This window comes from Undibacterium sp. Tian12W (assembly GCF_049339405.1).
GTDB lineage: Bacteria > Pseudomonadota > Gammaproteobacteria > Burkholderiales > Burkholderiaceae_D > Undibacterium.
This window is the reverse complement of sequence record NZ_JBMPPK010000004.1, coordinates 57,672-169,912: the sequence shown is the minus strand read 5'-3', so window position 1 is coordinate 169,912 and position 112,241 is coordinate 57,672. Positions and strand designations below refer to the sequence as shown.

Genomic DNA, 112,241 nt, shown 5'->3' with positions numbered 1-112,241 from the left:
CCTCGACCATAATGACTTGCGCTGCACCACGGCTGGCGGCTTCAAAACCCAGCGCGCCACTGCCAGCGAACAGGTCCAGGCAATGTACGCCGGTCCAGTTATTGTGCAGCAAGTGATTGAGCCAGTTGAACAGGGTTTCCCTGACGCGGTCTGGCGTAGGGCGCAAACCCTCGGCATCGACCACGCTGAGCAGGCTGCGCTTCCACACGCCGCCTATGATGCGGACTTGATGGTGCTGACGTTTTACCGGTGCTGCTTTTGCAGCCGTGTTTTTTGTTTTTTTATTACTATTTGTTTTCATTGCATGCTTGCTACGGCTAAATCTGTTTATCTTGCGCTGTCTGTTAAAATGGCAGCATTCTAATATCAGGGCTGGCTATATGCCGCCCGCACTCCCAAATATCCCGATGTTTAGTTTTTTCAAAAAGAAGCCCAAAGAAGAGGCACCGGCTGTTGTGGCTGAGCCGGCACCCGTTATTACGGCGCCAGCCAGTCCTGCACCTGTTATTGCTACACCTGCCATTGCCACCACTGTTACCGCTCCTGTGCCCGTGGCTGAAGTCAAGCCAGCATTGGCAGAGCTTGCTCCCGCTGAAGATCCTGAACCTGAGCAAAAACGCTCATGGCTAAGCCGCCTGAAAGCCGGTCTGGCCAAAACTTCCTCGAATCTTACCACCCTCTTCATCGGTGCCCGCATTGATGATGATTTGTATGAAGAACTCGAAGCTGCCCTGCTGACCTCGGATGCCGGTGTCGAAGCTACCCAGTTCCTGCTGGATGGCTTGAAGAAAAAGGTCAAGGAAGAAAAGCTGACTGATGCCGAACAAGTCAAAGCCGCCCTCAAAGTCTTGTTGCTGGAAATGCTAACGCCTTTGCAAAAGCCTCTGGAACTGGGCCGTTATCAACCCCTGGTCATGATGATCACTGGCGTCAATGGTGCGGGCAAAACCACGACCATAGGCAAGCTGGCCAAGCATATGCAAACCCACCAGCAATCGGTTTTGCTGGCTGCGGGCGATACCTTCCGCGCAGCAGCACGTGAGCAGTTAACCATCTGGGGCGAGCGCAATAATGTCACGGTGATCTCGCAAGAATCCGGCGATCCGGCGGCAGTCGCGTTTGATGCAGTAGCATCTGCCCGTGCTCGTGGCACTGATGTAGTCATGGTAGATACGGCTGGCCGCCTGCCTACCCAGTTGCATCTGATGGAAGAATTGAAGAAGATCAAACGTGTTATCGCCAAAGGCATGGATGGCGCGCCGCAAGAAGTCTTGCTCATCATCGACGGCAATACTGGCCAGAATGCACTGGCCCAGGTCAAGGCCTTTGACGATGCCCTGCAACTGACTGGCCTGGTCATCACCAAGCTCGATGGTACTGCCAAAGGTGGCGTGCTGGCAGCAATCGCCAAGAACCGCCCTGTGCCTGTGTATTTCATCGGTATAGGCGAGCAGATTGAAGATTTGCAACCATTTAACGCCCAGGAATTTGTTGACGCCCTGCTCAGTTAATTGCACAAAAAAAGGCCAAACGCGATCATGATTGAATTTGAACACGTCAGCAAACAGTATTCGCAAGATGTTTATGCACTCAAGGATGTTTCATTATCAATTGCTGCCGGTGAACTGATTTTCCTGGCTGGCCCGTCTGGTGCCGGTAAATCTACCTTGTTGAAGATGATTGCAGGTATAGAAAAACCGACCGCAGGTCATGTCAAGGTTAATGGTCAGGACATAGGCAAACTCAAAACCAGCAGCCTGCCTTATCTGCGCCGCAAGCTGGGCCTGATTTTGCAAGACCAGAAATTACTGACTGACCGCCATGTACTGGCGAATGTCATGCTGCCCATCATCGTTACCGGCGCTTCCCATGCTGAAGCCGAGACCCGTGCCCGCATTGCGCTGGAAAAGGTTGGCCTGCCAGACAAGGCTTATTCCCTGCCGCTGGCACTATCTGGTGGTGAGCAGCAGCGGGTGGCGATTGCCCGTGCCATCGTCAACCGTCCACAGATTATTCTGGCGGATGAACCTACCGCCTTTCTGGATCGTGACAATGCCAACAAGGTGCTGGGTGCACTGAAGGCTTTCCAGAGCGCCGGTGTGACCTGCATTATCTCCAGCCATGATGAACAATTTCTCGATCAGGCCAGCCGCGTGATTTACCTGAGCCAGGGCCAGGTAGTCAGCACCTGGAAATCCTCGCTGGCCGCCTGATCCTGCAGTACAGAATAACAAGGAAGAATTCATGACCAACTGGTTTCGTCAACACTTGTTCGCCATCAAGAGCGCGCTCGGCCATTTGCGTGGCAGCCCAGGCAATTTTCTGTTCAATGTGCTGGTCGTGGCGATCGCGCTGGCCTTGCCCATCGCTGGCCTGACTTTGCTGGAAAATATACGTCCCATTTCTTCGCAATTATCAATAGAACCTGAAATCAGCATCTTCGTCAGCCCGGACACGCCAAGGGCAACTGCCACAGCCTTGTCGATACCGCTGAAAAAATTGCTGAAAGAGAAAAACATCACGGCCAACCTGAACTTCGTCCCCAAGGACAAGGCCCTGGCCAGCCTCGAGCAATCATCCAACCTGGCAGAAGTCTTATCTACCCTCGGCGGCAATCCACTGCCTGACGCCTATGTCTTGTCCATGTCGAATAGTGATGCGGGCAAGATAGAGGCACTGGTCGAAGAAATCAAGCAAATGCAGGATGTCGATGTCGTGCAACTCGATTCTGCCTGGGTCAAACGCCTGGCAGCACTGGTGCAAATCATGCAGCTTGGTTTGTTGTTCCTGGCTGCCACTCTGGGTGTGGTGGTGGTAGTCGTGGTATTTAATGCCACCCGCCTGCAAGTGATTTCGCACAGGGCAGAAATTGCCGTATCGCGCCTGCTGGGGGCGACCAATAGTTTCATCCACAAGCCTTATTACTATACCGGTGCCTTGCTGGGCTTGCTGGCAGGTGGCCTCGCACTGGGCCTGATCGCGGCGTCCCTGCAACCCTTGAACAAGGCAATTGCAGAATTTGCTAAATTATATGCATCGGAATTTCACCTTGCTCCGTTGGGTATCGTACAGAGCGCCATACTACTGGCTGTTAGCATGTTGCTTGGGCTGGTTGGTGTTTTTCTGTCGGTAAGAAGGCAATTGGCGCGCGCAAGCTGAGTTCTTCGCGCTATTTGCTCAATTTTGCTCAATAAGCGCACAATAAATCTGTTCTTGCTTCGTCTTCATAGTGCTGACTGCTTGCTGGTAATCGACGATCTCTGGTAATCGCTAGTGTTCTCTATTAGTCGCTAGTGATCGCGCACCATTGCAGCAGTCTGCGCATCGTGATTTTTGCAACAGGCTTTTACAATTTGCAGCGAATTGATTGCAACTTTCCACCCAGGCATCTATCTAAGCACTATACATGTTGTAAATGAATGCTTGTTTTTCAATAGATTTATTTGATGAACTTCATAGAATCTGAGTATTAGCACTCTTCTCAAGAGAGTGCTAATATAGGAGCTTGAAAGTGCCAAAAGGAGTAATTGATACTCTTAAGGCAGCAATAAGGAGGAAAAATGGCAACTACATCGACACAATTGATCCCTGCAACAGACAGCACAGCGCTGGCTCTAGGTTTTAGTGGCACGCTGGGTAATATTGATGCCTATATTTCTGCAGTCAATCGTCTGCCTATGCTCACGCATCAGGAAGAGATAGACTTTGCGAACAAATTACGTAATGACAATGATCTGGCTGCTGCGCAGCAACTGGTTATGTCACATTTGCGCCTGGTCGTCTCCATCGCCCGCGGTTACCTCGGCTATGGCTTGCCGCATGCTGACCTGATCCAGGAAGGCAATATCGGCCTGATGAAAGCCGTTAAACGCTTTGACCCTGACCAGGGCGTACGTCTGGTGTCCTATGCCATGCACTGGATCAAGGCTGAAATGCACGAGTACATTTTGAAAAACTGGCGCCTGGTCAAAGTAGCAACGACCAAAGCCCAGCGCAAACTGTTCTTTAACCTGCGCAGCCATAAAGAAGGTCTGGACGCGATGACACCAAAGCAAATTGATGCCCTGGCATCAACGCTGGATGTCAAACGCGAAGAAGTCATCGAAATGGAAATGCGTTTGTCCGGCCATGATATTGCTCTGGATGCACCGACGGATGATGACGATGAAAAATTCGCTCCTATCGCTTATCTGAAGACTGAATCCGACGAGCCTACCCGTGTTCTGGAAACGCGCCAGTATGACCGTCTGCAAAGCGAAGGCCTGGAATCTGCATTATCCAAGCTGGATGCACGCTCACGCCACATCATAGAATCACGCTGGTTGAAAAATGATGATGGTACAGGCTCTACCCTGCACGAGCTGGCTGATGAATACGGTGTATCTGCCGAACGCATACGCCAGATCGAAAGCGCAGCCCTGAAGAAAATGAAGGGCAGTCTCAGCAGTTTTGCATAATCAAAATAGGCTGTAGCTGTCCAGTCCTAAAATAGGTTGACAGTTAAAATTGTAAAAAAGACGCCCGATGCACCGCATTGGGCGTTTTGTATTGGAGGGCTAAATGAGGCCTCTCGTTGTTGTAAATATCAATAGATTGCCTGACCATCTGTCGTGCTTCCTCCAGGTTCTTTGGCGTCGAGAGCAAGAATTCATTCTTTAGAATCCCATTAATACGTTCAGCCAGGGCATTCTGGTAACAATCGTACCCATCTGTCATCGAGCAAGTGATGTTGTGCTTTTGATGAATTTGCTGGTAATAGCTGGAACAATATTGAATTCCACGATCAGAATGATGGATCAAAGCTGACTGGCTTTTTCTGCTCTTGAGCGCTGCTTTGAAGGCACAACTGACCTCTTCCGTTTGCAAGCTTGCATGGACATGGTATCCAACGATTTTTCTGGAATGCACATCCGTGACTAAACTCAGATAAACGAATTTCTCTTTGGTAGGGATATAGGTAATATCTGCCACCCAGACTTGCTCTGCCCTCGAAGCGATGACTTGTTGCGGCCCAGCCTTGAGTAAATTGGGATGCTTATGAAAGCGATGGTGGCTGTGTGTCGTCTTGTGATACGCCCGCCTGCATGGTACCAGTAATCGCCTTTCCCTAAGTAATGCGAATAAACGATCTCTTCCTAGCTTAATGCCACGCTCTCTCATCTTTGCTTGAAGCAGGTGCTGCAATTTGCGTGTGCCTATCCGTGGCTGTCGCAAGCGCTTTTCTTTCACCAGATCAATCACTTGCGCATGCTGGTCGCGCCGCTCTTGCTCGCTATGAAGCTGCTTATAGTACGCTTGACGGGTGATTTGGAAATAATGGCAAGCCCTGCTGATGCTTAATCCCGGGATTTGACCTTGTTCGAGGACTTGCCTGAAGGCTTTTTTGGGACAGCAAGCCCATAATCATTCTTGATCACATTCACGATCGCTTCAAACAATTGTGCCTTCTCATTGGCATGCTTGAGTTGAACTTCCAATTCTTTAATCCGCTGTTCTGGCGTTTGTGGCAATGGGGTCTTTGGCATCATGCTTCCTTCTCTTGGTCTGGAACCATGATTATGCCAATCTTGTTGCCCGTGCTTGCGTAACCACACTAAAACTGTTGATCTCCCCTGTATCCCGTACCGGCGCTGAGCTTCTACATAGGTCATCTCGCCTTTTTCTACTTGCTCTACTACTGATAATTTAAAAGTCAGCGTGTAATCTCGCTGACTCCTGCGTATCCCTGTGTCCATCTCACTTTCCTTTCAGGCTCTAGAAAAGTGTCAACTTTAATCAGGACGGGTCAAGCAAAAGAAAAAGGCACTCGCAAGAGTGCCTTTTGTTTTATCCAGCGGTTTTGTGACCGTTTTTGTGGCCGAGTGCGGGACTATTCGCGGTCGGGTTCGCGGCCAATTTCGCCGCTCATTTCGTGACCTGAGTGCCGCCTGCTTTGTATTCTCTGCGGCTTTACTTCAGAAGGATTTTCAAATCATGGGCAACAGGTTCTGCTCCCTGTCCATGGCGCAAGAATAAACGGATGCGCCCCTGAGGATCAAATACATAACTGCCTGCCGTATGGTCCATGGTATAGCTGCCGGGTGTTTTGCCTTCTACCTTTTGATAAAACACTTTGAATTCTTTGGCAACTTTGGCCGTTGCGGCAGCATCGCCATACAAACCCAGGAAGCGCTTATCAAAATTGGGCACATAGTTGGCCAGCAAAGCCTGGGTATCGCGTTCAGGGTCCAGGGTCACAAACAAGACTTGCACCTTGTCGGCATCCGGGCCCAGTAATTTCATGACACTCGCCATTTCTGCCATGGTGGTCGGGCAGACATCCGGGCATTGGGTATAGCCAAAGAAGATGACTACCGCCTTGCCCTTGAAATCTGCCAGGGTGCGCGGCTTGCCATTGTGATCTGTCAGGGCAAAGTCTTTGGCGTAATCAAGGCCGGTCAGATCGGTGTTATTGAATTTTTCCTGGGCCGGGGCGCAAGCAAGCAGGCTCAGAGCCATCAGCATGCTGGCCAGGTGCTTCAGAATTTTCATAGCTTGATATAGTGATCAATCAACAAGGCTGCAAACAGCAGGGACAGGTAGATAATGGAATAGGCAAAAGTCTTGCGTGCCAGTACATCATCATAGTGCTTGTAAATGCGCCATGCATACCACAGGAAGATCAGGCCCAGAATAATCGCGCTGACCAGATAAATCAGGCCGCTCATGTGCACCGCATAGGGCAGCATGGTGGTGGCAAACAGCGCTATCGTATACAGCCAGATGTGGAAGCGGGTAAATTCCAGGCCATGGGTAATCGGCAACATCGGCAGGCCGGAACGCGCGTAATCATCGCGCCTGTACATGGCCAACGCCCAAAAATGCGGTGGCGTCCAGACAAAGATGATCAATACCAGCAACCAGGCCTGCATGGGCACATCGTTTGCCACAGCTGCCCAGCCCAGCGCCGGTGGCATGGCACCTGACAAACCACCGATGACGATGTTCTGCGGTGTTGCCGGTTTCAGGATGATGGTGTAAATGACAGCATAGCCAACAAAGGTAGCAAAAGTCAGCCACATGGTCAGGGGATTGACCATAGTATACAAAACCCACATGCCCATGCCACCGATGACACCAGAGAACACCAGGGTTTGCGGCACAGTGATTTCACCCTGGGCTGTGGCGCGGCGTGCAGTTCTTGCCATGCGAGAATCAATTTCTTTTTCCACCAGGCAATTTACGGCAAAAGCCGCACCAGCCAGCAGCCAGATACCGACGGTGGCGGCAACAACCACGCGCCAGTCCGGCAAGTCTGGCGTAGCCAGGAACATGCCGATCACGGCGCAAAATACGGCGAGCTGGGTCACACGTGGCTTGGTCAAAGCCCAGTACTGAGCCAGTCGGTTGGAAGGCAAACTTAAAGTGGTCATGGTCTATCTTTGGCAGCGGCAAGGCTCACATGCCTTATGCGGTAGTTTAACATGGTCAGCAAAAGCACGAGCATGGCGGCCATCCCATTATGCAAAACTGCCAGCAACAAGGGCCAGGAAAAAAAGACGGTAGAAATGCCGATGATGAATTGGGCAACAATCGCGAGCAAGATGTGGCGGCTCAGTTTTTCCAGCCCGGCAATCTTGCGTGCTCTCAGTGCAGCCCACAGGCAGACTGCCACCACCAGCAAAGCAAAGTTCCTGTGCACCCAGTGTATGGCAACCAGGGCATTAAAAGGCAGGTAATCACCATTCCTCGTGAGACCGAGCTGACGCCAGAGGCTGAAACCATGTTCAAAATCCATCGCTGGTATCACCTGGCCATTGCACATGGGATAATCCTGGCAAGCCAGAGCAGCATAGTTAGTGCTCACCCAACCACCCAGGCTGATTTGCACAAACACCAGCAATAAAGCCAGAGTGGCTGGCCATAACATGCGCTTGCCATCAGCGGCGGCAATGCTGCGGCCCGCCAGCGAGCTGCTTTGCTGTTCGAGGCTGGCACTGAGAAGGGCGAGCAAGCCCATACCCAAAATGAGGTGAGTAGTCACTATGACGGGTTGCAGCTTCAGAGTAACGGTCCAGGCACCGAAAGCGCCTTGCAGACAAACAAAGAACAAGAGAAAAGTCGCCAGCCAGGGGCTGCTTGCAAGCTGCCGGCGGCGCACCCAGGCGATAATCATCTGCACGATAATCAGTATGCCCACACTCATGGCCAGATAGCGGTGCACCATTTCTATCCAGGCTTTTTGCAAAGTCACGGGGCCAGTGGGCATGGCAATTTCTGCCGCCTTGATCGCAGCATGGGATTGCAAGGGATTGGACTGTCCATAGCAACCCGGCCAGTCCGGGCAACCCAGGCCAGAATCTGTCAGGCGGGTGAATGCACCAAACATGATAAGTTCAAAAGTCAGGGTGACGGTCACCGCAATGAGCTTGCGATATTTATTCTTTTCCCTGGACATGAACACCATCGCCGCCGGTATTACCGCGACCATCAGTGCTGTCAATGCAATCTGCAACCACATGATTATTGTTTAACCTATTGTTTAACCTATCGCTGACGCACGCAATAATTTGCTGAGGTCTTTTTTAATCTTGTTGGCATCTGCATTTTTTTGATAGCGCATCATCAGATTGCCTAGCGGATCGATCAGGTAAATATGGTCGCTGATCTGGGTGTCACTTTCAGTCGGCAACCAGGCCTTCAGGGCGGCAGCATCGACCTTCAGCATGCGGGCACCGTCATGCTGGCGTATCAGCATGGTATCGATGGGAGCATCGTCGGTGATCAGCCAGACGCGTTCTATCCTGTCCATTTCCTTGCCCTGGGCGGTACGCAACTGGCGGATGTCATACATTCTCTTCTGGCAAGCCTCAGCGCAGGCACCGCTATCTACCTGCAGCATCAGCCACTTGCCTTTATAGGCTTCCAGCCCAATCACGGGATCAGTCGCCGCAGCGCCCAGCAGATGCCCGGCCAGTTTGGGCATGGGGTAGTTGCGTGGGTCAAGAATGGTGCCGTAATTGGTGCGGCCTTCAGGTTTGATGACATAGTAGGCCAGATAGGAGAAAACCATGGGGGCAGCACAGACTGCCAGCACCATCAATAATTTCCAGCGACCACGCGACTTTTGCTTTTCAGTTTTTTCCACGACGAAATCCAGTAACAACAAAAAATAAGAAAGCCATCAGAGCCAGCGCATACCATTGAAAGGCATAGCCCCTGTGCTTGCCAGCACCTGCCGAAGGCATCGGCCATTCACGCGAGAGGCCATCGTTTTCCAAGGAAGTTTGTTCCAGCACAAAGGGATAAAAATCCCAGCGCGTCTGTTTTGCCAATGCTTCCACATCGATATTTTGCAAGAGGCTGCCCGGTTTGACCACTTCGGCCTGGCCGAGTTGCATTACCCGCTCCAGCCTGTCCCTGAGCATGCCTTCCAGCACGACCTGGCCACCTGCGGCAGGAATATCCGGCATATGCATACGGTCACGTGCATCGCGCGGGTGCCAGCCACGGGCGATCAAGACATATTTGCTGCTATCGGCCAGCTTGAAAGGCATCAACACATACAAACCAGCTTTTCCCTGCAGTGGGCGGTTATCTAAATACAAGGGCCATTCGCGTATGAATTGTCCACTGACTTGCAGCTTGCGAAACGCCTGCAACTGTCCGGGCGGCGTTTGCGCATTCAGCATCAGTGCAGGCAAATGCTGGCGCTCGGCCATTTGCGCTGCCAGCGTTTCTTTTTCTTCTGCCCTGCGCGTCTGCCATTGCGCCAAAGCGATGCCCAGGCTGGCCAGCAGCAGGCAGGCAATAAACGGGATCAGGCGGAAACGGAAGGAAATAGGCATTCAGGTATTAAGGCATTACAATGCAAGAGTCGATCAATCAAAAGCACCAACAATAACCGAGTATGAAAATTCTTGTCGCCATCGCTTTTTTCCTTATCCTGTTCAGCCTGGGGTCTGCCCTGGTTTATCTGATGAAGGACAAGGGGAAAAGCAATCGCACGGTCAAGGCACTGGCATTTCGGGTAGGTTTTTCTATCACGCTGTTTTTGCTGATCCTGCTGGCCAATCATTTTGGCCTGATACAACCTACCGGTATCAGGTAAATCCAGCCAGAATTTTAGTGACGGACTGGTTTCAGTACCGTCAGCTATTCAGACAATTCCATATATGTAAAAAAGCCGCACTAACTGTGCGGCTTTTTTTACGCTATTTTTTGCTGCTAAAGCTTGCTTACAGCCAGTAAACAACAACGTACAGACCCAGCCAGACCACATCAACAAAGTGCCAGTACCAGGCAGCACCTTCAAAGGCGAAGTGGTGCTCAGGTGTGAAATGGCCTTTCATGACACGATACAAGACCACCGACAACATGATCGCACCCATGGTCACATGGAAACCGTGGAAACCGGTCAGCATGAAGAAAGTGGAACCATAGATACCGGAAGTCAGTTTCAGGTTCAGTTCGCTATACGCATGCATGTACTCGTAAGCCTGGAAGCCCATGAACACAGCACCCAGCAAGACTGTGGCAAACAACCAGATGGCTGTCTTGGCGCGATGCCCTTCACGCAAGGCATGGTGAGCAATCGTCAATGTCACGCCGGAAGTCAGCAACAAGGCTGTATTGATCGTAGGGATAGGGAAAGGACCCATGGTCTTGAAGGCTTCAACTGTGCCAGCCGGGCCTACATTACCCCAGTTCGCAGCAAAATCAGGCCACAGGACTTTGTGATCAAAATCAGCAAGCCATGGCATTGAGATAGTACGTGCATAGAACAATGCGCCAAAGAAGGCTGCAAAGAACATCACTTCAGAGAAGATGAACCAGCTCATGCTCCAGCGGAAGGAGACATCGATACGGGCGCTGTATTTACCACCCTCAGATTCAGCAATCGCATCACCAAACCATTTATACAAGACCACCAGTGTCAGGATAATACCGGCAAAGTTCAGGTAAGAACCCCAGGCCAGACCATTAACCCAGGCAGAAGCACCTATCATGGTCAGCAATAAGGTGGTGCCACCCAGTACTGGCCATTTGGATGGGCCAGGCACAAAATAGTATGGCGCATTAGCGTGTTGAGAACTCATTTCCATCTCCCGATGCAATTTAATGTACTACTTGAATTGTTATTTTGCGACTACATGTCTGACTATCATGATCAGCACTGAAATAAAGATCAGCGCACCTATGATGCCGGCAATAATCACGTGAACAGGATTCAACTGCGCTGCATCCTGCTCATAATCAGTTTTCTTGCGTATTCCCAAAAACGACCAGAATACGGCTTTCATCGTTGCCAAAAACGAAGCCTTGCGCTTGCTTGCGTCTTTTAAATCTGTCATGACTTGCCCTGTCCCTCGCCAGATGCAGCAGATGTAGCAGTTGCGGCCTGTGGCTTGACGCCTACTTCAAAGAAAGTATAAGACAAGGTAATCGTCTTCACATCTTTAGGCAAGGCCGGGTCCAGATAAAACACTACCGGCATTTGCCTTGCTTCATTTGGCCCCAGAGTCTGCTGCTTGAAACAAAAGCATTCCATCTTTTTGAAGTAATTGCCAGCCTGTTGTGGTGCGTAGCTTGGTATCGCCTGCGCATCCATTTTGTAAGACTGCTTGTTGACTACTTCATAAACGATTTGTGTCATTTCACCGGGGTGCACTTTCATGCTCGCCACGGTAGGACGAAAACGCCACGGGCCTTGCGTATTTGCATCAAACTCCACCGTCACTTCACGGCTTCTGTCGATCTGGGAATTGGATATTTCTTTGACCGAGATATCCTTGGGCGTCAGAATATTTACACCCGTCAATTCACAAATCTGTTTGTAGATGGGTACCAAAGCATAACCAAATCCAAACATCATCAAGGCAATTACCAGCAACTTGCTGAGCATTTTCGCATTCAGCTTGTTCTTGCCAGCAACACCGGATTCTTCTTGCGACATGAAGCTATCCTATCAGCGTAACCAGGTTTGCTTGATGAAGACACCGGCAAAGAACACCAGCGCCACAGAAAACAAAATGATGGCAGTTCGCAAGTTATTCGGTTTTTTTCGATTACTCATTTTTTGTCTTGCTCCGGCAGAACCGGAGCAAGCCTCAGCCGCATTACATTATTTGAATTCTGGTGGTTCTTCAAAAGTATGGAAAGGCGCAGGGCTAGGCACTGTCCATTCCAGGCCTTCAGCACCATCCCATGGTTTCGCTGCTGCTGGAATGCCGCCTTTGATGGACGGGATCACAACTGCCAGGATGAAATATACCTGCATCAAACCGAAACCAAACGCACCGATAGTGGCAACCTGATTGAAATCAGTAAATTGCGCAGGGTAGTCGGCATAACGACGTGGCATACCGGCCAGACCCAGGAAGTGCATAGGGAAGAAGGTCACGTTGAACAAAATCAGCGAACCCCAGAAGTGGATTTTGCCGCGTGTTTCGTTGTACATGAAACCTGTCCATTTTGGACCCCAGTAGTAGTAACCGGCGAACAAGGCAAACAGGGAACCAGCCACCAACACATAGTGGAAGTGGGCAACCACGTAGTAAGTATCTTGCAACTGGATATCAATCGGTGTCACCGCCAGGATCAGGCCAGTAAAGCCACCCATGGTGAACACGAAGATGAAGCCGACGGCAAACAACATAGGCGTCTCGAAAGTCATCGAGCCTTTCCACATCGTCGCAACCCAGTTAAACACTTTCACGCCGGTAGGTACCGAGATCAACATGGTGGCATACATGAAGAACAACTGTGCCGTCACTGGCATACCGGTTGTAAACATGTGATGCGCCCAGACGATGAAGGACAGGATCGCGATGGATGCTGTTGCATACACCATCGATGCATAACCAAACAAAGGCTTGCGGGCAAATGCAGGAACGATCTGGGAAACGATACCGAAGGCTGGCAAAATCATGATGTACACCTCTGGATGTCCGAAGAACCAGAAAATGTGTTGGTACATGACAGGGTCGCCGCCGCCAGCTGCATTAAAGAAGGATGTACCAAAATGACGGTCAGTCAGTGTCATCGTGATCGCACCGGCCAGAACTGGCATAACAGCGATCAGCAGGTAAGCAGTAATCAACCATGTCCAGCAAAACATCGGCATCTTCATCAATGTCATGCCAGGAGCGCGCATGTTCAGGATGGTGGTGATGATGTTGATGGAACCCATGATGGAAGACGCACCCATGATGTGGACAGCGAAAATCGCCATGTCCATGCCTGGGCCCATTTGTGTGGACAATGGTGCATACAGTGTCCAGCCAGCAGCAGTTGCGCCACCAGGTGCCAGGAAGGAACCCATCAGCAACAAGGCTGCAGGAGGCATGAGCCAGAACGAGAAGTTGTTCATACGGGCAAATGCCATATCGGACGCGCCGATTTGCAGAGGGATCATCCAGTTAGCGAAACCAACGAAAGCTGGCATGATCGCGCCGAAAACCATGACCAGACCATGCATGGTGGTCAACTGGTTAAAGAATTCCGGTTGCATGAGTTGCAGGCCAGGCTGGAATAATTCACTGCGGATACCGAGGGCCATGACGCCACCGGCCAGCAACATCGTGAAAGCGAACCACAGATACAGGCTACCGATATCTTTATGGTTGGTTGCAAACAACCAGCGCTGCCAACCATGAGGATGGTCATGCGCGTGGTCGTGAGAGTGATCGTGAGCGTGATCAGCTGTAGTAGTGCTCATCTTTTCTCCTGTTCTTCCTGTTATTACTTACGCGCAGCCAAAACTTCAGCTGGTTGGACGATGTTTTCAGCAGCCTTGTTAGACCAGTTATTGCGTGTGTAAGTGATTACCGCAGCAATTTCTGTATCAGACAAAGTAGCCTTCCAGGCTGGCATGCCACCCTTACCATTCAGCAAAATACCGATTTGAGCTGCTTTAGGACCAGTCACGACAGCGGAACCATCCAGTGCAGGGAAAGCACCTGGTACACCCTTGCCGGTAGCCTGATGGCAAGCCACACAGTTTGCTGCATAGACTTTTTCGCCACGTTGTTTCAGCTCATCCACAGTCCAGACCTTGCTTGGGTCGTCTGCCTTGGCAGCCATTTCTTTTTTCTTGGTATCTACCCATTTTTTGTAGTCATCGTCAGAAACGACATTGACAACGATAGGCATGAAAGCATGTTCTTTACCGCACAGCTCTACGCACTGACCACGGTAAGTACCGATTTTTTCAGCCTTGAACCAGGTATCACGGACAAAACCAGGAATCGCATCCTGTTTCACGCCAAAGGCAGGAATAGTCCAGGCATGGATAACGTCATTTGCAGTGGTAATAATGCGGACTTTTTTGTTGACCGGAACCACGACTTCATTATCGACTTCGATGAGGTAATTGTCGCCGCGTTTTTCTGTTGGTTCTACGCCAGGCGCACCAACCTGGGTACGGGGAGTAGCCAGTGTCGAGAGGAAGGAAATGCCTTCGCCTTCACCCTTCAGGTAGTCATAGCCCCATTTCCATTGCATTCCAGTAGCTTTAATGGTGATGTCGGCGTTCGAGGTGTCTTTCATTGCAACAACAGTTTTTGTTGCTGGCAAAGCCATGCCGATAACGATAATGAAAGGCACGATAGTCCACAGTATTTCTACTGTTGTACTTTCATGGAAAGTGGCAGGTTTATGGCCAACAGACTTGCGGTGCATTACGATGGAGTAAAACATCACCCCGAAAACCGCCACAAAAATGGCCAGGCAGATATACAGCATCAGGTTATGGATGTCGTAAATATCTTGGGCAATTCTTGTAACTGGTTGCTGCAGGTTTAACTGCTTGACTGCCGGACCGCCCTTCATATCCACTACTGGACCATTGACCACCGCCCACGTTGGCAGACTAGCAGCCAAGAGCGAGGCACCCAGCATGAACGACTTTAATCGCTTAGCATGTTTCATGAATTTCCCCAAAACCCGATTAGAATTCTTTTAACAGAGCGCCAGGGACACAAATTCAAAATATTTTCAAATGCGTACCGGCAACTTCCACAACTGCGAGAGTATAAGGCGTAAAGCAGGGTGATATCAAGCAGAATACATGAGCGCCATCTATGATTTCGCTCAAATGTAACAACGATTTATCAAGAAATTTTACAGTTTTTCTTGATTTATTGATCTGGATTAAGTTGGTTTTTTAGGCAAGTCAAAACGGACTATGGATTCACCGGCAGCAGTTTTGCGGTTCACCGGACGGAAAGCATGGCCGTATACCACTTCCAGCGTCAGGGCTATGCGTCCATCGGCATCTTTGCGCTTGTCCAGCGCCGCCAGCAAGCGCGCATGGGCTTTGCGGCCCAGCAAGGCTTGCCTGCGCGTCATCAACGGGTTGCCACCAAGCGCACGCACATCCTCCAATAATTTATTGGCACTGCCATAGGTCAGCGTGATTTTTTCCATATCCATGACTGGCGTGGAAAACCCCGCATTTACCAGCATATCGCCAAAATCATGCATGTCAACAAAGGGGAGTACGTGTGGCAAATCGTCCACTTCGGCAAAGGCCTGGCGCAATTCCATCAGGGTATCCGGGCCAAAGCAGGAAAACATCAGCAAGCCATCCGTGCGCAAGACCCTGCGCCATTCGGCGAACACCAAGTCAGGCTGGGGATGCCAGTGCAACGCCAGATTCGACCAGATCAGATCCACGCTGGTATTTGCCATAGGCAGGCGGGCAAAGTCTGCGCACAGCAAATACTGACTGGCCTCCTGGCGCAAAGCCGCAGGCGTCCATTTTGATAACAGACGTCCGACAGCGCTCTTGGCTGCCAGATGCTTGTCCCTGCCGGCCTCCAGCATGGACAAAGATGCATCAACACCATACGCCAGGGCCGCAGGATAGTTTTTTTGTAATTCAGCGATATCATCTGACTCGCCACAACCGGCATCCAGCAAGGCTGCGGGCTGGATTTTGACCAGCTCCAGTTTTTCACGCATGCGCGTGGCTATTTCGCGACGCAAAAAGTCGGAAGGGCGGATTTTTGTCGCATCGGCAAACAGGCGGCGCACCAGTTGCAGATTGATAGGAGCACTCAACATAGGCAAAATGATAATGAATTACGTTTTTCTTCAAGCTGGCAGTTTACACGCTTGTATACTGATGTGCCCATGATCACTGACAAACTCAAAAGAAGCTGGCAAATGAGCTGGAAACTGAGGTGGCAAACTACCTGGAAAAAAGGCATCGCTGCCCTGATACCAAATTCCTGCGCCTTGTGCCACCTGGACAGCAGCGATGTGGTTTGCCGCGCATGCCATGCGCGCTATTTCCAGACCGGGCAGACCAGGTGCCTGCAATGTGCCCTGCCCCTGCCGCCCGCCAGTGCCAGTCCACGCTGTGGAGATTGTCTCAGCAATCCACCGGCTTTTGACAGGACATTAAGTGTCTGCGATTATGCCGCCCCTCAGGATCAGCTGGTACTGTCTTTGAAGTTCGCCCATCAACTGGCGCTGGCGCCCTGGTTCGCCCGCATGCTCAGGGATAGCATCATGCAACAGCAAGGCCATGAATTGCCGGATCTGCTGTGTGCCGTGCCGCTGGGTAAAGACAGGCTGGCGGAGCGCGGCTTCAACCAGGCCTGGGAAATTACCCGGCCGCTGGCGAAGCATCTGGGCATAGCGGCCAAAATGCATCTCCTGCAACGCAGCAGGAACACTGCGATGCAAAGCAGCTTGCCAAATGCTGCCAGGGCACGCAATGTCAAAAATGCCTTCTGTGTCGATGAAAGCCAGCAAGAAAGTTTGCGCGGCGCGCATGTGGGTATCGTTGATGATGTCATGACTACTGGCATGACCCTGCATGAAATCGCTACAATGCTGAAACGTTACGGTGCCGCCAAAGTGACAGCTTATGTTTTTGCCCGCACCCTTCCCCATATTCACTAAGGAATCACCTTGTTTCACGTCGTCCTGGTCGAACCAGAAATACCGCCAAATACTGGCAACATCATCCGCCTGTGCGCTAACACAGGCGTACAACTGCATTTGATAGAGCCACTGGGCTTCCCCCTGGACGATAGCAAGATGAAACGCGCCGGTCTTGATTATCATGATTATGCGACCATGAAAGTGCATAAGAACTGGGCAGCGTTTTGTGCCAGCGAGCAGCCCGACAGCAGCCGTATGTTTGCCATGACCACCCACGGCTCTACAGCTTTCGCCAATCTGGCCTTCCAGCCCGGTGACTATTTTGTATTTGGTGCAGAAACCCGTGGCCTGGCACCTGAATTGCGCGAGTCCTTTCCGGCCAGCCAGCGCATACGTCTGCCTATGCGACCAGATAACCGCAGCCTGAATTTATCCAACACGGTAGCAGTGGTGGTATATGAGGCCTGGCGTCAAAATGGTTTTGCAGGCGGCAGTTGATACTAGACCAGCACTATTATTGCTGCTTTACTACTCCATTAATGCTGCGTTATTGCCACATTATTGCCGCAGGTCAATTATCCAAATTACCACACTCATTTTGAAATTTACTGCATTTTCCATGGAATCCTTTAGCATGCTTACAGGAAAGCAGATTCCAGACAATGATAATTGGGCGCCCCAACCAGGGCATGGACCCAAGGCCAGGACAAGATCGTGCAAAATTCGGGAATTGAGCAATTTGAAGACAATCTTCAGCAACTGCGGCATTTGATTGATGCCCTGCCCGTCTGCATTTCTTATGTCGATGCCAATTACCATTATCAATTCATCAACCAGGTGTATATAGACTGGTTTGGCATACCCCGCTCTGCGGTCATTAACAAGCACATGGCAGAGGTCATAGGGGAAGAAGCTTTTCAACATGTACTCCCTCAGGTAAAGCTTGCGCTGTCAGGAGAAAGCGTCGCCTACGAAACCACCGTGCCCTATCTGCACGGTGGTGCCCGCAATATCTCAGCCCAAGTCTTTCCTGTATTTGACCATGATGGTAGGGTCAAGGGCTGCTATGCCATGATTATTGATATCAGCCAGCGCAAGCAAAGCGAAGAGCAATTGCACCTGCACGAAGAGCGCTGGCAACTGGCGCTGGAAGGTTCGGGTGATGGTGTCTGGGACTGGTATCCGCAAACCGGTATAGAGATATTGTCGGACCGTCTGCGTGAAATCTATGGCTATGAAAAAGATGAAATAGAAGATTTGTCTGAAGAACTGGACAGACGCACTCATCCTGACGACCTGAAACAAATGTACCTGGACAGGCAGGCTCACTTTGATGGCAAGACAGCGATTTATATCAATGAGCATCGCGTGCAATGCAAGGATGGCCGCTGGAAATGGATACTGACGCGCGGCACCGTCATACAGCGTGACAGCCAGGGCAGACCGACACGTATGGTCGGTACTCATACCGACATTTCTGAAAGAAAGCAGGCCGAAGTCGCGTTACGGGAAAGCGAGGAACGCCTGCGTATGGCTTTATCGGCCACGCATCAGGGTTTATATGATTTAAATGTACAAACCGGGGACGCCATCGTCAGCCCGGAATATGCCTTGATGCTGGGCCATGCACATGAGGGTTTCCAGGAAAATAAAAAGAACTGGGCCGCCCGCGTGCATCCCGAAGACTTCCCCCTCGCAGCGCGTGCTTTCAGGGAACATCTGGAAGGCAAGAGCGATGAATATCGCGTCGAATTCCGACAAAAGAAAGCCAGCGGCGAATGGGCATGGATATTGTCCGTCGGTGCCGTCGTGGAATGGAACAGGGATGGCCGGGCACAGCGCATGCTGGGCACGGTGCTTGATATCACCGAAAAGAAAAAAACCGAGGCCCTGATCTGGCAGCAGGCAAATATCGATACGCTGACTGGCCTGCCGAACCGGCGCATGTTTTATGACAGGCTGGACCACGACATCAAGCTCAGCAAGCGCCATGAACTGCCGCTGGCCGTGCTGTTCATTGACCTGGATTTTTTCAAGGAGGTCAACGATACCTTGGGCCATGCGACAGGTGACGCCCTGCTGATAGAAGCGGCTCACCGCCTGCGCCATTGCGTCAGGGAGAGTGATACCGTGGCCCGCCTCGGTGGTGATGAATTCACCGTTTCACTACCGGAGATGCATGAGCAAAACCGCGCCGAGACAATAGCGCAAAACATCATACGCAGCATGTCCACCCCCTTCCAGCTGGCGGGTGAAGAAATCTATTTGTCTGCCAGCGTGGGCATCACCATTTACCCGCGCGATGCCGACAATCTGGATGACCTCATCAAGCATGCTGATCAGGCCATGTATGCTGCCAAGGCCCAGGGCCGCAATCGCTTCAGCTATTTCACACCCGGCCTGCAGACTGCGGCGCTGGCACGTTTGCGCATGACCAATGATTTGCGTGCCGCGATTGCCGATGGCAGCCTGCGTGTTTATTTCCAGCCCATCGTCGATATCCATAGCGGGAAAATACAAAAGGCTGAAGCCCTGGTGCGCTGGCCGCATGCACAGCAAGGCTTCATCAGCCCTATGGAATTCATTCCCATCGCAGAAACCAGCGGCCTGATCATTGCTATCGGTGACCTGGTATTCCGCGAGGCGCTGCGCTGGGTCAAGAAGTGGCGCGAGCTGTATCACCCCGACTTCCAGATCAGCATCAACCAATCGCCGATGGAATTCCAGGGTGACCAGGAACGCTATATCAACTGGATACATGAGCTGGCGCTACAAAACCTGCCTGGTCAGGCAATCAGCGTAGAAATTACCGAAGGCTTATTGCTCGATGCCAGTCAGAAAATCACCAGCAAACTCTTGCAGTTCCGCGATGCCGGGATACAGGTCGCGCTGGATGATTTTGGTACCGGCTACTCTTCACTGTCCTACTTGAAAAAATTCGATATCGACTACCTCAAGATAGACCAGTCCTTCATCCGTAACCTGGCAACAGATGCCAGTGATATTGCCTTGTCTGAAGCCATCATCATGATGGCGCACAAGCTGGACTTGAAGGTCATCGCCGAAGGGGTGGAGACGCAACAGCAGCATGACTTGCTGAAACAGGCAGGCTGCGATTTTGCGCAAGGCTATCTGTTCTCGAAACCCGTACCGCCAGAAGAATTTGAGCTTTTGCTCCAGCAACAAAAAACTTAAGCGCCCGAGCGCACTTTGGCCAGCAATTTACTGGTCGAACGGTCATGCTCAAAATCGATGGCTGCCACTGTACCACCATAGGCCAGCACAGCCTGACCTTCAGGTATGGCTGTCATATCATAATCGCCACCTTTGACATACACATCAGGATGCGCTGCCAGCACTGCCTGCAATGCGGTATCTTCATCAAATTCCACCACCAGGCTGACAGACTCCAGCGCTGCCAGCACCGCCATGCGGTCTGCACAGGTATTGACGGGCCGGTCATCGCCCTTACCCAGTCGCTTGACCGAGGCATCGGTATTCACCGCCACCACCAGCGAAGCACCAAATTCGCGTGCATCAGCGAGATAGCTGACGTGACCGCGGTGCAGGATATCGAATACGCCGTTGGTCATGACCACGGGTTTGGGTAGCTCGCGTACACGTTCCGCCAATTGCTCGCGGGTAGTGAGTTTTTTTTCGAATTCTGGCATGGAAATAGTTCAGTATTTTTTTGAAAAACCACTCACCACAGAGGCACGGGGAAAATCGTAATTTATTGTAGGTTGGGCTACGTTTCATCAGCCCAACACTCGGCGTATAAATAACGTATTCGTTTATCAAAGGCACAGTGTTGGGCTGGTAAATCGTAGCCCAACCTACGGAAAACCACGCGATTTTCCTCTATGCCCCTTTGCGTCCCTGTATTGAACGGTCTTGAATTTATAAACAAAAACGCCGCTAATGATTAGCGGCGATTGTACCTGCTCAAACCAGGTTTATGCAGCACTAGGCATGCTGCCAGGCAAAATAACCAGTCTTTGCGCAACTTCCTTGCGATAGCGGTTCAAGTCTTGCACAGTCTCAAAAGTACGCTCGAACAGCAGCGACATATTGTGCAAAATGCGGTCGACGACTTTCTTTTCCCACACGCCATCAAACTTGATCTGGCCGTCGAGCCAGCGTTCCAGCCAGTCAGGGTCAGGCAGGCGTGATTGTATGGTGTCGTTAGGGAACAATGCCTGGTTGACATGCAGGTTGGTCGGGTGCAAAGGTTTTTCTGTGCGCCTGGCTGACGCCATCAGGACACCAATTTTTGAAAACGCAGCGCGTGCCACATCGCCGACTTCAGCCAGGGATTTTTTCATGTAGCGCAGATAAGCACCGCCGTGGCGTGCTTCATCCTGGCTGATGATTTTGTAGATATGCTTGATGACAGGTTCGGTATGCCAGTCAGATGCACAGCGATACCAGTGGTTCAGGCGTATTTCACCGCAAAAGTGCAGCATCAGGGTTTCCAGCGGTGGTGCTGGGTCAAACTCGAAGCGTACATTGTCGAGTTCTTTTTCAGTCGGCACCAGTTCAGGATGGAAGCGGCGCAGGTATTCCATCAAGACCAGGGAATGTTTTTGTTCTTCAAAAAACCAGATGGACATAAAGGCGCAAAAATCACTGTCGCCACGGTTATCACGCAAGAACATTTCTGTCGCTGGCAGCGCAGACCATTCAGTGATGGCATTCATCTTGATGGTTTGCGCCTGCTCAGGCGTCAGTTTGCTGGCATCATATTTATCCCAGGGGATGTCTGACTCCATATTCCAGCGCACTTGCTCCAAAGACTTAAACAATTCAGGGTAAAGCATGGTCAACCTCTGATAAAAATTGCGGAAATTAGAATAATTTGCCTAATTTTACCAGAGAGATGTGACGCCTTCACGACAGCGCCTGAATTGCTTAAAATTTAGGCGGGGATGCAACATCTTGTATAGTTTGATTAACTTATTTCGTTTTCGCTGACTGCCTGCCTTACCTCATCCCTGTCCAGATTAGGTGCAAACTGTTGTATGAATTCATAGGTATAAGCACGCAGGTAAGCACCACGGCGTACCGCCAGACGTGTGACATTCGATGCAAACAAGTGGCTGGCCGAAATTGTCCTCAAACCATGTGCACGTTGCACTTCTATCGCCATCGATGCTACCAGACCCACACCCAGACCCAGTGCCACATATTGCTGGATAACGTCAGAATCCATGGCGGTCAGAACAATGTCAGTACGCAAACCTGCCAGACGGAAAGCATCGTCGATATGACCACGGCCAGTGAAACCGACGTCATAGGTGATCAGTGGATAATTCGCCAGATCTTCCAGCGTCAGTTCACCCTTCTCCAGCAAAGCATGGCCTTCCGGTACGACGACAACGTGATTCCATTCATAGCAGGCAAAAGAAGCCAGGTCCTTGAATTGAGACAGGCCTTCTGTCGCGATACCAATGTCAGCCTTGCCAGACAATACCCATTCAGCAATATGTTCTGGTGAACTTTGTTGCAAGGCGATGCGCACGTCCGGGAAAGCCTGGCGGAAGCCTTGTACTACCTTGGGCAACACATAACGTGCCTGGGTATGGGTAGTGGCTATCGTCAGCGTGCCCTTGGACTGGTCAGAATAGTCCTCGCCAGCCTGGCGCAGGTTTTCTGCTTCCAGCAGCAATCTTTCTATGATGGGCAATATGTCCTTGCCCGGCTCTGTCAGGCCAGTCAGGCGCTTGCCATTGCGTTCGAAAATATCGACGCCGAGTTCTTCTTCCAGTTCACGGATCTGGCGGCTGACGCCGGGCTGGGAAGTGAACAGCACATTTGCCACTTCAGTCAGGTTGTAACCGCGGCGTGAAGCTTCACGGATGGAGCGTAATTGTTGGAAATTCATAAGGCGCCTTATTTTTATTTATTATTTCGTATCTACTATTTATTGGGTATCGACAAAGACATGCAGGCGTTTAGGGCGCACTACCAGAGCTTCACCGACTTTGAGTTTCAGTTGTTCATAGCGTTCTGTAGAAATCATGGCTTCGACCAGTTCGCCGTTGTCATCTCTTTCCAGTTCCAGCTGGGCCAGCGGGCCTATACTGTGGACGCGGCGCAGTTGCACATTGAGACCTGCTGCACCGGGCGAATAACGGTCTATTTCAAGTTCATGCGGGCGCACATAACCGGTACCAAAAGCGTCACGGGTTTCGGCATGGCCAGGGGCTTCAAAAGGCACACCACCGGCATCAAGTATGCCTTCATGGATACGGCCACGGAACAAGTTCACATTACCGAGGAAGCCATATACAAAAGGCGTAGCCGGATGGTGATATACCTCAGCCGGTGCACCAACCTGCTCGACCTTGCCATGGTTCATCAGAACAATCTTGTCAGCCACTTCCAGCGCTTCTTCCTGGTCATGCGTGACGAAAATACTGGTGACATGCAATTCATCATGCAGGCGACGCAACCAGCGGCGCAATTCCTTGCGCACCTTGGCATCCAGCGCACCGAAAGGCTCGTCCAGCAAAAGCACGCGCGGTTCTACTGCCAATGCACGTGCCAGCGCAATGCGCTGACGCTGGCCACCTGACAATTGCGGTGGATAACGGTCGGCCAGCCAATCGAGTTGCACTAACTCAAGCAGCTTGGTAACTTTTTCCTTGATCTCGCTTTCTGAAGGACGCAGATGACGCGGTTTGACACGCAAGCCAAAAGCGATGTTTTCAAAAATCGTCATATGTTTGAACAAGGCATAGTGCTGGAATACAAAGCCAACCTGGCGTTCACGCACATGCTGCGCAGAGGCATCTTGCCCGTCGAGCAAAACCTGACCACTGTCAGCATATTCCAGACCGGCGATGATGCGCAGTAGTGTGGTCTTGCCGCAGCCTGATGGCCCCAGCAAGGCGGTCAGTTCACCATTCGGAAAATCCAGCGAGACATTGTCCAGTGCGGTAAAACTACCAAAGCGTTTTTGTAATTGATTAACAGCGATACTCACGGTGAACCCCTTCTCTCTTTATTCTTGTGGCAACTGGCGGTTTTCATTGGTACGCCATTCGACTAATGTTTTCAGCGCGAGTGTCAGCAAAGCCAGCAAGGTCAGCAGTGACGCGACAGCAAAGGCGGCGGTGAAGTTATACTCGTTATATAAAATCTCGACTTGCAGCGGCATGGTATTGGTCTCGCCACGGATATGGCCAGACACTACCGATACCGCACCAAATTCACCCATGGCACGCGCATTACACAGGATCACGCCATACAGCAAACCCCATTTGATATTCGGCAAGGTCACGTACCAGAAAGTCTTCCAGCCAGATGCGCCGAGTACCAGTGCAGCCTCTTCTTCTTCGCTACCCTGTGCCTGCATCAGTGGTATCAATTCACGGGCGACGAACGGAAAAGTCACGAAGATGGTTGCCAGCACAATGCCAGGTACGGCAAACAAAATCTTGATTTCATGATCACGCAGCCATTCACCAAACCAGCCCTGGGCACCAAACAGCAAGACATAGATCAGACCGGAGATCACGGGAGACACTGAAAACGGCAAATCAATCAACGTCAGCAAGACATTCTTGCCACGGAATTCAAACTTGGCGATAGTCCAGGCTGCTGCCACACCAAACACCAGGTTCAGCGGCACGGCTATGCCTGCAGCTATCAGGGTTAGTTTAATGGCCGACAAGGCATCTGCTTCTACTATCGCTGCCAGGTAAACTTCCCAACCTTTTTTCAGCGCTTCAGCAAAAACGGCTGCCAGTGGAATGAATAAAAACAGGGTCAGGAAAAGCAATGCGGTCACAGTCAAAACTATTCGTACCCACAACGGTTCCAGCGTTGCCGCAGGTGTGATCACCGGCTCATGTCTGCGGGTAGCAAGCGGAGCTTTAGTTGGTTGATTAGTTGGCGGAGTAGCAGGTGAATTAATGGCGGCTGTCGTCATGATCAATCCCTCCCTGCATTTTGGCGGCTGCGCGTCCATGCCTGCAACGCATTAATCGCCAGTAACAGAGTGAAAGACAGCAGCAGCATGACCACGGCAATCGCCGTCGCCCCAGCATAATCATATTGTTCGAGTTTGGTAATCATGAATAGCGGCGTAATTTCAGAAATCATGGGCATGTTGCCAGCGATAAAAATCACTGAGCCATATTCACCGGTGGCGCGGGCAAAGGCCAGTGCAAAGCCAGTCAGCAAGGCAGGCAAGATACTGGGCAAGATCACACGCAAAAAGGTTTGCAGGTGGCTGGCACCCAGGCTGACGGCTGCTTCTTCCAGTTCTTTTTCAGCTTCTTCCAGTACAGGCTGAACTGTGCGCACCACGAAAGGCAGGCCGATGAATGTCAGCGCAATCAAAATACCGAGAGGCGTGTAGGCAACCTTGATGCCCAACGGCGTCAGCAATTTGCCTATCCAGCCATTTGGTGCATACAGGGTTGCCAGGGTGATGCCTGCCACTGCTGTCGGCAGGGCAAATGGCAAATCCACCAATGCATCAATCAAGCGCTTGCCAGGAAATTTGTAGCGCACCAGCACCCAGGCAACGATGCCGCCAAAGAAGACATTGATCAGCGCACCTAGCAGGGACGCACCAAAAGTCAGGCGGTAAGATGCCATCACACGGTCAGAAGTGACGGTATTCCAAAAGGCTTCCCAGGTCATGGTGAAGGTTTTCAGAAACACGGCAGAAAGCGGTATCAGGACAATCAAGCCCAGATAAAACAGGGTAAAACCCAGAGAAAGCTGAAAGCCGGGCATCACCCGTCTTGCCTTTTTATTTGATCCTAAAAACTGCGCCATGCTTAGCCTTTATTACAGATATGACTATCGATGAGCAATCTTCCCAGTATTTTGTTATATAGAAAACGAATTTTTTCTTATGCTTACATACGTTTTTCGCATATAGATTAGACGCTAATGAGCAAAAATGCCAAAAAATTATTCAAAAGTCATTGGATTGACGATGAACAAGGCATTTTGCAGCTTTGCATATGCAGAACGTGCAAAAACGCAGAGACACCGCTGCAGCATCGCATCGGTGATCTCTGCATTAGTTGTAAGAAGAAAAATCTCAGGCGAGTTTGAATTCTTCTTCGTAATGGAAGCTCAGCTTGCTTTCTTCACGGCTTAATAATGCCGCTTTGGGCAAATCAAACAAAAAACCCTGTAACAGATAAGGGCTGGCAGTCTGGTTTGCCTCACGCAATGCCTGCAAGCGCTTCTGGTTTTCGATGCGGCGGAAAATAATGTGGCACTGGGCCCGGTCAGCCTGCTCCAGCAAACGCACTTGTGCCTCTGCATCATTGGCCAGACTGATATCAACCTTGATGGATGAAGGCCGTATGCGGTCCAGTAAATCAACGGCTTGCTCCAGGCTGGCCGCATGCAAGCCTATGCGGAAACCATTGCGCCGGTAATTCTCGGCAACGTGGGTCAAGACCCAGCGCTGGCTGGGTGTGATCAAAGGCAGTTGCAAGACGATATCTGGATGTGGCAATTCCAGCACATCAAGAATGCGGCGGAAAGCCATGCCATGATTACCCTCCACCGCTGCCAGCAAGCGGCTATGCACACTCAGGTATAAGTCCAGCTTGGCACTTTCTGGCTGCCGGTAAAAATTCAGGGTATGCAAGAGCCGGCACAGCCTGTCCAGCTCTACCGACTCATCATCATTGGCGGCGTTTTCCAGCAATTTCCAGATATTCAGCCCCTGGTCATCGCTGGCATAGCTGCGTGCATAGGCCTCATAAGCTACGATACGGCCATCATCACCAGCGCGTATGGCCTGGAAGGCGCTGGTCAGAGTGGAATTAAAATAACGTCCGCGCGCACGCCCTTGTTCATCCAGCCACAAATTGGTGGTGGCCAGCGTACTTTGCAGACGACTCAGGTAGTTTTGCAATGCGGGATAATGCATGCCTGCCTCAGCTTAAAATTCTATCTATAACTTGGCGATAGAAACTTCTGTCGCTTTTACCAGCGCCACGACTTCTGAACCAATGACCAGGTTCAAGTCTTTGATGGAGCGCGTAGTAATGACAGAAGTGACGATGCCTGCGGGTGTCTCGACATCGACTTCAGACACGACAGAACCTTCGATGATGGCCTTGATTTTGCCGCGAAATTGATTACGGACGTTGATAGCTTGTATGCTCATGATAACTCCTTAAATTAGTGAAACAATCAGATTGCCCATGCAACCTGACTGACAGTCCTCAACAGCGACACATCACCCAGTTCGGTGTCTGGTGCGGCTGAAGGTTTTTGTAAAACGCGCTGCAAGATACGGTCTTCCAGCTCGGCAAATTTTGGATTGCCACGCGCCCTCGGGCGGGGTAAGTCGATACGGGTATCCAGCGTGATTTGCCCATCCTCTATCAGGATCACACGGTCTGCCAGGGCGATGGCTTCCTGTACATCGTGGGTCACCAGCACAGCAGTGAAACCACGCTGCTGCCACAGGCTTTCAATCAGGTTTTGCATTTCAATGCGGGTCAGTGCATCGAGTGCGCCCAAAGGTTCATCAAGTAATAACAGGGCCGGTTCATGCACCAGTGCCCTTGCCAGCGCAACACGCTGACGCTGGCCACCGGACAATACCGATGGCCACTCGTCAGCACGCTCGGCCAGCGCGACCTTTTCCAAAGCCTGACGCGCCCTGGTCTTGTCACTACCCAGACCCAGTGCCACGTTGGCAATAACAGACTTCCACGGCAACAAGCGAGAATCCTGGAACATCACCCTGGTATCTGGTTTTTCATTTCCCTCAGCAAATTCCAGGCTGCCGCTATCGGCTTTTTCCAGGCCGGCAATCAGGCGCAGCAAGGTACTCTTGCCGCAACCGCTACGACCTATGATGGCGACAAACTCACCTGCAGCAATCTGCAGATTCAATGACTTCAATACCTGCCGTCCCTGATACGATTTTTGTATGAGGCGCAGACTGAGTGCGGTACCGCTGCTAGCTGACGTACTCCCTGCGTTCTGGGCAGTTTCAGTTTCAGTCCCTGGCGACCATTCACCTTTGGCAGTCTGCTCCCAGCCACCATCAAGTTCGTCGCGCAGGGCGATGATGTCTGGAACGGCACTGATGGAAAACTCTGAAAATTGACGCATCATGCTGCCCTCCCCTGATAGCCCGGATGCCAGCGCAGGCAATACTGTTCAAGCCCACGCGACAGCACATCGGCCAGTTTGCCCAGCAAGGCGTATAACAATATGCCGACCAGCACCACATCGGTTTGTAAAAATTCACGCGCATTCATGGTCATATAACCTATGCCCGCCTGGGCAGAAATGGTTTCTGCAACGATCAGCAAGACCCACACCAGGCCCAGTGAAAAACGCACGCCAACCAGTATTGAAGGCAGAGCACCCGGCAAGATCACATCGCGATATAAAGCCCAGCCAGACAAGCCATAGCTTTGCGCCATTTCTATCAAACCCTTATCGACGGTGCGTATGCCATGAAAAGTATTCAGATAAACCGGGAAGAACACGCCCACCGACACCAGGAACAGCTTGGCCATCTCATCGATACCAAACCATAAGATCACCAGTGGTATCAAAGCCAGCGCAGGAATATTCCTGACCATTTGCAGCGTTGTGTCTAGCAAGGTTTCTGCAAAACGAAAACTGCCTGTCAGCAAACCCAGCAACAGCCCCAGCCCACCGCCGACTGCAAAGCCGGATATCGCCCGCCACAGACTGGTCTTGGCATGTACCCAGATTTCGCCGGAAACAGCGAGAGTCCAGAATGCTTTTACTACTGCCAGCGGTTCAGGCAAGATACGGCTGGACAACCAGCCAGTCTGCGCTGCCAGTTGCCAGAACAGGATCAATGTTACTGGCACCAGCCAGGGCAAACCACGTTTCAGCAGACGAACGCTGACCTGGCGAAAGACATCTGGCTTTTTTGCGGTAAACTGTGCTGCATGGCTGGAGCCACCCTGCGCATAGGTAGCAGCAAATTCACTCACTTCAGTAATCATTGGTCCCATATTGCCTCCTAGCTTTGCGATACCTTGGGAACGATGCCATTGGCCATGACTTCACCAAACGGGCCAGTCAGGCTGGTGGAAACACCGGGCACGGTCTTGCCTATCAGCGGGAATACCAGTTCTGAAAAACGGTAAGATTCTTCCAGATGCGGGTAGCCCGAGAAAATAAAGGTGTCGATGCCAAGCGCCTGATATTCCTTGATACGTGCAGCCACGGTTTCAGGATCGCCGACCAAAGCGGTACCTGCACCACCGCGCACCAAGCCTACACCGGCCCACAGATTAGGCGACACTTCCAGCTTGTCGCGCTTACCGCCATGCAGGGCGATCATGCGTTGCTGGCCGACTGAATCCATTTTGGCAAAAGCTTTTTGTGCACGGGCGATGACTTCGTCATCGACGTAACGGATCAAGTCATCTGCAGCTTTCCAGGCTTCATCGTTAGTCTCACGCACGATCACATGCAGACGTATGCCAAAGCGCAAAGTCCTGCCATGTTTGGCTGCGCGTTCACGCATGTCGGCGATCTTGGCGGCTACTGCTGCCGGTGGCTCACCCCAGGTCAGGTAAACATCGACCTGCTCTGCTGCCAGCTCATGCGCCGGTTCAGAAGAGCCACCAAAATACAGCGGCGGATAAGGTTTTTGTATCGCCGGGTACAAGGTTTTTGCGCCCTTGACAGTAATGTGCTCGCCTTCGAAATCATAACCGGCGTCACCACCTTCTCCAGCCAGTGAAGCACGCCAGACGCGCAAGAATTCGTCAGTGATTTCGTAACGCTTTTCATGATCGGCAAATACGCCATCAGCCTCCAGCTCGCCCTGATCACCTCCGGTGACGATATTGATCAGCAAACGCCCTTTGGATAAACGGTCAAAGGTCGCGGCCATGCGTACTGCCAGACCGGGGCTGCTCAAACCAGGGCGTATCGCTACCAGAAATTTGAGTTTGCTGGTCGCACCTATAAGGCTGGAGGCCACCACCCAAGCATCTTCGCAAGAGCGGCCCGTAGGCAAGAGTACACCGTCAAAACCCTGGGTGTCGGCAGCAACCGCAATCTGTTTCAGGTAGTCATAATTGACTTCACGCGCGCCATGCGTCGTCCCCAGATAGCGACTATCACCATGGGTGGGAATAAACCAGAATATATTCAAACTCATTATTTGCTCCTGTATTTTTCTCGTGTCATAGTTAGAGGCTTTTGCAAAATTAAGCTGGCTAGGCGTCGCCGGCGCAGACAGTGCTTTAGCACGGCAAGACGGCGCAACAACGCCAGATTATTTTTGCGAGAGCCTCTCATAGTTTGGTGCCTGGTGGCAGCCAAACCGCATCACGCACATTGACTGCTTTGGGTATCAGTTTTTGTTGATAGAAATTGTCAGCCACTCTTTGCTGTTCATCGACGATGTTCTGGGTCAGATAGACGACGGGCGAACGTGGCCTGCGTTCCAGAAAACTGGCGATGGTTGGTTTATCCAGACCAGTGCTGGCAGCAATGATGGCGACAGCTTCATCGCGGTTCTTTTGCACAAAGGTATCGCTGCGCGTCAGCTCTTCAAACAGCACTTGTATGACTTTGGGATATTTGTCAGCAAAGCTGCGTGCTGACAAATAGTGAGACAGATTGTTCACCAGGCCCTTGCCAGTCACTAGGATTCTTGGCGCTGCGCTTTGCTCAATCGCGGCCCAGTACGGGTCCCAGATCGCCCAGACATCAACACTGCCACGCTCGAAAGCTGCTCTGGCATCAGCCGGTGCCAGATACACAGGCGTGATGTCTGACCATTGCAAACCAGCTTGCTGCACAGCGCGCAAGACGTGGTAATGCGCACTTGAACCTTTTTGAAAGGCGATTTTCTTGCCCTTCAGATCTGCCAGCGTGCGTATGCTTGACTCAGGTTTCACCAAAATCGCGCTGACACCTGGCTTGGCCGGTTCAGCACCGACATAGACCAGATTGCTGCCTGCTGACTGGGCAAAGATAGGTGGCGGTTCGCCCGTGGTGGCAAAGTCTATGCTGCCAACGGACAAGGCTTCCAGCATTTGCGGGCCAGCGGTAAATTCAAACCAGGTGACTTTGACACCTTTCAATTGCTGTTCCAGCGCCTGCCTGTGTTTCAGCAAGGTCAGGTTGACTGAGCTTTTTTGAAAACCTATGCGTAGTTCCTTAGGTAAGTCTTTGGGCAAGTCAGTTCCAGCTGCAAAGCTGCTCACAGGCAGTACGCTGCTCAAAGCAAATGCCAATAACAGGCGACGGATGGCAGACAATTTCATCATCAGCCTCAGGTCTTGACCGCAAATACCGCATCGCGGATATTGATGCGCTTGGGTATCAGCTTCAGGTCAGCAAAGGTATCCGCTATGCTTTGCTGTTCCTTGATGACTTGCTCAGTCAGTGGCTTGACACCAAAACCAAAGCGGGAAGTGGATAATTCCACGATGCTGGTTTCCAGCCCGGTTTGCGTGGCCAATATGCTGGCAACTTCCCTGTGGTTTTTTGCTGCCCATTCATCGACCTTGGCCAGCTCTTCAAGAACGATGCGCAAGACTTCAGGGCTTTTTTGTGCATAGGGCCGCGCAGCCAGATAAAACTGGTGATTGCTGACCGCACCTTTGCCATCGACCAGTATTCTTGCCCCCAGTTGTTTTTCAGCCGCCGCCAGGAAAGGGTCCCAGATCGCCCAGGCATCAACACTGCCACGCTCAAATGCTGCGCGTGCATCGGCGGGTTGCAGGAAGATAACTTCAACATCTTTGTAATTCAGGCCTGCTTTTTCAAGCACCTTGACCAGCAGGTAATGCACATTGGAACCCTTGTTCAAGACTATTTTTTTACCCTTGAGGTCTGCTGCTGATTTCAAAGGAGAATTTTTGGGCACAATGACAGCTTCACCACCCGGTGCTGGCGGCTCATTGCCGACATACAGCAAATCTGCGCCGGCTGCCTGGGCAAAAATCGGTGGTGCTTCACCTGTAGTACCAAAATCGATACTGCCTACATTCAAACCTTCCAGCAATTGCGGGCCAGCGGGAAACTCTGTCCATTTGACATCGACACCCTGCGCCGCCAGACGTTTATCCAGCGCCCCTGTCCCCTTGAGCACCGTCAGTGTTCCATACTTCTGATACCCTATGCGCAGACTGGTCTTTGCCTTGTCCTGGGCAAAGGCTTTGGGCAAAACCACGCTCAAAGCGGCCGCGGTCAAGGCCGACAGACGGCTCAGGGTAAGACGTTTTTCCTTGCTGGTAATTTGAATTTTGCGGCTCATGTTCTGCTTTCATATTTTGGACAAGACTTCCCCCTGCCGGGGTGCCAGCATGAAAGAAAGGTTTCTAGTAAATGATGTTAGAGCGGGTACTTGCTCAGTACTGTAGCAATGCGGCTATGTTTTGCCAGGGTCAACAAGGTAAAACCAGTTCTGCTTCTGTTCTTACTGATGGTCGCAAAATACTCAGGCTATCAAGCAGGAGCTGCACACCATCTTCTACCCTTTGCTGTATCGCCGTATCCAGCTGCAGGCCATGCAGCTCTGACCAGGTCACTTGTGCATCTGTCGCATAAATACTGGGCAGGACATGCCGGGCCGACAGCGACGCAAGTACCGGGCGCAAGCCATAATCAAGCGCCAGCATATGTGACTGGCTGCCGCCCGTCGCGAGAGGTAATACCAGCTTACCGGCGAGACCATCCTGCGGCAGGATATCCAGGAAACTTTTCAGCAAACCACTGTAAGCCGCTTTGTAGATAGGTGTAGCGATGACTATCGCATCTGCTTTTGCCAGCAGGCTTTTGGCTGCCGACAATTCAGGATCAGAAAAGTCGGCATGCATCAAAGCCTGGGCAGGCAAGTCCCTGACATGCAGACTGCTGGTACGCTGCCCCAGTTCATTGAGCTTGATACCCACGTGATTCAGCAGTCTGGCTGAACGTGAGGGGGAAGACGGACTTCCCGATAGCAGTAAGATGCGCATGTTCTTGCCTCCGGTTTTTACTAAAGCTTATTTTTTGCCTGGCTGATAGATCTGGTCAAAGATACCGCCGTCAGCAAAATGCTCTTTTTGCGCCTTGGTCCAGCCACCAAAAGTATCATCTATCGTAAACAGTTTCACTTTAGGGAATTGCGCTGCATATTTTTTCGAGGCTTTTTCTGTGGTCGGACGATAGTAGTGCTTGGCTATCGTGTCCTGGCCTTCATCGGTGTACAGATAGTTCAGATAGGCTTCTGCCACTTTACGGGTGCCACGGCGGTCAGCTACTTTATCAACGACGGCAACCGAAGGCTCGGCCAGGATACTGGTCGATGGGGCGACGATTTCCACCTTGTCAGGGCCCAGTTCCTTGATCGCCAGCAGGGCTTCGTTTTCCCACGCCAGCAAGACATCGCCTATGCCACGTTCAACAAAAGTCGTGGTGGCGCCGCGCGCACCAGAATCCAGCACCGGCACGTTTTTATACAGCTTGGACAAAAACTCTTTTGCCGTCGCCTCGCTGCCACCTGGCAGTTTCAGCGCATAACCCCAGGCTGCCAGATGGTTCCAGCGTGCACCGCCTGAAGTTTTTGGGTTAGGTGTGATCACTGAGACGCCAGGCTTGACGATGTCAGCCCAGTCCTTGATACCTTTTGGATTACCCTTGCGTACCAGGAAAACGATAGTAGAAGAATAAGGCGAAGCATTGTGCGGCAAACGCTTTTGCCAGGCTTTGTCGAGCAAGCCTTTTTCAGCCAGCGCATCAGTGTCATAAGCCAGTGCCAGCGTGACCACGTCAGCATCGAGGCCATCGATCACGGCACGTGCCTGCTTGCCAGAGCCGCCATGGGATTGTTTGATGGTGACATTGTCACCGGTTTTGGCTTTCCATTGCTTGGCAAAAGCCTGATTCACATCCTGATACAGTTCACGGGTAGGGTCATAGGAAACATTGAGCAGGTTGATGTCTGCCGCTACTGCGCCAAATGATGCAAAACTTGCTACGATGCTTGTTGCGAGGATTATCTTTTTGATCGTCATCTCTAAGTCCAGGTAAGTAATAATTTTTATGAGGAATACAGCATAAAACGGCTCTATATAAATTAAAACGAAGTGTTTCGATGTTTTATATACGTTTTTGGCATATGGCTGCAAGCGATGATAAAATTGAAATGCTTACCTCAGAGGCACAAAGACACAAAGAAGCACCGAGGTAAATCGGGAGTTCAGTGTGAACTTAAGCCAGATAAATTACCTGTTACGCCTGTCTTTAGTAAAACGCCAATATCTGGATTCCATAAAGCAGTTAGCCTTCAATCTACATATTTTCTCAGGACTGAGCTAAGATGACATTCTCTTCTTCAGGAGTTAGCCATGTTGCGACGCACACCAATTCAAGTTGCTGTTTTTCTGGGTTTGATCAGTTGTTCTTTGGGAGCGTGGGCGGATACTGCAGATGCCTGTCCGGCTGTGTTGAACCACAAATTCAAGCGTCTGCAAGATGAAGCGCCACAAGACCTTTGCCAATACAAAGGTAAGGTCGCGCTAATTGTGAATACTGCCAGTTACTGTGGTTTTACCAAGCAGTATGAAGGTCTGGAAGCGATGTCGGCCAAGTACAACGATAAGGGTTTGGTGGTACTTGGATTTCCCTCCAATGATTTTGGCAAGCAGGAACCAGGCAATGACAAACAAATTGCTGATTTTTGCTTCAATACCTATGGTGTGAAGTTCCCCATGTTCAGCAAGTCTTCTGTCATGGGCAAGGATGTCAACCCTATGTATGCACAGTTGATCAAGGCAACGGGCACGACACCAAAATGGAATTTTTATAAATATCTGATAGACCGCAAAGGCAATGTCGTTGCGGCGTACTCCAGCGTGACCACGCCGGATGACAAGAAGCTGGTTGCTGACGTAGAAAAAGCACTGGCCGCGCAGTAATTCCTGCGAACTGATCCTTATAAAAGCTTGGGCACATGGCCCAACTGACGTGATATTGCACTGGCACTGGCGCGCAAAGCCTGTGCCAGCTCTCCATTCCAGTCCGTATCAAAACTGCCCTTGGGGCCAGTGGCAGTAATCACCAGGCTCAGTGCCTGGGTGTGGTTAAAGACCGGTGCACTGAGGGCGTTGATGCCCGGTATGGGCAAACCCTGCGCCCTCGCCAGCCCCTGCTCTCTTACCTCTGCCAATACGCTGGCGATATCCTGAGGTTTCATCTGCACGCCAGCCTGCCCTATCACCAGTTCATCCCTGAGTTCCCTGGCAATCACCTTATCGACCAGTGCTTGCGGCAAGAAGGCAGAAAATACCAGCCCCGTTGCCGTACCCAGCATGGACATGACCGAACCCGCATGCATGTTCACATGGATGGGTCTGCTCGATTCCGCGATATACACCACGGTAGGGCCATGGCTGCCCCACACCGCCAGCGCCACAGTCTGATCCGTGGCAGCAGCAAGACGGGTGATCTCAGGTATCGCCAGTTTGACGGGGGACATTTGCTGCAGGCTGACCAGGCCCATCTGCAAGGCAAAGGGGCCTAGCTGGTAAGCACCAGTCGCCGCATCCTGCTCGATCAGGCCGAGTTTGCCAAAGCTGACCAGATAGGCATGGGCCTTGGACGATGGCATGCCACTCTCACGCGCCAGGTCACCCAGGGACATGGCGCGACCAGAGCTGACCAGGGCATTCAGGATCAGGCCACCGACTTCTATGGCGCCTATGCCGCGTCTTTCCTTGTTTTTTTCTGTCATGGCTGCCTCCTGATTAACATGAATTCATTTTACTATTAACAAATGCATTTACAAATAACGAATTAATGCTTATTCTTATCTGATAACATCTTCTCTGTCTTGAGTACAACACATCTCAAAGGTTATCCCCATGAGCACCAAGCAATTTGCCTCCCACGCTGATCTGGAAGAAAAGAAAGTCAGCTTCCAGCAATTATCCGAACATGCCTACGCTTACACCGCTGAAGGTGACCCGAATACCGGCATCATCATCGGTGACGATGCCGTCATGGTCATCGACACCCAGGCCACCCCCATCATGGCGCAGGATGTGGTGAGACGCATCCGTGAAGTCACTGACAAGCCGATTAAATATGTCGTGATGTCGCATTACCATGCAGTGCGTGTACTTGGTGCCAGCGGCTATGTGGCCGAGGGTCTGGAGCACATCATCGCCAGCCGCGATACTTACGACCTCATCGTCGAACGTGGTGATGCCGATATGAAGAGCGAGATAGGCCGCTTCCCGCGCCTGTTCCGCAATGTTGAAAGCGTACCTGGCCTGACCTGGCCAACGATTACTTTCAAGGGTGAAATGTCTATCTGGCTGGGCAAGCTGGAAGTCAAGCTCATGCAGGTAGGCCGTGGCCATACCAAGGGCGATACCATAGCCTGGCTGCCACAGGAAAAAGTCTTGTTCTCAGGTGACCTGGTGGAATTTGGTGCGACACCCTATGCGGGAGATGCCTATTATTCAGACTGGCCGCAAACCCTGAGTAATCTGGAAGCAATGAAGGCTGAAAAGCTGGTGCCTGGTCGCGGCGCTGCCCTGACTACCCCAGAACTGGTGGCAGCGGGTCTTAGTGAAACCCGTTCGTTCATCAGTGATTTATTCACCAGCGTGAAGGCAGGACAACAGCAACAGCATGACTTGAATACCATCTACAAAAATACTTATGCGGCCTTGAAACCCAAGTATGGCCACTGGGTGATTTTTGATCACTGCCTGCCATTTGATGTGACGCGGGCTTTTGATGAGGCATCGGGACATGTTGATCCGCGGGTGTGGACAGCGGAGCGGGATGTAGAGATGTGGAAGAGTTTGGAGGGCTAAGTTTAAGACTTGCCTGCACATAGAAACTTCCGAACTGACACATCCTTAATTTCGTAGGAGCGGCTTTAGCCGCGAAAATTTTACCGTCCAGGTTATTCGCGGCTGAAGCCGCTCCTACGTATATAGGTGACCAAAGTTTCCTTAGCTTTAATGTCGTCACTGGAGCCGCATTTTGCTTAGCACTTATCAATATCAAAAATTCCCTTTTGTGACTCCAGCGGAGTTGCAGACGAAGGAAGTCACACGCCGCAAAGTTGTCATCGTCGGTGCTGGTCCTGTGGGTCTGGCGGCAGCGATAGATTGCAAGCTGCAGGGGCTGGATGTGCTGGTGCTCGATGATGATGATACCGTGTCAGTAGGCTCACGCGGGCTGTGTTATGCCAAGCGTACACTGGAGATACTCGACAGGCTGGGTGTTGTAGCGGCAGTGCGTAACAAGGGTGTGGAGTGGAATGTAGGACGTACTTTTTTTCGCAAGGATGAAGTATTCAATTTCAATCTCTTGCCTGCGCCTGATCACAAGCACCCCGGCATGGTGAATCTGCAGCAATATTATCTGGAAGATTTTCTGGTACAACGGGCGACGGAACTTGGTGTCGAGTTGCGCTGGAAAAGCCGTGTCACTGCGATTGAACAAGGGGATGATTTTTCTACCTTGCAGATAAGCACACCGGAGGGTGATTACAGTCTGCAGGCCGACTGGCTGATCGCCTGCGATGGTGCGCGTAGCCCCTTGCGCCAGATGCAGGGGCTGGAAGTCGAAGGCAAGGTTTTCATGGACCGCTTCCTGATTGCTGATGTGGTCATGAAAGCAGATTTTCCGGCAGAGCGCTGGTTCTGGTTTGATCCCCCCTTTCACCCCAATCAATCAGTGCTGCTGCATCGCGAAGCCGACAACGTCTGGCGCATAGACTTTCAACTTGGCTGGGATGCAGACCCGGTGGAAGAACGAAAGCCCGAAAATGTGATACCACGTATCAAAGCCATGCTTGGGGACGACAGGGAATTTGAACTCGAATGGGTCAGCGTGTATACCTTCCAGTGCCGGCGCATGGAAAAATTTCGTCATGGCCGTGTACTGTTTGCTGGCGATGCCGCACATCAGGTTTCTCCCTTTGGCGCACGCGGTGCAAATTCCGGCATACAGGATGCAGATAATCTGGTGTGGAAACTGAAGCTGGTCGTTGATGGAAAAGCACCAGACAGCCTGCTCGATACGTATTCCGATGAACGCGTATTTGCAGCGGATGAGAACCTGCTGAATTCCACACGCTCTACTGATTTCATCACACCCAAGAGTGCTGTCAGCAAATGCTTCAGGAACGCAGTATTAAGCCTGGCACAGGAACATGTGTTTGCGCGCAAACTGGTCAATTCCGGGCGTTTGTCAGTACCGAGTATTTTGTCGGAATCGAATTTGAATACAGAAGACAGCGAAGAGTTTGATACAGCTCTGCAGCCTGGTGCGCCATTTGAAGATGGGCCAGTCATTGATCAACGCAAATCAGGTTTTCTGCTCGATTATTTGCGAGCAGTTTTTCATGGCCTGTATTTTTGCGATGCCGTATCTGACATTCCTGCTGCACATCTGGCAGCGATCAAGGCTTTGGAACAGGAGGTAATTCCAATAGCCACCATCATCATCAGCAAACAGGAAAGTTCACTTGATGGTCATCTGGTCTTGATCGATATCAAGGGTCTGCTACACCAACGTTATGGTGCTGGCAATGGCAGCTATCACTTGCTCAGGCCTGACCAGCACCTGACTGCACGCTGGCAGCAGTTTGAACTTAACCGGATACGTCAGGCAGTACAAACTGCCTGTGGCAATTCATCAGGAGTGGCATGATGCCTTTGAACCTGCAAGCCAATTTCCATTATCCTGATAAATCAGCGCAACGCGATTACAGTGCAGGTGATGACTTTTATCAGTTATTGATAGACAGCCATCGCGATCTCAGCGACGAAGCCAGTGCTGCACTGAATGCACGATTGATTTTGCTGCTGGCAAATCACATCGGTGACATCAGTGTCTTGCAGGAAGCCTTGCGCCTGGCTGCCACAAAACAAGAATCAACTTCAGCAACTTAAGCTTTCCTCGCTTCATTCGACAAAAAACCGCCTATGGTCGCATGCACCATGGCATCGACGATTTGCTCATGCGTCAGGCGCTTGTCGCGCAATAAAAATTCCATGGTCGGATCACAGGCGCGTGAATACAGGGTATAGACCAGCACATCATCCGGCACCAGCGGCGTCAAAGCGCCCTGCTTTCTGGCGTCTGCGACCAGCGCATAAAAGCGCTTGTTGACGCGCAAGGCCACCATCACGTAATCAAGGTTCAGCATCAGGCTGCGTTGCAGGGCCAGGCTGGTTGATGGCAGATGTGGCACTCCGCCTTGCAGCCGAAGACGCAAAGACCAGGCCAGGATATGCCTGATCTTGTCTATCGCTGGCATATCTGCCGCCAGGGTATCGAGCTCAGCCTGGGTTGCCTTCAAGAGCCGCGTCATGGCGGCGCCAGCCAGCTTTTCCTTGGAAGAAAAATGCTTATACAGGCTGCCCTTGGCGATGCCCACCGCATCGGCGACATCATCCATGGTCATCAAGTCATAGCCTTTTTCTGACAAAAGGCGATTGACGGCATCGATGATGGCTTCTTCCCGCGCATCAAACTGTTGTTTTTTAAAGGGAATCCGGATTTCCATTATTTTTTCTGCACAAATAAAAACTTTGTAGTATATTTTGTGACTGATCAGTCACAAATTGAAATTCATAGTCATATTCTAACTGACCTCAGTTTTTTTACCAGCGATTTTTCTTGCTCTGCCGCTGGGGGAATTGAGTAAAGAGCATGAAACGAACATAGAGCAAGGCTGAATCCAAACAAGCGGGTTTTGCGTATGTATAGATAAGTACTTCGGACAGGGCAATGCATACAGATTCCACGCATGCCACAAAAGTACCTTTTTTACAACAAATGTATTTTTTGACACTCTTATTTACTCTTATTTATTAATCATCAGCATAATCAGACTATGAAAATCGCTGTCATCGGTTCCGGCATCTCCGGCCTGTCTTGCGCATACGAGCTTTCTAAAGCAGGACATGAAATCAGCCTGTTTGAAGCCAATAATTATTTTGGCGGGCATACCCATACCGTCGACGTCAGCCTGGAAGGCAAGACTTACGGCGTTGATACCGGTTTCTTGGTGTTTAACCACAAGACCTATCCCAAGCTCGTCAACTTATTCAAGGAATTGGGCATCGCCACGGTTGCGACGGACATGTCTTTTTCGGTCAAGATGCCGGTTGGAAAAAATGGCTGCCGCCTGCTGGAATGGGCAGGTGCCAATCTGGATACCGTATTCACTCAACGCCGCAATCTGCTGAACCCGGCCTTCATACGCATGTTGCGCGATATCCTGCGCTTCAATAAGCAGACAACTGTACTGGCAACAACACAGGAGCATCCAGACTTCAAGCAACCGCTGGGCAGCTTCCTGGATCAGAATGGCTATAGCAAAGAATTTCGCACCTGGTATTTGCTGCCCATGGCAGCCTGTATCTGGTCTTGTCCTACCGAGACGATGATGGCTTTTCCACTGTCATCATTCGTCAATTTTTGCCATAACCACGGTTTGCTGCAAGTGAATGACAGGCCGCAATGGCAAACCGTCAAAGGCGGTGCGAGGCAGTATGTAGAAAAGATTTTGCCGGGCATCGCACACAAGCATCTGCAAACCCCAGTATTAAGCGTGCGCGAAAAAGCCCAGGGCGCCATTGCTGTACAGACTGAGCATGGCACCCAAGTGTTTGAGCATGTCGTGTTCGCCAGCCATAGTGACCAAAGCCTGAAGTTGCTGGCAGATGCTGATCTGGCAGAGCGCCAGATTCTGTCATCTGTCAAATACCAGCCCAACCGTGCAGTACTGCACACAGATGCCAGCGTACTGCCGCAAAATAAAAAAGCCTGGTCAGCCTGGAATTATCAAAGCGAAAGCGGTAACGAGCCACGCGTCTGCGTACATTACCTGATCAATCAATTGCAGCCCCTGCCTTTCAAAACACCGGTCATCGTCACCCTGAATCCTATTGTAGAGCCAGCCGCAGCCAGCATCATCGATAGCTTTGATTACTCTCATCCGGTATTTGATGCGATGGCTATCAATGCCCAAAACCAACTGGCGAATATCCAGGGCAGGAGAAACATCTGGTTTGCCGGTGCATGGACAGGTTATGGCTTCCATGAAGATGGCTTGAAATCTGGTTTGCGCGTGGCAGGAAGCATACTCTCCCGCGCCGAAGCTGCTTACGAACGCATGATACGCGCGGCCTGAGCATGAACGCACCCGCCTCCACATCAACTGTCATTTTATGCACTGGCGAAGTGATGCATAAGCGTTTGCGTCCGGCAAAAAATGCTTTTCGTTATGGCGTGTTTTTTATCCGGGTGCCTGTACGTAACATTAACCATATGAGTACGCCAGCGCTGTTTTCTGTCAACCGTTTTAATGCCCTGTCTTTTCATGAACGTGATCATGGTGACGCAAGCCAGCCACTGGTGCAATGGATAGATGCTTTGCTGCAAAGCGAAGGCATTGCAGATGCCGATGGTGATATCTGGTTGCAATGCTTCCCGCGCGTGTTTGGCTATGTGTTTAATCCTGTGTCTTTCTGGTTTTGTCATCGTCAGGATGGCAGTTTGCGAGCCATAGTGTGCGAGGTACGCAATACCTTTGGTGAAAAGCATTTATACCTGCTGGAAAAAGGCGGCAAACTGGCCAATGGCGAAGAATTACAAGCCAGGAAAATTTTCCATGTCTCGCCATTTTGCAAGGTCGAGGGCAACTATCGCTTTCGCTTCATGCAGGCACAACAGGATATTCTCGAACAAGATTCCCCACAAAAAAAACACCTGGCGCGCATTGACTATGCAGATGCAGAAGGCCCCTTACTGCTGACCAGCGTGTCTGGACGTGAGCAGAGCATGAGCAATGCAAGCATAGTCCGGGTCATGTTGCGGTATCCCTTCATGACTATGGGTGTGGTGCTGCGCATTCATTTGCAAGCACTGCGTCTGTGGATCAAGCGCGTACCGTTTATCTCCAAACCTATTCCCCCTACTGAAGAGTTAAGCCGATGAGCAGCCTACATCCCTCGTTAACTTCTGGCGCATCTGCAGCCAACAATAATACGGCACAAAATGCTCCACTGAACAGCAAGCATTTCCCGGCGCAAGCCAGGTTCGTGTTAAGCCTGCTTAACAAACTTGAGCACGGTTGTCTGACCATACAATTTCCTGATGGCCAGACGGCCAGCTTTGGCCGCACATCAGAAGGCTGGCAGCATGTGAGCCTGCATCTGAAAGACTGGGAGTTGTATCGCGCCGTGCTCAAGTCAGGCGATATCGGCTTTGCCGAGAGCTACATCAATGGCCACTGGACCACCAGCAGCCTGACCGGACTGATAGAACTGATTTCCCATAATCGCCAGCAACTGGAAAGCGTCATCTACGGCAGTTGGTGGGGCAATCTTATATATCGTCTCAAGCATCTGCTGAACCGCAATTCCCGCACAGGCAGCAAGAAAAACATTCATGCGCACTACGACATAGGCAACGAATTCTACAAGCTGTGGCTAGACCCCTCAATGACTTACTCCAGCGCGATTTATTCTGACGAGCAGGAACAGACACTGGAAGAAGCCCAGCAAGCAAAATACCGCCGCATACTGCATCAACTGGCTTTACCAGAAAATGCCAAAGTACTGGAAATAGGTTGCGGCTGGGGTGGATTTGCCGAGATGGCGATACGCGATGCCGGTGCCCATGTGACAGGCCTGACGTTGTCTGTTGAACAGCTGCAATATGCCCATGCACGCTTGCATCATGCCGGTCTGCATGCGCAAAGTGATTTGCGCATAGAAGACTATCGCGATGCAAACGGCAGCTATGATGCCATCGCTTCGATAGAAATGTTTGAAGCTGTTGGTGAGGCTTACTGGCCCGGCTATTTTGAATGCCTGCAACGCAATCTGAAACAAGGTGGCCGCGCCTGCGTGCAAAGCATCGTCATTGCGGATGAATTATTTGACCGCTATCGCAAAGGTACCGACTTTATACAGCAGTACATTTTCCCTGGTGGCATGTTGCCATCGATAGAAAAATTCCACGCCATGGCTGCCAGCTACGGCATGGAAGTACTGGATACCTATAATTTTGGCCTCGACTATGCACGCACGCTGCTGCACTGGCGCCATGCCTTCATGGAGAAGCTGGCGCAGGTGAAGACGCAGGGCTTTGATGATGAGTTCCTGCGTACCTGGGAATTTTACCTGGCATATTGTGAAGCTGGTTTTCGCGCTGGCAGTATCAATGTCACGCAATTTTCATTGAGAAAAAAATGAATACCCGATTGCTTGCGCGCGGCTTTTTTATGTCACTGCTGCTTTCATCTGCAGCATTGTTTGTGCATGCAGAGGATAAAGCCACCACTACAGCACCAGCGCATATCAGTGAAGAAATCCCACAAGCCAGTTTGCAGGGCAGTGGCAGTTTTCGCTGGTTCGGCCTGCATATTTATGACGCGAGCTTGTGGTCTTCACCCGAAGGCTATAAACCAGACAGCGACAAGCCACAAAGATTTGCGCTCGACCTGGCCTATGCCCGCAACTTGTATGGTGGAAAAATCGCCGATGCCAGCATAGATGAAATAGAAAAACTCAAACTGGGTACAGCAGAAAAGCGTGAACGCTGGCTAGCGCAGATGAAGAAGATTTTTCCTGACGTCAAACAGGGCACGCATATCACCGGCATCCATATACCAAACGAGGCTGCGCGGTTTTACCTGAATGGAAAATTGCTGGGCGAGATACGCGATGCCGAATTTGCTCACGCCTTCTTTGCGATCTGGCTGGATAAAAAAACTTCCGCCCAAAGTTTGCGCACCAAGCTGCTAGGGAAAGCCACTGCTGGCTAACACCTGCCAACCAATCACCACCACGGGAAGATATATGTTTACACATAAGTTTCATCGTCAATACCGGCTGTTCTTCTCCAGCCTGAATGTAGCGCTGCTCATGCTGCTGACATCCTGTGCCAGTCAATATGAGCCTGGCCGCTACCGTAACGAAACCCCAAAGCTGGACATGCAAAGCTATTTCAATGGCAAGCTGGATGCCTGGGGTATGTTCCAGGACAGGTCAGGTGCGATCGTCAAACGTTTTACGGTCGTTATGGATTGTCAGTGGTCGGGTGATATTGGCACGCTCAATGAAGATTTCAGTTACTCGGATGGCAGCAAACAAAAACGTATCTGGACCTTGAAGAAAACAGGTGATAATCAATTTACTGGCACTGCTGCCGACGTGATAGGCGAGGCCAAAGGCCAGGTATCAGGCAACACCCTGCACTGGAATTATGTATTGGCATTACCGGTTGATGGCAGTGTTTACAATGTCGATTTTGATGACACCATGGTCTTGATGGACGACAAAGTCATGCTCAACCGCGCCATCATGCGCAAGTTTGGTGTCGAGCTGGGTAGCGTGACACTCTCTTTCACAAAACGTAGTAACAGCACACCATGAACCCCGTTATCCGCGACTGGCGTGGCAAACGTGTCTGGATCATAGGCGCATCCAGCGGCATAGGTGAAGAAACTGCCAGGCTGTTGCTGACCCTGGGTGCCAGGGTCGCACTTTCTGCCCGCAAACTTGCACAACTACAAAAAATTGCCGCTGACTATCCCATGGCTGAAGCAGTGGCAGTGGATATCTGCGATCATGCCAGCATCGTGGCTTGCCATGCAGGCCTGATGCAAAAATGGGGCAGCATCGATCTGGTGCTCATCGTTGCCGGCAGCTACAATGAAATGCGCGCGGACAGTGTTGATATGGCTGCAGTTAACCAATTGATAGACATTAATTTGCGCGGCGTCTATCAATGCCTTGACGTGATCTTGCCTGACATACTTCAGCAGAGTTCAGGCGGCATAGGCATAGTCGGTTCAGTTGCGGGTCTGTCAGGTTTGCCCAAGGCGCTGGTGTATGGGCCGACCAAGGCGGCTATCATCAATTTGTGTGAATCCCTGTACCTGGATGTACGGCCAAAAAATATCGCTGTATATATGATCAACCCTGGCTTTGTAGAAACGCCGATGACAGCAGGAAATGACTTCAAGATGCCTGCCATGATCAGCGCACCGGAAGCAGCGGTAGCCATCGTCAAAGGTATGCAAAGGGGCGACTTTCACATCCACTTCCCGCATCGTTTCACAAACTGGTTAAGGCTGGCGCGCCTGTTGCCTTACCGTAGTTATTTTTATCTGGTTCATAAAGTCACAGGTTTATAAATGTCCAACACTCATGTACCAGTTCAGGCAGCGCATCAGGCCAGCCTGGATAAGCTCGTCAGCTTCTTTGAATCCATCACACTGGCGGCCTGCCAGGACTTGTCTGGTGTCTATACTGAAGATGCCTATTTCAAAGACCCCTTCAATGAGCTGCGCGGCCTGCCAGCCATCAACCAGGTTTTCCAGCACATGTTTGTGCAAGTTCATGAGCCGCGCTTTCGCATTACTTTTACGGTATTACAGGGTGACACCGCTTTTCTGGTCTGGGATTTTTTATTTTCGATGAAAAACTTCAATGCAGCGCCGCAATGCATACGGGGTAGCACGCATATACGTTTTGCGGAAGATGGCCGGGTGAGCTTTCACCGTGATTATTGGGATGCGGCAGAAGAATTGTATGAAAAGCTGCCCGTGCTGGGCAGCTTCATGCGCTTTTTGAAAAAGCAGGCGCGCAAGTAGTGTGCAAATAGTTTATTTGCCTGCCTTATACGCTGGCAGATATTGCGCCAGCCTCGCGCCCATTTCCTGACCCAGCGCTTGCAAGCCACTCATGGGCCTGACCATGACTTCAAAGTCAACGATCTTGCCGTCGGCATCAAAGCGTATCATGTCTATGCCCTTGAGCTGCTTGTCACCAACATTGGCACTGAATTCCAGTACGATATTCAAGCCATCATCAGAAGACAATTCACGGTGATAAGTGAAATTTTCAAATACCTTGACGACGGTACCCAGTATCAATACGACAGCCTGGGCGCTGGCATAAGGCTGATGCGCCATCGGAGAACGAAAGACCGCATCTGCATGCACGATGGATGGCAAGGCACTCAGGTCTTTGTTGGCAATCATTTCATGCCAGGTTTGCAGGGAGGCAGCAACGGCGTCAGGCAGCTTGTTCATTGTCATCCTTTTATGTTGATTTAGCCCGGCATGCTCCGGGCTTTATGTAAAAAGAATGATCTTAGACCAAATTTTGCCTGCAGGTATTTTTGCTGTTGTAAATTACACCTACAGCTTGGGCTGCACTGGTTTGGCAACTTCAGGTGTACGTGACAACAGGCGGCTGGATGGACTGTCGTCAGCACTCAATACATTCATGTCCGCACCGGGACGTATTGCTGCGACGGGTTTGATACTGCCGCTAAACTGTTCCAGCAATTTCTTATCGACAGGTTCAACTGGTTTGCCATCCGGGTCTTGCTTGGCGGTAGTCCCGCGTTCTTCTACCCTGCGGTAAAAGAATTTATGTTGAGTGGAATCATGGATGACGCTTTTCTCTGGCTCTACCGGTACTTCGCGCTTCGCAATCAATGATGAACCCAGGCTGGCATTCAGGAAACCGCTCATCAGATTAAAATTACGTGTAGAGAGACCATTGAGTTCATAACCGCCACCGATATCACTATGGCAGCCGGCGGTCGTCACACCGAGGAAGCGCTTGTCAGCCGACAGGCCCTGCGGAATGATGTTATCTGCCGGGAACAGGGAGCGATGCTCGTCACCCGCCTTGATTTGCAGACCGCTGATGACGGAGTCGGCTGGCCGCCTGTCCTTATGCTCCGGAGCACCCGTCGCAACCGGATCATACATGGCCAGGGCCTGGGCTTGCTTGCCGGGTTCCTGCAAGGGTGGCGCCGTGAATGTCACCTTGTCCTCTTTCAGGCCAAGTGCCAGCGGATAAGTTTCTACTTTTCTGGCATCCGGATTTTGAACACCTCTCTCATCCACCATACGGGTAAAACCTGCTGCCTGTTCAGCACCACGGCTGAAACCGACAGAAACTACGCTGATCCTGGCATGGGGATTTTCTTGCAACCAGGCGGCAGACTGTATATCAAATTTTTGATACATCTCTTCCAGGCGCTCCTGGTAAGTGCCGCCTGTCGCTCCATCTATCACTCCCTTAAGTCCGCCCTGAGTACCCGGCCCTTCCTTATAGTAAAAGGCGATGTTGGGGTTGTCCATCCTGGCGTTTTCGACCTGCTCTTTCAGCAACCCGACATTGGTGATGTGCTTGGGATCTTTGATGGCATCGTTTCCTGTACCGTCAAACAGGGCAACGAATACGCGAGCATCCGGGTCCTTGGCATCATAGAGTTGCGGAACCTCGAAGGCATTGATCTGTGCCTCTGCCTTGGTATAGGTGGCCAGTTGCTCAGGAGTAGCCTGCTTAACATCAACGCCGTCAGATTTATCGGTCATGGGAAATCAAGGTCAAAAAGTCTTGGAAAAGGCCAGTGTCAGATGATCACGGTGCTCACGCGTTTGCTCATCTTTTTCCAGGCGCATTGTCACGAACATATATACATTCACGGTGCGGTCGTTCACTTCAATGATGATGTTTGGCTTGCCACCATATACAGGCTCGGCTTTATACAGTTTGGACAGCTCTTCTGTATGCAGAATTTTTCTGTCTTTGAATATTGCATCCAGATCAAGCGAATATTTGAATGGCGTACCATCCTGAGAGCGCCATTCCATTTCTACCGGGCCTGAAAAAGCATGATAACTGCCCGAAGTACCCCACTTGAAACGGCTGACGTCTTCTGGCGTCTTTGCCCTGAATGTCTTGCCAAAGCTGAGTCTGTGCGGTGAGCCTGCATAGACGATATACACATCACTGGCACTGAACACTTTGATATCAATATCGTGTGTAGTAAATTTCAATTCTTCTTCATTTGCCATTGCGCTAGATCCCAATTGTGTTTGTAAGGCGATTGCCATCAAAAATCCTGTAAATCTTCGTTTCGAGAATTTCATGTCTTACCCGATTTGCATGGAACGCATGTCTTGAAGCGACCAGAACGCGTTACAGAATGACTTTGATTAATAGTGTTGCATACGGATTATTATCAGAATTTTAAAAATAATCCAGACTAGCGTGCGCATCGCCAACGCAAGAAGTAACTGTAGTTCTGACTTGCCTATAAATCCAGAAAGTCCGCACCATGCAGGTTCACTTGATTTTTGTTGCCAGCAACAGGGAAAGCAAAAGCACTCATGACAGACTTGATGATAATAATTATACGTCGATGCTTTTTATTTTACAAATAAATATACGAACAAAAGTAAAAAACGTTTTAAGAATTAAAACCATGAAAACCACACTTGAATGACAGGCTACGATTGCTCTTCATGGCGGCAATATTTTGCCGGGTTCTAGTGTTCCAGTGTGAAAGACGAAAAAAAACGGATGCCGCAGCATCCGTTTGTACAACCGGCGAGTGTCACCAGACCTGTTTCTCGCTCAATCGTCGTCTTCCTTGATGTCATCCACTGGCAAATTATTGACCTTGTTCTGCAGATAACGGCTGGGTTTAAACTTGGGAACTTTGCGGTCTTCTATCATGACAGGCTCACCAGTCCGTGGGTTTCTGGCTTGCTTGGCATTTCTTTCAGCTACCTTGAAGGTGCCAAAACGGCTGATCTTGGCTTCGCCGTCTTCTACCATCTCCCGGACTATCTCGTCAAAGACGAAGCTAACGATGTCTTTTACTACATTTCTGGTCAAATCACCCTGGTATTTGCTGTAAATACGCTCGACGATGTCGTGTTTTGTCATTTTCTGTGAAAGCTTTCTTATAACAGTGATCAACTGCCTGGTTTGCAGTCAAAAACTACCGATTTTCTAAAAAGCTATAATATGCCTTCATAAATTGAAAGTCAAAGCGGGCTGGATGGGCAGAAAAATGCTCTGCCTGCCTGGTAGACAGGCGGCAGTCTGCAAAATTACTGCTCAGATGTAAGCTGAAGAGTGACTTACGAGGAAAAGAGATGCACTCGCGCCGCCCAGGGCGGCGAAGTATCAAAGGCCGGGGATGGGTGAGGCTTTGCGCACCGGTGCTTCTGGCTGCGCTTTGTTTTTTTCTGCTGCATTGAGGCCAGGCACAGGCGTAGCCAAAACAGGAGCAACCGGCACAACTGCATTGCCATTGCGTGCCAGTTCTTGCAACTTGCTCTTGCCCTCTGCCTCGCTGATGATGCGCGCATTCGAGCCATAACGCTGGGTTACTGTCGTGCTCTTGTTTGACCTCAGTTGCAACGACAAATCATCCATCTGTGCTTTGGCCAAGATTACATTTTCCGCTGGCAAATTAGAATTTTTTGGCATCATTGCAGCCGGGTCTTGTGTCGCCATCTTGCGCACCAGCCAGTTCGACCTCAAGACATCCGGCAATGGCGCTGCTCTGGTCTGATCAGTCTTGAGTCCGGCTGACTCAAAATTTTTGGCGTAGTCTGCCTGCCTGTCGAGATTGGCTTTGAGGTAGGCAGCTGACTCGTCCCGCATGCGTCGATTTTTTTCGAGACGAACCGGATCAAAGTATTTTTGCCGTATCTGCGCTTCCTTGTGCTCGAAATATTTTTTTTGCTGCGCAGTCATCTGTTTGCCATCACCACGATCCAGTCCCAGCAAGTGCAATTGCAGTTTCTGCATCGTCGCATCCAGCGAGTTGTATTGAGGATTGGTGTCCCCAGCCTTCAGTTCAGACTGGTATTTTTTCTGATAATCCTCAACTTGCTTTCGTCTTTCAGCAGGCATTTTCGCCAGTTTTTCAGCATTGGCCGCCTGCATGGCTTTCAGTATCTCATCGCCATTCTTGCCCTTCATGCTGTCAACGGCAGCCTGATACTTTCTGCTGTCCTCGGCCCGTAATTTTGGCGTGCTACCTGGGCCGCTCTGCGGTTTTTTCTGTTCAGTACCAGCTCTGGCACCCGGACTATCCATTTGCGTCAGATCATTGACTTGCCGGGCTTGAACGCAAACAGGCAACACCATGCCTAGCAACAAAGACAGGACTGCCACCTGACGTGCACAGTATTTTATTTGCTCTGGCTGACGAGGGTGAGTGCTCAATTTCATTGATACCGGCTTCGCAAAAAGTATCTGGCGTTAAGGTGAAATACTGCGCAATGCAGGTTCACGCAATTTCTTGGTTTTCATCTGGATAGCGACTTCATTGAGCAATGCTGTCCTGGTGGCCGACAATTGCACAATATTTTCAGCCACTTCCTGTTTTTGGTATTGCATATAAATCTGGTAAGCGGTCATGACGGCAAGCTCATAATACAGGGGGAGCTCGCCTTTAAGCGAGAGTTCGGAATACCACTGCTCAGAGCCAAAGCGCTTTTTCGCTTCGCCGACTATCATTTCAGAAAATGACATTTCCTCGGCAAGGACAGGCGCAGGCATAGGTGGTTGTTGTGAAGCATTTTCGCCCGATTTGGCCAATTTGGCAGCATCAACAATGGCGACAGAATTGGCGACCGCAACAGATGAACTTGGTATCGTCCCTGTAGATGCATTCTGCGCCATATATTTGTCGTAAAACTCTCTGTCGAAATGATCTGTTTTGCCGTTATAAACATCGTTATCGACCACACCGGGCGGACGCACCAGACTCAATGGTGGTTTCCTCTCTGGTTTATCGACAGCAGGCTGATAACTAAATGAAACACCGCCGCAAAATGGGGGCGGTATGCGCATGGCCGTAGTTCTGCTGGGATCACCTTTGGTAATCACTTCCAGATGGATATGCTCAGGATTAGGCAAAATTCCTGTATTGGAGGGAACGCCTAATTTGTCGCCGATGCTGATGGTAGAACCATTCAGTCTTGCCTTGCCATTAGCATCAGGCTCAAAATTCCTTAGATGGCAAAATTTAGCGGAGAAACCGTCAGGCTGTTTAATGACTACCATATTACCGCAGCCACTAGTTGCAGGATAGGAATAATAAGTACCTGCTACCGGTGATACCACCATGGGATCAGGCAGTGCTTTTTTGGAGAAATCTGTACCATAGTGAAACTGCCATTTACCACGTCCATTAGGATTAGCATCAAAGCGCCAGCCGAAAGGGCTGCTGACAACCAGAGATCCGGATTTGATGACAGTTTGCAGGCAGGTACTTGCCGACGCCAGACTCTGCGTCATTAAGCTTGCACATACTGCCGTTGCCAGCAGATAGGGTCGGAGTTTTAATTTAGCCTGCATTTTTTTTCAACAATGGTTTTAGTATGGACTTGATCGTGTCTTTCTCATTACGCGTGGGATTTTCACGCTCCATCAGCGACACTCCAGCTTCATAAGCGATCTTGTCGTCAAATCCCAGTCCCAGGGTCGCCCAATTCAGGTATTGCCTGAGTTTTTCATTACGCAATTCACCCTGCGCACGTGTCGCAGCTGTCTGCACTTCCTTGCATACTGTCTTGTCGTATTCACTGTTATGCATGGTATCGACACAGATACTGTTGTAAATAAAATGATGCAAAGTCAGGTAAGGTAAATCGAGTGTTACACCTTTATTCTGATCAGCCATTTTCAGGCGGACTGCGGTATAGAATAAAATTTGCGCCGACACTACCTGGCCATTTGCTGCATACCACGCCATCTTTCTGTAAATCATCGCATAACGTTTATCTGGCTCAGTAGCGATAATGCCACCAGGACGCATCACCGCCAGCTTGGGATAAGCATAAGCCAGCGAAGTATCGATTTTCTTTACGGCATCTGGCTCCTTCAAGGAGAATGTCTTGCTCACTTCGGCTTGGTTCTTGGCCGATTTTTCTATCATGTAAAACGAAAACCAGGGATTGTCTTCTGCCGGTTCACTCCCAAGAGTTGTTTGCGCCTGCACCATGCCAGCGGCAAAACAAATCAGCAGAACAAACAAGCAATTATTTAAAAACACCCGCATCATCGTTTAGCAATGTACTGCCTGGTCTTGGCATCAAAAGTAAATGAAAAATTCCTGTCCAGTTTTTCCAGCGCCGTGCCAGCCTGGTTCAGTGCGGTCCCCGTCTGACGCAAGACCACATCTGGATAATCTGGCGTAACTGAGGCTGGGAAACTGGCAGTGAACTTGCTGTCGGCACAAAGCTTCTTGCCCTGGCATGCAGCACCTTCCAAATTATTCAACAACACTTCTGCAGTCTTGAGTGCACTTTGAGGTTTTTTGTCTGCACTAAATACATACACTTCTGCAGAGGAGTATACATAACCACCTTTGTTAGCCGGCAGTAAAACTACGGCGACCTGGTTTTTTGTCTGCGACAAGAATGCACCAGCCCCGCTGGCATCTTCAACCGATACATTGGCCACGCCGCCAGGGCCGCGCACAGTAATCGTATCATTGCTGCACTTGCCAGATTTCTCGGGGCAATTACCGTCACGGATAAAGGTCGAAATCCAGTAGGTGTCCTTGCCGCTATCCGCAAGAGCAATGATTTTTTCGACACCTGCAGCCGACTTCGATTCCTGCCCCAATCTGATGGCATCTGCGGCATGACTTACCATAGCCACTACGGCCAGGGCAATTGCGAGCATACTTTTTTTCATGGTTTCACCAAATATTCTCTATTTCTTTTTTTCATGGCCAACATCAGCAAGCGTTAATGCCAAATTTCTTGCGCCAGAATTCCCAATACATCTGGCCATTGATCTGTTCCAGCGGGACGCGTGGGCTCATATTGCCTTGTATAGCTTTTTTCCTGGCTGCAGATAAAGGTGCGCCTGTCGTAATATTGTCGTAGATCTGCTTAAAGCCGGCGGCGCCCATATTGTGCATACCGTACAGGACAAATACAGGCGGTACACCTTTCACACCCTGCGGGAAAGTACTGCTAAAAGCAGCTATGTTGGCGATCGCATATTTTTTCGCCGCGATACCGTTCTGGTAGGGATCAAACACCTGCTCAGGCAAGAGCCCACTCATGCCAACGTCAGCCAGTGCACCGGCCCCCATTTGATACAAGCCATAATAGTGAGCCGGGCTCACAGCACGCGGATTCTTGGTCGATTCTACATAGGCATAGTAATGCCAGGCAGACCGGGAAATACCAAAATTGAGCAAAGGCGTACCAGAATCACCATTGACAAAGGAATTATTGATGGCAGCGTTCACATCTGCCTTGCCCATCGCCTCATATTTGGCGAAATCGGCACTGGCGGCGCAGCGTGCCTGCGTCTCCGGTGAACCCGTTGTGGTTGAAGACGGGTCAAGATTAGGATTGGCATCGGCAATCTGGTTAGCCACGTCAGCCCGCGCAGAGTTATCCGCATTGAATGCCACCACTACTTTACTGCGGCGGGCGATTTGCGAATTAAGCGAGTGAGCCACGGTACTCATGCGCGCCTGTATGACGTCATTACTACCTGAAAATGCCTTCCTTGCGTCGGAATTATAGGTATCTTCATTGTAGTCAGTGGCTGGATAATTCCCCATGCCCATGACATTTTCTGACCATACCATGGCCGCCCGCTTTTCTTCTTCTGACAGTTGGGTAGTCTTTGCCTCACCAGTCCTGGTATAACCCGGCGGCATCACATCAAGATTCTGCAGATGATCAGCTGCTGCCGCTTCGCAAATGCCATTAAAGACATCGGACATACTGCAATAAGAAGTGGAATGGCGCAGATAGCTTGCCTCTGCATCCGCCATCCTTGAAGTACGCATGCTATTGATCATACGGGTATTCATGGCATCGGCAGCTATCGCCGTTCCAGAAGAAATCAGGGGGGTGACCTGCGTTTGCGAGACCAGCTCATTACAGACCTTGGTAGGCATGTTGGCGCCGACTCCCTTGATCAGGGTAGCAGCCGCTGCTTCTTCCGGGCCCCGTGGAGTACTACCGGGCAGGCCAAGCTGGGTTCCATACAAAAAAGACTTACCATGCAACATGGCGGCTTCGCCATCATTCTCTACTTTATTGCGTGCCCCACTGAGTTCAAAAGCAGCTGCTACTTTTGCGCCTGCCCCCCAGGTCTCGGGCAATACCTGGTAATTGACCAGCGCAGTAGCAGCCAGGGTCACAGCAGAAACGGCGGCAGAAATCGCCGCGACGACCCCTGTTGTTGCCTCTGCTATGGCAATCAACATGTCTGGCGACCATATCTCGCATATGATGTAGCCTTCATAAATACAGACACCAGCCCTGGCCGACAAGGAAATAAAGAACAAAGACAATAGCAAAAAACTCAGGCCAACGAATGCATACCGCCGCAAAACACTCTGCCTGACGGCAGAATGCTTTTGCGATTTTTGTTTATTGAAATAAGTCCGCATGAATGTCATTGCTCTTGGTATGCGATTAAGGAGTTGTGCCAATAGCACGCAGAGCCATTTCACGATTTTTTGCGTAATTCGGATTCATGCTCACGGCAATTTCGTTCAGGATCGCAACTTGTGTTGCCAGATTTTGTTCCACCCTTTCCTGTTGTACATAGGATTGATAATCCATCCAACTTTTGAAGGCCATCATCTTGTTCAATTCACGCAACAAGCCATTGGTATTGTACTGAGACAAAGTAAGGTACCAGGACTGATCGACAAAACGGTTTTCCACGAACAGCTTCATTGCCTGCAAAGGAGACAGAGCCGTAAGGCCAGGCGCAACCAGGCCCATGGAATCAGGTGTCAGGCTAGGATCAACCTTGCGCATCAGGGCACCATTCTCCATCGTCGCCAATGGCACGGATGCCCGCGCAGCATAAGTATTATTGGCCGACAACCATTGCTTGCCAGCGGCAGTCTTGGACATTTCATCGACATTTTTGGGGGTATTCGGTGGTTCACCCACCACATTGACAGCAAAACGTGATGCTGCAATCAGACCCGCGTCATCCAGAGGTTTATCAGCAGAGGCGAGCACTGTCTTGGAAACATTGACCGGTGCCTGGTAATAGCGTTTGCCTTCTGCGTTGCTGTCCATGTAAATCATATCGTCCTGATAGCGTTTGGCCATCTCTGAGCGGATATCCGGTGCACCATTGCGGAAGTAGTTGACCTTTTCCTGCACACTTTGGGAGTCAGGCGACACACCACCTACTGCGGAACCCAGGGTAGTCGAGGACGCCAGGTCATAACAGTTGCGCTGGCCGTTCAGCATGGGGTCTTTGATATTCAGTAAGGCAATTGCAGCAGCTTCATTGATCTTGATGTCACCATCGACAGCAATCTTGCCTTCTGCCAGCACCTTGGCTCTGGCACCATTCATTTCAACCGCAGCCTTGACCTTGGCACCAGCTCCCCAGATTTCAGGCAAGATTTGCAGTTCGACGATTTCCGTCATGGCTGCAATAATCGCGGCAGCAGCAGCCCCAACCGCAGCAGCCACTTCTGCACCAGCAGATATTGCGCCAGCTGCCGCCAATGCGCCATCGCCGCAGCAGGCGTCAGCGCGCAAGGGAATTAAAGTGAACGGCACGGCAAGGGTGCATGAAACAGCAATCGCCACAAATTTTTTTTTCAGATTTTTCATCACTTAACCTTCACTCATAAGCCAGGGATAGTCGATTGCGACTGGGCAGGCGCAGCAGGTGGCGGCGCCGGTGAGTATGCCGGGGGAGGATTTGCAGGCGCAGTGCCGACGTTAACAAAATTGCCGAAAGTATTCACACCAGACTGATTAATCCCTGAATTAACCGTATTAACCGCGTTGTTGACAGCACTATTCCACGCACCAGTGGCAGCGGCACATATCTTCATGATGATTTCATTGATGAGTTTGTCAATTAACTGATTCAGGATCGCTTCGAAAGCAGCGGTGAAGCTGAAGCTGGTTGGCAAATTGAAAGCAACAGAAATCAACTGAATATTTTCGAGACAAGAATTGATGGAATCATTGAAACGCTTGACCGGATCACCAGGCGCTGCTGCGGTTGCCACATTCTTTGCAGAATTATTGATCGCAGTATCAAACTGATTGCCACAATTTTTTTGAGACCTGGCATTTGTTTCGCTCGTGCCCAAGGCATTTGTTGCACGCATGTTTTTTTGCGTATTCGCATCTAGTATCGCGATACTAGAATCTACCGAACCCACGGCGCCAACAGTCGAGACACTGTCTGCCCTGACCATAGCTGGCATGATGGCGACAGAGACTATCAACAAACGGCACATCATATTTTTCACAATTTCCCGCATCACAAAGCTCCTTGCTTTCATATCATTGTCTGAGCTACTCAAGCACATACATTTTATTTATTCTGCCCATTTACTTCGCTTATTTACTCTACTTTTATTCTGTCACTTTTCTGTCATTTCTATCCCGGTCAGCAGCATTTTCACCCGGTTTAAAACCCTGGTATAGCGGAAGGAGGACTAGGTGGTGCAGGTGCTACAGACGCAGGGCCAGGCGGTGCAGGCCCGACAACGACGACATTTCCAAAAGTATTGATACCCGATTGATTGATGCCTGAATTAAGCGTATCTATCGCATTACCAACGGCAGAATTCCATGCTCCCGTTGCGGCAGCGCATATTTTCATAATGACTTCATTCACCAGTTTTTCCATCAGCTGCTTGAGTATTGTTTCAAACATTTGTGTGAAATTGAAACTGGTTGGCAAGTTAAACACCGCAGAAATTGTCTGTATATTGTCAAGGCAGGCATTCACACTGTCATTCAGTTTTTTGACTGGATCACTGTATGTCATGGCACGTGCCATATGCTGCTGTCCTGCTGTCAGGGCATCTTTTGCTTTCGTGGCACAGGGATCAATCGCTGCCAGATCAGTCTGGTTTGCCCCCACTGCTCCGCTCAGTTCCAAGGTTTTTTGTGCGCTTGTATCCAGCGTGGTAATGGTCAGATCACCGATGCCGGACATGCTGTCAGCGGCACTGATACCTGGCAAGAGCGCCAGCAATGACAACCAGACTAGCAGCAGTAATTTTTCAGAAATCAATTTCATCAAGCCACCCGCGCGCCCTGTTCAATGGCAGTCTTTACAGCAGCCAGCCGCTCCGGTGCAAATACCGTTTGCAGCAAGGCTGTCTTCCTGGCGAACCGCAATCTGTCCATCATGAGCTTGAAAGCAATCCGGTCGATAGCTGTCACGCCACCCTGTTCATACAGGCTCTGCGCCTCATGCAGGAAATTAAATTCAATTTCAGGAAATCCGGTTTCCAGCCAATACACCAGACGCAAGGCCACTGATGAATGCAGATACGCGAGCACAACCAACAAGTCGTTAATGAAGGCGGCCTTTTGCCCGGACCGCACCGCCTGAGCCAGCATGGCCGGCAGTGATGCCACCAGTGCAGCCACTTCATCATCCAAAGATGCTCCGCTGTCCAGCACCCAATCCTCGGTCGCATCCATCGCGCCAATAATATACGGCGCACCGGGCGACACCTCGCTCCAGTACGTTTGCAAGCCTTCACTTGTTAGATCAACCATATATTACCCATGCCAGAAAATACAACACTGACGCATTATAACTACAGAATTATTTAAAGAAAATACCCTTGTACTTTTTACTTTATTTCAAAAAACCTTTACAAGTAATAAGTTTTTTAAAAATATTATTTTACTTGTCGAGTTTTTACCATCAGGTTATCATTAATAATTGAAAAAGTGAAAGTAAAAAACTTAATGGCGGTGAATTTGGACAATAAGTCAACATTAAGAAATGCAAATTCAACAACATCCGAAAGCGAGGCAACGGATGAATTTGGCGATCATTTGCAAAAACATAAAATGATAGAGGCAGCCCATCATGTTGCCGACATCATGCTGGGTCCGGTAGGCGGTGTACTGGTGGCGCACGCCCTGCATGCCGCAGATATGGCTGCAGAGTTGTATAACCAGCCAAATACGAACAATGCAAATGCCATTCCGTTAAACCAGCCGCATCTGACACTCAATGGGGTGCCGACAGCAAAACCGGTATTAGTACTTGATGCGAATGATGATCCCAGGAATCCAGGCAGGAAGCTGCATAAGAAGCCAAGTGAAAAAGTAGTCAACGAAAACGAAAAACGCTATCACGAGAGAGCCTTCAGCCAGGGCATGGATCTGACACCCGCTATCACCCTGCCTACCGGGCGACCGGATATGGCCACTGGCACGACGCGCAAGAAGAAACGTATTACACCGATTTGATCAGTGTCAGCAAAACCGGATTGAATCACAGCACAGTTACAGCAAGCAGGCAGCGGACTTTACCAAACAGCATTCAGCCATTAAAGAGATACCCATGCGTACAAGCAAAAAACTCAATATCTACATCTTGCTGGCACTGGCCGCTGCCCTGGTGGCGACTGGAGCGCACGCGGGAAATTTTTGGGTGCCTGAGGGCAAGCAAAGTGACTATTCCGTACAGATACTGCGGGTCGTCTTTGGCAATGTCGTGCTAAATATCTATGACGGCACCATTGCCGATAATGACAATCATATTCTTTCAAATCTGTTAAGCAAGATGAATGCAGGTGTCCTGGTCATCGGCATGATAATCATGGCTTACACTTACATAGGCGGCGCGGTCCATACTGCCAAGGATGGCGAATGGCTGGGCAAGAAATGGGACACTATGATGGTCCCCTTGCGCACCGCAGCAGGTATGGCCATGTTGTTACCAACAGTTGCCGGCTACTCCTTTTTGCAAGTTGTACTGATCTGGTCTGGCATACAGGCAGTAGGTCTGGGCAGCAGCATCTGGACCGCGGCATACTCCACCATCGCGAATCAGGTTTTTATTACACAGCCTTTTCTTGCACCTAACAAGACCGCGAAACAAGCGTTCCTGATGGTGGCATGCAGGGAAGCTGGCAATATGTACGGCATGGAAATCACGCCATCTGCATCTGATGGAAAAATAATCTATGCCGCAAAAGGATCTCAAGATGCAGGTAGTGCCGGTTTTTGCGGCTCTATACAATGGAGCGCTTCCAGCACTTGGAGCAAGTTAAAAAATGCCTCGACCAACCTGGTAGGTTGTGACAACCTGTTTTCTACAGAAGAAGGCTGTACCAAGATACTCGCGGATACAACGGCCCAGCCATTTTCATCCTTCAATTTCTCTGGCGTTGATAAAGTGACACTCTTCGAATCGAGTAATAAGGAAGAATTTGAAGACATCATGCGCACGGAGCACGGGAAAATTATTACCGAGATGCTCAACAGCCAGGCCCTGAAAGATATGGCAATCGATTTATTGCAGGCAACCGATGCATCCAAGAAATTGATGCTGCCAGGGGGCACATATGAAAATACACTGGCAAAAATACAGCTCCAGTATGAAAAGGACCTGATAACAAAAGTACGGGAAAATATGAAGGCTACCCTTTTTCAGGGCCAGACACCTCAAGAATTATGGATGTTGAAAATGGGTGAGCAAATGAAAAATGGCGGCTGGTTGCATGCAGGGTCTTTCTACATGAAGATAGGCAACCTGAACAATGCAGCGCAAAATGTCATCAACGGCGCAATCTCTACTGCCTATACGATTCCCAATATTTCAGGCATGCAGAATGACGGTCAAAACTCTGCTTTTTCAGTTTTCCTGAACAATTTGCAGCAAACCATTATTGGCACGAATAGCCTTGCCACCAAGATAGAGAGCGATACACCAGCCAAATTTGATTACAAGGATATCAGGAAGACCTGGAACGCCTTGACCGATGGCATTTCGACCGGCGTACTGAAATTTGCCATGGTAGGTGAAATCGGAAAAAATGGCATGGACCCGCTCGTACAATTAAAGGCAATTGGAGACACCACGATTCTTGCAGGGGAGGCTATGCTGGTGGAAGGATCCGGTGCTTTCTTGAACAAGAAACTGGAAGAGACCAGCACCTTGTCCATCATCCTGGCCGCTCTGAGCGGACTCATGCTGAGCATGGGCATGTTCCTCGGTATTATCCTGCCCATGCTTCCTTATGTGTTCTGGGTTTCTGGTGTTGCCTGGTGGCTTATCTCTTTTGTCGAAGCAGTTATTGCTGCACCGATCTGGGCGATTGCCCACATGCACCCGGAAGGACATGATATTGCTGGCCGCGGCTCGCCAGGCTACATGTTTGTATTGTCCATACTGATACGTCCGGCTTTGATGGTGATCTTCCTGTTTGCCGCCATGCTGCTGATCAAACCCATCATGAATTTCGTCAATCAGGGTTTCTTTCAATCCATCTCGAATATGACTGAAGGTTCCATGGTAGGTATCATGACTTTGCTGGGCACCTTGATCTTGTATTCAGGCATAACCACCAAAATGATCATGACCGTGTTTGGTATCATCAATACTGGCCCTGACAATATCATGCGCTGGATAGGTGGCAGTGATTCCGTTGGATCTCAGGCCCATAATACTGCGAACAGCATCCATCAAGGTGCAGAAGCTGCAGGTTCAAAAACAAGCGAAATTGGAACGGGTATTGGCGCTAAACGCGGTGCGGTAGTTGCAGCGGCAAAGAAGAACAAATAGCCTGATCTTTAACCTTGAAAACGCCATCCATGCGGTCTCCACTTGCAAGTGGAAGCAGCATGGATGGCGTGTTCCAGTTTACTATTTTGTCAGATATTGAGACCTGATCATCTGCCATGCACCGAAATTGACGGCCAGACTCCAGAACCAACACTTGCAAAGTCTCAGTGAAAGACCAGCAGCTCACTTTTCCCGGGCATATTTCGCTGGTTGATTCATATCAACAGCATGATGTGCCAGCTCTTACACTTCGGTCAAAAAAATGGCCTGTCTGAAAAGACAGGCCATTTTTATCATTATATCAATTCACTACTATCTTTTAGTTCAAGCCTCACCCGGCATACCAGCCGTTGAAAACAGCTTCATACTATTCAATGGCAATTGGGACAGGAAAGGCAGTTTGGAACCGACTTCACGACCGCGCTTTGGGCGCTTTACCGTCTGACCATCCTCCCCTGGAAACTGCAAACCTGTGCCATCAAGCATATCCAGATTCAATTCCCATGATTTTTTAGACCGTTCTTTCCACACATGCAAGGCATGCTGGTAATACGTCTGCGCCTGCGGCTTGCTCCAGCCATTGATCCTGGCTAATTGCGCCATGGCGGCTTCAAACTCATCATCACTTTTTGCCCGGCTCAGCTCTATATTTTTAACTGAGTGGCAACGTGGACACAAGCTCATCAACGCCGTGATTTTTTGCGTGCCCTTGAGCTCATCATATTCAAACACTTCATGGCACTCAACAGGATGCTGATGACCTTGCTCAAAACCATTTTCCAGGCAAATCTCACAACGATAACCGGCACGTACAAAAACCGCTTTTTTAAGACGATTGAATTCAGCGTGACCAAGATAGCTACGGACACTGGAAAAGCGGCTGGAAAAGGGGACGGGCTCGATAGACAGCACTGGACGGCTCACGGGCACTTGCAACAGATTTTCTGCACTTGAAGCAGTAGTGACGATAGTTGGACGCAGAGCCGCCGTTTTTTTCAATTCCTGCTGCAGGGCAGGCAATTCACTGACGAGCACGCCTATTTCACTGGCCTGCCTGTTAACTACGCGGACATATGGAAATATAGCAGCCAGCTGCGTCAGGCCAAAGTTCAATTCATCCCTGAACAGCAGTCCTTGCTCTTCATAGAAATCTTCACGTGCCAGTACCCGGCGCTGCGCCAGTGACAAGGGGCCAAGCAGGCATAAGCGCTTGCTTTGCGTATCAGGGTCATAGGCCACTACCATACGCAAGGTGTGCATCGTCAGGTCCGCCCATCTGGTCAGTGGCTGGGCTGAGGGTTCTGAAGATTTCAAGTCCTCATTCATGATTTCGTTCACTGAATGCTCCAAACTAAAACGCACTTATCAATCTTTATGTTCCGGGTTTTGCTGAGTCTGTTTCTTGAACCTGGCACCAGAGCGCCAACCCGCTACATCCGTCTTGAATCCATGTACGATGTTCCGGCCCAACTGGCGTAAGGAACGCAAGCACCAGACAACTATGCGTACGAACAATTTGCGCGGCCTGGCCGTCTCAGGATCAAGTTCAGATTGCTGATCAAAGGCATATACAACAAGACAAAGCAATACGACCACCAAAATCCAAAAGTACACCATTTCTACCTCACACCGTCTTTTTTACTTGCCGTCTTCATTTCCATGGGCCCTTCATTGTTGCAGAGAAGAATGTCCACATGATGAAAAATGCTGACTTGCTTATTTAAATTTAGCTTAAAAAGACAGGAGTTGCCGTAGATTAATAGTAACTATTCATGAATCTTGGCAAGCGTTTAAGCTACATATCTTAACCTAGCGGCCATATTCAGCCTATAGCGTGAGGTCCAAACTGGTTTTGCTTTTGTTTCTATTTGCAAGCACACTTGACAAAAAATAAAATACATAAACAACAAGCTACCATACCACTTGCTGACGCCGCCGCCCTCTGTTGCGATACTTGAGATAGTGCTTGAGATGCCGCTATGAAGCAGCAGCAGTTTTAACCATCGTTTCAATAGAAATCAGGCCGCCGTTGCCGCTAGTTGCATGGCATCCCTGTCAGCCTGTTTTCCATCAATTTGAACACTGAATACCTACTCAAGTATGTAGATTAGCTCCTCAAATTTCTGTCAGCATCAGCCTCAGGAAACATTTGGTTTCAATTTTTTCTGATCATGCGTTCTATCTGATCGACTTCAGGTTGCTCAGGGACAATGAAAGCATTGCGTTCACCGCCACGCTGATAAATCAGCAGAGGAGTTCCTCTAAATTTGGTATCGCGCAAGAACAACAGATTCTGTGACAAAGACCGCGCCATCTTGTCATCTGGCGCGACGGACTTGATGGTTTTCCTGAACATTTTTTCGACGATATCGGTTTCACCGCGATTCAATAAAAAGTAGGCTGCCATTTGCGCCGATGGGCTTTGCATATTATTACCGCTCAATGAAATGACGGGTATCCAGCGTACGCGCAAGAGACCGCGCTGCACATAAGGCCGCAACATTTCCCAGGTTTTATGGCAATGCGGGCAGATAGGATCAAAGATCACATACACAATGTTATTGCCGCTTCCCTCTTCTACCCAGGCGGTAGATTTTTCTGCTGCGGCAAAGACCTTGTTCTTGAATTCGGTAGGAACAGTTTCCAACTCGCGAATGGTGGTGAGCATCTTGCTCTGCTCAGTGACGGTTTTATCGACTTCGTTCGCCAGCCCCGGGACTGCAGCAGGCGCGGCCTGGGCGATGCCTGCCTGTTCAGCCAGCTCGATTTTGGTGATGGAGCCACCAGAAGAGTTAAACACCTCGCCAGCCGCCAGGAATTTGCCATTGGCGGTGACATAAAATATTTTCTTGCTGCCATTGCGCTCTACCACCAGGCCTTTGAAGCCGGAAGAAGAACGGAATTCTTTGACAATATTATTGCCCTTGCCCTGCATGATGCGGTTCCAGTCCGGCACCGACTTTGGCGCTACGCTTTTTTGTGACAGCGGCTGGCCGTCTTCACCGAACAGCTCGCCTGAAAAAAGATAGTCGCCGTTTTCAGTCACATAGAATGTTTTTTCTGCACCGGCGGCTTCTACTACCAGACCACGGAACCCGGAAGGCGAAGAAAATTCCTTGACGACCTTGTTGCCACGCGCCGTCATGATTTTCTTCCAGTCTGTTGCTGCCATTGCAGACAGGGAAAGCGACACACCCAGCGCCATGAGTATACTTTTTACCAAGCGTTTCTTTTGCATTACATCATGCCTTCCATAAATTCGGCTTTCCCACTACATCAGTGTGAACAAACCCACGTTTTTTATATAAGCCAACACCGCCAGCCCTGAGACTGAGAGCGGCACCGGCGAGATCTTCCACGCTGACACCATCGAGCCAGCCATCAGCAGCGCCGGCATACACATGACCAGAATCTGCTGCTGCGCCTTCGGTCTGGTCATTCGTGACCCATGAGCGATAGCCAGAGGTCAGGTGGTAATAACCGTGTATGCCCTGGTTAAACCAGAAATGGCTCTGCACCGCCGTAATCAACGCTGCCAGGCGCATATCCACCTGGACTACCCTGCTGCTCCTGACATCCCGTAAAAACCAGCACAGGCGCTTGTAGCCCTCGGCATCGATACGGCCATCCTTACCCCACAGCAAAAAGTCAGCGCGCTCAGCCGCATGCCACTTCGAGGCTTCGCGCGTCAGATAAATCCTGCGTAATATGCGACCTTCACCAGATTTCTCTGGGTAGTAAAAATCTGGCCTGAACAACTGCCCAGTTGCACCATTGGCAGCACCCGCTGTGGCAGGCAAGATCAGCCCCGCCGCAACCGCAAAGGACTTGGCCAGGAAATCACGCCTGGGTGCTTGCGCTGTGCTGGTTTCCAGGTGAACTGGCAGTTTGTTCATGTGCATCATTACCTTGCAGCGTATTTCTTGCTGAATGCTTCTATCAGGCTAGTTTTGCCGCTGCGCTTTGCCGGTGTAGGCTGGCAGGCATAGGAAGCATTGGCGACAATGGCATTGATGACATGCGCGGCATCATTTTGCGCCTTCGAGGCATCCACACCCAGCAGCCTGTCCATCGCCACCAGAGCGGCATGGGTATGCTGCTGGTCTATCAATATCTGCGTCTGCCTGGCCTTGCCATATTTCTCTTCCATGGCATACAAGTCACTCAGGGTAGTTGCCGTTTGCCAGCTGGTTTCATACGCATTTGCAGGTGCCAGTTGTTCGTGCATGCTGGCCTGTATATCTGCGGCCCACGGGGCGACTACTGCCTTGCTGGCTTCATCGAGGCTATCATTGCTGCGGCCAAAGATGCTGATCACGGCGCCATCAAATTCCTGTTCCGCTGCTTTTTTCTGGCCGGATCGTTTGCCAAACAGGGTACGTGCGGTGCGCTCCCTGACACCTGTTTCCTGTGTTGCTGACGCGGCCTGACTCTCTGTTTTTACCGTAGCGACATGGCTTGCGGACTGGACGGCAGCAGGTGCGCTGTCAGCGGCGGGCGTAGCCTTGGCGATGACAGGAGCTGCTTCTGCAACTACCGCTTCTTTCGCAGCAGCTACGTCTTTCTCTGCCTGCGCCTTCGCTGCATCAGCTTTCTTTTTCAATGCTTCCGGCGACAAATCCCATTCTGCCATTTCACCATAGGCAGGTGGTTTGACTTTGATGAAGTGATTCAGCCTGTATTTGGTCAAGAGATTACGTTCATCGACCATGCCGCATGAGAACATGCGGGCACGGATAATCCTGGACTTGAACAGGATATGTGCTTCACCCGGCGTCTGCTCTTTCAAGTCTTGCAGTGAGCCACGTGAACGCTGTTCCATGGTGGCATTCATATTGTCCATGTAGTTGGTGGACATGCCATTGGTGCTGGCTTGCATGCCGCCCATGACCATGACATCAGCCATGCCTACGGACTTTTCAAAAATTTCATAAGTACGCTCGGCATCTTCCAGCTTCATGAAGATCTTGATATTGCAGTTGGCGGCGATGGAGGCCGCATCTTCTTTCGACGCCTTTTCAAAGCCCGGCATATCCTGGCTGGCGAATACCATGCTGAAACCAAGGCTACGCGCCTGTGCAGGCATGACGGCAACACCGGGCACGGCGTAGGCGCCATATTCATCAAGTATCGTTACGAACGGCGATGGTGCATTGGTAGGCCGGTTATCCAGCACTTCCATCTTGCTGCCTTCCATCTGCGCACCAAGAGTTGCAGCCATCATGTTTTTCAGACTCATGATGACGACCTTACCGAGATTGGCGAGCTCGTCCTGAGATTTTTCCAGTGCGGGCAGCAAAACCACCAGGATGCGGCGATTGACGACGACGTCGTACAGATCGACTTCACCGAGATTGGTTTTAAAGATATGACCCAGCGTATCGGACAAGGAACCCAGCACGCGGGTAAATTGCATTTGCAGATAGCCATGCTGTTCCAGCGTCGTGGCTGACTGGTCAGCGCCTTTCTTTTCTACAAAGCCAGGCAGGGAACTCAGGTAAGCCTTGATGGCAGCCTGGGCACGATCAGACAATTTGATCGGCGTGCCATCGATAGGGTTCTTGCCATTCGATAAGGCGACGATGTATTTCAATTGCATGAAGTCACGTATGACTTCCACGTCCAGCAAGATACGGCCTGCATCGCGCAGGGATACCAGCGCAATCATCAAACCGGTCAGCAAGGAAATTGCGCGGCCCTTCCACATATCGCCGCTGCCGCCAGAATCGCCCATCAGACCGACCAGCAATTGTGTCAGCGCATCCGATGCACCAAAAGCAAAGGGATTGATGGTATTCGATAACTTGGTCAGTTGCGGGCCTTCAATATCACGTGAGCCAGTACCAAAATTGATGATGAGGAAATCATCTTCCCTGCCCATCGCACGGCTCATGGAAAAGATCGTGGCAAACAGGCTCGCATCGCCTTTACCATCGACGAAGATAAAGCCTGAACCCTGCATCAGGGCGTTATAAGCCATGGACACGAGGGCTACAGTTTTACCACTACCGGTAGAACCGAAGATCAGGATGTGAGTGCGCAGGTCATCATTATTGAACCAGAGTTCAGCATCGTCTTTTTTACGGTTACCAAAATGCGAGATGCCTTTGGCCCAGGTGGGCTTGTCGGTTGCTGGATTGATTTCTTCAGGATCAATAATACCTGAGCGGCCCTTGCCATCGTTCGCAGCAGCGTCATAGTCAGTGGACATGGGCATGCGAAAAGGCAGGCTGTAATGCTTGAAGCTGGAGCGTATATACAGGAATAGCAGGATGCCGAACACAAGAATGTATTCATGCCAGGTAGGCGAGATCATGGCGGCCGCGCCAATCACAAACATCAATATGCTGGCAGCTTCCGGCTTGAAAAGAATATCTTCTTTTATTCTTTGTAACTGCGGACGCGTATCACGACGTCTGTGATGGGCCTTGACCTCATTCTCCGGCTCAAGACCTGCCTGTTGTGGTTGGGCCATACTTCCCTCAATACTCGATTATGTCGATAACATCTGCCAATACATCTGCCAATAATTACAAGGGCCGTGCACCTGTCACACACCTGCCCTTTTCACTCCTGCACCAGAGCTGCCATTAAAAGCCGAAATTACCCTGGCTCTGTTCAGGCCTGGCTGCTGCACTTGGCGCTGTTGGTGCGGTTTGTGCAGGCTCCATCGCTGCACCAGGGCCACCGAGCATCAAGGATGGATCAGGCTGCGCGGGCACGGTTTGTTGCGGCTGGGCCATGAGCTCACTGCCGACAGTGCGGCTACGGTTGATGTTTTCCATCTGCCTTGCGACTTCCGGATTGCGCATTTCCATGCTGGTGGCGATTTCATCCAGGGATTTTTGTGGTGGGCGCTTGATCATGGGAATGGTCAGCAGCAAATACAAGACAATAAGGACACCGAGGATTTTCCAGAACCGGGTTTTCCTGGCATTCAGTTTTGCCAGCTTGCGCAAGGCCAGACCGGCACTTTGCATATTCGTGAAAGAGGCCAGCACCATGCCATGTTCCAGGCCATTACCCTGCCTGACGATGAGGTGGTAGGCATCATTCTTCAAATCACTGACCAGGCCACTTGCCAGTCTGGGCAGGACGCGGTCAGCTTGTGCCGCAGGAGCCGGGGTTGGCGCCGCATCGGATTCAACGGCAGCTCCCAGTGCTGGCTGCGGTGACAGGGTAGAACCACTTTCGATAGAAAATATTGAAAAGCCCTGTTCTATGGAGGGAAAGCGTATGACATTCGCCACTTCAACTTCGCGTGCGCCTTCCAGTAAAATTTTCCCAAGCACAGTCAATTCATGGGAATTGAAGTTCTTGTTGACACGGATAGCCTGATAGCTTTCAAAGCGATTGATCAGATTCTGTAACATTGCGTTTTCCTAAATAAAATCATATTGAATTCAAAAGCCATCACAGCTGGCTGCCGTAGGTATCGAGGTATTCATCCAGATAAGACTCCAGGCCATCCAGTGCGGTCTTGACATAGGGCCGCATTACTTTGTTACCTGACTGCAATTCAGCCTGGTAATGGGCAAATATGCCAGCGGATTCCATCCAGCAGGTTCTGCGCCCCAGGGCATTGAACATATAGAACAGCGTACGGTTGACTGGCTTGAGCCATAAGAATTCAGCCGAGGCCACTACACCACTAGTACGCGCCTTATCCAGCAAAGCCAGCATGGCAGTCGCCATATAGGCATGGCGCGAGAGTATCTTTACAATGACATCAGTATTTTTATATTTTTCAAAACAGGACAGGCCCAGTTCGGTATCGAATTTTTCCAGCGCCAGTTTGGCTGACAGATCATTGCTGGCGACACCGGCTGCCGTGCTGGATGCGGATAATTGATTCAATATCTTCAGCGCGGTTTTTTTGTCACCACTGATCTTGGCCATGAAGGAACCCAGCAAGGCTTTAAGATAGGGCGGCAAGTCATTGAACGATACAAATTTTGGCCCGAGTTGCCTGATCAATGCGACCTCTGCAGTGGCGCGGTCAAGACGGCGTTTATCGACGGGCAAACCACTGACAGGTGAAGTCTCCTGATAAATTTCCCATAACTGATTTTTCTCTACCCACTCCTTGGGAGTCGTGCTCCAGGCCCAGCGGCCACTCTCCACCGGTACCTTCAGAAGATTAGCGTCCAGCACTGGTGTAATGCAGGGCCACAATGTCACTTCTTTTTTTGCCAGGCTGAACATATCCCAGCGGCGTTTGAATTTTTGCGATGGGTGCTTGAAGAAAATATAGACACCCATGGCGACACATAAAAGCATGGCCGGTATCTTGGTATATTTGCCGATCAATTCACCGTTGGCGGCAAATTCATTATATTCAACATTGCCATAAGACACGCTGCCCATCCAGTCGACTGCCGCACGCACATCGGCATCAAACAGGCCTATCAACGGCCCGGTCACGTATGAGCGGAACAGGAAAACTGCGCCGACAATGAAACCCTTGCCGACAAACCAGAGTATCAACACACCTGCGGCAAACAGCAGCATGGCCCACAGGCCTTCGTTGGAAGTGTCGTTACCGGAATTACCTGCTTGTGGTGGCGGCATGCCCTGCTCCTGCGATTAAATATTCCCATCTGCCTTTGCTGGCATCATACAAAGCCAGCGACCGGAACCAGTTCAAAAATTCTATGTCTCGTTGAATTGCCTGATATTTTTTATAAACATTACCTACATAAGCCGAGCGGTAAGGCTCATTCGCCGAATGATATAAACCTATTGCACACCACACATCCGATTTGCAGGCGAGATACCTGAGCTTGAAAATATTTGCTCCTACATAGGCGTTCAGGCAATTATCTTTCAGCACCCGGTTCAATGGTATGCGATGCTCAGACAGATACTGCTTCCAGCTCGCATCATTAATCTGAAAACGGCCATAATCCTGAGTACGGTTTGCATTACCTGAAGTGCGCACCGACGAACCACGCTCCTGTGCGTAAATTGCCAGCAATGCCATGGACGGCACTTTGTAATACTCAGAGGCGCCTTTAATACAGGAATAAAAGGCTGGTTCCGAGCTGGTATCCACGGGCGCAATATAGGCATCCACGAACCTGTCCTCAATGATTATTGTGGTTCTTGTTCAGATCGATGACCTTGGAAGACTCTTCTGCGCGCCTGCCTGCATCTGCTTCTGTTTTTTCACTCAAACCCGCACTGATATCCTTGACACTTTCAGACAGAAAGGGAAACAATATTCCCAGGTACTCAGCAAATGAAAACAGCGCCCGATGCCGTATCTGGGTCAGGCGAAAATGAGCCACCAGCCATCGCGTACCTATCATCAGCATGACAGCCAGAGAAGTCACCAGATGCGTCAGTGGATTTTGCGAATATGGAGAGCCACAGGCAAACAGGAAAGCCACTGCTGTCAGCAATGCATAAATAGTCGTTTCTTTTTTCCTGTAAGCCAGGAATTCGGCAATGTCACCCTCACTCCAACCCAGGCGCTCCTGGGCTTCATTAAAACTTTCTTCCCTCTCCGACCGTGCGCTGGTAAACAAACGCTTGAATGCACTACGGGTAATACCGACCGCTTTCTGCGCATCACCTGAAGGAACAAGTTTGCGCCTGAGTGGCGATGCTTCTTTTTTTTCCGTCATTGGAACTCCACGAGCAGCAGCGATTAAGTATTTTCAGATTCAGGCTCTGGCATGGGGGTAAGCACCATCTGGAACAAGTCCAGCAAGCCATTGGCATTGACGATCTTTTTTTCTTCCAGTTCTTCCAGCAAACGTCCGTCATCTATCTCAAAGCGCCAGTCTTTCACTTTCCGGTAGCTGTACTGATGCATGCGTTCAATGGCGTCATGTACAAACAATAAAATGACGGTAGGTGAAACCTGCAAACCTGCATCTGACACCTGGGCACGATAACCCGTGCGGCTCTGGAAGCTGGGATCAGGAATCCAGTCAATGCCAAAACCCGGCGCCAGCGTACCCTCTACAGGTGCCACAGCATAATCACCCTCAAAAAAAGTATCTTTATAGTGCCGCTCTGCCAGGTATAACATGGCGGGGAACAAACCCTCTTCACCATATACCCAGTCATTTTCATTATGACCATAGACGATGCCATCATGGACACGTCCATCGGCATTATTGGCAAAGAAAATATATTGCGGCGCGAGCAGAGACTCCATGGTCTGACGCAATACAGGCAGCGCATTGATGTTGTCTGCTGCGCTCATGGCTACGGCATTCATTTGGCACGTATCTCCAGAATTTTCAATTCGCAGACCTGGTTCATGGCATCCAGCGCCAGTTTTTTATCGACCTTGCCTATCAGGCCCAGTTGTACTGCCCGGTTTTGCGGAGAGATGTAATACTGGTCTTCGATCAAGGTACCAAACAAAGTGCTGATGTGCTGCATCGACTTGCTACCTGCCTCACGCACAAAGGGCAGGCGCATGACCTGCTCACTCAACTGCCGGGCTTTTTCTTCATACGGAGGGAAAGGCTCGCCACGTGACCCAGCCAGTAATGCGCCCATGGCGACGTCAGAAAACCCGGCACAAATCTGGCTGGCCTGTGCCATCGAAAACACAGAAGGAGCACCGCTACCCGCATCTTTTTGACCAAAAGAATTTTGCCCATTGGCCACTGGCGCCGCCGCAGTGTTAGCACCTGACTGACCCTGAGGGGCATCCAAAGGCCTGGACATGTCCATAGCCGGTGCAGCAGTAGTGGACTGAGAATTGCCGGACAAACCGAAGTCACCACTTACCGTTGCCGCAGTCTCATCAATTTTGACACCATTGCCATTACTCTTACCAGCCATGCCGGTATAAGCAGCCACGGCGCAAGAAAGCACGATCAGCAACAAAGCTGCAACACCCGTATAGTGCAAGACCCGGGGCTTGCCACCGCCCGCAGGCGCGTACATACGCGTTACCAGCATCAACAGACCCAGGATAAAGAAAGAAGTAGCTGCGTAAACCATGGACTTATTTACCTGAACGGAAATAGTCAGCGAAGGCGGTCTTGCCTGCCGCTTTTTCTGCTGCGATACGCTCTTGCTCATCACGTTGCGCTTCAGCAGCCTCGGCCATCGCATCTCTGAGCTCTATGCGGATATAACGCTCTTTTTCAAATACCGTAATCTGCACGCTTTTTGTACGCAAGCGCTTGGTGTCGCGATATTGGTGGAAATTATTTCTTCCCTCATCGGAAAAATAAGCCAGGTCTTCCATGGCGGCATACAGATTGCCAACAAAGCTGCCATCAGACTGTACGTAAGGGTCCCAACCCAGCGGGATGCGGGATTCAAAGCGGAAAGCATAACGATGCGCCCAGGCATCCACATGTTGCCCCAGGGTCTGGCCACGTTCATAAAACCAGGTGTAATTCATGGTCACGGGATCTGCTTTGGCATGGTCAGCAGCCTGCGCAGGTTCGAGCTTCATGTCCCGCATGAAAGGTGAAGACGACTTTGCCGGTAATTCGACTATGCCCTTGAAATTGTTTTCTGGAATAACTTCACGATACTGCGCCGTTGTTTGCCGTGTGGCACAGCCCGATACAGTGAGCGCTGCCATCACTACTACCATAGAAAAAACTTTCACCTGTCACTCCTCTATACAGCGAATCCGACTTGATAATCCAGCGATACCGGCACGCGTTCTATTAAATTCACCGCGTAGCCACCAGCCTGCTCCAGCTTGACCAGACCGCAGCCATCGCGAAACAGGAAAGACATCGCGAATGCCTGCTGTCCATCCGAGCCATACATGCAAACCGCCCTGGCTATCATTTCATTCATGACATAGCGGGTGTTCAGATGCAGGGATTTGATGTCATAGTCCAACACAACTGCGTCAGACACGGCGACATCTACCTGCAATTGCCCGGCTGGTCTTGATAAAAAAATCATGCAGTTGTGAAAGCAAAATGGCGCAACCACTTCTGCATCCAAAACCATCTGCACATCCAGCAAATATTGCACACACAGTTGCACTGCTTTTTGCAGGACAATCTTTTCTGCAGGCTTTATAGCCACAGCCACTTCACCAGTGTGCAGATTCGATTCCAGGTTCACAGCAAACACTCTACGCAAGTCAATAAAAAAGCAGCCATTGGCTGCTTTACTGTTCAATACAGATATATGTGATTGTATGCACCAGCTTTCTGCATGACCAGATCAGACTGGCAGCAGGCCGGAAGAATGCAGACTCAGGATGCTTTCATACAACCTGCCACACCGGGCAGGCTATCTGGCAAAACATCCCTGTCCAGTTGATTGCCAGCCATTGAATCGCGCTGGCATTCCGCGCAAAAGCAGCACAAAGCAATCATCAACTTTTAAATTCGCATTTTGTGGCGCAGGCAGCAGCACCACCCCCATATATGAGGCAAAGTTTAGGCGAATGAAAATCAAAAGTCAAACGATTTTCCGCAAGTACCTTTCGGACATCGAAAAACCTTCTGCAAGCAGGGCCGTGACGGCGTGATCATGCTCTTCCAGGCGATTGCATTTGATCGCCAGCTCAGCAAAATTTGCTGAGAAAGCCGGGATGGAACCGCCATATCTGGCATCAACTATCCAGTTAACAAACTTCTTTAAATTCCCACTGGCAATCTTTTTTTCTGACCACTCCTTAACGCGCTCAAAATTGTGCAATACCAAAAGTTCAGGGCGCGGTACTTTGACGACAAATTCACCGATAGGGTCGGAACATATTTTGTCTTCGTAAAATTCATAATCACCATTGGTCTTGAGCATTTCATAAGGCGGGTGCAGAGATTGCACCAGCATCAACTTAATGTCGCCCTCACCCAGTTCCAGACCATAAGAATACTCACCCGCAACAAACACCAGGGGCGGCCCGGACTCAGACTTGATTGCTTCGAGCGTGAATGCACTCGAATAACATAAGCCCGTGGCATTCTTGAAATGCAGGCTGGCCAGGCGTATCGCATGCCGCATCAGAATGGCCTTACCATCTGTCATCTTGTCAGTTGGTATATATACGCCGTGAGCTACACGTTGTATCAGTGCTTTTTGTGCCAGGTAGTAACTTTTATTTTTCGCGATATTGGTCCCGACTATCATCAGCTCAGGAAACACTTCATCCACCGCCACCTCTTTGGCAGGTGACTTGCGTCGCACTGTCACTTTCGCTACTTTCTCTGGCACAGTTTTACTTGATTTCAATTACAGGCTTCCTCAACAAAAACAATGTTTACAAACTGGAACTCATTTCCATGAGCTTTGGCAAAATGAGTTCTAGTATATTCTGAATTAAGCCCTGCCCCACGACTCACATACACACTTAACAACAACCTGACTTTTAAAATCTTCAACCAGATATCCAGTCACGCATTCAACCTCATCGCAGGCATTTGCATTTTTGACTTTGGCATGTAGATAAAAGTAGTCAAGCAGGCATTATCCAGTTCACTTTTGAGTCATGTTATGGCCTTTGCGGCAAATATCAGACGTCATTGTGTTACATTTTGTAAGACGGTCACAAGGTTTATGCCAAGTCCCCACATATGCCCGACAATGTGCTTAATAAAAAAGTCGCCTACGTGCATTATGCATTTCGCGGTGTCAACGAAACTGCTCAGCAAGCGTTTTGATGTGAAATTGCGCTTACTTTTGAATTCGATTTGGAAATAATAAACTTGCGCTTTTACCAGTTGAAAATCTGAAAATCGCCCTCATTTGCACTCGACATGTCAAACAAGCATGTTGCATTCATCCGGTTTGATATAAAAAGCATTTGCTCAAAGAAATCAAGGTGGTTCAAGGTGTTCACATCATCTGATACTGCGTACTGCAATGAGGCAGGAATTGAAATACTGTAGTGCCGCAGCCGGAAGGTCAGCGTTTGACTTTCCTACTTTAATTTCGTAATATCTCGCGTGCTAAAAATAAAAAATTGCTTGAAGAAAGCAAGAGGACAAAGATGAGTGGCTCAACTATCAATCTTACGGAGGAAGATATTCTTGATGTACTTCGCCGTAATGGAGTTGATCCTGAATTTGTCGCTCCAGAGCAACTAGACCGCATTTTTGAATATGTCGAATCGGAAGAAGACCGCGTTCTTTCCGGGGTACTTTACTTTGAAGACCCAAAACAAATTCAAATGTATGCGCGTGTCGAAATCGCCAATATCTTGCGCGAAAAAGGCATACTTGAAATCAAGCCCGAGCTTGCCGTCACAGTCACCGGTGCCTGCCTGATCAGCACTGATATTTTCGAACGCTATAATAAAATTCGTGCCGAAGTTGAAAAACTGGAAAAATTCGGCAATGTTGCCATCACCATTAATCCTGGTGTCGATGGTGATAAATCTGCCCATCAGATCAGTGTAGATATTCATGAAGTCGCATTGGAAAACGTCAATGCTGCGTCTTTGATCACCGATGCCCTGTCAGAAATTTCCAAGCGCGCCATGTTGGGCGGCAGCTTTCAAGTCAATTTCATTGAACAGCGCGAAGACACTGCAACACATCAACGCAATATCGACAGCGGCATCATGCCAGCCAAACTGGAAGTTATCGACTTTGGTTACGGCAGTGATGGCGATGAGAAATTTGCCGAGCGCACTTACAAAGACGTAGAGGGTGATTTTTTCACACTGCGCCGCGAAGCAGGTGGTTATTCACAATTCAGCGTGATTGGCCCCTATCAGAATGCCAGCGAGAAGGAAAATGCGGCTGTCAGCACTCTCAATGGTGATAACTGGACCAAGGTAGAGCCTGAACTGTTTGAGTTAATCAATCAAAAGCTTGAACAAACTGCCACCGCCAGAAGCACCCCAAAAATGTAATGCAAAAGTGCTGGCATTTATCTAGCTATTACCTATCTGGCCGCTAGCTACTTTTGCCTGTCCTCTTTCGCGCTCACTGCACTCTTCTTGCTATCGGCAATTGCCTGCGCTACTGACTTGGGTATTTCTGTGCTTGAACTGGTGGCATAAAATGGCCATGGTCGCGAAGCCGGGCATTTATATTCTATCGTTTTCTTATCTTCAGCCAGGCGCCAGGCAATTTTGGTCTTGGCTGACAAGCCCCTGCAATCTCCGACTGGATTCAGCACCTCTGCAGCCACGATCTCGCCTTCATACCTGAAGGGATAGGTAAATCGTTCAATGGCAGCGGCAAAGAACCACAGCGTTGCCATCAACAACCAGATTCTGACAAATAAAACGAGATCCGAAATTTTCATGGGGCAGCTTAAGCAGGCAAATTTGGCATGGAGCGCGAACCAGGATTGGTGCGCGCGCAACTAATCCAGAACTCATTTCATGAATAGGATGAGATGCTTTCTGGATAAAACAGATTATCTGTCTTCCCCATTTTCCTTACAAGCAGGCTACTACCCAGATACAACATCAGGCTACAGTAATATGGTGCCTGCCAGAGCCGGCTTACTTCATCGACAACGCGGCACCTTTTGCCAATGATTTGACTGGTGGTTCAGTAACTGAAGACATCAGCATTTTTGAAGGCGTAAATGGCATATCCATCTTGCCGCCCTTGTCGAGTTTGCCCAGCCCCTCTTTCAACACTCCGGAAGACATGACAGACTCTGCCAATTTCTCCACCCCTTTTTCCAACACTTTTTGACCTACATATTTTGCGGCCATGCTGGCCAGAATTGGCAATGCCATACATCCTCCTTATAAAAGCGCCTGAAGAACACTTGAAAATTAGCGCTAAAAATGAAACCCGACTCAACTGCGTACAAAAAAATAGCTTCAGGCGCGTATCGATTCGCGCCGGCCCAGTGCAGCCCCGTACAATAAACCTTCCAGCCTGAAATAAGTCTGGGTCTCGCGCACCATGGGTGCGTCTGCCGTTGACTTTGCAATCACATGCAAAAGGCGCGCTATAAATCCAGGCTCGGGCAAATGCCCAGGGTCTGACTGCTTGAAGAACGCAGCATCCACCATGGAAAATAATTGCATTTCATCCTGGTTCAGAAACGCATCACTGCTGGTGATCACTGCAAAAAAAGCTGCCAGAATCCTGCAAAGCGAGTAGCTGCAAGTATTTTCATTCGCCTCTGCGACTTTGGCAAACAGATGGACAAAGACTTTAAGGCCAGCACCATCCTTATTGCGCAGGAAAGCCAGCAAAGCAGCCTGGTAAGCTTCACGCGACAAACCATGGCTGACATTTTGCACACTCTTGCACAGGCCATCTTCAATGTCCCAAAACACAAACGGGGCAAAGAAATTGCCGCAAGCAGGTGGCAAACGCCCAGAGACATCCGACAGCAACAATGCCTCTTCATAAAAATACAGAGTAGGCCCGGCACCAAAGCGAATGGCGTCCTTCAGATATGAGTTCAGAATTGTCATCGCTCGCTTGAAAGCCCGCACTTCCCGCGTCCCTAATATGGCTTGTGAAAATGTGTGCTGGATTTCTTTGGCAAATACCGTAGGTGCCACAAATCCGGCGACCCGCAGCATATCTGTCGCATAAGATAAACCTGAATACACTAAAGGGTCTGGTGTACCGGCATTATTCGAAATGATCCGTCCCACATCACCGAGTGCAGCGACCGCACTTTCAGTGGCGAGGGAAGAAACCATATCAAGTTCATGCCGCCACATCAGTCTCAACCTTTTCAGTCATTTAAAAATACGGCAATAAAACCAGCCACTCCAGGCTCATGAATATCGCATCTGATATTGTCACTCAGAAAGAAACCCTGACACCAAGCCCTCTTCCAGCATCACATGTACTAAAAGTACTACATCAAGCCAATGATTATACAAACAAAAGTAACAAAATCAAGAATAATATATTTGCAAACAATTCTAATTATTACTCCCCCTTTGTCCCTGAATAATCAGCCAATAGGCGCAAAAAGAATCAATGGAAATTAAAAACTTGCTTGAAATATGCAGAGTATTACTAAATAATAGTCAATAAACTTAAGAAAAATGCTGATGATCGGCGTACGGTTGCGTACGGCTGCACTCAGCGTCAAGCAAGAAAACGCTGCGCAAATGCTGAACAGGCAGTCTGCGCCCCTTCAAACCAAGCAGGCCGCAGACATAATGAAAAATTCCAGCCAAGCAAGAACAAGTACAAACTTAGTCAGACCTGGTGACACTGAGCGAGCGCCTGACCTTAAAGACCCAAATATCACACCAGGCAGCATACTCGACATGGATGCTGATGGTCGCCGCGATACCAAGGAAATGAGTCTGCACGCCTTGTGGCATTTGCGGCATGGCGATGCCATGATCAATGGGCAAGTCGCCCACCCCACGCAAAATTGCGTGCTGGCGCTACCAGAATTGCTGCCAAGCACCAATATTCCCGCCATGCCCGCACCAGTGTCAACGCCATGTAAGGATATGTGCGCGCCAACTCCGTATGAAGATGAAGAATAAATGGCGTTTTTCTGCATTGATATCCGGCATGAATGGGCCTGAAGCAATAGAATAAGCTTTCGTCAGCTGCCTCCCCATAAACAAGGATATGAATGAACGAGCAATACAATGAAGAGAGCATGCCATGCCCGGTATGCCGCGAAACCATTAAAGTTGGCGCCTTAAAATGCCGCTTCTGCAATTCCAACCTGAAAACGGCTGCGGTCGATCAAGAGGCAGAGACAGAACATGTTCTGTATTCAGGACACCCGGCAGTTATCTATAGCGCCTGGCAATGGCTGGCCGTGATCTGCACCCTAGGTATTGCCTTTATTTATTACTGGATGGAGAGTATCTCAGTCACTTACCAGATCACTACTCAGCGTATCAAGATAGAGCATGGCGTATTGTCTAAATTAATGGAAAGCGTGGAGCTGTTCACGATAGAACATTTTGATGTCTATAAGCCTCTGGGCATGCGCCTGGCAGGTTATAGCAGCATCAGGCTCAGGTCATCCGATGCCAGCTCGCCGGTCATCGGCATCTATGGCATTGATGACCTGGAAAAACTGGCCGATCAGTTGCGTGAATGCTCGCTGCGCGAACGCAGCAGGCGCAAAATCACTTCGATTATCCAGACCTGATACCTGCTCAAAATGCCGATGGCTTGCCGGCATTTTTTGTATAAAACTCTTTCACCTGACTCAGCAAGGCGGCTTCAACCGCCTGGTTGTCGGCATACTCTTGCGGCAGGATCAGGGCGCGGTTGAACAAGATGAACACAGGCACGGAGTAAACCCCATATTGCCTGGTCAGCATCTCTGCACGGTCCACATCTGCCTTTATTTCAGCACTCTTGATGGTAGTGACGAATTCAGCCACCGGCACAGCCTCTTTTTGCAAAAAACTGCGGATAGAGTCAGGGTCACCCGCATTCAGGCTTTTGTCCTGGATGGCGATAAACAGCTTGGCACGCAATTGATGCTCCAGCCCCATTCTGCGCAGCGTATAAAAGATAGCCGCCTCTCTTTCACCTACCTTGCTGTCACTACGCCAGTTGGCAGAAAAAACTGCCGGTATCTGTTCGAACGAATAGATACCTTGCTGAAACAGCACAGATTGCTTGGACTGCCAACTATTGACGCTGGGCTCAACAGCACGGCAATGCGGGCAGGTGTACATAAAGAATTCGAGGATCTTTTTATCTTCAGGTTGAGCTACCATCGCCGCCTGCATCAATTCCTTGGATTTACCGGTATCTGTACAGGCATACATCAGGCCTGTCATCAGAAAAATTCCAGAAATTTTAAGAAAAATATTCCACATAGTCTTGTTTTGCATCTGTAAATCCAAATTTCACTGTAATTTCAATATTGCATTGCGTATCAATACAAATTTGATGAATAAATGAAATAGTAATGCATTTTCCGGTCTGTTATTCTTTTTCAATAGCGATTTATTTTGTATTTATATTGAGTTAAACTCTGATAATTAAATGAAAATAATCATTTGGGTATGTTGATGTGAGTATGTTGTGTGCGCACCTGCCAGCCAGGATTGCGCACTCACCGTACTCATCTTGGCACCGGCACACAATCCATCATGCCGGTGAGCCACCTGGCTGAACTATGTAAAAGAACAAACGAGGTCACGAATGGAGTATTGGAAACTGGCCCGATGGCCGCATTGGGCTTCAGGCTTTTTCGCCCTGTTGGGTATTTTCTATGCAAAAAAACTGTTTAATGCCAATTATCTGGCGATCTCTTTCTGGTTCTTTTTTCCCTTTCTGCTGGCTGGCATCGCTTCAGAATTATTGATCACTGCCATCAGCCTGAAAAAAAATGTCCGGCTGTTGTCCGATACCGAAAGACGACTGTCCCGGCATTTTGACTGGAAAGTCATTGCGAGTCTGGCTGTCGTACTGTTTGTCACAGCCACCGTCCTGTCCAGCTTATATACGAAGGGCATACATAGCAGCTGGTTCGTGATGGCCATGGCCGTCCTCGCTCTGTTGTACGGCCTGGTATTGCGCCAGGTCTGGCTGGTCGATGTACTGAGCTTCCCGCTGTTTTATCTGATCCCTGCCGTTGCCGGCACACTGGATACCATGCTGCCCCTGTTTGCAACGCAAATCGTGCTGGTCTATATGTTTGGCGTGATGGTGTATGCAGTGAGGCTAACTTCGATGCTGGAAGTCTCCACAATTACCAATGAAGACCATAGCTACACAATGGCAGGCGGCATCTATGACCGCCACCTGATGGCTTATCTGCTGGGCCTGAGCGGGGCCACCTTTGCACTAACTATGGCATATCACCTGATAGAGCAAGCCAGCAGAATGGGGCGCGCTTCGCTGGTCATCATCCCACTGATGATATACGTGATCACCCATGTGACACAGCATTACCGGGTGTATGTGAAGGGCCAGGGTCCCGAGAAAAACTTCCGCGAAGTAGTGTGGAATCTACGTGTCAAGCTGTGTAGCTGCAGTGCGCTGGTTTTACTCGCTATCGCGGTTAACTGGGGTATCTGATGGCTTCCAAAGCACGTGTCAGCCTGGTATTGCTGAGCTATCTTTTGCTAGGCGGGCTACTGTTGGCAATGCCGGTCTTATTGCTGATCGTAAAAAACATTGCGTATCGTTTTGAAATACTGGCTGGCTTTTACGTTTTGCTTTTTTTTGCATTCGTGATCAGAAACTTCATGCTGGGTGGCGGCCTGGATTTGCGTCTGACTACCCAAGTCAATGATGCCTATGGTGCCAGCCTGAAAAATAAGCCAGACTGGTTTATAGATTTGCAATGCATGAGTTTGCTGCGGGTCTTTGGTGTATGGCTGGTTTTTCCAGCAGCATGGTCATCAAAAATTATTCAACAGGCAGATTTATTCCTGGCCTATGAGCTGAGCCTGGATGCATGGATAGCGACAGTCCCGGCGACAGGCCAGACAAGCGAAGAAGGAGAAGTATCGTGAGTTACGCACTTTTGCTACACACGCTGGAACAAAAGCGTGATGAAGATGGTCACGCGGGCTGCTACCGGGACGACGCCATCAGGGCATTGGCACAGGATGATATCTCATCCATGTTGCACAAAGAACGGGGCATGGATATCAGGAAGGAAGGCACAATGGCGAAGAACCGGCTGGAAGAATTGAACCAACTTTTGCAATCAGGTGGCAAACCTGATTTCTCCGCTTCGGATGCTGCCTGCAGCCCTCAGTCATTTGACGTCAAGTATGCCGGGGCAGTGGAACGTTGCAATCTTTTCCTGATACAAAAACAATTGACCAGCCTTAATACCCAGGCTGCCCGCGTCGATATGGCAGCCAGATTGACAGGCCTCGATACCAAAAATATCAAGACTGAGTCGCTGCAACTGCCGGAAAACCAGATGTTCGTCAAGGAATTGGATACCTTCCGCAAACTGAGTATCAATATCGCTGGTTTGCTGGCTTTTGATATTTCACGTCAGGAACGCTCAGAGCATCTGCAAAAGAACATACAGCAAATCGGTGTCAAAGCCAGAGAAATACTGAATGCCCTCTCCCCTATCCATCATGACTTGAAACTGGAAACAGAGGAAGCAAAACAGTCCAATACAGGAATCAGAAATGGAAATTGAAAATGCGTGCTTTTACCTGATCAAGGACAAGGGTAGTGAAAAAATCGTGTTCACGCTGTCAGATGGGGTCAAGGACAGATTGTGCTTTATCGAGCATATGAGTGCCGGCCTGGAAGAGTCTTTTGACCCGGCCACATCCACTGTCATCAAACGCATAGGGAACGCTACAGAAATATGGGATGACGAATTCTCAGCAAAAGTATTAAGCATACTCGTCAACGATGGTCTGGAATTAGACACGCTAGAATCCCTGCAACTGGTACAACAAATACGTCAACAAGCACTGGCTTTGAGTGACTTGAATGGCATACGGGGCCTGGTCACCCAATTGCACGAAGAACGCCGGGAAATTGAAGCCTCGCGCAGTAATCTATGGCGCAGCTTTGCGCATCGCTCCGCTATCTGAAGTACATAAAAAGCACATAAAAAAAAGCACCGCATTATTTTATTTTGCGGTGCTTTTTTTTGTCTATGTCCTGCTTAGTCGGTAACGATAATCAGGCGCCCCAGCAACCTTGATTCCACCTGACGGATACGCTTGCCAGTAGCAATTTCAATTTCACGCAAGGCACCATCAAAAGTGCCAAAGAAGGTACCACCCATCTTGATGTCCTGATCCTTGGTCTGGTAAGACAGCGAGTAACCATTCTTTGATGCCAGGCGCAACAGCGCATTGCGCAAGGTCTTGTCATTCAATGAAATTTCCCATTTGGTGCGCGAAGCCTCCTGCACTTCCACATTCGCCTGCACCGGGAAAGAGATCACACTGCTGTTAGCCGATGTCGTCGCCACCTCTGTGATGACATTATTATCGACTGCTGATGAAGTAGCTTGTGCCTCTGCGGCAGCAAACCTGGTCTTGGTGATCGTTGGCCTGAGCTCGTCTCCACTGGCAACTGCAGCAGGCAGGTCCATTCTGCTCATTCTATAGCCGCCCGCAGCAGGCCGCGGGAAACGGTAATCAGCGCGTATCATTTTGCCTGCAGAGGCGGGCTTGGCATCACCTTCTTCAAAGCTGATAGGTTGCGCCACTGGCTTGGCGGTAGTCGCATCCTGAGGCGCAGATGAAGGTTCTGGTTTGACCTGCTTGCTGCGGGCATTCAACTGTTCGAGCTTTTCGCGATACTGTGTTTCCAGTGCTTCGAGCTGGGCCATTTTTGCTTTGGTCGCCTGCTCCACGCGCTGGCTGATCATGTTGTCTATCGTATCATCAGACACTTTGACACCAACATTGGTGTTGCCGCGATTGTCACCGACTTCGCCCAGTGCACGCACGGGCACATCCACGCTCGCAATCGGTACGGTGCGCGCTTCTGTAATCGCAGCGTGTGCAGGTTGCAGACGCAAGGCGATCAGAGGCTCAGGGGTCTCAAATTGCTGCCTGACTGTCACATGGCGCAATATGCTCTTGTCCTTACTCTGACTAAACAACTGAGATGCATAGCTACGGTTGGACATAGGCGCCAGAGTGATTTCACGGCTTTCCCAGTTGATATCGGCAATCAGCTTGTGCTTGAGTAGCACACCATCGAGTGCAATCACCCAGGTCTGGGCGCTGTTCCACTCTATTTTGTTCCTGAGATTCACGCCTTTCAGCGCGAACACGCGCCAACCCTGGCTTTCTGGTACGATGCCGCGCAAGCCTGTGAGCATATCCACGCCCTTGTTGGCAGCCACCGGTATCATCACCATCTCCATGTCGATGCGGCCATGGTGCAGAGTATTGGCGGTTGCGCCTACTACCTGCTCTTCACGGACATCAACGACTTTTCTCTGCGCACCAGATATCTGATAGACATAAGGTGTATTGGAATTGCTGACAACCTCAAAACCTGCCATGGCGGCAGGCGCATAGGCCGCAAATCCAGTGGCAAAAATACTGGAAACCAGAATACTCAATAAATTGCGTGGATATTTCATCAGTAAATACTCCAGTAGCGCAACGCTACAAAAATTAAATTCTCAGTTCGTGCTAAAACCTTGCCATCGCCAGGATGAGGATCGACACTGGCGATGAAGGTGAGCATCACTAGTGGACTGTAACAGTGAAATCGAGAGTGAAGGACATGTGCCCGGCGCATCAGGGCAAGATGCAAAACACAGCGATAGCGGGGCTACCGCGAGTATTTGCAACGCAGCCATGATCGTCGCGCACATGGCAGGCACTCCGATTTTCACTGTTACAGTTCACTAGCTACGGTAACGTTTCATCTCGTTCCAGTTCTTTGCATAACGGACCTTGCCACCAATAAAGCAGCGCACCAGACGAAACACCACCATCGGCGAATACTTGAAACGCTCCAGCACTGTCAGTGCCACAATCACGGCGATAGCCATCACAAAGGTGAACATATTGGCGTGCAATAACCAGAACACCAGTGGAAATACCGCCACATAGTTAATCCCCAGGAAGCGCAACTCCCTGGCCGAGTCACGCCAGATTACTTTCGAGGTACCGTCATCTATATTATTTGCCATCTCAACTCCTTATCACGGTCATTCACTGCCCAGCATGCGTTCTGCCTGGCTGGCACTGACTTCATATTTTTTGTATTCAATCTCGGAAATCATGCCTTCACGGTAGTAACGTCTGGCCTCATCCACCAGCAACTGCTTTCTTTCCTTGACGATGGAGTGCGTCAGGAAAGGCAGCATATTCACGTCAGCACCTACCTGTTCTATCAGACGGGTTTTCACGTCATCGTCAAACACCAGGTACTCACGCAAGGCGATACGCTTGAAATTGCCGTCATCATTTTTTTCTGTCGAAGCAACCAGGCGCTGGGTAAGAATCACCTTGGTGGTATCGATCAGATCGACCATCTTGGATACCCGCTCTTCATGCGGGAACACATTCACCATGCGCTTCCAGGTCTGTCCTACCGAGTTGGTATGCAGGGTGGAATACACAGCCTTGCCCACCTGCGCTGCCATGATCCCGGCATTGATGGTTTCATGATCACGCATTTCGCCGACCATGAGGATATTCGGATCACGCCGCACTGCATTACGGATAAATTCTGAAAATGACTTCAGGTGGCGGCCTATCTCGTGCTGGGCCACCATCGATGAATAGCGTTTGCATTTATCAAAGACAAATTCAATAGGATCTTCGCCCGTCAATATGCGTTTGTTTGATTCCGGCTGCTCCAGAATGTAGCGAATGACCGCCGCCAGCAAGGTAGTCTTGCCTGAACCGGTTTCACCCGTCACCAGCACCAGGCCAATTTCGGGGAACAGTTGCTCCATCAGCTCGGGAGGCAACTTCATGGTAGAAATTTCTGGCGGGTTTTCCTGCAAAGGGCGCATGACAATTTCTACACCTGGCCCTGAAGGTGAGAGGCAACCGGTAGCATTCATACGAAAGCGTACGGATACGCCACGCTGCCCTTCCAGCTTCAGTTCATATGCGTAGTCAATCGCTTCGCCACTACCAAGTTTGGACGGGCCATTGGTGCCATAGACCTCAGTGACGATGGTATTGAGTTCACTGGTTTCCAAACTGCGCTTGGTGAGCTTGAAGATGGGCTTGCCTACCCTGACCTTGACCGGGTCACCCGTCTTCAAATAAATATCAGATACGCCTATGTCCAGGCAATGCTGGAGTAATCTGCGAAAAGAGTTTTGCTCAAAGGTATTAGGTACATCCTTGAATGCATAACGTGCTTCGACCGCCTCGCGATCGAAATTGACATCCTGATTTTTTGCTGGCTTGGGAGCAAGTGCAATGGGCTGTACAAGCGCGGACATAATTAACTCGCTATCAAAAGCTGGGGAACAACATCCAGTCGTTAGAATTCAAATTGAATTCAGGGCGCTCGGTAATCGTCAGCGTAATATCATCAATCGATATGCCGGTCTTGCCATTGCCAGTGACGCCCAGGCGATTGCGCGAGACAAAGGGTTTCGTCACCAGGTTTTGCAACAACAGATACTGGTAGCGCTGCATGCCGGAAAAATCTTCATTCAGCATTGCCAGATTTTGCCGGTAAATCGCATTTGCCTGATCGACACCCTTGTCCCAGCCCTCTGCCAGTGCCTGGTTCCAGACCCGCTTTTCTTCGTCACTTTTAGGGAACAGGCTGGGGTGCACATCATTGCCTGGCGTACCAGCATCAAACACCAGATAATTTTCCCAGATAGGAATGGTGGTGATCAGGCGTGCCTGCTTTTTAATGCGGAAGCTGGCCTTGGAATAACGCAGCACATCACCCTGGCCATCTTTGTCGCTCAACAGATTTTTTGCACCCAGTATGACTGGCGGCTGCATGACACAGTTTTCATTCGGACGTTCAGCAATCAGTTTTTGCGAATAGCGGTTTTTTTCTTCCTTGCCGCAATCCAGCATCAGTGGTGCAAAATTGAATATCCTGTCCATCTCTGAACGGTGGCGGTACAAAAATTCCTTGATCAGGATAGACCTGGCAACCAGACCATTGCGTATGCCCAGGGCATAGGCAGCTTCGCGCACGGCTGCTACACGCAGGTCGCGGATATCACTACCCTTGAATGGATCATCTTCACTACGCTTGGCCTTGGCGATATTTTCTGCAGAAAAATCATCCAGTGTTGGCGCGGCAGATTCTCTGGCCGTGTTGCTGGCATTCAGATTCACGGTGACAGGCTCGCCTTTGCTATCGTAGGCAAATGCAGAAGCGCCACATAGCGCAAACAAGGATACAGCAGCAATTTGACTTAATTTGAACATACAAGACCCGTTATCAATATTAGTCAGAAAAGCGAACCAGCACTTTTCTTCTTGCTTCATCGACCACGATATCTGCACGTGAACCTGCCTGCAAACCGGCATCGCGCAAGATGGAAGCGATGGATTGTTCCCTGGCATTGATTTTCACCATGACAGGTATGGCAGGCACACTGCCTTCGGGCTGCATGTATTCATAGCCAGAGCGTATTGCCATCTGACGCGCGACTTCCTGGATCGGGCCAGCCTCCCAGACAAAGCTGATTTTCGCAGTCATGCCATAAGGTTCTTTGGTATTCGCCGCCTTATCCATTTTCACTTGCTGTGCGGGCGAGAGCTGGGCTTTTTCAACTGCAGCGCGGGTATTGCTCGCTTCTGCCAGCAATTGCGAATTGCGCTCTATAGCATCTGCGGTTGATAACAATTGCTGCTGCAAAGTTACTGTCTCTGACAAACGCGATTTCTGGTCCTCTGCCACCTTGGGATTTCTCGTCTGGCAGCCAGCCAGGGTTGCAGAAACAACTAACAAGCTAACAGCAAATTTGATCTGGTTCATGGATGAAGTCTCTGAGTTGCAAGCGCGCATTCAGCGCGCAACATGTAAAGCCCTGGTGGTACAGGATTTTCATCAGCATCAGTCTGGCATGCTATTGGAAAAACCTGTTTATTTCCATTTCTATGAATGAAAATCAAAATAATACGAAAACTTTAAGACAATGATAGCATAAAATATTTGCAGATTTTATCCAAATTACAGCGCTGAAACAGAGTATTTTTCAAGGCACGGCAGATTCTGATTTTCTTGCAACAGAGCGCGCATTTACCCTGCGCGGGCTGCGAGATTCAGGCAGACCCAGACATGTATTGCTTGCAGGAAAAATTAAGAGCAAAGCATGATTGGATTTACTGGCGACAAACAGTGCCATCGGAGGAGGCTGTGCAAGCAGAGAAAGAAAGCATTAGCAGACAATTCACAGCATCAGCCGTAACAAGCATGATGCGTGCGACACCAACACTCATCAGCATGTTCACACCAGAACGGACAGCAATTGCTGTCCGTTTCCAGTTCCGCTATTTATGCTTGAGCTAGTTCTACACCAAAGCTGCTGCCCGCTTTTTCTCTTCGTGGTCTTTTTTATGGGAATACTTCAGCAGTTCCTCAGCCATGGCTTCAATGATATTGGTGTCGTCATCCTCGCCTATCATGCCGGTAGCGGATTTTCTGGCGAGCTCCCGGCGTTCTATCTCATCCATCGCGGATCCGTCAGGGAAGTTTTCTGCCAATACCCTTCTGGCCTTGGAAGACCCGATAACACGGTAGAGCTTGTCCCTGAGGATGGTGTCTTTGCGCGTAGTTGAGAATGCCCATAATTCCATGGGGCCGACAGTGTTGGTCAGCAATTGCTCGTTCCTGTGTTTCTTGGTCGAGAAAATTGCCAGGAAAGTCGAACCACCAGAACGCGGCGGATGGACCCGACCAGACTCCAGTGCATGACGGGCGGTTTTTGACAAACCAAAACGGTCGCCAATTTCCTTGACCTGGGCGGCATCACCACCATCCAGTACAAAGATGGAAGTCGCAAACTCCACCATCTCTTTATCAAAGTCATTCATGGATTGCGACAGCAGGCAAACCTGCACGCCCCATTTACGACCTTCACGCATATATACCAGCACCTGGTCACGCACCACCGGTGAATTTTCTGTCCTGTGGAATTCATCGAAGACGACCCGTTTAGGATCTTCCTTGATTTCATCGACGCGGCCCTTGTGGTAGGCCTTGTACAGAGGACGGCATTCCTGCAAATTCTCTTCATTGAAGAAGAAATTGCGTGTGCCGATGAACTGACCCAGCATGTACATGATACCAGTACGGCGGTCGGCAGCGGCACCGCCGGATTTGGCCACTTCATCCAGATCAATGGCGACGATACGTGTATCACCGATATCGAACCTAGTGGTTGATGTCAGTACCGGATACTCACGCAAGACTGACTGTATCATGCGCGAAAACGCATCGACGATGGTTTCGGAAGTCGCCGTTTTCGGTTTGGTATACACGTCCCTGAAAGACTGATCCTGCACAACAGATGTCAGATCATTCATGTTAGGGACGGCGAAGCGCTGTGCCAGGATGGCTTCATGCACCATGCCATTCCTGAACAATTCGTCGGTGATGTCCCACCAGGTAGTAATTTCATCGGTATGCAAGCCCAATGACCTGACGGCAGCATCGACTTTTTCGTCCTGATGCTCAGAATAACGCTTGGGGCTTTTTTCTGGCGAATACAGGCGATAAGCTTCATCTACCACCATACCGCAAATATCTGGCATACCATCATAAGGCTCGGTTTTACCCATGGGCATGGTCAACAGAGTCAACAAGTTGACCAGGAATGCACGCTCTTGCGGTATCGGGTAATGATAGCCAAGCTGGGTGTCAAAGGGGTTGACGGCATATTCCGGCGTCATGCGCAGGCGGAAATAATTGGCCAGATGCTTGAGATTCGGTGGCAACGCATCCTTGACCAGAGAAATCAAACCGCTTGATGAAGGGCCGATATCAATGACGGAAATGCGCGGCAGGCGCTTGAGGCCAGGCATCACGCAAATTGCCCAGTTCAACATATTCGACAGTACTGACTTACCCGAACCTGGTTTCGCAAAAATGATATCAATCCAGGTCGTTTGTTTGCTGGAACCAGGCTGATAAGGCCACAGTTTGCCATCCGGTGAGCGGAATAATACCGCACCTTCTTTCCACGACGATGCCGGGCGCTGCAGTGGCATCATATAGACGATGTCCGGCAGAGGAGCAATCGCTGGCGTGCCCATGTTCTTGGTCGAAAAGCCGACCAGAGTGGACGCAACTCCCTCGAACGGGTCGCCACTCTTGTCGAACACTTCTATGCCACCCCAGCCTTCGATGGCGCGCGCCAGCCGTTGTTCACGACTACGCAAGAGTTTTTCTTCGCCGACTGGTGCCCAGGTGGCAAACGACATCGACACTTTGACAACCGTGCCCCCCTCCATGTCCTGATAATTCTGCAAGGCCTGCACCGCATTATTGGCGAGCTTGTTATTTGACGAGGCAAACGAGATCAGCGCCGCTATCATGGATTTCATGCCAAATCCACGTACACCACCACCTTCCATCATCATCGAATAACGCCATGGCAGGTCCGCCTCCCTGATGCGGGCAAACAATCTTTGGAAGGTATTGATGTCTTTGGGGAAGAGGTAGACATGAATGGGTGCAATAATGCGGTCGCCTATGCGCAGCCACTTGCCATTCAATTCTTCTGCATCACGCGGCATGATCTGGTGTTCTATGCGCGGATACAGGATGTCTGAAATATCGCGCGGATGTGTATTTTCAAAAGCGCGCGGAGATAATTTGTCACCCAACAATCTTGGTTTCCACAATTCGTCGGTGTAATCAGCGTCATAAGACATGCGCGCTACACGCAAGGCACTATGCGCATCAAGGATTTCACAATCCAGGCCGGCTGTCTCCAATTCAAGCTTGACTGAACGCTTGAAAGAACTGTGCCTGTCGCGCAATTCACGTATCGCGGCGAACAGATACTGGCTGTGCTTCATGACGGGCACATTATGGTCTTTGTTGAACTGGACTTTTTCTTTGTTCGCTGAAGCGGATTCGGCCTTGGTCATGGATGATCCATGAGTCCACAACACCAGGTAGCATTCTTCATGCGAGGTATATTGCGACATGTGCGCGACTTTGGCATCAAACATGTCCTGCACATCCATTTGCAGGTTCCTGGCTGTTTCCCTGGAACCATCGAGGGCATAAGTGATATCACGCACCACAAAATCTTTGTCACAGCCAAAGACGATTTGCATATGATGCCCGGGATTACCGAAGAAAGCTTCTATCCCCTGCATCAACGAACGGTGAATGGAAGCAAATTCTTCCACGCCTACCAAAAACCTTGCTCCATCTATGCGTATAAAACTGATCAGCGAGCCATCTTTGGCGACCAGGGTGCTCTCATCGTCTGTGGTTTCCAGTTCACAGTAAACAGAAGCAGAGCTCCTGAACATGGAGCCAGCCCAATAAACGAATTCATCAACACCTTCAAGAACAGAATTTACAACCGACATATTTTCCCCGATCAAATAGCGGTACTCCAGATAATCGGTACACCACCCCTATCATCTGGAAACATCAAGTGATGTTTCTCTACATATACCCCGGTGCAACATGGACCTTTCATGCACGTTACATGGACACGAGATGAATATCAGAAAAACAAAGCCCCGCAGACATGGCCTGCGAGGCTTTTTGTGACTTTTGCAAATCACTGCCGTTCCGCCTGCAATGACATCAATAATCCAGCCATGCCAACTCGCATTAAGCCAGGCTGTATTTAGCCAAAGCCAGACATTTATCAAGCCATTGCCACTAAAAGGAGCTGAATGCCATATACATTAAGCTTCAGCACCGGTTTCATGAAAATGACTTGTTTTGCTTCCCGGCTTTGCCAGTTCCAGCTTGCACCAGAACCGGCATGAAAATATTAAGAAGCGTAGCTGCTGTAGTCGTAAGAAACGCGCGTGCTGTTTTGCGAACCGCCCCACAGAGACTGACCAGCAGTTGTCATCAAGGATGGCAGATACAACAGGCCTGCAGCAACAGCCAACATGACGATAGGCGTAGACAAAGGCGTTTGTTGAGGATTGTCTTTATGCGCCTTGAATTTGAACATGGAACCACCTGCCAGCGCTACACCAGCCATGTAGCAGGCGCCCTGGATCATTACCTGTACGCCGTTGATGCTCTTGGACGCATTCATCGCTACGTCACCAATCGATGTACCTGCCTGCGCGAATGCCAGTTCTGGAACCAGCGCTACTGCTACACCCGCAGCCACGCCCAACACCATGCCCAGCTTGCCTTTAATACTTTTGTTAAGTTTTTTCATGGAAACACTCCTAAGCTTTAGAAATAGATGCAACAAAGTCCGGTAAGAACATCAACAAGAATACCTTAGACCAAAAATGCTTTCAAGTTTTTATACAAACAAAAGTAAAAATATTTTCCTTTTTAAGACAATCTGCAAAAGCTTGCCTTAAGGAGAGATAATAATGTTGCTGATACCCAATGTTCTTTGCAAAACTTCTGAAAGTGCAACGATATTCAGGCAGAAAGTCCCACCGACCAGTAATACGATGGCGCGCTTGGCCGTGTCTTCTTTATGGCCGCCACCAGACCCCAGCATCTTGAGCGCATACCAGCCGCGGACAAACGCAATCAGGCCTATCAGGTTAACGAAACCGATCACTACCCGCGCAGCCTTGATACCATCCGCATCTAGGATGCTGGAGGTGGTATAGGTCATGATGGTGCTGGTGCCAAAGGTGGAAACCAGGAAAGTATCTATCGAAGAAGAAAGATAGAACATGCCGGTTGCAGCCAGTAATGTCATGACCACCGACATCGCCCCTTCATCGGATTTTCTTTCGCCTATACGCTTTAGTTTGAACATGGAAAAACCGAACAGGAACATCGCCGTCACAAAAGCCATGGCCTGTACAAAGTTCCATAGTCCCGGAATGCTCTCGCCAAACTTCAGCAACATCGACAAGGCCGTCGGACCCTGAGCAAAAGCTGGCGCTGCCAGCAAGCCGGCAGTTATGCCGGTGAAAAATCGTAAGCGCGATGCTGACATCAAAGTCCCCATAGCTGTCATCAGTTATAAGTACGTCCACCAGCCTGGAAAGATTTTCTTTCGAAATCGATTCTTTCCAAGCGGCCCAGACCTTCCATGTCACCGCCTAGCTCAACCTCATGGGTCAGGCCATCACGGTCACGGTAAAGTACCCGGTCGCGCAAGATAGTCAGGCCTTGCAAGGACAGGGGCTTGGGCGCGGCATCCATTATCTGGGTACGGGCACCCGGGTTTTGAGCCTGTGCGACGCTGGTCTTTGTTGAAATGCGGGGCAGTTCTGTTGCGACAGCGCTTCCTGGCCTGGCGGTATCAAACAACATGACACGACCGCCGCTTGACTGAACTTGCTGAGCTGGCTGCGCAGACTGAGCCTGTTGGCCTGACCTGATATTCGCTTGAACTGGTTCACGCTGCGCCTCCGGCAAGACTCCAGATTTATTGGAGGCATGACAGAAATTACGCCTTGGCTCGTATTTGCAGAGTTCAGCTTCCAGACGCAATTTAGTCAGCCCAAGGTCATTCACACGCCCCTCCAGCATGCTGACATATTGCTCGCGCTTTTGCCCGTCCTGAGCCGGCGCATAAGACTGGGCGACCGCGGCGCTTTGCAGTGCAGGTCTTGGTGCCATCGTGTTTGCTATTTGCACAGCTGCTGCTGCTGGCAGGACGACTGGCGCAGCTGCAGGTGTCACCACCGTGCCCGGAGTCGCGGCTGCAGTTGCAACAGGTGCAACTGGGTTATTGCTATTACGATTCTTGAGCTGCGCCAATGCAGCCAAATCGTCGTTCTGGGGTGAGCTGGCCGATGCTGCTGCAACTTCTGCCACTGGTTTATCTGCTGCAGCCACAGCAGGCTTGTCTTTTGCCTCAGACTCACGCTTCTTGCGCTCAGCGTCTTCTTTTTTATTTTTGTATGCCTGCTGCTGTCGCATACGATCATCGTTTTGTGAGGCCTGGAATTGCATGTACTGGTAGTAACCATATACCCCCATGACGAACAGCATGAGGCCGCCCATGGCCAGGTACATGGTCTTGTTATTATTTTTTGCTGCCACCGCAGACACAGGCACTACTTTTTTTTCTGACTCTGTCTTACCAGCTTGCGAAGAAGCAGCTCCGGCATTTTCATCATGCTCGCCTGAAAGGCCGTCCCAGTCATTCATACCCATCATCTATTCCTTATCTTCAATTTACTTTTGGCTTTGCGGTCAAAAATGAAAATGCGTTTTACCAGCGGTACTAGCGTTGACCATATACAGGGATTTGCCCATACACTGAGGGCTGACCACCATAGGCTGGCTGAGGATAGGCAGGCTGCGGCACATACACTTGCTGCTGACCATACATTGCTGGTGCCTGGGCAGGCGGCATGGGAAGCGCAGGTGCATAGGCATTTGCAACTGCGGCCTGTGCTGCGGCCTGCCTTGCACCATTTGACGTAGCTGCGCCCGGTGCCGGACCGTTATTGTCAGCATTAACACCTTCGACATAGACAATGTCTGCTGCGACCAGCAAACCTATCTCGGTTTGTGAATACACTTCCAGGGTATTTGGCCTGTTGGTATAAGGTGCCAGCGTACTGGCGACACGGTTCATGGTTTTTGCCGCACCACGGGCAATTAATTGCTTATTATTAAGTTCTGATTGCGTCACAATGGTAGGCGAACCATTCTGTCCATAAATAACCGAAGAATTATTTTGCGCCTTGCCCTCGGCATAACCCTGGGCAAAATCAACAATGGCTGCGAGGCCAAATTTGGTCAGCAAATGCCTGTCTACATTATCGGCAACCGCAGCACGTTTCGTATCACGATCGACAGCAAAAATTTTGACGGGAATGGAACGCTCAAACTTAGGGTGATTCAGCGAAGTAAATTGAATCACGGCTTTTTCTGAGTAAGGCGCAGTCTGCCCGGATAGTGCACCGAGCAACTTGCCACCCTTGAATGGCCCACTCAGGATGTAGGCGGTGATGGCACTGGGCTCATCGGTATTCATGCCTATATCGATGCTGCCATAAAAAATATCACCGGCCCTGGCAAAGACCTGGCCTTTCTTTTGTGCGTCAGCTTTAGTGGTCGGCTGCTCGCGGTTATCTTTTTCTTTTTTCTCGTCCTGTGCACTCTCAGTGCCCACATAGGCCGTGTAGAAAACTCTGGAGCCTGGCTCCCATACCTCATTGATCTTGGTTTTGTCAGCAGTCAGCTTACGCTTCCATTCATCGACTTTTTTCTGTTGGGCGGCTTCTGCATCGCGAATATCCTGCTCGCTAGGTTCACGCGGGCCTGCATACCTGGCATAACCATTGTCTGCATTGCGGGCTGCATACATGCTGGGATCTATGCTATTGCCAGCATTCGCAACAGATGCAGGAGCCGCGTCCGGGCGCATTGTTGCAATAAAGGTCTGCCCACTTGACTCTGCCTTCTTGGCGGCGTCTTCGTTGGCGGCCTTGCGCAAGTCAGACTGCTGGGCATCCACTTTATTTGGATCAATGGCAGTTTTTTTATTAGCATCCGCAGGCAAGGCTGCCGTGCTGGTAGGCTCACTCTGCTCTTTGCCCATGGAGTTTTTCTTGATCAGTCCATTGACAGCCAATGCAATACCCGCAACCAGAACAACGGCAACACCAATGACCATCATGCGGGATTTAGGATTTGTCAGGAAAGCCGCTCCACCTGTTTTCTTTTCTGCCATTTAAAACCCCGACACGCGTAATTCAACACTCTTACCTTCTTGCGCCGCATAGACCACTGGCGTGCGCGCAGGAAGCTCATAAACATTGGTACCATCAATCGAGGACATGGTTCCTGTCCATGACGGTGAGCGCACTGAAGTCTTGTTGGTCAGGCGCAAATACATTTTTCCATCCAGCATCCAGGCCCGGGCATCTGCACCTTCAACCTTGAGTTCCTGGGCCTTTTCCGGCACCACGCCATTCAACATGGAAAACATCGAGGAAGAAGCCTCAGGCGGCATTTGCTTTTCTATCAGAGCAGCAGCATTCGGGCCGCGTACAGGCATCCTGGCATCCAGACGTACATCGGTTTCTTTTTGTCCGGTGACGAGGCGCACAAAGACTGGTGTACTCATACCAGCGAGGAAAACTTTCAAATTGCCGTACGCGTAATCTTTGATAGGCTCCAGCGCGATCTCATGCGGATTATTATTTGCATGAAATTCCACTGCAAACATGCTCTTGGAAGGCGCCGCAAATTTGACGACAGGCCAGGGATTGCCAGTTGAATCCGTGAACAGCAGGGACGAATTCTCATTGACGTTCAGGCGCATGACCGGTATCACCGACCCCGGCTGCAGGTTCACAATGACAGAAGAAATCACTGCTCTGTGCATTTGCCCGTCAGGCGTGCGCACCGAACGCTTGAAATCATCAATACGGTCGTAATAACGATTGATTTCATCACGACTGAAGGTCACGGTTTCATCCAGCAACTCATCAAAAGCCTGCTCTTTGGGATCGCGGAACTGTGGCATCTTGAGCTTCGTACGAGGCCTTGCGTAACCATCTGGCGAAGGCAGCATGGCAGGATCGCTATAACGCGCATTGAGCTCAGATGCAGTCAGCCTGGCGGGGCTGGCCTGTTGCGCCGGATCTGCAGGTGCAGGCGGCAAAGCACTGGGCAAGGCCATTTCGCCAGGCTTGGTTTGCGTTTTGGCGGCAGCTGGAGCATTGGCAGCATTCTGCCTGGCCAAAGCAGCACTCCCAAGCAAACTCAGGAAGAGTGCGCAGGCAAGCCGGATATTTCTATTCTTATTCATCATCAACGACCTCAAATCACCGCTCGAATGTACTGAAGCTATCAATCACCACACCGCGCGGGTTCTCCAGTGGAGAAATGGCACGCAGGTTCATCTTGATGATCAGTTTTTGCTTGATAGGGCTTTGTCCGAAAGGTGTGTAGGTCACATCGATCGGCATTTCCACTTTCCACATATAGATACCATTTACTGGTGCCTCACCAGTGATGACGGGGCTGCTGGTAACAACGGCAGAAACCAGCATGGATTTTTCCTTGACGGTCTGCAGCGTGCCAGATTTATCCAGTTGCTCCATATACGCCTGCCAGCCCTCAGCACTGAAATAATCGACATTGCCCTGGAACTGCTTGCGGTAGTTCACGTAGTCATAGGTAAAAATCGAGGTAACAGACTCAGCAGCCCAGGTCAGCAAGGCATTCTTGGAAATCGTGGGGCGACTGATGGGACGCAATTCAATAATGCGCCCGTCATTTTCTGCCGCGATATACAAAGGCTTGGGAGGATTACGATAAACATCGTACAAGGCATACGCCAGCAGAATAGTCAGCACCAGCAGGCCTGCGACAATTTTCTGGATAAAGCGATAGCGGTCGAGATAAAACTCGGCGCGAGCCATGTTCAATTCAGGCTGCCCTGTGGTTTCCCTGGTATTGCCGCCTGCATGCGGCGTATCACCAGCATGCACAGGCGGTTTGGTTTCCGCCTTGGCTGGCAATTGTTGTTGAGCTATGGAGCCAGACATCTTGATCCTCTTACACGTTATGGATACGCTGATTCAACATTTGCTGCTGCGCCTGCTGGCGCATTCGCAGCCTTGGCGGCCTTGGCAGACTTTACCTGGCCTACACTGTCAAATTGCCTCAATTTCACCAATAAACCATTGCGCGTGGTGGCATACAAATCACGCTGGGGGAAACTGCTATATACCAGGAACATCCCCACCACCAGGACAATATCCAGACCGACCAGGCCGATCGCCAGGACAGTCATGCGGCGGAAGTTATCTCTATAAAACTCATAGCCATAACGCCTGGTCTTTTTGACCACAGGCTTGGGCGCTGGTTGTACGGATGTTGCAGGGTCTTTTTTCATGGAAAAATTTAGAATTCTTCAATTATCTTATCATGTCAATTTATGAAAACAAAGGCCAGATAAGGTTTTTTCGACATTTATTCCAAATTCTACCAGCTTTACAATTAAATTATTAAGACAATGATGGTAAAAAACATCTTGTTTGTAACAAGGCAGTGAAATACTGTCTGTTGGTATCCAAAAAAGGCATTTACGGAGGGAAATATTTCAGAAAAATTACATGAAGCGGGCTGGCATCAACTCCATGCATTGAGGAATAATGGAGGGATGCAGAGGTAATCTTCGTTAGCCATCATGGTTGCACGAGACTTACTGCACATTGCGCGGCGCTACCAGCCCGTCTGGAACTATTGACACCTGCGCAGCCACTCCGGCAATTACTATGGTCACTACTGTGGCAACATCGGCAGCTACTCCTGCAGCATTTCCCTGATCATTGCAAGACGATTCAAATACACGGCCTCGCCATTGGAATCATCAGATACCGCTGGGGCAAAATATTCATCTTTCATCTTGTCGAACAGGGTCTCCTGCACGGCCCTGACCGCCTTGTCTTCTGCGACAAAGGGCAGCAGCGGCAAAGCCCGCCCGAAAGGGAAATTGGTTGCACAGCGATTCAATACCTGTATGACGCCATACAAGGCTTCCAGCGCTGCGGCCAGCTTTGCACCGCCATCTGCAGGCAAATCTGCGGCCATTGCGGGGCTGTTCTGCTGCAAATGTTGAAAGTATTCAGCGGCCAGGCCTGTTGGTGGCTGTATGGACTGGTATAGCAGCAGGGCACGTTCCACATGAGGTTTGTGCAGATTGTGCAGAGCTTCGACTAATTGATCTATCAATGGCATGGCATGTATTCCAGAGGATATACTTTGCAGTATCTGATTGGGGGTAGCTGATTGGGGGTAGCTTATTTAAGATAAATTACTCAGTCAGATTCACATTACAGGTTTTCTTTTTTCCACCCTGCGCCTTGGCTGCCTGATAGCGGCTGTTGGCAGCCTGCCTGGATACATCCATCAGTGATTCTTTCATTTTCTCCACATCAAATTCTCGTGCAGGTGCGGGCTGAGTGCTGCCAATAACCATCTTTCCATCCTTGTTTTGCAGCACATCACTACCCGTAGTTTTGCTACTGACAGGCGCGCCATCGCAACTCATGATTTGCGGTTTTACCGTTGCTGATTTGGATTTCCCCAGCAAATCCACATTGACCAGCTTTATGCCACGCTCGGCAGCCAGCTCTTCACTCAGGGAACTACCCGCAAAACATGATTGCGCGACAGTTGCGAAACAAACCAGGAGGTATAAATTTTTCACAAGCCCTTCTCCAACATTTTGACTTCATACGAAGGCTCAATGATTTCACTACATTGCTTGATCACTGCCAGATATACCGGCTCATTTCTTTGCGCCTGTGCCTCAGCGATCAGGAAAAAGTTTTTTGACTCGCTGATGGATGACTTGAATCTGATATTGCGACCAGACGGGCTGATTTTCTGCCCGGATCCCAACAGGTGGTACTTGAACATGCCAAACACATCCACCTCCATTTTTCCTGCCTCCAGCTGCATGGGTCTGACGACAAAGCTGACGTCTTCAAACAAGACCTGCTCGGCTATAGCCCCACTCTTCTTGAAGGCTACGGAAAAATATTTTCCCAGTATGAATTCGTAATTCGCCGACACAGCATATTGCTGCAAACGGTTAACATTCATTCTGGCAAAGTCATTGTCGAATTCATCAAATTGCGATGAAAACGCATAGAAGGAATAAGGACCACTGACTTTTTTCTCACACTTGTGAGCAGCACCGCAAACCTGCCGCGCCACCTCACTACCGGCAGGAAGACGATAAATGGCAAGTTCATATTCGTTATGGTGCTGGGGTACCTTACCTGGCAAGCTGGTTCTTGGCTTAGGTTCGGACTTTGCTCCGGCAACCGGTGCTGCCAGCACTGGCCACATGAATGCAAGTGCACAAATGCCCAAGGAAATAGGTAGGCGCAACAAAGCTTGGTCCCGTCCGTACTCAGCGATTGCGCCGGAACAGGCGGACAATACCCTGACGCACAGCCTGCCCTGCTGTTACCAGGGCAAGTAAAAACACCATCAGGCAAAAACCATAGAATAACCAGGCCAGATAAGCCTTCAATTGTGGGAACAGGGTATTGGCCAGCAGCCCGGTCAAGAAATATATACTTACCAGTAGCAAATGAAGCCGTCCGGTTGTCAGTGATGGCAAGCGCAAGGCAAAGCACAGGGGCAATAAGAGTAATGCGCAAAAAATAATCAGGCTGAATACGCGCTGCTCAAAATAGATACTGAGCATGCGGGTAAGGCCAATACCAAATAACAGGCAAATCATGGCACTGACAGCAAACAATATTTGCATGACACTACCAGACAGCGTCGCTGGCTTACCGATTGCCGGGTCGGCACTGGTTGTGTCCAGTGTGCCCGATGTACTTATTGTACTCATGGTGCTCATTGTTTACTTTCATCAAGTACTTGCTTCCAGGCCGCAAACCGGGCCAGTTGCTGCATGAAAAAACTACGGTAAAAAAAATACCGCCCCAGCTCATAGAAAATCACACAGACAAAAGCGCCAGGTATCGCCATCGCACCCGCACCGGTGGCATTCAAGGCGGTTACCAGCAAAGCAAAAACAGCGACGGCACTGAGCAAGCACAAGACCAGCAAAAACAGGGTCGTTGCCAGCCTACGTAATTTCTTGCGCAAAAATGGTTGATAGATCATCGCTTAATTGCCTATATTTTTTTGCTGATGGTTGGCAGAACGTTCGCAGAGCCTGTCCTGCATCATCTTTTCGGCAAGGCATTAGGGGAGACGAATTCTGTCTTTTCTTTCAGCTTTGGCGCTACGCCGTCGTCAATGCAGATGCTGCGGAATATAAAGCCCTGTGGCCTGCTGTCTTCATACGACTTTAACTCAACAGGCTGCAACAAATCCTTGCGCTGAAAATCCATAAGGTTTTTCTTGGCATAGGCATAGAGCGCCTTATAGTCAGATACCTCGTACTTGGACGCATTCAACTGATCATAGGCGGTGAAAAAATTACCCTGTACAGCTGTCGCGTCTTTGACGCACTCTTCCATTTGCTTTTTACGGATGGCAAAAAGCTCTTTTTGTTTTTCATTAAATGGTTCCAGACTGACATTGATTTCAAGCTCCTTGAGCTTGATTTGCCTGTCACTGGCAAAATGTCTGACAAACATCAGGTCAGTCGCGAGTACAATCAAGCGTTGCGAGCGTGCGTCATCAAGCGGCTCCCGAATTTCAGGAATTGGAATTTTTTTCTTATCTTGAGCATGGGCAATATTACAAACATTTCCAAATACCAAAGTGGCTAACAAAGACAGAGCGAGTTTATTCATTGACTTAACCGAATTTTAAAAAATACATACCCAGCAATAGTTTTTCATCGTATCTGAGTAATTTTCAGGGTTTTGCATGGTGCATCAAAATTGACACTTCCAGGCACAATTGCTAGCATTCGATGAGAAAAGTTTTTTTACCTTCATTTTTATAAAGGTATTTTGATGAGCTTAACAAATATTGCGGAAAAATACGAGAATGAAACCGAAAATTCTGTATTACCCGCATGGAAAAAAGAGTTTTTCCAGACTCTGAGCAAGAATCCGGCCGTAAAAACCATTTTTTTGCGCCTTGAAACCCAATATGTGCAAAAAAAGCAAGTTCACCACAGTCTGGTTCCTACCATTGCCTGGAAAGTGGAATTACCGTGCTTTCAAAGTAATTCTCCAGTGCAACTCGCCGAATTGCGGCGGGAACTAGTGGCTACGCTGAAAGTGAATGGTGTTCAGGTTGTCCACAAGACAGACGAATGGATGCGTCACTTGAAAGCCCATCATGAGGTAGGCATGTCTTATGCAAGACTGTGTGGCGTAGCCTGATGAAGAAGTTAATATGTGCGCTGACGGCCACGGTCTTGCTGGCCTCCTGCGGGAAAGTCTCTACGCCAGCAGCCAGCGAAGGCATAGCTTCGCCCAACATGAAGGTGCCCCTGAGCCTGTTGCAATTGGAAATGGCCTGTGAAGACGTGGCTTCCATCATCATGGTGTCCATGTCCAACCGCCTCAGAAATGTTGATGTTTACAAGACCCGTAGTTTTGCCCGTTCAGTTGCCGACTCTTTCGATACCCGCTTCCCGGAATTGCCTGCCGATATACGCCTGCAAACCAGGCGCATTTACATGCAGACAGTCAGTGACCAATATCTGGCTGAACAGGCCGTCATACAACAGCAGGTAGAAACCTTCCGGCAGTATGGTGAAAATCAATTCAGGGATGGCGCGATCAAAGCTTGCAAACACGGCCTGGCGAATATCCCTCAGGGCGAGGCTTTGCCAGTATTGCAGTTAAGGAAATAAGACACTTTTGTTATCTTTGTTGATACAGCAAATGCCCGGGACAGCATGTATCATCTTTCTTTGCCTGCTGTACAGCAGGCCAGTTCGCTATACGCAATCAATACGCACTCCCTCAGAAAAACAAAAATGAATACCCCGAACACGGTTAAATCAAAAATAAACAACATCCTCAATGAATTACCGCGCTTTGGCAGTTATGCGTTTGCTGACCTTGCTGCTGAAAAAGAGAGAATACGTGCCATCCTCTCCAAAATCCTGGAAAAACGGGAAGAAGACCCACAACTGAGCGGCTTTGAAGAAAAAATACTGGCAAAGGCACTTAATGTCTATGAGCCTTATGTTGATGCCGCCATACAGCGCAAGCAGACCGGTGAAATCATTATCCGCCCACTGCACACCATCACCTCGATACAGCCGGAACAGATAGAGACAGGAGCGGGTGAAAAATTGTGGATCAAATCTGTGCTCAAGACACGCTATGCGCTGAGCATGCCAGATGACCTGATACTCAAATTGGAAAGCGTGCGCGACTGTAATTTCCGCATCCGCATGGAAGAAGGCTTTACCAATCCTGATCTGCCAGACCTGAACGGACTGGCACACTCAGAACAATTCAGCCTTCTGCCTGAAGGCTATCTGAGCCGCGATGAAGATGGTGTGCCTTTACTGTATGCGACCGCCAGAAGCACCGTGCCTTTGTCGCTGGATATGCAGAACGTCGTCAAGATCGAATTCGCCAACCGCAACCATGGCGGTGAATTATGGCGTCACCCGCGCTACCAGTTAAATGATGGCTGCTTTACCAGCCTCGACAGGCAAGGATTTTTATTGCGCTCCAGGCTGATGGCACATATCTCGAAATCTCAACAGCGTTATGAACTCAAGTTATATGATCAGGGAAAACTGATCGCCGAGTCACGCAATTTTCAGACCAGGCATGCAAGACATGCGCTTGCCGAAAACGAAAACCTGCTCAGTAACGCCGTGTTGAAAGAAGCCATACTGAAACTGACACCCGGACCAGGCGACTTGCCCGAGGAAGGTTTTCTGGAAAAATTTGATGCCACGCAAAAGGATTGGTTTGCGTCAGCACGTGCAAAAGAACTGGCTCAGATAGGTCTTGATTTAAGTGCCTGAAGCCTGGGGCCTGGCCTGCAACTGACAATGCAAGCTGCTTCAATATCAAATCAGCCTGCCAGCGAGACAGGTGCAACTTTATTCCTGGAACCTGCTCAATCTTTGACTTGCAGCATGCCGCAGGCCCCGTCTTTTTTCCTCGCAGTATTGAAGTCCAGCTCTGTGTTTTGCAAGTTCATCACCATTCTTGCTGACCTGACCTGATATTCCCTGACGAGGCTATGTTCGGCAGGGAAGTTTGTAAAACTGATGCCTGCCATGTCAAGCAAAGTGGCAAAATTGGCGCTGGTCATACTTGCCTTTTCCTGGTTCTTCAAGAGATTTTGCCACTTCGCGGCATGCTGTTCACGGTATGCCTGATTGGTCCAGACAAAATAAGGCACGCGCAAATTCTCTTCATTCAAGACGCCATGGCCTATGAATTTGCAAGCCTTGTTGGGTAATGATTCGCCATGGTCCGAACCATAGATCATGGCGGCATTACCCGGCAACAAAGCCAATGCCCGCATGATTTCACCGAGTACATGATCGGTATATCGTATGCTGTTGTCGTAGGCATTCGAAGTCACCTGCATGTCATCGATTTGTTGTGCACCTGCCTTGCCTGCACTGCTGACAGGATATTTCTCAAATGCCCTGGGGTACCTGGCCGAGTAAACTGCATGGCTGCCCATGGTGTGCAAGACGATGAGTTTCTTTGCCGGTTTTTCTTGCAGGATATTTTTGAGCGGTCCCAGCAAGGCATCGTCATACACCAGGCCCAGGGTTTCGTCTGATTCAAAATAGTGCTGCACATCTGCCTCTGCCGCGAACAGGGTCGTGACATTGTTCAAAAAACTTTTCTTCACCTGTGTCGATAAAAAATATGTTTTGAAACCGGCTTCCTTAAAGGCTGAAATCAGGGATTTCTGCCGCGCGCCTTCCTGCATGATGTCGCGCCCGCTCAAATAGATGGGTATCGACCCCATCGTAAATGTACGGGGGGTAATCATGTCACGCATGCTGACCAGTTCGCCGTTTTGCCTGGCTTTGAGCAGATTGGGAGAGGTGTCGCGTTCATAGCCATTTATAGTCCAGCGGTCAAACCTGGCTGTCTCGCCTAATACCAGTACATAGGTTTCTTGCGTACCTGTGCTTGCTGTTGCAGTTACCGGCGCGGCGACCGTCGCACCAAAATGGAACTGGCTCAGCTTCTGCTCCATGCCTCGCATGACTTTTTCTTCGCGCCAGAACATCCATAACCTGACAGGCAAACCGTAAGGATAGGTATCCTTCACGGTAGAAAGCAAAGGTGGCAGATTGCCAACACCAAATAGTTTTTCTTTACCATCTTCGCTGATGGTCGGATAGCGGTTGGCATTTTTCTCTTTGAGGTAAGTACTGGCACTCATGGCACCGATATACCAGCCATATCCGGCGATGCAGAGCAGGCAAAGAATCAGGAAGCCACCAGGTTGATAAGCGCTGCGCCGGGCAAAATAGATGGCCAGTACTGTGCTGATTGCGCATAGCAAATGCCACAGCATGACGGCCTGTATATGTTCCAGCAAATAATGGAAGGATTCGCTGCTGTCGCTGGTCGTGAGTATGGAATACAGGCTGGAGCCGGATACACCGCCAAACTCATAGGCAACATAAGCTTCTGCGCCGGCAAGTATGGCCAGCAAGGCTGTCAGCAGCCTGAGCACCCATAACTTCTTCCATAACTGAAAAAAAAGAAAGGAAACCGGTAATACAAACAGGATGATCTTGCCACCGTACAGAGGCAGTGCCGCTGCTTTGGCAACGACGATACCATTGGCGATGGCAAACGGTATCAGCAAGGAAAAGAAAGACAGCAACTCATGAGACAGCCCGGTTTTAAGCTGATGCTTATCTTGACGTTGTTGCTGGCTTTCTTGCTGGCTTGGTTGCTGGCTTTGTTGTTGATTTTGCTGATGATGCTGTGACTGTTCCATGCTGGCAGAAGTATTCATTGATTCTTGCAAGCGGGTACGGTGCACCAGCTATGACTCTATGATTGTTGCTGGTTATTGTGGTTTGGCAGCCGCCGGAGCAAGCATGCGCAGACGCATGACTGAGTTTTCATTCTTGAATTCAATACCATCCTGCGTCCAGGCACTAATCACACTGCGTGCCTTGTCCGACATAAGGCCAGTGTGCCCCTGTAAATTCTCGAAATAAATCACATTGCCTTTGATTCTATAGACACCGGACAATTGCTTACTCACATCTGGTGTAGTTTTGGCCCAGTCTTTTTTTGCTGCATATGAAGACACACTGAATTGAAAGCTGCGGTTCTCTGCCAGACTCATTTTATATTCCAGCACCTGCTGCCTGGATTCAACTACATTGACGAAAGTGCCTGGAATTATTTTTGCATCCGGCAATTTTTCTGCATTTTCCACCATCACGGCATATTCCGGTGTCTCTTTCAGAGGAGTATTGCCAACCGCATCAAGCTGATTTTTATTGCCCAAAAATTCAACAAGCAAGGCAACGCCTGCGACCAATACTGCTACCAGGATAAACTTGTTGATCAGCCGCATGAAATTCTCTTTCCATTTATTAGCTAATGAAAGTAAAATTTCATCAGCATTGACGATAAAGGCAATGTTATCATTAGCTGACAAAAACTGGTCGAAAAACCGTCTTTTCAGGTTTTTTTGTGAACTCCAGACTGTATTGCACCAGAGAATCCGGGATTATGAACACCATACTTGTCGCCTTGCTGGCCAATATGATAGGCAATGAAATGCTGGCACCCAATCAGCCGCGGCCCAATGGCCTGCCGATACTGTACCGCTGTGAGGTCTATCCGCAAGCGAAAATCAATCCAGAAAATTTTGACATGGTAGTCACCCAGGGTCTGCGTAATTGCGTGGCCATGCGTGAAATGACTTTTCCCGAATATCTGGACTGGCGTGACGAGCAGGCGAAGAAAAAACCGGCTGCGCCAACTTAGGCTCAGCTTAAGCTCTGCATTGGCTTGATTTGATTGTTAGCAAGCCCGGGTTGCGCATACAATGCAAGGAGTCTTTCTGCATAACAACAAATTATCAATCATCAGACATTTCATTAAAAAGGTCACTATTCGTGCTTTCTGAACATCTGAATGCCAGCATCTTTTCTGAAACAGAAATTAAAAAGCACTGTGCACGAATTATTATCGATGGCTACGCCATAGAAGCCAATGACGGTGTGGTACCTACTGTTGCTGAATGCCTGCAGGCAGAAAATGGCCTGCGCATCGTCGAGACTTATCTTGCCAGGGGCTATCCTCGCCAGTACTTCAGCCGTTGCGCCCTGCCGCGTGATAGCAATGATTTCTTGCGGGCATTTGCGATTTCAGACCGCTCAAAAATCAGGCTGTATGGTGACATATTGGGCTTCTCTGTTTTCTTTGGCAATTTGCCTATCACTGCACTCTTGCTTGAAAGTATGCACGACAGCCTGGGCAAAACCCATTTTGTCATGACAGAAGACAGCAGCCTGATCTCGGATGAAGAACTGAAGGCGCATATCAGCTACGATAATATTGCTGAGTATGCAGCCAATGAAAATGAACGCTGGACCATGCTGGAAGTGGCATTGGCAGCTCCAAATGGCGCTGTACTTGAATTGATAGAGAACCGCCTGAATACCGATACGCAAAAAATCATTCTGCGACAGCAACTACGGCTAGAGAAAAACAGCCTGCAATCACCATTGTCGAAGATGGTGCGCTATTTTATCGACACGCAACGTATCGATAAAATCGCCATCATAGACCGCTTGCTGAAAGAGATAGGCAGCCCGGTCAGCTTTGCTGAACACTTTAGCGATATCGTATTTGATGCGATACGCAAGCGCTCTTTGCCACCATCCAAGCTGGCACTAATACCGGGCCTGAACAAGAACATGGCTGACCGTAACCAGAATTCATGGTCGCTGTATCTGGATGCATTTATTTCAGACCAGGATCGCCAGGAGTACGAAAAGCTGTTCGCCTGACAAGCCACAAAAAAACTGGCAGGGAAACCTGCCAGTTTTCATTCCGCCATTATCCACTATTAAATAGTCGCCGCCAGACGGGTGCCCTGGTTAATAGCGCGCTTGGCATCCAGCTCTGCCGCCACATCCGCACCACCAATCAGATGCACAGGCTTGCCTGCTGCTTCGAGCATAGCTTGCAGGTCACGCCTTGGTTCCTGGCCCGCGCACAAAATCACATTATCAACCGGCAGCAGCTTTTGTTCTCCACCGATGGTGACATGCAAACCCGCATCATCAATCTTGTCATAGATGACGCCGGCGATCATTTGTACTTCACGGTTTTTGAGACCTGTGCGGTGTATCCAGCCTGTGGTTTTACCAAGGCCATCACCTACCTTGGAAGTCTTGCGCTGCAAAAGGAAGATCAGACGTTCTGATTTTTCCAGATGCGCAGGACGCAAGCCGCCGACGTTTTTGTAGTCAGTATCGATACCCCATTCTGCATAGAATTTTTCAGGGTCCAGGCTGGGACTGGTGCCGCTATGGCTCAGGTATTCGGCAACGTCAAAACCTATGCCACCAGCGCCTATGATGGCGACAGATTTGCCGACAGGTTTCTTGTCACGCAAGACATCGAGATAACTGAGGACTTTGGCATGTTCTATACCTTCGATAGGAGGAACACGTGGGGTGATGCCAGTTGCCAGCACCACTTCATCAAAGTCTGCCAGATCAGCCGCATCGACCTTGGTATTGAGTTTGAGCGTGACGCCAGTCAGTTCGATTTGCTTGCCGAAGTAACGCAGGGTTTCATAAAACTCTTCCTTGCCAGGTACTTGCTTGGCGATATTGAACTGACCACCAATTTCAGAACCGGCATCAAATAAGGTCACAGCATGGCCGCGATTCGCTGCGGTCGTCGCAAAGCTCAAACCTGCGGGGCCAGCGCCAACTACAGCAATGCGTTTGGCTTTTTCCAGCGGGGCATCAACCAGTTCAGTCTCGTGGCAGGCACGTGGATTGACGAGGCAGGACGTGACCTTGCCGCCAAACGTGTGATCCAGGCAGGCCTGGTTGCAACCTATGCAGGTATTGATTTCATCTGCCCTGCCCTGTTCTGCCTTGCGCATGAACAGCGGGTCTGCCAACAATGGGCGCGCCATGGATACCATGTCGCAATAGTCTTCTGCCAGCAATTGCTCGGCAATCTCCGGGGTGTTGATACGGTTGGTCGCGATCAGCGGGATATTCACCTGGCCTTTGAGCTTTTTGGTGACCCAGGCAAACGCGGCGCGTGGCACTTTGGTAGCGATGGTAGGAATACGCGCCTCATGCCAGCCTATGCCGGTATTGATAATCGTCGCACCAGCGGCTTCTATAGCCTTTGCCAGTTGCGTGACTTCTTCCAGGGTAGATCCACCGTCAACCAGATCCAGCATGGACAGGCGATAAATAATGATGAAGTTGGTGCCTACCTTCTCGCGTATGCGGCGCACGATTTCTATAGGAAAGCGGATGCGGTTTTCATAAGCGCCGCCCCATTCATCATCACGCTGGTTGGTGCAGGCGGCGATGAATTCATTGAGCAGATAACCCTCAGAACCCATGACTTCGACACCATCATAGCCTGCTGATTGCGCCAGCGCGGCACAACGGACGAAGTCAGAAATGGTTTCTTCTACTTCTTCTGTCGTCAATGCATGCGGCTTGAATGGATTGATTGGTGCTTTGATCGCGCTAGGTGCGACCAGCGTAGGCTGGTAAGAATAACGGCCAAAATGCAAAATTTGCATGGCGATCTTGCCACCGGCATCGTGCACGGCCTTGGTGACTATCTTGTGGTGTTCTGCTTCTGCTTCGGTTGTCAACATGGCACCGCCATGCATGGGGCGCGCTCTTTCATTCGGGGCGATGCCACCAGTCACGATAAGGCCAACGCCGCCACGGGCGCGCTCTGCATAAAATGCTGCCATGCGCTCAAAGCCATGATCGACTTCTTCCAGCCCCACGTGCATGGAACCCATCAAGAGGCGATTGGGCAAAGTAGTAAAACCCAGATCGAGTGGCTTTGTCAGGTGAGGATAAAAAGACATGGCGTATTCCTAAATAAAGAAGGGTTCTATCAAGCAACAGTTATTGGATATATATTTTATGCAACTGAGTGCATAAGAGAATAACGAAACTGCTTTATTTATGCAACCAGTTGCATATAAAATGTCTAAAAACCACACCGACTATTTACTCTAAAACATGTCCCTGCCCCACGCCTTGCTCACCTCGATTGCCGAAAAGCCATGTTCAGGCTATGACCTGGCGCGGCGTTTTGACAAGTCCATAGGCTATTTCTGGCATGCGACCCACCAGCAAATCTACCGGGAACTGGGGCGCATGGAAGCACAGAGCTGGGTCATTTCTACGGAAGTAGAAGGTGGCCGTGCGGGTAAAAAGCTCATCGCCATCCTGCCTGCAGGCCGGGATGAATTGCGGCGCTGGGCCAGTGAGAGTAGTGCACCGATGAGATTGCGCGATGACATGATGGTCAAACTGCGGGCTGATGCTGCAATAGGACCGCTGGGTCTGGCAGAAGAATTTGAGCGTCGCCTGCAATTGCATGAGCAGGAACTGCAGACTTACAAAGAGATAGAAAAACGCGATTTCAGTGCAGCCAAGCTGTCGCACGAACAGCAATTGCGCTACCTGATTTTAAAAGCAGGCATCACCTTTGAAGAAAGCCGTGTGCAGTGGACTAAAGAGGCTTTGCGCATCTTGAAGGATGGTGCAGAAGCGAAGTGAGCAAATTCCACTTCCTTATTTAGGTCGTGGCCGTTTCACATCAGCCTGTACCGCCTGCAAACGGCCAGCACGCAATTCAGCCACCGCCTTGGCGACAGCAATAGCCACATTGCGCGACTCCTGCTGGATGGCGACATCGGCATCCAGGGTGTCATGGCTATTCGCATAGGGTTCGTAATAGCCTATGTAACGGCCCAAGCGTGCCTGCGTACCGGCATCGATGAAGCCCATCCAGTCAAGCCAGTCTGTTAATGCACGGCGCGAGTCATCGACACCAGTCACATCACCATGCACGATCAAGCCATAGGCACGGCCTGCCAGATGCTGGGGATAATTCCAGCCGGCCATTTCCAGCTCCTTGGCTTTAGCGGCTTTTTTACCTGAAGTAGAAGTCGGATCAGGGTTGCCACCATCCGCACAGACCAGGCGGTCTATCATCAGCTTCAAGGGACTGGGGCTTTGATACCAATAGACCGGGGTGATGATGATGACGGCATGGGCGGCAGTCCAGCGTTCATAAATTTCTGCCATCCAGTCATTGGTCTGGTTCAGTGCATGATTGGGGTAGCAGCTACAAGGCCAGTGGCACAAGGGCATGGCAGTCGAGGCGCAACCCTTGCAAGGGAAAATATTCTTGCCATATTCTGAAGTCAGCAAACTCAGATCAAGTACATCGGGCTGGATATTCGCTTGTTCCAGTTCTTCTTTGGCGATTTGCAACAGACGAAAGCTCTTGGACATTTCACCGGGGCAGGTGCCATCATTACGTGCAGAAGCGCAGATCAGCAAGACGCGGGATGGTGTTGATGCCTGACTCCACTTTGCTTGCGCGGCTTCCAAACGGTCTTTGGTCGCCTGCCATTCCACCGACAAATCATACTCAGGGTCTGCGTAGCCAGCGCCTGCTTTTTGCGTGAAAGGTGCTTTGCGCCCTTCATCATAAGCATGCCAGGCAATTTCTTCCAGTCTGGCGATGGCAGACTCTTCTGCACCAAAAGCCGGATCAATAAAACTGGCACGATAACGTTGCCCAAATTCTTCGCGGCTGAGTTTGGTTTTTGCCTGGCCTAAGCGTATCTGTATCATGGTGTTGGGTTCCGGATGAGTTAGCGCAGTCAATTAGCGCAGTCAAGCACGCAGTCAAGCAATTCCGTCAGCATTCAGCAACGATAGCAAATATCATCAATACTCTTCTGTGTGTTAGCGAACAGATACGTTTGAAACACAGGCATAGTCTGCATGTAGTTTATCAATTAGCTATAAATCCCAGGTCAGGAACACTGATGCGCGAGCTGCTTTTTTGCGCCACGTTGTGCCTGGTCTATTTGAAGCAAACCATAGAAAAGGAATGACCATGAGCGAAAAAACTGCAAGCGTACATTGGGAAGGTTCAGGCAAAACTGCGGTCGGCAATATCAGCACTGAAACCGGTGCCTTGAAAGATTATCCCTATGGATTTGCAAGCCGCTTTGAAGATGACAGGCGCGGCAGCAACCCTGAAGAATTGCTGGGTGCAGCCCATGCAGCCTGTTTCACCATGGCGTTTTCATTTGCCTGCGAAAAAACCGGTTTGAAAACGACTGATGTCGATACCAAGGCCAGCGTCAGACTCTCCAAACAGGGCGAAGGCTTTGTGATAGACCGTATTGCGCTGACGGTGGAAGCCACAGTCGCAGGCATAGACGATGCACAATTCCAGGAAATTGCAGCGGGTGCGAAACGTGATTGCCCTCTGTCAAAAGCACTGGCCAGCGTTCCTGAAATAACATTGCAAGCGACTCTGCGTGTGGATACCACGCCGTAATCACATAAGCACACCATAATTGCGACGGATAGTTACACAAACTATCGAACTATCCGTCGTTCCCTGTTCAGTTCACAGATCAGACTTTACAGGAAGATGATTCCCTTTTCAGCGCGGGGCTGGAAGTAAGGGCAACCAGCCGGGATGAAGGTGTATCAGCCACAAGCAGCAAACCGGCTGCATCATCGCCGGATTTTTTATCAACCTTGCTTTTTTGTTCCGCTTGATCCAGATGCACTTTCCCCTCATTGATGTTGAGCTGGTATTTTGGATCAGTTGCGGTGGCAATTGATAGATTTGCTTCGCCCTCGGCAAGGCTGGTGCCACGGTAAGCACAGCCTTCGAACAAACTCTTTGAGCCGACTTTTTCAGCAATCTTTTTCTCGCTGCCATCAGCATTCACATGGGTCGATGCTTTGACTTCCACATTGCGCATCAAGTCATGAGAAGAAGCAGCTACGGCTTTGAAAACCTCGGTCAGTGAGCCGGTTTTTTCATAGATAGCCTCAAATATTGCCTTGGGTTTGCCATTGATATGGGTAACCTCAGGGTTTTTCAATATCGTGGGCAGTTCCACCAGACCAAGGGTACGATCGGCACCAGCATAACCACTGAGCGTCATGACTTCACCCTTGGTGGCCGCGGTAAAGCGTGCCGAGGCATCAGCCCAGCGGCCATCGGTTGCGTCGAACATAAACTGGTTGGCCGGATGATCGCGCTTGCTCAGGACTTCATCGACTGACTTGCAGTTATGCGCTTTCGCGACCGCCTCAAGATAGTCTTCCGATTGCAGAAAAGCCGCTACCGGTGTCTTGTTAATCGCCCGTATATCCTCTTTATTGGCGACCATGAGTTCGACCAGGTCATTACTGGAAATGTCTTTGTGCACCATGCCGCCATACAGCAGGGTGACTTGTCCATCAGAATAGATCGACACCTGGTTGGCAAGATCTTTCAATGAATCCGGCGTGCGGTAATCTTCGGGATGATCTTGCAGTAGCGCCATGGCTTGCTGATGACTGAGACCTGACATAAGCCCTCCGTCTAAAAGTCGAATTCTGCTATGTGGGCAGAATAGGCAGGCGACAAGGAACCATCGCGGTAGGCACGCAAGGCATCTTTGAGGTCTGCCATGAAAGCTGTGCGGTTTGCTTCAAACTCTGCCTTGGCGTCTGCTTCAGGCTCACGCATGCCCAGCCAGCTCCAGCTGGTTTTCCACTTATTGTCGGGCAGGTCTTGTCCTTCGCTACGCAGACGCAGGCTATACAGATTGCCGTTCCAGAAATAGCTGAAGTTTTTGTGTGATGGCTGTTCACGGTCATAGGTCATATAGCGCAGATAGATATTACGCTCGCGGTCTATCACCCACCTGGACGCTGTCGCCATGGGAAACTGCTTGTCAATTTCGCGCAAATCAAAAGCCACGATATCCGCTTCGGGGATTCTCTCATAGACAAAGGCCACTGCCGGTTCTCCTGATGTTTCAGTTAAGCAAATGAAAAAAATGCGTTCCAGCGCTATCACGATGTAGCGACTATTTTCACCGTTAAGCTAATAACAAAATCCTGAGCACGATGCAAATCTGCTTACACATTGTTGCGCTTTAATATAAAACACAC

Annotated in this window: 124 protein-coding genes (1 of these 124 only partly in view); 37 read left to right on the top strand and 87 right to left on the bottom strand. The window is 50.0% G+C overall.

Annotated features, from left to right (window positions below; all coding sequences use genetic code 11):
- Window positions 1-301: the 5' end (the start) of a 16S rRNA (guanine(966)-N(2))-methyltransferase RsmD gene (gene rsmD, locus ACO0LI_RS06575; RefSeq protein ID WP_423031783.1), read on the bottom strand. 395 nt of this gene lie to the left of the window's left edge; only the first 301 of its 696 coding nucleotides appear in the window; its start codon is at window positions 299-301; the stop codon falls past the left edge of the window.
- 106 nt (window positions 302-407) lie between these two features.
- Here rsmD and ftsY point away from each other — a divergent pair, with 106 nt between their 5' ends.
- The 4 genes from ftsY to rpoH all read left to right on the top strand — a co-directional run bounded on the left by ftsY (window position 408) and on the right by rpoH (window position 4,457).
- Window positions 408-1,511, top strand: a complete 1,104-nt coding sequence (gene ftsY, locus ACO0LI_RS06570; RefSeq protein WP_423031945.1) for a signal recognition particle-docking protein FtsY — start codon at window positions 408-410, stop codon at window positions 1,509-1,511.
- A 27-nt stretch (window positions 1,512-1,538) separates the two neighbouring features.
- The gene (locus ACO0LI_RS06565) at window positions 1,539-2,213 is read left to right on the top strand and encodes a cell division ATP-binding protein FtsE (RefSeq protein ID WP_423031781.1); all 675 of its coding nucleotides are present in this window, start codon (window positions 1,539-1,541) and stop codon (window positions 2,211-2,213) included.
- Between the two features lie 31 nt (window positions 2,214-2,244).
- Entirely contained in the window at window positions 2,245-3,159 is a 915-nt protein-coding gene (locus ACO0LI_RS06560) for a cell division protein FtsX (RefSeq protein ID WP_423031779.1), read from the top strand.
- Window positions 3,160-3,560: 401 nt separating this feature from the next.
- Window positions 3,561-4,457 (top strand): RNA polymerase sigma factor RpoH, encoded by an 897-nt coding sequence (gene rpoH, locus ACO0LI_RS06555; protein WP_422950255.1) that lies wholly within the window; start codon window positions 3,561-3,563, stop codon window positions 4,455-4,457.
- A gap of 43 nt (window positions 4,458-4,500) precedes the next feature.
- Here rpoH and ACO0LI_RS06550 read toward each other — a convergent pair.
- The 6 genes from ACO0LI_RS06550 to ACO0LI_RS06525 all read right to left on the bottom strand — a co-directional run bounded on the left by ACO0LI_RS06550 (window position 4,501) and on the right by ACO0LI_RS06525 (window position 9,827).
- A protein-coding gene (locus tag ACO0LI_RS06550; RefSeq protein ID WP_423031777.1) for an IS3 family transposase occupies window positions 4,501-5,735 on the bottom strand; the annotation gives its coding sequence in 2 pieces (ribosomal slippage) (window positions 4,501-5,387 and window positions 5,387-5,735; 1,236 coding nt in all).
- A gap of 214 nt (window positions 5,736-5,949) precedes the next feature.
- Complete coding sequence (locus ACO0LI_RS06545; protein ID WP_422950254.1) at window positions 5,950-6,531, bottom strand: SCO family protein; 582 nt, start codon at window positions 6,529-6,531, stop codon at window positions 5,950-5,952.
- A complete protein-coding gene (cyoE, locus tag ACO0LI_RS06540) occupies window positions 6,528-7,412 on the bottom strand; it encodes a heme o synthase (protein ID WP_422950253.1) in 885 nt (294 codons plus the stop codon). The genes ACO0LI_RS06545 and cyoE overlap by 4 nt, the downstream gene beginning before the upstream one ends.
- Entirely contained in the window at window positions 7,409-8,500 is a 1,092-nt protein-coding gene (locus ACO0LI_RS06535) for a COX15/CtaA family protein (RefSeq protein ID WP_423031775.1), read from the bottom strand. The genes cyoE and ACO0LI_RS06535 overlap by 4 nt, the downstream gene beginning before the upstream one ends.
- A gap of 21 nt (window positions 8,501-8,521) precedes the next feature.
- Window positions 8,522-9,079: an SCO family protein gene (locus ACO0LI_RS06530; RefSeq protein WP_422950357.1), complete on the bottom strand. Its 558-nt coding sequence runs from the start codon at window positions 9,077-9,079 to the stop codon at window positions 8,522-8,524.
- A 34-nt stretch (window positions 9,080-9,113) separates the two neighbouring features.
- Window positions 9,114-9,827, bottom strand: a complete 714-nt coding sequence (locus ACO0LI_RS06525) for an SURF1 family protein (RefSeq protein WP_422950251.1) — start codon at window positions 9,825-9,827, stop codon at window positions 9,114-9,116.
- Window positions 9,828-9,889: 62 nt separating this feature from the next.
- Here ACO0LI_RS06525 and ACO0LI_RS06520 point away from each other — a divergent pair, with 62 nt between their 5' ends.
- Window positions 9,890-10,090, top strand: a complete 201-nt coding sequence (locus ACO0LI_RS06520; RefSeq protein ID WP_110256438.1) for a twin transmembrane helix small protein — start codon at window positions 9,890-9,892, stop codon at window positions 10,088-10,090.
- A gap of 127 nt (window positions 10,091-10,217) precedes the next feature.
- On the opposite strand, the gene ACO0LI_RS06515 is transcribed toward ACO0LI_RS06520, so the two are convergent.
- The 7 genes from ACO0LI_RS06515 to ACO0LI_RS06485 form a co-directional block, all read right to left on the bottom strand.
- A complete protein-coding gene (locus tag ACO0LI_RS06515) occupies window positions 10,218-11,078 on the bottom strand; it encodes a cytochrome c oxidase subunit 3 (RefSeq protein ID WP_423031773.1) in 861 nt (286 codons plus the stop codon).
- A 39-nt stretch (window positions 11,079-11,117) separates the two neighbouring features.
- Window positions 11,118-11,333 carry a DUF2970 domain-containing protein gene (locus ACO0LI_RS06510; RefSeq protein ID WP_422950249.1) on the bottom strand — a complete coding sequence of 72 codons (216 nt, stop codon included), beginning with the start codon at window positions 11,331-11,333 and terminating at the stop codon, window positions 11,118-11,120.
- Window positions 11,330-11,935, bottom strand: coding sequence for a cytochrome c oxidase assembly protein (locus ACO0LI_RS06505; RefSeq protein ID WP_423031771.1), 606 nt, complete (start codon window positions 11,933-11,935; stop codon window positions 11,330-11,332). Before ACO0LI_RS06505 ends, ACO0LI_RS06510 begins: the two co-directional genes overlap by 4 nt.
- A gap of 12 nt (window positions 11,936-11,947) precedes the next feature.
- Complete coding sequence (locus ACO0LI_RS06500; RefSeq protein WP_232063105.1) at window positions 11,948-12,055, bottom strand: cytochrome oxidase small assembly protein; 108 nt, start codon at window positions 12,053-12,055, stop codon at window positions 11,948-11,950.
- Between the two features lie 48 nt (window positions 12,056-12,103).
- Window positions 12,104-13,699 (bottom strand): cytochrome c oxidase subunit I, encoded by a 1,596-nt coding sequence (gene ctaD / locus ACO0LI_RS06495; RefSeq protein WP_422950247.1) that lies wholly within the window; start codon window positions 13,697-13,699, stop codon window positions 12,104-12,106.
- Window positions 13,700-13,722: 23 nt separating this feature from the next.
- On the bottom strand, window positions 13,723-14,910 hold the full coding sequence (gene coxB, locus ACO0LI_RS06490) for a cytochrome c oxidase subunit II (protein WP_422950246.1): 1,188 nt from the start codon (window positions 14,908-14,910) through the stop codon (window positions 13,723-13,725).
- 222 nt (window positions 14,911-15,132) lie between these two features.
- The gene (locus ACO0LI_RS06485) at window positions 15,133-16,047 is read right to left on the bottom strand and encodes a methyltransferase domain-containing protein (RefSeq protein WP_423031769.1); all 915 of its coding nucleotides are present in this window, start codon (window positions 16,045-16,047) and stop codon (window positions 15,133-15,135) included.
- 102 nt (window positions 16,048-16,149) lie between these two features.
- Between ACO0LI_RS06485 and ACO0LI_RS06480 the strand changes: the two genes are divergently transcribed.
- From ACO0LI_RS06480 to ACO0LI_RS06470, 3 genes are all read left to right on the top strand, one after another.
- Complete coding sequence (locus ACO0LI_RS06480) at window positions 16,150-16,893, top strand: phosphoribosyltransferase family protein (protein ID WP_423031767.1); 744 nt, start codon at window positions 16,150-16,152, stop codon at window positions 16,891-16,893.
- A gap of 9 nt (window positions 16,894-16,902) precedes the next feature.
- Window positions 16,903-17,373, top strand: coding sequence for a tRNA (uridine(34)/cytosine(34)/5-carboxymethylaminomethyluridine(34)-2'-O)-methyltransferase TrmL (trmL, locus tag ACO0LI_RS06475; RefSeq protein WP_423031765.1), 471 nt, complete (start codon window positions 16,903-16,905; stop codon window positions 17,371-17,373).
- 216 nt (window positions 17,374-17,589) lie between these two features.
- A complete protein-coding gene (locus tag ACO0LI_RS06470) occupies window positions 17,590-20,070 on the top strand; it encodes a sensor domain-containing protein (protein ID WP_423031763.1) in 2,481 nt (826 codons plus the stop codon).
- Here the strand turns inward: ACO0LI_RS06470 and rfaE2 are convergent.
- From rfaE2 to ACO0LI_RS06395, 15 genes are all read right to left on the bottom strand, one after another.
- On the bottom strand, window positions 20,067-20,546 hold the full coding sequence (gene rfaE2, locus ACO0LI_RS06465; RefSeq protein WP_423031761.1) for a D-glycero-beta-D-manno-heptose 1-phosphate adenylyltransferase: 480 nt from the start codon (window positions 20,544-20,546) through the stop codon (window positions 20,067-20,069). The two genes, ACO0LI_RS06470 and rfaE2, sit on opposite strands and share 4 nt — an antisense overlap.
- A gap of 285 nt (window positions 20,547-20,831) precedes the next feature.
- Window positions 20,832-21,695, bottom strand: coding sequence for a ferritin-like domain-containing protein (locus ACO0LI_RS06460; RefSeq protein WP_110256427.1), 864 nt, complete (start codon window positions 21,693-21,695; stop codon window positions 20,832-20,834).
- A 131-nt stretch (window positions 21,696-21,826) separates the two neighbouring features.
- On the bottom strand, window positions 21,827-22,759 hold the full coding sequence (locus ACO0LI_RS06455; protein WP_423031758.1) for a CysB family HTH-type transcriptional regulator: 933 nt from the start codon (window positions 22,757-22,759) through the stop codon (window positions 21,827-21,829).
- A 39-nt stretch (window positions 22,760-22,798) separates the two neighbouring features.
- Window positions 22,799-23,863 (bottom strand): sulfate/molybdate ABC transporter ATP-binding protein, encoded by a 1,065-nt coding sequence (locus ACO0LI_RS06450; protein ID WP_422950239.1) that lies wholly within the window; start codon window positions 23,861-23,863, stop codon window positions 22,799-22,801.
- An 18-nt stretch (window positions 23,864-23,881) separates the two neighbouring features.
- Window positions 23,882-24,811, bottom strand: coding sequence for a sulfate ABC transporter permease subunit CysW (gene cysW, locus ACO0LI_RS06445; protein ID WP_423031756.1), 930 nt, complete (start codon window positions 24,809-24,811; stop codon window positions 23,882-23,884).
- A gap of 2 nt (window positions 24,812-24,813) precedes the next feature.
- Complete coding sequence (gene cysT / locus ACO0LI_RS06440; RefSeq protein ID WP_422950237.1) at window positions 24,814-25,668, bottom strand: sulfate ABC transporter permease subunit CysT; 855 nt, start codon at window positions 25,666-25,668, stop codon at window positions 24,814-24,816.
- A 271-nt stretch (window positions 25,669-25,939) separates the two neighbouring features.
- The gene (locus tag ACO0LI_RS06435) at window positions 25,940-26,785 is read right to left on the bottom strand and encodes an EAL domain-containing protein (protein WP_423031754.1); all 846 of its coding nucleotides are present in this window, start codon (window positions 26,783-26,785) and stop codon (window positions 25,940-25,942) included.
- Window positions 26,786-26,809: 24 nt separating this feature from the next.
- Window positions 26,810-27,025, bottom strand: coding sequence for a TOBE domain-containing protein (locus ACO0LI_RS06430; RefSeq protein ID WP_110256421.1), 216 nt, complete (start codon window positions 27,023-27,025; stop codon window positions 26,810-26,812).
- Between the two features lie 26 nt (window positions 27,026-27,051).
- Window positions 27,052-27,987 (bottom strand): ATP-binding cassette domain-containing protein, encoded by a 936-nt coding sequence (locus ACO0LI_RS06425; protein WP_422950235.1) that lies wholly within the window; start codon window positions 27,985-27,987, stop codon window positions 27,052-27,054.
- The gene (gene ssuC, locus ACO0LI_RS06420) at window positions 27,984-28,868 is read right to left on the bottom strand and encodes an aliphatic sulfonate ABC transporter permease SsuC (protein WP_422950234.1); all 885 of its coding nucleotides are present in this window, start codon (window positions 28,866-28,868) and stop codon (window positions 27,984-27,986) included. Before ssuC ends, ACO0LI_RS06425 begins: the two co-directional genes overlap by 4 nt.
- A gap of 8 nt (window positions 28,869-28,876) precedes the next feature.
- Window positions 28,877-30,022 carry an FMNH2-dependent alkanesulfonate monooxygenase gene (gene ssuD / locus ACO0LI_RS06415; RefSeq protein WP_422950356.1) on the bottom strand — a complete coding sequence of 382 codons (1,146 nt, stop codon included), beginning with the start codon at window positions 30,020-30,022 and terminating at the stop codon, window positions 28,877-28,879.
- Between the two features lie 142 nt (window positions 30,023-30,164).
- On the bottom strand, window positions 30,165-31,142 hold the full coding sequence (locus ACO0LI_RS06410; protein WP_423031752.1) for a sulfonate ABC transporter substrate-binding protein: 978 nt from the start codon (window positions 31,140-31,142) through the stop codon (window positions 30,165-30,167).
- A gap of 8 nt (window positions 31,143-31,150) precedes the next feature.
- Window positions 31,151-32,137, bottom strand: a complete 987-nt coding sequence (locus ACO0LI_RS06405) for a sulfonate ABC transporter substrate-binding protein (RefSeq protein WP_423031750.1) — start codon at window positions 32,135-32,137, stop codon at window positions 31,151-31,153.
- Between the two features lie 130 nt (window positions 32,138-32,267).
- Entirely contained in the window at window positions 32,268-32,840 is a 573-nt protein-coding gene (ssuE, locus tag ACO0LI_RS06400; protein ID WP_423031748.1) for an NADPH-dependent FMN reductase, read from the bottom strand.
- Between the two features lie 27 nt (window positions 32,841-32,867).
- Entirely contained in the window at window positions 32,868-33,878 is a 1,011-nt protein-coding gene (locus tag ACO0LI_RS06395; protein WP_422950230.1) for a sulfate ABC transporter substrate-binding protein, read from the bottom strand.
- A 333-nt stretch (window positions 33,879-34,211) separates the two neighbouring features.
- Between ACO0LI_RS06395 and ACO0LI_RS06390 the strand changes: the two genes are divergently transcribed.
- Window positions 34,212-34,781 (top strand): glutathione peroxidase, encoded by a 570-nt coding sequence (locus ACO0LI_RS06390; RefSeq protein WP_422950229.1) that lies wholly within the window; start codon window positions 34,212-34,214, stop codon window positions 34,779-34,781.
- A gap of 17 nt (window positions 34,782-34,798) precedes the next feature.
- On the opposite strand, the gene ACO0LI_RS06385 is transcribed toward ACO0LI_RS06390, so the two are convergent.
- On the bottom strand, window positions 34,799-35,596 hold the full coding sequence (locus tag ACO0LI_RS06385; RefSeq protein ID WP_423031746.1) for an IclR family transcriptional regulator: 798 nt from the start codon (window positions 35,594-35,596) through the stop codon (window positions 34,799-34,801).
- 130 nt (window positions 35,597-35,726) lie between these two features.
- Between ACO0LI_RS06385 and ACO0LI_RS06380 the strand changes: the two genes are divergently transcribed.
- From ACO0LI_RS06380 to ACO0LI_RS06370, 3 genes are all read left to right on the top strand, one after another.
- The gene (locus ACO0LI_RS06380; protein ID WP_422950227.1) at window positions 35,727-36,689 is read left to right on the top strand and encodes an MBL fold metallo-hydrolase; all 963 of its coding nucleotides are present in this window, start codon (window positions 35,727-35,729) and stop codon (window positions 36,687-36,689) included.
- Window positions 36,690-36,861: 172 nt separating this feature from the next.
- On the top strand, window positions 36,862-38,538 hold the full coding sequence (locus tag ACO0LI_RS06375; protein ID WP_423031744.1) for an FAD-dependent oxidoreductase: 1,677 nt from the start codon (window positions 36,862-36,864) through the stop codon (window positions 38,536-38,538).
- Window positions 38,538-38,780 carry a DUF2783 domain-containing protein gene (locus tag ACO0LI_RS06370; RefSeq protein WP_423031742.1) on the top strand — a complete coding sequence of 81 codons (243 nt, stop codon included), beginning with the start codon at window positions 38,538-38,540 and terminating at the stop codon, window positions 38,778-38,780. Before ACO0LI_RS06375 ends, ACO0LI_RS06370 begins: the two co-directional genes overlap by 1 nt.
- Here ACO0LI_RS06370 and ACO0LI_RS06365 read toward each other — a convergent pair.
- On the bottom strand, window positions 38,777-39,397 hold the full coding sequence (locus ACO0LI_RS06365) for a TetR/AcrR family transcriptional regulator (protein ID WP_423031740.1): 621 nt from the start codon (window positions 39,395-39,397) through the stop codon (window positions 38,777-38,779). The genes ACO0LI_RS06370 and ACO0LI_RS06365 overlap by 4 nt on opposite strands.
- A gap of 330 nt (window positions 39,398-39,727) precedes the next feature.
- Here ACO0LI_RS06365 and ACO0LI_RS06360 point away from each other — a divergent pair, with 330 nt between their 5' ends.
- The 7 genes from ACO0LI_RS06360 to ACO0LI_RS06330 are packed head-to-tail and all read left to right on the top strand — an operon-like array spanning window position 39,728 to window position 45,502.
- On the top strand, window positions 39,728-41,029 hold the full coding sequence (locus tag ACO0LI_RS06360; RefSeq protein WP_423031738.1) for an NAD(P)/FAD-dependent oxidoreductase: 1,302 nt from the start codon (window positions 39,728-39,730) through the stop codon (window positions 41,027-41,029).
- Window positions 41,030-41,031: 2 nt separating this feature from the next.
- On the top strand, window positions 41,032-41,835 hold the full coding sequence (locus ACO0LI_RS06355; RefSeq protein WP_423031736.1) for a DUF1365 domain-containing protein: 804 nt from the start codon (window positions 41,032-41,034) through the stop codon (window positions 41,833-41,835).
- On the top strand, window positions 41,832-43,097 hold the full coding sequence (locus ACO0LI_RS06350; protein WP_423031734.1) for a class I SAM-dependent methyltransferase: 1,266 nt from the start codon (window positions 41,832-41,834) through the stop codon (window positions 43,095-43,097). Before ACO0LI_RS06355 ends, ACO0LI_RS06350 begins: the two co-directional genes overlap by 4 nt.
- The gene (locus ACO0LI_RS06345; protein ID WP_423031732.1) at window positions 43,094-43,669 is read left to right on the top strand and encodes a chalcone isomerase family protein; all 576 of its coding nucleotides are present in this window, start codon (window positions 43,094-43,096) and stop codon (window positions 43,667-43,669) included. The genes ACO0LI_RS06350 and ACO0LI_RS06345 overlap by 4 nt, the downstream gene beginning before the upstream one ends.
- 34 nt (window positions 43,670-43,703) lie before the next feature.
- The gene (locus ACO0LI_RS06340) at window positions 43,704-44,279 is read left to right on the top strand and encodes a DUF3833 domain-containing protein (protein ID WP_423031730.1); all 576 of its coding nucleotides are present in this window, start codon (window positions 43,704-43,706) and stop codon (window positions 44,277-44,279) included.
- Complete coding sequence (locus tag ACO0LI_RS06335) at window positions 44,276-45,043, top strand: SDR family NAD(P)-dependent oxidoreductase (protein ID WP_422950218.1); 768 nt, start codon at window positions 44,276-44,278, stop codon at window positions 45,041-45,043. The genes ACO0LI_RS06340 and ACO0LI_RS06335 overlap by 4 nt, the downstream gene beginning before the upstream one ends.
- A complete protein-coding gene (locus ACO0LI_RS06330; RefSeq protein WP_423031728.1) occupies window positions 45,044-45,502 on the top strand; it encodes a nuclear transport factor 2 family protein in 459 nt (152 codons plus the stop codon).
- A 12-nt stretch (window positions 45,503-45,514) separates the two neighbouring features.
- Here ACO0LI_RS06330 and ACO0LI_RS06325 read toward each other — a convergent pair whose 3' ends face one another.
- The 13 genes from ACO0LI_RS06325 to ACO0LI_RS06265 form a co-directional block, all read right to left on the bottom strand.
- Window positions 45,515-45,943, bottom strand: coding sequence for a nuclear transport factor 2 family protein (locus ACO0LI_RS06325; RefSeq protein WP_197740954.1), 429 nt, complete (start codon window positions 45,941-45,943; stop codon window positions 45,515-45,517).
- Window positions 45,944-46,051: 108 nt separating this feature from the next.
- The gene (locus tag ACO0LI_RS06320; protein WP_423031726.1) at window positions 46,052-47,245 is read right to left on the bottom strand and encodes a phospholipase effector Tle1 domain-containing protein; all 1,194 of its coding nucleotides are present in this window, start codon (window positions 47,243-47,245) and stop codon (window positions 46,052-46,054) included.
- Between the two features lie 12 nt (window positions 47,246-47,257).
- Entirely contained in the window at window positions 47,258-47,767 is a 510-nt protein-coding gene (locus ACO0LI_RS06315) for a hypothetical protein (RefSeq protein WP_423031724.1), read from the bottom strand.
- A 523-nt stretch (window positions 47,768-48,290) separates the two neighbouring features.
- Complete coding sequence (locus ACO0LI_RS06310; RefSeq protein ID WP_422950213.1) at window positions 48,291-48,605, bottom strand: HU family DNA-binding protein; 315 nt, start codon at window positions 48,603-48,605, stop codon at window positions 48,291-48,293.
- 243 nt (window positions 48,606-48,848) lie between these two features.
- On the bottom strand, window positions 48,849-49,904 hold the full coding sequence (locus ACO0LI_RS06305; protein ID WP_423031722.1) for a hypothetical protein: 1,056 nt from the start codon (window positions 49,902-49,904) through the stop codon (window positions 48,849-48,851).
- Window positions 49,905-49,934: 30 nt separating this feature from the next.
- The gene (locus ACO0LI_RS06300) at window positions 49,935-51,035 is read right to left on the bottom strand and encodes a M23 family metallopeptidase (protein ID WP_423031720.1); all 1,101 of its coding nucleotides are present in this window, start codon (window positions 51,033-51,035) and stop codon (window positions 49,935-49,937) included.
- Entirely contained in the window at window positions 51,025-51,714 is a 690-nt protein-coding gene (locus ACO0LI_RS06295) for a hypothetical protein (RefSeq protein WP_423031718.1), read from the bottom strand. The genes ACO0LI_RS06300 and ACO0LI_RS06295 overlap by 11 nt, the downstream gene beginning before the upstream one ends.
- 23 nt (window positions 51,715-51,737) lie before the next feature.
- Entirely contained in the window at window positions 51,738-52,379 is a 642-nt protein-coding gene (locus tag ACO0LI_RS06290) for a hypothetical protein (protein ID WP_423031716.1), read from the bottom strand.
- Window positions 52,380-52,422: 43 nt separating this feature from the next.
- The gene (locus ACO0LI_RS06285; RefSeq protein ID WP_423031714.1) at window positions 52,423-54,114 is read right to left on the bottom strand and encodes a hypothetical protein; all 1,692 of its coding nucleotides are present in this window, start codon (window positions 54,112-54,114) and stop codon (window positions 52,423-52,425) included.
- A 16-nt stretch (window positions 54,115-54,130) separates the two neighbouring features.
- Complete coding sequence (locus ACO0LI_RS06280) at window positions 54,131-55,300, bottom strand: hypothetical protein (RefSeq protein ID WP_422950207.1); 1,170 nt, start codon at window positions 55,298-55,300, stop codon at window positions 54,131-54,133.
- 14 nt (window positions 55,301-55,314) lie between these two features.
- Window positions 55,315-55,965, bottom strand: a complete 651-nt coding sequence (locus ACO0LI_RS06275) for a hypothetical protein (protein ID WP_422950206.1) — start codon at window positions 55,963-55,965, stop codon at window positions 55,315-55,317.
- Window positions 55,966-56,114: 149 nt separating this feature from the next.
- Window positions 56,115-56,732, bottom strand: a complete 618-nt coding sequence (locus tag ACO0LI_RS06270) for a hypothetical protein (RefSeq protein ID WP_423031712.1) — start codon at window positions 56,730-56,732, stop codon at window positions 56,115-56,117.
- Window positions 56,732-57,220, bottom strand: coding sequence for a hypothetical protein (locus tag ACO0LI_RS06265; RefSeq protein ID WP_423031710.1), 489 nt, complete (start codon window positions 57,218-57,220; stop codon window positions 56,732-56,734). The genes ACO0LI_RS06270 and ACO0LI_RS06265 overlap by 1 nt, the downstream gene beginning before the upstream one ends.
- A gap of 285 nt (window positions 57,221-57,505) precedes the next feature.
- Between ACO0LI_RS06265 and ACO0LI_RS06260 the strand changes: the two genes are divergently transcribed.
- Together ACO0LI_RS06260 and ACO0LI_RS06255 are read left to right on the top strand one after the other, a co-directional pair.
- Window positions 57,506-57,925, top strand: coding sequence for a hypothetical protein (locus tag ACO0LI_RS06260; RefSeq protein ID WP_422950203.1), 420 nt, complete (start codon window positions 57,506-57,508; stop codon window positions 57,923-57,925).
- A gap of 94 nt (window positions 57,926-58,019) precedes the next feature.
- Window positions 58,020-60,245, top strand: a complete 2,226-nt coding sequence (locus ACO0LI_RS06255; RefSeq protein ID WP_422950202.1) for a DotA/TraY family protein — start codon at window positions 58,020-58,022, stop codon at window positions 60,243-60,245.
- Window positions 60,246-60,569: 324 nt separating this feature from the next.
- Here the strand turns inward: ACO0LI_RS06255 and ACO0LI_RS06250 are convergent, their stop codons facing one another.
- From ACO0LI_RS06250 to ACO0LI_RS06185, 14 genes are all read right to left on the bottom strand, one after another.
- The gene (locus tag ACO0LI_RS06250; RefSeq protein ID WP_422950201.1) at window positions 60,570-61,583 is read right to left on the bottom strand and encodes an HNH endonuclease; all 1,014 of its coding nucleotides are present in this window, start codon (window positions 61,581-61,583) and stop codon (window positions 60,570-60,572) included.
- A gap of 27 nt (window positions 61,584-61,610) precedes the next feature.
- The gene (locus ACO0LI_RS06245; RefSeq protein WP_422976597.1) at window positions 61,611-61,862 is read right to left on the bottom strand and encodes a hypothetical protein; all 252 of its coding nucleotides are present in this window, start codon (window positions 61,860-61,862) and stop codon (window positions 61,611-61,613) included.
- 538 nt (window positions 61,863-62,400) lie between these two features.
- Complete coding sequence (locus tag ACO0LI_RS06240; protein ID WP_423031708.1) at window positions 62,401-63,483, bottom strand: hypothetical protein; 1,083 nt, start codon at window positions 63,481-63,483, stop codon at window positions 62,401-62,403.
- A gap of 4 nt (window positions 63,484-63,487) precedes the next feature.
- Window positions 63,488-64,141: a YcbK family protein gene (locus ACO0LI_RS06235; RefSeq protein ID WP_423031706.1), complete on the bottom strand. Its 654-nt coding sequence runs from the start codon at window positions 64,139-64,141 to the stop codon at window positions 63,488-63,490.
- Between the two features lie 8 nt (window positions 64,142-64,149).
- Complete coding sequence (locus ACO0LI_RS06230) at window positions 64,150-66,720, bottom strand: type IV secretory system conjugative DNA transfer family protein (protein ID WP_423031704.1); 2,571 nt, start codon at window positions 66,718-66,720, stop codon at window positions 64,150-64,152.
- A gap of 115 nt (window positions 66,721-66,835) precedes the next feature.
- The gene (locus ACO0LI_RS06225) at window positions 66,836-67,618 is read right to left on the bottom strand and encodes a hypothetical protein (RefSeq protein ID WP_423031702.1); all 783 of its coding nucleotides are present in this window, start codon (window positions 67,616-67,618) and stop codon (window positions 66,836-66,838) included.
- Between the two features lie 40 nt (window positions 67,619-67,658).
- The gene (gene icmP, locus ACO0LI_RS06220) at window positions 67,659-68,816 is read right to left on the bottom strand and encodes a type IVB secretion system coupling complex protein DotM/IcmP (protein ID WP_423031700.1); all 1,158 of its coding nucleotides are present in this window, start codon (window positions 68,814-68,816) and stop codon (window positions 67,659-67,661) included.
- Window positions 68,794-69,321: a lytic transglycosylase domain-containing protein gene (locus ACO0LI_RS06215; protein WP_423031698.1), complete on the bottom strand. Its 528-nt coding sequence runs from the start codon at window positions 69,319-69,321 to the stop codon at window positions 68,794-68,796. Before ACO0LI_RS06215 ends, icmP begins: the two co-directional genes overlap by 23 nt.
- Window positions 69,322-69,331: 10 nt before the next feature.
- Window positions 69,332-69,874: a hypothetical protein gene (locus ACO0LI_RS06210; protein ID WP_423031696.1), complete on the bottom strand. Its 543-nt coding sequence runs from the start codon at window positions 69,872-69,874 to the stop codon at window positions 69,332-69,334.
- A gap of 23 nt (window positions 69,875-69,897) precedes the next feature.
- Window positions 69,898-70,476, bottom strand: coding sequence for a hypothetical protein (locus ACO0LI_RS06205; protein ID WP_423031694.1), 579 nt, complete (start codon window positions 70,474-70,476; stop codon window positions 69,898-69,900).
- Entirely contained in the window at window positions 70,473-71,213 is a 741-nt protein-coding gene (locus ACO0LI_RS06200; protein ID WP_423031692.1) for a hypothetical protein, read from the bottom strand. Before ACO0LI_RS06200 ends, ACO0LI_RS06205 begins: the two co-directional genes overlap by 4 nt.
- A gap of 4 nt (window positions 71,214-71,217) precedes the next feature.
- Window positions 71,218-71,835, bottom strand: a complete 618-nt coding sequence (locus ACO0LI_RS06195; RefSeq protein WP_423031690.1) for a hypothetical protein — start codon at window positions 71,833-71,835, stop codon at window positions 71,218-71,220.
- 11 nt (window positions 71,836-71,846) lie between these two features.
- The gene (locus ACO0LI_RS06190) at window positions 71,847-72,365 is read right to left on the bottom strand and encodes a hypothetical protein (RefSeq protein WP_423031688.1); all 519 of its coding nucleotides are present in this window, start codon (window positions 72,363-72,365) and stop codon (window positions 71,847-71,849) included.
- A 285-nt stretch (window positions 72,366-72,650) separates the two neighbouring features.
- Window positions 72,651-73,424, bottom strand: coding sequence for a hypothetical protein (locus ACO0LI_RS06185; protein WP_423031686.1), 774 nt, complete (start codon window positions 73,422-73,424; stop codon window positions 72,651-72,653).
- A gap of 757 nt (window positions 73,425-74,181) precedes the next feature.
- Here ACO0LI_RS06185 and ACO0LI_RS06180 point away from each other — a divergent pair.
- Entirely contained in the window at window positions 74,182-75,048 is an 867-nt protein-coding gene (locus ACO0LI_RS06180) for a hypothetical protein (RefSeq protein WP_423031684.1), read from the top strand.
- A 47-nt stretch (window positions 75,049-75,095) separates the two neighbouring features.
- Here ACO0LI_RS06180 and ACO0LI_RS06175 read toward each other — a convergent pair whose 3' ends face one another.
- The 3 genes from ACO0LI_RS06175 to ACO0LI_RS06165 form a co-directional block, all read right to left on the bottom strand.
- On the bottom strand, window positions 75,096-75,446 hold the full coding sequence (locus tag ACO0LI_RS06175; RefSeq protein WP_423031683.1) for a hypothetical protein: 351 nt from the start codon (window positions 75,444-75,446) through the stop codon (window positions 75,096-75,098).
- Between the two features lie 202 nt (window positions 75,447-75,648).
- Window positions 75,649-75,891 (bottom strand): hypothetical protein, encoded by a 243-nt coding sequence (locus ACO0LI_RS06170; RefSeq protein ID WP_422950185.1) that lies wholly within the window; start codon window positions 75,889-75,891, stop codon window positions 75,649-75,651.
- Between the two features lie 87 nt (window positions 75,892-75,978).
- Window positions 75,979-76,818 (bottom strand): hypothetical protein, encoded by an 840-nt coding sequence (locus ACO0LI_RS06165; RefSeq protein ID WP_423031681.1) that lies wholly within the window; start codon window positions 76,816-76,818, stop codon window positions 75,979-75,981.
- Window positions 76,819-76,898: 80 nt separating this feature from the next.
- Here ACO0LI_RS06165 and ACO0LI_RS06160 point away from each other — a divergent pair, with 80 nt between their 5' ends.
- The 3 genes from ACO0LI_RS06160 (at window position 76,899) to ACO0LI_RS06150 (ending at window position 78,251) form a co-directional block, all read left to right on the top strand.
- Window positions 76,899-77,078 (top strand): hypothetical protein, encoded by a 180-nt coding sequence (locus tag ACO0LI_RS06160; protein ID WP_423031679.1) that lies wholly within the window; start codon window positions 76,899-76,901, stop codon window positions 77,076-77,078.
- 211 nt (window positions 77,079-77,289) lie between these two features.
- Window positions 77,290-77,628 (top strand): hypothetical protein, encoded by a 339-nt coding sequence (locus ACO0LI_RS06155; RefSeq protein ID WP_423031677.1) that lies wholly within the window; start codon window positions 77,290-77,292, stop codon window positions 77,626-77,628.
- Between the two features lie 92 nt (window positions 77,629-77,720).
- The gene (locus ACO0LI_RS06150; RefSeq protein ID WP_422950182.1) at window positions 77,721-78,251 is read left to right on the top strand and encodes a PH domain-containing protein; all 531 of its coding nucleotides are present in this window, start codon (window positions 77,721-77,723) and stop codon (window positions 78,249-78,251) included.
- Between the two features lie 7 nt (window positions 78,252-78,258).
- Here ACO0LI_RS06150 and ACO0LI_RS06145 read toward each other — a convergent pair whose 3' ends face one another.
- Window positions 78,259-78,894: a thiol:disulfide interchange protein DsbA/DsbL gene (locus ACO0LI_RS06145; protein WP_422950181.1), complete on the bottom strand. Its 636-nt coding sequence runs from the start codon at window positions 78,892-78,894 to the stop codon at window positions 78,259-78,261.
- A 367-nt stretch (window positions 78,895-79,261) separates the two neighbouring features.
- Here ACO0LI_RS06145 and ACO0LI_RS06140 point away from each other — a divergent pair, with 367 nt between their 5' ends.
- Genes ACO0LI_RS06140 through ACO0LI_RS06125 form a run of 4 tightly spaced genes read left to right on the top strand, consistent with a single transcriptional unit; the run spans window position 79,262 to window position 81,636 of the window.
- Window positions 79,262-80,140, top strand: a complete 879-nt coding sequence (locus ACO0LI_RS06140) for a hypothetical protein (RefSeq protein WP_422950180.1) — start codon at window positions 79,262-79,264, stop codon at window positions 80,138-80,140.
- Window positions 80,140-80,580, top strand: coding sequence for a hypothetical protein (locus tag ACO0LI_RS06135; protein WP_423031675.1), 441 nt, complete (start codon window positions 80,140-80,142; stop codon window positions 80,578-80,580). Before ACO0LI_RS06140 ends, ACO0LI_RS06135 begins: the two co-directional genes overlap by 1 nt.
- The gene (locus tag ACO0LI_RS06130) at window positions 80,577-81,230 is read left to right on the top strand and encodes a hypothetical protein (protein WP_423031673.1); all 654 of its coding nucleotides are present in this window, start codon (window positions 80,577-80,579) and stop codon (window positions 81,228-81,230) included. Before ACO0LI_RS06135 ends, ACO0LI_RS06130 begins: the two co-directional genes overlap by 4 nt.
- Window positions 81,220-81,636 carry a hypothetical protein gene (locus tag ACO0LI_RS06125; protein WP_423031671.1) on the top strand — a complete coding sequence of 139 codons (417 nt, stop codon included), beginning with the start codon at window positions 81,220-81,222 and terminating at the stop codon, window positions 81,634-81,636. The genes ACO0LI_RS06130 and ACO0LI_RS06125 overlap by 11 nt, the downstream gene beginning before the upstream one ends.
- A 74-nt stretch (window positions 81,637-81,710) precedes the next feature.
- Here the strand turns inward: ACO0LI_RS06125 and ACO0LI_RS06120 are convergent, their stop codons facing one another.
- The 5 genes from ACO0LI_RS06120 to ACO0LI_RS06100 form a co-directional block, all read right to left on the bottom strand.
- Window positions 81,711-83,150 (bottom strand): hypothetical protein, encoded by a 1,440-nt coding sequence (locus ACO0LI_RS06120; RefSeq protein WP_423031669.1) that lies wholly within the window; start codon window positions 83,148-83,150, stop codon window positions 81,711-81,713.
- Between the two features lie 270 nt (window positions 83,151-83,420).
- Complete coding sequence (gene icmT / locus ACO0LI_RS06115) at window positions 83,421-83,708, bottom strand: IcmT/TraK family protein (protein ID WP_423031667.1); 288 nt, start codon at window positions 83,706-83,708, stop codon at window positions 83,421-83,423.
- A gap of 18 nt (window positions 83,709-83,726) precedes the next feature.
- Window positions 83,727-84,980: a type IV pilus twitching motility protein PilT gene (locus ACO0LI_RS06110; RefSeq protein WP_422976557.1), complete on the bottom strand. Its 1,254-nt coding sequence runs from the start codon at window positions 84,978-84,980 to the stop codon at window positions 83,727-83,729.
- Between the two features lie 13 nt (window positions 84,981-84,993).
- Entirely contained in the window at window positions 84,994-85,938 is a 945-nt protein-coding gene (locus tag ACO0LI_RS06105; protein WP_422950173.1) for a type IV secretory system conjugative DNA transfer family protein, read from the bottom strand.
- 19 nt (window positions 85,939-85,957) lie between these two features.
- Complete coding sequence (locus ACO0LI_RS06100) at window positions 85,958-86,491, bottom strand: DotD/TraH family lipoprotein (protein WP_423031666.1); 534 nt, start codon at window positions 86,489-86,491, stop codon at window positions 85,958-85,960.
- On the opposite strand from ACO0LI_RS06100, the gene ACO0LI_RS06095 reads away from it, so the two are divergent.
- Complete coding sequence (locus ACO0LI_RS06095) at window positions 86,490-86,621, top strand: hypothetical protein (RefSeq protein WP_423031664.1); 132 nt, start codon at window positions 86,490-86,492, stop codon at window positions 86,619-86,621. The genes ACO0LI_RS06100 and ACO0LI_RS06095 overlap by 2 nt on opposite strands.
- A gap of 406 nt (window positions 86,622-87,027) precedes the next feature.
- On the opposite strand, the gene ACO0LI_RS06090 is transcribed toward ACO0LI_RS06095, so the two are convergent.
- The 14 genes from ACO0LI_RS06090 to ACO0LI_RS06025 all read right to left on the bottom strand — a co-directional run bounded on the left by ACO0LI_RS06090 (window position 87,028) and on the right by ACO0LI_RS06025 (window position 99,897).
- Complete coding sequence (locus ACO0LI_RS06090; protein ID WP_423031662.1) at window positions 87,028-90,063, bottom strand: hypothetical protein; 3,036 nt, start codon at window positions 90,061-90,063, stop codon at window positions 87,028-87,030.
- A gap of 416 nt (window positions 90,064-90,479) precedes the next feature.
- On the bottom strand, window positions 90,480-90,884 hold the full coding sequence (locus ACO0LI_RS06085) for a hypothetical protein (RefSeq protein WP_423031660.1): 405 nt from the start codon (window positions 90,882-90,884) through the stop codon (window positions 90,480-90,482).
- A gap of 147 nt (window positions 90,885-91,031) precedes the next feature.
- Window positions 91,032-91,631 (bottom strand): hypothetical protein, encoded by a 600-nt coding sequence (locus ACO0LI_RS06080; RefSeq protein ID WP_423031658.1) that lies wholly within the window; start codon window positions 91,629-91,631, stop codon window positions 91,032-91,034.
- Window positions 91,632-91,651: 20 nt separating this feature from the next.
- Window positions 91,652-92,800 (bottom strand): hypothetical protein, encoded by a 1,149-nt coding sequence (locus ACO0LI_RS06075; protein ID WP_423031656.1) that lies wholly within the window; start codon window positions 92,798-92,800, stop codon window positions 91,652-91,654.
- Between the two features lie 70 nt (window positions 92,801-92,870).
- Window positions 92,871-94,328 (bottom strand): DotG/IcmE/VirB10 family protein, encoded by a 1,458-nt coding sequence (locus ACO0LI_RS06070; protein ID WP_423031654.1) that lies wholly within the window; start codon window positions 94,326-94,328, stop codon window positions 92,871-92,873.
- Window positions 94,329-95,411, bottom strand: coding sequence for a DotH/IcmK family type IV secretion protein (locus tag ACO0LI_RS06065; protein WP_423031652.1), 1,083 nt, complete (start codon window positions 95,409-95,411; stop codon window positions 94,329-94,331).
- A gap of 16 nt (window positions 95,412-95,427) precedes the next feature.
- Window positions 95,428-96,153, bottom strand: a complete 726-nt coding sequence (locus ACO0LI_RS06060) for a DotI/IcmL/TraM family protein (protein ID WP_422950166.1) — start codon at window positions 96,151-96,153, stop codon at window positions 95,428-95,430.
- A gap of 17 nt (window positions 96,154-96,170) precedes the next feature.
- Window positions 96,171-96,503 (bottom strand): hypothetical protein, encoded by a 333-nt coding sequence (locus ACO0LI_RS06055; RefSeq protein WP_422950165.1) that lies wholly within the window; start codon window positions 96,501-96,503, stop codon window positions 96,171-96,173.
- A 410-nt stretch (window positions 96,504-96,913) separates the two neighbouring features.
- The gene (locus ACO0LI_RS06050; RefSeq protein WP_422950164.1) at window positions 96,914-97,348 is read right to left on the bottom strand and encodes a hypothetical protein; all 435 of its coding nucleotides are present in this window, start codon (window positions 97,346-97,348) and stop codon (window positions 96,914-96,916) included.
- A 76-nt stretch (window positions 97,349-97,424) separates the two neighbouring features.
- A complete protein-coding gene (locus ACO0LI_RS06045) occupies window positions 97,425-97,820 on the bottom strand; it encodes a hypothetical protein (protein ID WP_423031650.1) in 396 nt (131 codons plus the stop codon).
- On the bottom strand, window positions 97,817-98,467 hold the full coding sequence (locus ACO0LI_RS06040) for a hypothetical protein (RefSeq protein ID WP_423031648.1): 651 nt from the start codon (window positions 98,465-98,467) through the stop codon (window positions 97,817-97,819). The genes ACO0LI_RS06045 and ACO0LI_RS06040 overlap by 4 nt, the downstream gene beginning before the upstream one ends.
- 64 nt (window positions 98,468-98,531) lie before the next feature.
- Entirely contained in the window at window positions 98,532-98,981 is a 450-nt protein-coding gene (locus tag ACO0LI_RS06035; protein ID WP_422950161.1) for a hypothetical protein, read from the bottom strand.
- A gap of 5 nt (window positions 98,982-98,986) precedes the next feature.
- Complete coding sequence (locus tag ACO0LI_RS06030) at window positions 98,987-99,259, bottom strand: hypothetical protein (RefSeq protein ID WP_423031646.1); 273 nt, start codon at window positions 99,257-99,259, stop codon at window positions 98,987-98,989.
- A 62-nt stretch (window positions 99,260-99,321) separates the two neighbouring features.
- Entirely contained in the window at window positions 99,322-99,897 is a 576-nt protein-coding gene (locus ACO0LI_RS06025) for a hypothetical protein (RefSeq protein ID WP_423031644.1), read from the bottom strand.
- Window positions 99,898-100,062: 165 nt separating this feature from the next.
- Here ACO0LI_RS06025 and ACO0LI_RS06020 point away from each other — a divergent pair, with 165 nt between their 5' ends.
- From ACO0LI_RS06020 to ACO0LI_RS06010, 3 genes are all read left to right on the top strand, one after another.
- Window positions 100,063-100,437 carry a hypothetical protein gene (locus tag ACO0LI_RS06020; protein ID WP_423031642.1) on the top strand — a complete coding sequence of 125 codons (375 nt, stop codon included), beginning with the start codon at window positions 100,063-100,065 and terminating at the stop codon, window positions 100,435-100,437.
- On the top strand, window positions 100,437-100,913 hold the full coding sequence (locus ACO0LI_RS06015) for a hypothetical protein (RefSeq protein ID WP_422950157.1): 477 nt from the start codon (window positions 100,437-100,439) through the stop codon (window positions 100,911-100,913). The genes ACO0LI_RS06020 and ACO0LI_RS06015 overlap by 1 nt, the downstream gene beginning before the upstream one ends.
- A gap of 126 nt (window positions 100,914-101,039) precedes the next feature.
- The gene (locus ACO0LI_RS06010; protein ID WP_423031641.1) at window positions 101,040-102,050 is read left to right on the top strand and encodes a hypothetical protein; all 1,011 of its coding nucleotides are present in this window, start codon (window positions 101,040-101,042) and stop codon (window positions 102,048-102,050) included.
- A 95-nt stretch (window positions 102,051-102,145) separates the two neighbouring features.
- On the opposite strand, the gene ACO0LI_RS06005 is transcribed toward ACO0LI_RS06010, so the two are convergent.
- Both ACO0LI_RS06005 and ACO0LI_RS06000 read right to left on the bottom strand, forming a co-directional pair.
- Entirely contained in the window at window positions 102,146-104,026 is a 1,881-nt protein-coding gene (locus ACO0LI_RS06005; protein ID WP_423031639.1) for a phosphoethanolamine transferase, read from the bottom strand.
- A 54-nt stretch (window positions 104,027-104,080) separates the two neighbouring features.
- Window positions 104,081-104,599 (bottom strand): hypothetical protein, encoded by a 519-nt coding sequence (locus tag ACO0LI_RS06000; RefSeq protein ID WP_422950154.1) that lies wholly within the window; start codon window positions 104,597-104,599, stop codon window positions 104,081-104,083.
- A 158-nt stretch (window positions 104,600-104,757) separates the two neighbouring features.
- On the opposite strand from ACO0LI_RS06000, the gene ACO0LI_RS05995 reads away from it, so the two are divergent.
- A complete protein-coding gene (locus ACO0LI_RS05995; protein WP_162043646.1) occupies window positions 104,758-105,015 on the top strand; it encodes a hypothetical protein in 258 nt (85 codons plus the stop codon).
- Between the two features lie 131 nt (window positions 105,016-105,146).
- Complete coding sequence (locus ACO0LI_RS05990; RefSeq protein WP_422950153.1) at window positions 105,147-106,043, top strand: hypothetical protein; 897 nt, start codon at window positions 105,147-105,149, stop codon at window positions 106,041-106,043.
- 59 nt (window positions 106,044-106,102) lie between these two features.
- On the opposite strand, the gene ACO0LI_RS05985 is transcribed toward ACO0LI_RS05990, so the two are convergent.
- On the bottom strand, window positions 106,103-108,118 hold the full coding sequence (locus ACO0LI_RS05985; protein ID WP_423031637.1) for an FAD-dependent oxidoreductase: 2,016 nt from the start codon (window positions 108,116-108,118) through the stop codon (window positions 106,103-106,105).
- A 157-nt stretch (window positions 108,119-108,275) separates the two neighbouring features.
- Here ACO0LI_RS05985 and ACO0LI_RS05980 point away from each other — a divergent pair, with 157 nt between their 5' ends.
- Window positions 108,276-108,818 carry a PadR family transcriptional regulator gene (locus ACO0LI_RS05980; RefSeq protein ID WP_423031635.1) on the top strand — a complete coding sequence of 181 codons (543 nt, stop codon included), beginning with the start codon at window positions 108,276-108,278 and terminating at the stop codon, window positions 108,816-108,818.
- Between the two features lie 15 nt (window positions 108,819-108,833).
- Here ACO0LI_RS05980 and ACO0LI_RS05975 read toward each other — a convergent pair whose 3' ends face one another.
- Window positions 108,834-109,904, bottom strand: a complete 1,071-nt coding sequence (locus ACO0LI_RS05975) for a flavodoxin family protein (protein WP_423031633.1) — start codon at window positions 109,902-109,904, stop codon at window positions 108,834-108,836.
- 268 nt (window positions 109,905-110,172) lie between these two features.
- Here ACO0LI_RS05975 and ACO0LI_RS05970 point away from each other — a divergent pair, with 268 nt between their 5' ends.
- Window positions 110,173-110,622 (top strand): OsmC family protein, encoded by a 450-nt coding sequence (locus tag ACO0LI_RS05970; protein WP_423031631.1) that lies wholly within the window; start codon window positions 110,173-110,175, stop codon window positions 110,620-110,622.
- Between the two features lie 79 nt (window positions 110,623-110,701).
- On the opposite strand, the gene ACO0LI_RS05965 is transcribed toward ACO0LI_RS05970, so the two are convergent.
- On the bottom strand, window positions 110,702-111,655 hold the full coding sequence (locus ACO0LI_RS05965) for a hypothetical protein (RefSeq protein ID WP_423031629.1): 954 nt from the start codon (window positions 111,653-111,655) through the stop codon (window positions 110,702-110,704).
- 11 nt (window positions 111,656-111,666) lie between these two features.
- On the bottom strand, window positions 111,667-112,086 hold the full coding sequence (locus tag ACO0LI_RS05960) for a hypothetical protein (RefSeq protein WP_423031627.1): 420 nt from the start codon (window positions 112,084-112,086) through the stop codon (window positions 111,667-111,669).
- Between the last annotated feature and the right edge of the window lie 155 nt (window positions 112,087-112,241).

Bases quoted from the DNA above. Each gene is read 5' to 3' on its own strand.
- ACO0LI_RS06225 (WP_423031702.1), bottom strand. From the start codon at position 67,618: ATGTTACAGAATCTGATCAATCGCTTTGAAAGCTATCAGGCTATCCGT.
- ACO0LI_RS06015 (WP_422950157.1), top strand. From the start codon at position 100,437: ATGAAGAAGTTAATATGTGCGCTGACGGCCACGGTCTTGCTGGCCTCC.
- ACO0LI_RS06170 (WP_422950185.1), bottom strand. From the start codon at position 75,891: ATGGCATTGCCAATTCTGGCCAGCATGGCCGCAAAATATGTAGGTCAA.
- ACO0LI_RS06370 (WP_423031742.1), top strand. From the start codon at position 38,538: ATGCCTTTGAACCTGCAAGCCAATTTCCATTATCCTGATAAATCAGCG.
- ssuC (WP_422950234.1), bottom strand. From the start codon at position 28,868: ATGGGACCAATGATTACTGAAGTGAGTGAATTTGCTGCTACCTATGCG.
- ACO0LI_RS05965 (WP_423031629.1), bottom strand. From the start codon at position 111,655: ATGTCAGGTCTCAGTCATCAGCAAGCCATGGCGCTACTGCAAGATCAT.
- ACO0LI_RS06265 (WP_423031710.1), bottom strand. From the start codon at position 57,220: ATGGTTGATCTAACAAGTGAAGGCTTGCAAACGTACTGGAGCGAGGTG.
- ACO0LI_RS06275 (WP_422950206.1), bottom strand. From the start codon at position 55,965: ATGCGGGAAATTGTGAAAAATATGATGTGCCGTTTGTTGATAGTCTCT.
- ACO0LI_RS06205 (WP_423031694.1), bottom strand. From the start codon at position 70,476: ATGAATGCCGTAGCCATGAGCGCAGCAGACAACATCAATGCGCTGCCT.
- ssuE (WP_423031748.1), bottom strand. From the start codon at position 32,840: ATGCGCATCTTACTGCTATCGGGAAGTCCGTCTTCCCCCTCACGTTCA.
- ACO0LI_RS06280 (WP_422950207.1), bottom strand. From the start codon at position 55,300: ATGAAAAATCTGAAAAAAAAATTTGTGGCGATTGCTGTTTCATGCACC.
- ACO0LI_RS06235 (WP_423031706.1), bottom strand. From the start codon at position 64,141: ATGAACAAACTGCCAGTTCACCTGGAAACCAGCACAGCGCAAGCACCC.
- ACO0LI_RS06290 (WP_423031716.1), bottom strand. From the start codon at position 52,379: ATGAAAAAAAGTATGCTCGCAATTGCCCTGGCCGTAGTGGCTATGGTA.
- ACO0LI_RS06175 (WP_423031683.1), bottom strand. From the start codon at position 75,446: ATGAAAATTTCGGATCTCGTTTTATTTGTCAGAATCTGGTTGTTGATG.
- ACO0LI_RS06050 (WP_422950164.1), bottom strand. From the start codon at position 97,348: ATGCCATTGATAGATCAATTAGTCGAAGCTCTGCACAATCTGCACAAA.
- ACO0LI_RS06120 (WP_423031669.1), bottom strand. From the start codon at position 83,150: ATGAAATATCCACGCAATTTATTGAGTATTCTGGTTTCCAGTATTTTT.
- ACO0LI_RS06270 (WP_423031712.1), bottom strand. From the start codon at position 56,732: ATGAAATTGATTTCTGAAAAATTACTGCTGCTAGTCTGGTTGTCATTG.
- ACO0LI_RS06140 (WP_422950180.1), top strand. From the start codon at position 79,262: ATGGAGTATTGGAAACTGGCCCGATGGCCGCATTGGGCTTCAGGCTTT.
- ACO0LI_RS06565 (WP_423031781.1), top strand. From the start codon at position 1,539: ATGATTGAATTTGAACACGTCAGCAAACAGTATTCGCAAGATGTTTAT.
- ACO0LI_RS06380 (WP_422950227.1), top strand. From the start codon at position 35,727: ATGAGCACCAAGCAATTTGCCTCCCACGCTGATCTGGAAGAAAAGAAA.
- ACO0LI_RS06460 (WP_110256427.1), bottom strand. From the start codon at position 21,695: ATGCTTTACCCTGAATTGTTTAAGTCTTTGGAGCAAGTGCGCTGGAAT.
- ACO0LI_RS06355 (WP_423031736.1), top strand. From the start codon at position 41,032: ATGAACGCACCCGCCTCCACATCAACTGTCATTTTATGCACTGGCGAA.
- cysT (WP_422950237.1), bottom strand. From the start codon at position 25,668: ATGGCGCAGTTTTTAGGATCAAATAAAAAGGCAAGACGGGTGATGCCC.
- ACO0LI_RS06160 (WP_423031679.1), top strand. From the start codon at position 76,899: ATGAATATCGCATCTGATATTGTCACTCAGAAAGAAACCCTGACACCA.
- ACO0LI_RS06330 (WP_423031728.1), top strand. From the start codon at position 45,044: ATGTCCAACACTCATGTACCAGTTCAGGCAGCGCATCAGGCCAGCCTG.
- ACO0LI_RS06085 (WP_423031660.1), bottom strand. From the start codon at position 90,884: ATGAAAAAACTTAACAAAAGTATTAAAGGCAAGCTGGGCATGGTGTTG.
- ctaD (WP_422950247.1), bottom strand. From the start codon at position 13,699: ATGAGCACTACTACAGCTGATCACGCTCACGATCACTCTCACGACCAC.
- ACO0LI_RS06060 (WP_422950166.1), bottom strand. From the start codon at position 96,153: ATGTCTGGCTCCATAGCTCAACAACAATTGCCAGCCAAGGCGGAAACC.
- ACO0LI_RS06480 (WP_423031767.1), top strand. From the start codon at position 16,150: ATGAGCTGGAAACTGAGGTGGCAAACTACCTGGAAAAAAGGCATCGCT.
- ACO0LI_RS06390 (WP_422950229.1), top strand. From the start codon at position 34,212: ATGTTGCGACGCACACCAATTCAAGTTGCTGTTTTTCTGGGTTTGATC.
- ACO0LI_RS05970 (WP_423031631.1), top strand. From the start codon at position 110,173: ATGAGCGAAAAAACTGCAAGCGTACATTGGGAAGGTTCAGGCAAAACT.
- ACO0LI_RS06155 (WP_423031677.1), top strand. From the start codon at position 77,290: ATGAAAAATTCCAGCCAAGCAAGAACAAGTACAAACTTAGTCAGACCT.
- ftsY (WP_423031945.1), top strand. From the start codon at position 408: ATGTTTAGTTTTTTCAAAAAGAAGCCCAAAGAAGAGGCACCGGCTGTT.
- ACO0LI_RS06025 (WP_423031644.1), bottom strand. From the start codon at position 99,897: ATGAATAAACTCGCTCTGTCTTTGTTAGCCACTTTGGTATTTGGAAAT.
- ACO0LI_RS06100 (WP_423031666.1), bottom strand. From the start codon at position 86,491: ATGAACCAGATCAAATTTGCTGTTAGCTTGTTAGTTGTTTCTGCAACC.
- rfaE2 (WP_423031761.1), bottom strand. From the start codon at position 20,546: ATGCCAGAATTCGAAAAAAAACTCACTACCCGCGAGCAATTGGCGGAA.
- ACO0LI_RS06335 (WP_422950218.1), top strand. From the start codon at position 44,276: ATGAACCCCGTTATCCGCGACTGGCGTGGCAAACGTGTCTGGATCATA.
- ACO0LI_RS06090 (WP_423031662.1), bottom strand. From the start codon at position 90,063: ATGTCGGTTGTAAATTCTGTTCTTGAAGGTGTTGATGAATTCGTTTAT.
- ACO0LI_RS06395 (WP_422950230.1), bottom strand. From the start codon at position 33,878: ATGACGATCAAAAAGATAATCCTCGCAACAAGCATCGTAGCAAGTTTT.
- ACO0LI_RS05980 (WP_423031635.1), top strand. From the start codon at position 108,276: ATGTCCCTGCCCCACGCCTTGCTCACCTCGATTGCCGAAAAGCCATGT.
- ACO0LI_RS06075 (WP_423031656.1), bottom strand. From the start codon at position 92,800: ATGGGTATGAATGACTGGGACGGCCTTTCAGGCGAGCATGATGAAAAT.
- ACO0LI_RS06505 (WP_423031771.1), bottom strand. From the start codon at position 11,935: ATGTCGCAAGAAGAATCCGGTGTTGCTGGCAAGAACAAGCTGAATGCG.
- cysW (WP_423031756.1), bottom strand. From the start codon at position 24,811: ATGACGACAGCCGCCATTAATTCACCTGCTACTCCGCCAACTAATCAA.
- ACO0LI_RS06515 (WP_423031773.1), bottom strand. From the start codon at position 11,078: ATGAGTTCTCAACACGCTAATGCGCCATACTATTTTGTGCCTGGCCCA.
- coxB (WP_422950246.1), bottom strand. From the start codon at position 14,910: ATGAAACATGCTAAGCGATTAAAGTCGTTCATGCTGGGTGCCTCGCTC.
- icmT (WP_423031667.1), bottom strand. From the start codon at position 83,708: ATGGCAAATAATATAGATGACGGTACCTCGAAAGTAATCTGGCGTGAC.
- ACO0LI_RS06285 (WP_423031714.1), bottom strand. From the start codon at position 54,114: ATGACATTCATGCGGACTTATTTCAATAAACAAAAATCGCAAAAGCAT.
- ACO0LI_RS05975 (WP_423031633.1), bottom strand. From the start codon at position 109,904: ATGATACAGATACGCTTAGGCCAGGCAAAAACCAAACTCAGCCGCGAA.
- ACO0LI_RS06020 (WP_423031642.1), top strand. From the start codon at position 100,063: ATGAGCTTAACAAATATTGCGGAAAAATACGAGAATGAAACCGAAAAT.
- ACO0LI_RS06455 (WP_423031758.1), bottom strand. From the start codon at position 22,759: ATGAATTTCCAACAATTACGCTCCATCCGTGAAGCTTCACGCCGCGGT.
- ACO0LI_RS06360 (WP_423031738.1), top strand. From the start codon at position 39,728: ATGAAAATCGCTGTCATCGGTTCCGGCATCTCCGGCCTGTCTTGCGCA.
- ACO0LI_RS06245 (WP_422976597.1), bottom strand. From the start codon at position 61,862: ATGGTGTACTTTTGGATTTTGGTGGTCGTATTGCTTTGTCTTGTTGTA.
- ACO0LI_RS06325 (WP_197740954.1), bottom strand. From the start codon at position 45,943: ATGAACAAGCTGCCTGACGCCGTTGCTGCCTCCCTGCAAACCTGGCAT.
- ACO0LI_RS06305 (WP_423031722.1), bottom strand. From the start codon at position 49,904: ATGAAATTGAGCACTCACCCTCGTCAGCCAGAGCAAATAAAATACTGT.
- ACO0LI_RS06545 (WP_422950254.1), bottom strand. From the start codon at position 6,531: ATGAAAATTCTGAAGCACCTGGCCAGCATGCTGATGGCTCTGAGCCTG.
- ACO0LI_RS06300 (WP_423031720.1), bottom strand. From the start codon at position 51,035: ATGCAGGCTAAATTAAAACTCCGACCCTATCTGCTGGCAACGGCAGTA.
- ACO0LI_RS06165 (WP_423031681.1), bottom strand. From the start codon at position 76,818: ATGGTTTCTTCCCTCGCCACTGAAAGTGCGGTCGCTGCACTCGGTGAT.
- ACO0LI_RS06150 (WP_422950182.1), top strand. From the start codon at position 77,721: ATGAACGAGCAATACAATGAAGAGAGCATGCCATGCCCGGTATGCCGC.
- ACO0LI_RS06410 (WP_423031752.1), bottom strand. From the start codon at position 31,142: ATGAAATTGTCTGCCATCCGTCGCCTGTTATTGGCATTTGCTTTGAGC.
- ACO0LI_RS06535 (WP_423031775.1), bottom strand. From the start codon at position 8,500: ATGTGGTTGCAGATTGCATTGACAGCACTGATGGTCGCGGTAATACCG.
- ACO0LI_RS06255 (WP_422950202.1), top strand. From the start codon at position 58,020: ATGCGTACAAGCAAAAAACTCAATATCTACATCTTGCTGGCACTGGCC.
- ACO0LI_RS06320 (WP_423031726.1), bottom strand. From the start codon at position 47,245: ATGACCGATAAATCTGACGGCGTTGATGTTAAGCAGGCTACTCCTGAG.
- ACO0LI_RS06365 (WP_423031740.1), bottom strand. From the start codon at position 39,397: ATGGAAATCCGGATTCCCTTTAAAAAACAACAGTTTGATGCGCGGGAA.
- ACO0LI_RS06055 (WP_422950165.1), bottom strand. From the start codon at position 96,503: ATGAAAAAAGACCCTGCAACATCCGTACAACCAGCGCCCAAGCCTGTG.
- ACO0LI_RS06485 (WP_423031769.1), bottom strand. From the start codon at position 16,047: ATGTTGAGTGCTCCTATCAATCTGCAACTGGTGCGCCGCCTGTTTGCC.
- ACO0LI_RS06210 (WP_423031696.1), bottom strand. From the start codon at position 69,874: ATGACGGAAAAAAAAGAAGCATCGCCACTCAGGCGCAAACTTGTTCCT.
- ACO0LI_RS06095 (WP_423031664.1), top strand. From the start codon at position 86,490: ATGGATGAAGTCTCTGAGTTGCAAGCGCGCATTCAGCGCGCAACATGT.
- ACO0LI_RS06405 (WP_423031750.1), bottom strand. From the start codon at position 32,137: ATGAGCCGCAAAATTCAAATTACCAGCAAGGAAAAACGTCTTACCCTG.
- ACO0LI_RS06030 (WP_423031646.1), bottom strand. From the start codon at position 99,259: ATGATCTATCAACCATTTTTGCGCAAGAAATTACGTAGGCTGGCAACG.
- ACO0LI_RS06530 (WP_422950357.1), bottom strand. From the start codon at position 9,079: ATGGTGCTGGCAGTCTGTGCTGCCCCCATGGTTTTCTCCTATCTGGCC.
- ACO0LI_RS06010 (WP_423031641.1), top strand. From the start codon at position 101,040: ATGAATACCCCGAACACGGTTAAATCAAAAATAAACAACATCCTCAAT.
- ACO0LI_RS06065 (WP_423031652.1), bottom strand. From the start codon at position 95,411: ATGAATAAGAATAGAAATATCCGGCTTGCCTGCGCACTCTTCCTGAGT.
- ACO0LI_RS06310 (WP_422950213.1), bottom strand. From the start codon at position 48,605: ATGACAAAACACGACATCGTCGAGCGTATTTACAGCAAATACCAGGGT.
- ACO0LI_RS06125 (WP_423031671.1), top strand. From the start codon at position 81,220: ATGGAAATTGAAAATGCGTGCTTTTACCTGATCAAGGACAAGGGTAGT.
- ACO0LI_RS06340 (WP_423031730.1), top strand. From the start codon at position 43,704: ATGTTTACACATAAGTTTCATCGTCAATACCGGCTGTTCTTCTCCAGC.
- ACO0LI_RS06500 (WP_232063105.1), bottom strand. From the start codon at position 12,055: ATGAGTAATCGAAAAAAACCGAATAACTTGCGAACTGCCATCATTTTG.
- ACO0LI_RS06230 (WP_423031704.1), bottom strand. From the start codon at position 66,720: ATGGCCCAACCACAACAGGCAGGTCTTGAGCCGGAGAATGAGGTCAAG.
- ACO0LI_RS06350 (WP_423031734.1), top strand. From the start codon at position 41,832: ATGAGCAGCCTACATCCCTCGTTAACTTCTGGCGCATCTGCAGCCAAC.
- ACO0LI_RS06430 (WP_110256421.1), bottom strand. From the start codon at position 27,025: ATGAGCATACAAGCTATCAACGTCCGTAATCAATTTCGCGGCAAAATC.
- ACO0LI_RS06525 (WP_422950251.1), bottom strand. From the start codon at position 9,827: ATGCCTATTTCCTTCCGTTTCCGCCTGATCCCGTTTATTGCCTGCCTG.
- ACO0LI_RS06345 (WP_423031732.1), top strand. From the start codon at position 43,094: ATGAATACCCGATTGCTTGCGCGCGGCTTTTTTATGTCACTGCTGCTT.
- ACO0LI_RS05995 (WP_162043646.1), top strand. From the start codon at position 104,758: ATGAACACCATACTTGTCGCCTTGCTGGCCAATATGATAGGCAATGAA.
- ACO0LI_RS06200 (WP_423031692.1), bottom strand. From the start codon at position 71,213: ATGGTTTACGCAGCTACTTCTTTCTTTATCCTGGGTCTGTTGATGCTG.
- ACO0LI_RS06080 (WP_423031658.1), bottom strand. From the start codon at position 91,631: ATGTCAGCATCGCGCTTACGATTTTTCACCGGCATAACTGCCGGCTTG.
- cyoE (WP_422950253.1), bottom strand. From the start codon at position 7,412: ATGACCACTTTAAGTTTGCCTTCCAACCGACTGGCTCAGTACTGGGCT.
- ACO0LI_RS06105 (WP_422950173.1), bottom strand. From the start codon at position 85,938: ATGTTCAAATTAAGTCAAATTGCTGCTGTATCCTTGTTTGCGCTATGT.
- ACO0LI_RS06035 (WP_422950161.1), bottom strand. From the start codon at position 98,981: ATGAGTACAATAAGTACATCGGGCACACTGGACACAACCAGTGCCGAC.
- rpoH (WP_422950255.1), top strand. From the start codon at position 3,561: ATGGCAACTACATCGACACAATTGATCCCTGCAACAGACAGCACAGCG.
- ACO0LI_RS06135 (WP_423031675.1), top strand. From the start codon at position 80,140: ATGGCTTCCAAAGCACGTGTCAGCCTGGTATTGCTGAGCTATCTTTTG.
- ACO0LI_RS05985 (WP_423031637.1), bottom strand. From the start codon at position 108,118: ATGTCTTTTTATCCTCACCTGACAAAGCCACTCGATCTGGGTTTTACT.
- ACO0LI_RS06240 (WP_423031708.1), bottom strand. From the start codon at position 63,483: ATGCAAAAGAAACGCTTGGTAAAAAGTATACTCATGGCGCTGGGTGTG.
- ACO0LI_RS06145 (WP_422950181.1), bottom strand. From the start codon at position 78,894: ATGACAGGCCTGATGTATGCCTGTACAGATACCGGTAAATCCAAGGAA.
- ACO0LI_RS06005 (WP_423031639.1), bottom strand. From the start codon at position 104,026: ATGAATACTTCTGCCAGCATGGAACAGTCACAGCATCATCAGCAAAAT.
- icmP (WP_423031700.1), bottom strand. From the start codon at position 68,816: ATGCCGCCACCACAAGCAGGTAATTCCGGTAACGACACTTCCAACGAA.
- ACO0LI_RS06040 (WP_423031648.1), bottom strand. From the start codon at position 98,467: ATGTGGCCAGTGCTGGCAGCACCGGTTGCCGGAGCAAAGTCCGAACCT.
- ACO0LI_RS06435 (WP_423031754.1), bottom strand. From the start codon at position 26,785: ATGCATTATCCCGCATTGCAAAACTACCTGAGTCGTCTGCAAAGTACG.
- ACO0LI_RS06560 (WP_423031779.1), top strand. From the start codon at position 2,245: ATGACCAACTGGTTTCGTCAACACTTGTTCGCCATCAAGAGCGCGCTC.
- ACO0LI_RS06315 (WP_423031724.1), bottom strand. From the start codon at position 47,767: ATGGCAATCGCCTTACAAACACAATTGGGATCTAGCGCAATGGCAAAT.
- ACO0LI_RS06520 (WP_110256438.1), top strand. From the start codon at position 9,890: ATGAAAATTCTTGTCGCCATCGCTTTTTTCCTTATCCTGTTCAGCCTG.
- ACO0LI_RS06510 (WP_422950249.1), bottom strand. From the start codon at position 11,333: ATGACAGATTTAAAAGACGCAAGCAAGCGCAAGGCTTCGTTTTTGGCA.
- ACO0LI_RS06070 (WP_423031654.1), bottom strand. From the start codon at position 94,328: ATGGCAGAAAAGAAAACAGGTGGAGCGGCTTTCCTGACAAATCCTAAA.
- ACO0LI_RS06425 (WP_422950235.1), bottom strand. From the start codon at position 27,987: ATGATGCGTCAATTTTCAGAGTTTTCCATCAGTGCCGTTCCAGACATC.
- ACO0LI_RS06180 (WP_423031684.1), top strand. From the start codon at position 74,182: ATGAGTGGCTCAACTATCAATCTTACGGAGGAAGATATTCTTGATGTA.
- ACO0LI_RS06110 (WP_422976557.1), bottom strand. From the start codon at position 84,980: ATGTCCGCGCTTGTACAGCCCATTGCACTTGCTCCCAAGCCAGCAAAA.
- ACO0LI_RS06000 (WP_422950154.1), bottom strand. From the start codon at position 104,599: ATGCGGCTGATCAACAAGTTTATCCTGGTAGCAGTATTGGTCGCAGGC.
- ACO0LI_RS06385 (WP_423031746.1), bottom strand. From the start codon at position 35,596: ATGACAGAAAAAAACAAGGAAAGACGCGGCATAGGCGCCATAGAAGTC.